This is a genomic window from Pantoea sp. QMID4, assembly GCF_030270445.1.
In the GTDB taxonomy this organism is placed as follows: Bacteria; Pseudomonadota; Gammaproteobacteria; order Enterobacterales; family Enterobacteriaceae; genus Pantoea; species Pantoea vagans.
The window spans coordinates 288,358-403,700 of record NZ_BSXL01000002.1; the positions used below are offsets into that span (position 1 = coordinate 288,358).

Annotated in this window: 104 protein-coding genes, 4 tRNA genes, 2 pseudogenes and 1 other annotated feature (2 of these 111 only partly in view); of the genes and pseudogenes, 60 read left to right on the forward strand and 50 right to left on the reverse strand. The window is 55.5% G+C overall.

Going from position 1 to position 115,343, the window contains the following annotated elements; genetic code table 11:
* Nucleotides 1–415: the 5' portion of a YjjA family protein gene (locus QSK07_RS06150; RefSeq protein ID WP_285721118.1), read on the reverse strand. The gene continues 95 nt to the left of window position 1, outside the view; 415 of the gene's 510 nt are visible here — the first part of the coding sequence; the start codon lies at nt 413–415; its stop codon lies beyond the left edge, outside the window.
* A 531-nt stretch (nt 416–946) separates the two neighbouring features.
* On the opposite strand from QSK07_RS06150, the gene QSK07_RS06155 reads away from it, so the two are divergent.
* Both QSK07_RS06155 and QSK07_RS06160 read left to right on the forward strand, forming a co-directional pair.
* The gene (locus tag QSK07_RS06155; RefSeq protein ID WP_033731998.1) at nt 947–1,348 is read left to right on the forward strand and encodes a DUF2382 domain-containing protein; all 402 of its coding nucleotides are present in this window, start codon (nt 947–949) and stop codon (nt 1,346–1,348) included.
* 16 nt (nt 1,349–1,364) lie between these two features.
* Nucleotides 1,365–2,357 (forward strand): YsnF/AvaK domain-containing protein, encoded by a 993-nt coding sequence (locus QSK07_RS06160; protein WP_285721119.1) that lies wholly within the window; start codon nt 1,365–1,367, stop codon nt 2,355–2,357.
* A gap of 778 nt (nt 2,358–3,135) precedes the next feature.
* On the opposite strand, the gene QSK07_RS06165 is transcribed toward QSK07_RS06160, so the two are convergent.
* The 3 genes from QSK07_RS06165 to QSK07_RS06175 are packed head-to-tail and all read right to left on the reverse strand — an operon-like array spanning nt 3,136 to nt 3,968.
* A complete protein-coding gene (locus QSK07_RS06165) occupies nt 3,136–3,345 on the reverse strand; it encodes a hypothetical protein (protein ID WP_285721120.1) in 210 nt (69 codons plus the stop codon).
* Nucleotides 3,326–3,487 (reverse strand): hypothetical protein, encoded by a 162-nt coding sequence (locus tag QSK07_RS06170; protein WP_285721121.1) that lies wholly within the window; start codon nt 3,485–3,487, stop codon nt 3,326–3,328. Before QSK07_RS06170 ends, QSK07_RS06165 begins: the two co-directional genes overlap by 20 nt.
* 19 nt (nt 3,488–3,506) lie before the next feature.
* Complete coding sequence (locus QSK07_RS06175) at nt 3,507–3,968, reverse strand: hypothetical protein (protein WP_285721122.1); 462 nt, start codon at nt 3,966–3,968, stop codon at nt 3,507–3,509.
* Between the two features lie 459 nt (nt 3,969–4,427).
* Here QSK07_RS06175 and QSK07_RS06180 point away from each other — a divergent pair, with 459 nt between their 5' ends.
* From QSK07_RS06180 to QSK07_RS06230, 11 genes and pseudogenes are all read left to right on the forward strand, one after another.
* Nucleotides 4,428–4,889, forward strand: coding sequence for a hypothetical protein (locus QSK07_RS06180; protein ID WP_098051615.1), 462 nt, complete (start codon nt 4,428–4,430; stop codon nt 4,887–4,889).
* A gap of 41 nt (nt 4,890–4,930) precedes the next feature.
* The gene (locus tag QSK07_RS06185) at nt 4,931–5,305 is read left to right on the forward strand and encodes an acyl carrier protein (protein ID WP_285721123.1); all 375 of its coding nucleotides are present in this window, start codon (nt 4,931–4,933) and stop codon (nt 5,303–5,305) included.
* Between the two features lie 150 nt (nt 5,306–5,455).
* A complete protein-coding gene (locus QSK07_RS06190) occupies nt 5,456–6,487 on the forward strand; it encodes a DUF1176 domain-containing protein (protein ID WP_285721221.1) in 1,032 nt (343 codons plus the stop codon).
* A 122-nt stretch (nt 6,488–6,609) separates the two neighbouring features.
* A tRNA-Leu gene (locus QSK07_RS06195) sits at nt 6,610–6,694 on the forward strand.
* Between the two features lie 164 nt (nt 6,695–6,858).
* Nucleotides 6,859–7,293, forward strand: a pseudogene (locus QSK07_RS06200) (integrase arm-type DNA-binding domain-containing protein); the annotation flags it as partial.
* A 424-nt stretch (nt 7,294–7,717) separates the two neighbouring features.
* Nucleotides 7,718–8,611, forward strand: a complete 894-nt coding sequence (locus QSK07_RS06205) for a GGDEF domain-containing protein (RefSeq protein WP_285721124.1) — start codon at nt 7,718–7,720, stop codon at nt 8,609–8,611.
* 962 nt (nt 8,612–9,573) lie between these two features.
* Nucleotides 9,574–10,026, forward strand: coding sequence for a DUF2778 domain-containing protein (locus QSK07_RS06210; RefSeq protein WP_352230959.1), 453 nt, complete (start codon nt 9,574–9,576; stop codon nt 10,024–10,026).
* Nucleotides 9,995–10,255, forward strand: a complete 261-nt coding sequence (locus QSK07_RS06215) for a hypothetical protein (RefSeq protein WP_285721227.1) — start codon at nt 9,995–9,997, stop codon at nt 10,253–10,255. The genes QSK07_RS06210 and QSK07_RS06215 overlap by 32 nt, the downstream gene beginning before the upstream one ends.
* Before the next feature lie 72 nt (nt 10,256–10,327).
* On the forward strand, nt 10,328–10,684 hold the full coding sequence (locus tag QSK07_RS06220; protein WP_285721126.1) for a putative T6SS immunity periplasmic lipoprotein: 357 nt from the start codon (nt 10,328–10,330) through the stop codon (nt 10,682–10,684).
* A gap of 130 nt (nt 10,685–10,814) precedes the next feature.
* Nucleotides 10,815–11,240, forward strand: a complete 426-nt coding sequence (locus QSK07_RS06225; RefSeq protein ID WP_285721127.1) for a hypothetical protein — start codon at nt 10,815–10,817, stop codon at nt 11,238–11,240.
* Nucleotides 11,241–11,284: 44 nt separating this feature from the next.
* Entirely contained in the window at nt 11,285–12,037 is a 753-nt protein-coding gene (locus tag QSK07_RS06230; RefSeq protein WP_285721222.1) for a CDP-diacylglycerol pyrophosphatase, read from the forward strand.
* Nucleotides 12,038–12,264: 227 nt separating this feature from the next.
* Here the strand turns inward: QSK07_RS06230 and uhpT are convergent, their stop codons facing one another.
* The 5 genes from uhpT to QSK07_RS06255 all read right to left on the reverse strand — a co-directional run bounded on the left by uhpT (nt 12,265) and on the right by QSK07_RS06255 (nt 18,085).
* The gene (uhpT, locus tag QSK07_RS06235; RefSeq protein WP_098053088.1) at nt 12,265–13,656 is read right to left on the reverse strand and encodes a hexose-6-phosphate:phosphate antiporter UhpT; all 1,392 of its coding nucleotides are present in this window, start codon (nt 13,654–13,656) and stop codon (nt 12,265–12,267) included.
* A gap of 151 nt (nt 13,657–13,807) precedes the next feature.
* Complete coding sequence (locus QSK07_RS06240; protein WP_285721128.1) at nt 13,808–15,136, reverse strand: MFS transporter; 1,329 nt, start codon at nt 15,134–15,136, stop codon at nt 13,808–13,810.
* A gap of 9 nt (nt 15,137–15,145) precedes the next feature.
* Nucleotides 15,146–16,645 (reverse strand): signal transduction histidine-protein kinase/phosphatase UhpB, encoded by a 1,500-nt coding sequence (uhpB, locus tag QSK07_RS06245; protein WP_098051587.1) that lies wholly within the window; start codon nt 16,643–16,645, stop codon nt 15,146–15,148.
* Nucleotides 16,642–17,235 (reverse strand): response regulator transcription factor UhpA, encoded by a 594-nt coding sequence (uhpA, locus tag QSK07_RS06250; protein WP_285721129.1) that lies wholly within the window; start codon nt 17,233–17,235, stop codon nt 16,642–16,644. Before uhpA ends, uhpB begins: the two co-directional genes overlap by 4 nt.
* Nucleotides 17,236–17,416: 181 nt before the next feature.
* Complete coding sequence (locus tag QSK07_RS06255; RefSeq protein WP_285721130.1) at nt 17,417–18,085, reverse strand: YecA/YgfB family protein; 669 nt, start codon at nt 18,083–18,085, stop codon at nt 17,417–17,419.
* A gap of 235 nt (nt 18,086–18,320) precedes the next feature.
* Between QSK07_RS06255 and QSK07_RS06260 the strand changes: the two genes are divergently transcribed.
* Together QSK07_RS06260 and QSK07_RS06265 are read left to right on the forward strand one after the other, a co-directional pair.
* Complete coding sequence (locus QSK07_RS06260) at nt 18,321–19,574, forward strand: serine hydrolase domain-containing protein (protein ID WP_285721131.1); 1,254 nt, start codon at nt 18,321–18,323, stop codon at nt 19,572–19,574.
* Nucleotides 19,575–19,699: 125 nt separating this feature from the next.
* Nucleotides 19,700–20,194 (forward strand): RcnB family protein, encoded by a 495-nt coding sequence (locus tag QSK07_RS06265; protein ID WP_098051582.1) that lies wholly within the window; start codon nt 19,700–19,702, stop codon nt 20,192–20,194.
* A gap of 118 nt (nt 20,195–20,312) precedes the next feature.
* On the opposite strand, the gene QSK07_RS22925 is transcribed toward QSK07_RS06265, so the two are convergent.
* Both QSK07_RS22925 and QSK07_RS22930 read right to left on the reverse strand, forming a co-directional pair.
* The gene (locus tag QSK07_RS22925; RefSeq protein WP_318269148.1) at nt 20,313–20,507 is read right to left on the reverse strand and encodes a hypothetical protein; all 195 of its coding nucleotides are present in this window, start codon (nt 20,505–20,507) and stop codon (nt 20,313–20,315) included.
* A gap of 263 nt (nt 20,508–20,770) precedes the next feature.
* Nucleotides 20,771–21,025, reverse strand: a complete 255-nt coding sequence (locus tag QSK07_RS22930; RefSeq protein WP_502921703.1) for an FAD-dependent oxidoreductase — start codon at nt 21,023–21,025, stop codon at nt 20,771–20,773.
* 295 nt (nt 21,026–21,320) lie between these two features.
* On the opposite strand from QSK07_RS22930, the gene QSK07_RS06275 reads away from it, so the two are divergent.
* A complete protein-coding gene (locus QSK07_RS06275) occupies nt 21,321–22,034 on the forward strand; it encodes a GNAT family N-acetyltransferase (RefSeq protein WP_285721132.1) in 714 nt (237 codons plus the stop codon).
* Between the two features lie 13 nt (nt 22,035–22,047).
* On the opposite strand, the gene QSK07_RS06280 is transcribed toward QSK07_RS06275, so the two are convergent.
* From QSK07_RS06280 to QSK07_RS06290, 3 genes are all read right to left on the reverse strand, one after another.
* Entirely contained in the window at nt 22,048–22,380 is a 333-nt protein-coding gene (locus QSK07_RS06280; protein WP_285721133.1) for a hypothetical protein, read from the reverse strand.
* Nucleotides 22,381–22,512: 132 nt separating this feature from the next.
* A complete protein-coding gene (opgB, locus tag QSK07_RS06285) occupies nt 22,513–24,804 on the reverse strand; it encodes a phosphatidylglycerol--membrane-oligosaccharide glycerophosphotransferase (RefSeq protein WP_285721134.1) in 2,292 nt (763 codons plus the stop codon).
* A gap of 210 nt (nt 24,805–25,014) precedes the next feature.
* Nucleotides 25,015–25,404 (reverse strand): tautomerase family protein, encoded by a 390-nt coding sequence (locus QSK07_RS06290; protein WP_098051578.1) that lies wholly within the window; start codon nt 25,402–25,404, stop codon nt 25,015–25,017.
* A gap of 102 nt (nt 25,405–25,506) precedes the next feature.
* Between QSK07_RS06290 and QSK07_RS06295 the strand changes: the two genes are divergently transcribed.
* On the forward strand, nt 25,507–26,424 hold the full coding sequence (locus tag QSK07_RS06295) for a LysR family transcriptional regulator (protein WP_285721135.1): 918 nt from the start codon (nt 25,507–25,509) through the stop codon (nt 26,422–26,424).
* Here the strand turns inward: QSK07_RS06295 and QSK07_RS06300 are convergent.
* The gene (locus QSK07_RS06300) at nt 26,401–27,414 is read right to left on the reverse strand and encodes a glycosyltransferase family 32 protein (protein WP_285721136.1); all 1,014 of its coding nucleotides are present in this window, start codon (nt 27,412–27,414) and stop codon (nt 26,401–26,403) included. The two genes, QSK07_RS06295 and QSK07_RS06300, sit on opposite strands and share 24 nt — an antisense overlap.
* A 505-nt stretch (nt 27,415–27,919) precedes the next feature.
* Between QSK07_RS06300 and QSK07_RS06305 the strand changes: the two genes are divergently transcribed.
* A complete protein-coding gene (locus QSK07_RS06305) occupies nt 27,920–28,885 on the forward strand; it encodes a beta-propeller fold lactonase family protein (protein ID WP_285721137.1) in 966 nt (321 codons plus the stop codon).
* On the opposite strand, the gene QSK07_RS06310 is transcribed toward QSK07_RS06305, so the two are convergent.
* Nucleotides 28,867–29,421, reverse strand: a complete 555-nt coding sequence (locus tag QSK07_RS06310) for a histidine phosphatase family protein (RefSeq protein WP_098051574.1) — start codon at nt 29,419–29,421, stop codon at nt 28,867–28,869. The two genes, QSK07_RS06305 and QSK07_RS06310, sit on opposite strands and share 19 nt — an antisense overlap.
* A gap of 580 nt (nt 29,422–30,001) precedes the next feature.
* Between QSK07_RS06310 and QSK07_RS06315 the strand changes: the two genes are divergently transcribed.
* From QSK07_RS06315 to QSK07_RS06325, 3 genes are all read left to right on the forward strand, one after another.
* Complete coding sequence (locus QSK07_RS06315) at nt 30,002–31,390, forward strand: MFS transporter (protein ID WP_222924608.1); 1,389 nt, start codon at nt 30,002–30,004, stop codon at nt 31,388–31,390.
* A 110-nt stretch (nt 31,391–31,500) separates the two neighbouring features.
* Complete coding sequence (locus QSK07_RS06320) at nt 31,501–32,523, forward strand: LacI family DNA-binding transcriptional regulator (protein ID WP_098053087.1); 1,023 nt, start codon at nt 31,501–31,503, stop codon at nt 32,521–32,523.
* 10 nt (nt 32,524–32,533) lie between these two features.
* Nucleotides 32,534–33,520 (forward strand): nucleoside hydrolase, encoded by a 987-nt coding sequence (locus tag QSK07_RS06325; protein WP_285721138.1) that lies wholly within the window; start codon nt 32,534–32,536, stop codon nt 33,518–33,520.
* 165 nt (nt 33,521–33,685) lie between these two features.
* On the opposite strand, the gene QSK07_RS06330 is transcribed toward QSK07_RS06325, so the two are convergent.
* From QSK07_RS06330 to QSK07_RS06340, 3 genes are all read right to left on the reverse strand, one after another.
* A complete protein-coding gene (locus QSK07_RS06330; RefSeq protein WP_098051571.1) occupies nt 33,686–34,150 on the reverse strand; it encodes a YbaK/EbsC family protein in 465 nt (154 codons plus the stop codon).
* 94 nt (nt 34,151–34,244) lie between these two features.
* Nucleotides 34,245–35,039: a siderophore-iron reductase FhuF gene (gene fhuF, locus QSK07_RS06335; RefSeq protein WP_285721139.1), complete on the reverse strand. Its 795-nt coding sequence runs from the start codon at nt 35,037–35,039 to the stop codon at nt 34,245–34,247.
* Between the two features lie 184 nt (nt 35,040–35,223).
* Nucleotides 35,224–36,321: a diguanylate cyclase gene (locus QSK07_RS06340; RefSeq protein ID WP_285721140.1), complete on the reverse strand. Its 1,098-nt coding sequence runs from the start codon at nt 36,319–36,321 to the stop codon at nt 35,224–35,226.
* 232 nt (nt 36,322–36,553) lie between these two features.
* Here QSK07_RS06340 and QSK07_RS06345 point away from each other — a divergent pair, with 232 nt between their 5' ends.
* Nucleotides 36,554–36,838, forward strand: a complete 285-nt coding sequence (locus QSK07_RS06345) for a DUF1435 domain-containing protein (RefSeq protein WP_033781777.1) — start codon at nt 36,554–36,556, stop codon at nt 36,836–36,838.
* A 146-nt stretch (nt 36,839–36,984) separates the two neighbouring features.
* Here QSK07_RS06345 and QSK07_RS06350 read toward each other — a convergent pair.
* From QSK07_RS06350 to rsmC, 4 genes are all read right to left on the reverse strand, one after another.
* Nucleotides 36,985–37,071 (reverse strand) — tRNA-Leu (locus QSK07_RS06350).
* A 28-nt stretch (nt 37,072–37,099) separates the two neighbouring features.
* Nucleotides 37,100–37,186 (reverse strand) — tRNA-Leu (locus QSK07_RS06355).
* Between the two features lie 30 nt (nt 37,187–37,216).
* A tRNA-Leu gene (locus QSK07_RS06360) sits at nt 37,217–37,303 on the reverse strand.
* Between the two features lie 151 nt (nt 37,304–37,454).
* Nucleotides 37,455–38,486 (reverse strand): 16S rRNA (guanine(1207)-N(2))-methyltransferase RsmC, encoded by a 1,032-nt coding sequence (rsmC, locus tag QSK07_RS06365; protein ID WP_285721141.1) that lies wholly within the window; start codon nt 38,484–38,486, stop codon nt 37,455–37,457.
* Nucleotides 38,487–38,592: 106 nt separating this feature from the next.
* Here rsmC and QSK07_RS06370 point away from each other — a divergent pair, with 106 nt between their 5' ends.
* The 3 genes from QSK07_RS06370 to yjjG are packed head-to-tail and all read left to right on the forward strand — an operon-like array spanning nt 38,593 to nt 40,114.
* Nucleotides 38,593–39,003 (forward strand): DNA polymerase III subunit psi, encoded by a 411-nt coding sequence (locus QSK07_RS06370; RefSeq protein WP_022625367.1) that lies wholly within the window; start codon nt 38,593–38,595, stop codon nt 39,001–39,003.
* Complete coding sequence (gene rimI, locus QSK07_RS06375) at nt 38,975–39,415, forward strand: ribosomal protein S18-alanine N-acetyltransferase (RefSeq protein WP_285721142.1); 441 nt, start codon at nt 38,975–38,977, stop codon at nt 39,413–39,415. The genes QSK07_RS06370 and rimI overlap by 29 nt, the downstream gene beginning before the upstream one ends.
* 18 nt (nt 39,416–39,433) lie before the next feature.
* Nucleotides 39,434–40,114, forward strand: coding sequence for a pyrimidine 5'-nucleotidase (yjjG, locus tag QSK07_RS06380; protein WP_285721143.1), 681 nt, complete (start codon nt 39,434–39,436; stop codon nt 40,112–40,114).
* Nucleotides 40,115–40,369: 255 nt separating this feature from the next.
* On the opposite strand, the gene QSK07_RS06385 is transcribed toward yjjG, so the two are convergent.
* Nucleotides 40,370–41,020, reverse strand: coding sequence for a YtjB family periplasmic protein (locus QSK07_RS06385; RefSeq protein ID WP_061061544.1), 651 nt, complete (start codon nt 41,018–41,020; stop codon nt 40,370–40,372).
* Nucleotides 41,021–41,127: 107 nt separating this feature from the next.
* Here QSK07_RS06385 and serB point away from each other — a divergent pair, with 107 nt between their 5' ends.
* The 3 genes from serB to nadR all read left to right on the forward strand — a co-directional run bounded on the left by serB (nt 41,128) and on the right by nadR (nt 44,814).
* The gene (gene serB / locus QSK07_RS06390) at nt 41,128–42,105 is read left to right on the forward strand and encodes a phosphoserine phosphatase (protein ID WP_285721144.1); all 978 of its coding nucleotides are present in this window, start codon (nt 41,128–41,130) and stop codon (nt 42,103–42,105) included.
* Between the two features lie 13 nt (nt 42,106–42,118).
* Nucleotides 42,119–43,501 (forward strand): DNA repair protein RadA, encoded by a 1,383-nt coding sequence (gene radA / locus QSK07_RS06395; protein WP_003854897.1) that lies wholly within the window; start codon nt 42,119–42,121, stop codon nt 43,499–43,501.
* A 71-nt stretch (nt 43,502–43,572) separates the two neighbouring features.
* On the forward strand, nt 43,573–44,814 hold the full coding sequence (gene nadR / locus QSK07_RS06400; RefSeq protein ID WP_285721145.1) for a multifunctional transcriptional regulator/nicotinamide-nucleotide adenylyltransferase/ribosylnicotinamide kinase NadR: 1,242 nt from the start codon (nt 43,573–43,575) through the stop codon (nt 44,812–44,814).
* 45 nt (nt 44,815–44,859) lie between these two features.
* Here nadR and QSK07_RS06405 read toward each other — a convergent pair whose 3' ends face one another.
* Nucleotides 44,860–45,861: a zinc-binding alcohol dehydrogenase family protein gene (locus QSK07_RS06405; RefSeq protein ID WP_285721146.1), complete on the reverse strand. Its 1,002-nt coding sequence runs from the start codon at nt 45,859–45,861 to the stop codon at nt 44,860–44,862.
* A gap of 202 nt (nt 45,862–46,063) precedes the next feature.
* On the opposite strand from QSK07_RS06405, the gene QSK07_RS06410 reads away from it, so the two are divergent.
* Entirely contained in the window at nt 46,064–46,960 is an 897-nt protein-coding gene (locus QSK07_RS06410; RefSeq protein WP_285721147.1) for a LysR family transcriptional regulator, read from the forward strand.
* Between the two features lie 45 nt (nt 46,961–47,005).
* Here the strand turns inward: QSK07_RS06410 and ettA are convergent, their stop codons facing one another.
* On the reverse strand, nt 47,006–48,673 hold the full coding sequence (ettA, locus tag QSK07_RS06415) for an energy-dependent translational throttle protein EttA (RefSeq protein WP_013356691.1): 1,668 nt from the start codon (nt 48,671–48,673) through the stop codon (nt 47,006–47,008).
* A 180-nt stretch (nt 48,674–48,853) separates the two neighbouring features.
* The gene (gene deoR / locus QSK07_RS06420; RefSeq protein ID WP_285721223.1) at nt 48,854–49,618 is read right to left on the reverse strand and encodes a DNA-binding transcriptional repressor DeoR; all 765 of its coding nucleotides are present in this window, start codon (nt 49,616–49,618) and stop codon (nt 48,854–48,856) included.
* Between the two features lie 371 nt (nt 49,619–49,989).
* Between deoR and rbsK the strand changes: the two genes are divergently transcribed.
* From rbsK to QSK07_RS06435, 3 genes are read left to right on the forward strand one after another with little or no spacing between them, the layout of a single operon-like run.
* Nucleotides 49,990–50,907, forward strand: coding sequence for a ribokinase (rbsK, locus tag QSK07_RS06425; RefSeq protein ID WP_275220501.1), 918 nt, complete (start codon nt 49,990–49,992; stop codon nt 50,905–50,907).
* A gap of 9 nt (nt 50,908–50,916) precedes the next feature.
* Complete coding sequence (gene fucP / locus QSK07_RS06430; RefSeq protein ID WP_285721148.1) at nt 50,917–52,242, forward strand: L-fucose:H+ symporter permease; 1,326 nt, start codon at nt 50,917–50,919, stop codon at nt 52,240–52,242.
* Nucleotides 52,239–53,252, forward strand: coding sequence for an aldose 1-epimerase family protein (locus QSK07_RS06435; protein ID WP_285721149.1), 1,014 nt, complete (start codon nt 52,239–52,241; stop codon nt 53,250–53,252). Before fucP ends, QSK07_RS06435 begins: the two co-directional genes overlap by 4 nt.
* A gap of 7 nt (nt 53,253–53,259) precedes the next feature.
* On the opposite strand, the gene urtE is transcribed toward QSK07_RS06435, so the two are convergent.
* The 8 genes from urtE to atzF form a co-directional block, all read right to left on the reverse strand.
* Nucleotides 53,260–53,958, reverse strand: coding sequence for an urea ABC transporter ATP-binding subunit UrtE (gene urtE / locus QSK07_RS06440; protein ID WP_285721150.1), 699 nt, complete (start codon nt 53,956–53,958; stop codon nt 53,260–53,262).
* Between the two features lies 1 nt (nt 53,959).
* Nucleotides 53,960–54,751: an urea ABC transporter ATP-binding protein UrtD gene (gene urtD / locus QSK07_RS06445; protein ID WP_285721151.1), complete on the reverse strand. Its 792-nt coding sequence runs from the start codon at nt 54,749–54,751 to the stop codon at nt 53,960–53,962.
* On the reverse strand, nt 54,748–55,821 hold the full coding sequence (gene urtC, locus QSK07_RS06450) for an urea ABC transporter permease subunit UrtC (RefSeq protein WP_285721152.1): 1,074 nt from the start codon (nt 55,819–55,821) through the stop codon (nt 54,748–54,750). Before urtC ends, urtD begins: the two co-directional genes overlap by 4 nt.
* Nucleotides 55,821–57,386, reverse strand: coding sequence for an urea ABC transporter permease subunit UrtB (urtB, locus tag QSK07_RS06455; protein ID WP_285721153.1), 1,566 nt, complete (start codon nt 57,384–57,386; stop codon nt 55,821–55,823). Before urtB ends, urtC begins: the two co-directional genes overlap by 1 nt.
* A gap of 100 nt (nt 57,387–57,486) precedes the next feature.
* Entirely contained in the window at nt 57,487–58,755 is a 1,269-nt protein-coding gene (gene urtA, locus QSK07_RS06460) for an urea ABC transporter substrate-binding protein (RefSeq protein WP_285721224.1), read from the reverse strand.
* Nucleotides 58,756–58,782: 27 nt separating this feature from the next.
* Nucleotides 58,783–59,484 carry a GntR family transcriptional regulator gene (locus QSK07_RS06465; RefSeq protein WP_098051552.1) on the reverse strand — a complete coding sequence of 234 codons (702 nt, stop codon included), beginning with the start codon at nt 59,482–59,484 and terminating at the stop codon, nt 58,783–58,785.
* 9 nt (nt 59,485–59,493) lie between these two features.
* Entirely contained in the window at nt 59,494–63,111 is a 3,618-nt protein-coding gene (uca, locus tag QSK07_RS06470; protein ID WP_285721154.1) for an urea carboxylase, read from the reverse strand.
* A 2-nt stretch (nt 63,112–63,113) separates the two neighbouring features.
* Entirely contained in the window at nt 63,114–64,910 is a 1,797-nt protein-coding gene (gene atzF, locus QSK07_RS06475; RefSeq protein ID WP_285721155.1) for an allophanate hydrolase, read from the reverse strand.
* A gap of 271 nt (nt 64,911–65,181) precedes the next feature.
* Between atzF and sltY the strand changes: the two genes are divergently transcribed.
* A complete protein-coding gene (gene sltY, locus QSK07_RS06480) occupies nt 65,182–67,101 on the forward strand; it encodes a murein transglycosylase (RefSeq protein WP_285721156.1) in 1,920 nt (639 codons plus the stop codon).
* 45 nt (nt 67,102–67,146) lie between these two features.
* Nucleotides 67,147–67,467: a trp operon repressor gene (gene trpR, locus QSK07_RS06485; protein WP_285721157.1), complete on the forward strand. Its 321-nt coding sequence runs from the start codon at nt 67,147–67,149 to the stop codon at nt 67,465–67,467.
* Here the strand turns inward: trpR and yjjX are convergent, their stop codons facing one another.
* The gene (yjjX, locus tag QSK07_RS06490) at nt 67,468–67,986 is read right to left on the reverse strand and encodes an inosine/xanthosine triphosphatase (RefSeq protein WP_285721158.1); all 519 of its coding nucleotides are present in this window, start codon (nt 67,984–67,986) and stop codon (nt 67,468–67,470) included.
* A 204-nt stretch (nt 67,987–68,190) separates the two neighbouring features.
* On the opposite strand from yjjX, the gene gpmB reads away from it, so the two are divergent.
* A complete protein-coding gene (gpmB, locus tag QSK07_RS06495) occupies nt 68,191–68,838 on the forward strand; it encodes a 2,3-diphosphoglycerate-dependent phosphoglycerate mutase GpmB (RefSeq protein WP_033731471.1) in 648 nt (215 codons plus the stop codon).
* 39 nt (nt 68,839–68,877) lie between these two features.
* On the opposite strand, the gene robA is transcribed toward gpmB, so the two are convergent.
* The gene (gene robA, locus QSK07_RS06500; RefSeq protein WP_098051546.1) at nt 68,878–69,759 is read right to left on the reverse strand and encodes an MDR efflux pump AcrAB transcriptional activator RobA; all 882 of its coding nucleotides are present in this window, start codon (nt 69,757–69,759) and stop codon (nt 68,878–68,880) included.
* A gap of 195 nt (nt 69,760–69,954) precedes the next feature.
* On the opposite strand from robA, the gene creA reads away from it, so the two are divergent.
* Nucleotides 69,955–70,428: a protein CreA gene (gene creA, locus QSK07_RS06505; RefSeq protein WP_098051545.1), complete on the forward strand. Its 474-nt coding sequence runs from the start codon at nt 69,955–69,957 to the stop codon at nt 70,426–70,428.
* Between the two features lie 71 nt (nt 70,429–70,499).
* On the opposite strand, the gene arcA is transcribed toward creA, so the two are convergent.
* Nucleotides 70,500–71,216, reverse strand: coding sequence for a two-component system response regulator ArcA (arcA, locus tag QSK07_RS06510; RefSeq protein ID WP_010253677.1), 717 nt, complete (start codon nt 71,214–71,216; stop codon nt 70,500–70,502).
* Between the two features lie 611 nt (nt 71,217–71,827).
* Between arcA and QSK07_RS06515 the strand changes: the two genes are divergently transcribed.
* The 5 genes from QSK07_RS06515 to thrC all read left to right on the forward strand — a co-directional run bounded on the left by QSK07_RS06515 (nt 71,828) and on the right by thrC (nt 77,554).
* Complete coding sequence (locus QSK07_RS06515) at nt 71,828–72,532, forward strand: tRNA/rRNA methyltransferase (protein ID WP_033781810.1); 705 nt, start codon at nt 71,828–71,830, stop codon at nt 72,530–72,532.
* Between the two features lie 188 nt (nt 72,533–72,720).
* Nucleotides 72,721–72,789, forward strand: coding sequence for a thr operon leader peptide (gene thrL / locus QSK07_RS06520; protein ID WP_071822204.1), 69 nt, complete (start codon nt 72,721–72,723; stop codon nt 72,787–72,789).
* Nucleotides 72,728–72,846, forward strand: a sequence feature (Thr leader region). (Overlaps the previous gene by 62 nt.)
* A 26-nt stretch (nt 72,847–72,872) precedes the next feature.
* Nucleotides 72,873–75,335 carry a bifunctional aspartate kinase/homoserine dehydrogenase I gene (thrA, locus tag QSK07_RS06525; RefSeq protein WP_285721159.1) on the forward strand — a complete coding sequence of 821 codons (2,463 nt, stop codon included), beginning with the start codon at nt 72,873–72,875 and terminating at the stop codon, nt 75,333–75,335.
* Between the two features lie 2 nt (nt 75,336–75,337).
* On the forward strand, nt 75,338–76,267 hold the full coding sequence (gene thrB, locus QSK07_RS06530) for a homoserine kinase (protein WP_098051543.1): 930 nt from the start codon (nt 75,338–75,340) through the stop codon (nt 76,265–76,267).
* Between the two features lie 3 nt (nt 76,268–76,270).
* Complete coding sequence (gene thrC / locus QSK07_RS06535) at nt 76,271–77,554, forward strand: threonine synthase (RefSeq protein ID WP_098051542.1); 1,284 nt, start codon at nt 76,271–76,273, stop codon at nt 77,552–77,554.
* A 63-nt stretch (nt 77,555–77,617) separates the two neighbouring features.
* Here thrC and yaaA read toward each other — a convergent pair whose 3' ends face one another.
* Nucleotides 77,618–78,391 carry a peroxide stress protein YaaA gene (gene yaaA / locus QSK07_RS06540; RefSeq protein ID WP_285721160.1) on the reverse strand — a complete coding sequence of 258 codons (774 nt, stop codon included), beginning with the start codon at nt 78,389–78,391 and terminating at the stop codon, nt 77,618–77,620.
* Nucleotides 78,392–78,600: 209 nt separating this feature from the next.
* On the opposite strand from yaaA, the gene tal reads away from it, so the two are divergent.
* The 3 genes from tal to QSK07_RS06555 all read left to right on the forward strand — a co-directional run bounded on the left by tal (nt 78,601) and on the right by QSK07_RS06555 (nt 81,680).
* Nucleotides 78,601–79,554 carry a transaldolase gene (gene tal / locus QSK07_RS06545; RefSeq protein WP_098051540.1) on the forward strand — a complete coding sequence of 318 codons (954 nt, stop codon included), beginning with the start codon at nt 78,601–78,603 and terminating at the stop codon, nt 79,552–79,554.
* Nucleotides 79,555–79,679: 125 nt separating this feature from the next.
* Nucleotides 79,680–80,267, forward strand: coding sequence for a molybdopterin adenylyltransferase (mog, locus tag QSK07_RS06550; protein ID WP_033731492.1), 588 nt, complete (start codon nt 79,680–79,682; stop codon nt 80,265–80,267).
* Between the two features lie 105 nt (nt 80,268–80,372).
* Nucleotides 80,373–81,680 carry an MFS transporter gene (locus QSK07_RS06555; RefSeq protein WP_098051539.1) on the forward strand — a complete coding sequence of 436 codons (1,308 nt, stop codon included), beginning with the start codon at nt 80,373–80,375 and terminating at the stop codon, nt 81,678–81,680.
* A gap of 50 nt (nt 81,681–81,730) precedes the next feature.
* Here the strand turns inward: QSK07_RS06555 and QSK07_RS06560 are convergent.
* Nucleotides 81,731–82,285: pseudogene (locus QSK07_RS06560) on the reverse strand (acetate uptake transporter).
* 319 nt (nt 82,286–82,604) lie between these two features.
* On the opposite strand from QSK07_RS06560, the gene dnaK reads away from it, so the two are divergent.
* From dnaK to nhaR, 4 genes are all read left to right on the forward strand, one after another.
* Nucleotides 82,605–84,515, forward strand: a complete 1,911-nt coding sequence (gene dnaK, locus QSK07_RS06565) for a molecular chaperone DnaK (RefSeq protein WP_013356720.1) — start codon at nt 82,605–82,607, stop codon at nt 84,513–84,515.
* 103 nt (nt 84,516–84,618) lie between these two features.
* Nucleotides 84,619–85,764 (forward strand): molecular chaperone DnaJ, encoded by a 1,146-nt coding sequence (dnaJ, locus tag QSK07_RS06570; RefSeq protein WP_098051536.1) that lies wholly within the window; start codon nt 84,619–84,621, stop codon nt 85,762–85,764.
* Between the two features lie 164 nt (nt 85,765–85,928).
* Nucleotides 85,929–87,101 carry a Na+/H+ antiporter NhaA gene (gene nhaA, locus QSK07_RS06575; protein ID WP_285721161.1) on the forward strand — a complete coding sequence of 391 codons (1,173 nt, stop codon included), beginning with the start codon at nt 85,929–85,931 and terminating at the stop codon, nt 87,099–87,101.
* Nucleotides 87,102–87,109: 8 nt separating this feature from the next.
* A complete protein-coding gene (gene nhaR / locus QSK07_RS06580) occupies nt 87,110–88,018 on the forward strand; it encodes a transcriptional activator NhaR (RefSeq protein WP_275220530.1) in 909 nt (302 codons plus the stop codon).
* A 36-nt stretch (nt 88,019–88,054) separates the two neighbouring features.
* On the opposite strand, the gene rpsT is transcribed toward nhaR, so the two are convergent.
* Nucleotides 88,055–88,318: a 30S ribosomal protein S20 gene (rpsT, locus tag QSK07_RS06585; protein ID WP_008925553.1), complete on the reverse strand. Its 264-nt coding sequence runs from the start codon at nt 88,316–88,318 to the stop codon at nt 88,055–88,057.
* A gap of 306 nt (nt 88,319–88,624) precedes the next feature.
* On the opposite strand from rpsT, the gene ribF reads away from it, so the two are divergent.
* The 6 genes from ribF to dapB all read left to right on the forward strand — a co-directional run bounded on the left by ribF (nt 88,625) and on the right by dapB (nt 95,353).
* The gene (gene ribF / locus QSK07_RS06590; protein ID WP_285721162.1) at nt 88,625–89,554 is read left to right on the forward strand and encodes a bifunctional riboflavin kinase/FAD synthetase; all 930 of its coding nucleotides are present in this window, start codon (nt 88,625–88,627) and stop codon (nt 89,552–89,554) included.
* Between the two features lie 29 nt (nt 89,555–89,583).
* Nucleotides 89,584–92,400 (forward strand): isoleucine--tRNA ligase, encoded by a 2,817-nt coding sequence (ileS, locus tag QSK07_RS06595; protein ID WP_285721163.1) that lies wholly within the window; start codon nt 89,584–89,586, stop codon nt 92,398–92,400.
* Nucleotides 92,400–92,906 carry a signal peptidase II gene (gene lspA, locus QSK07_RS06600; RefSeq protein ID WP_275220534.1) on the forward strand — a complete coding sequence of 169 codons (507 nt, stop codon included), beginning with the start codon at nt 92,400–92,402 and terminating at the stop codon, nt 92,904–92,906. The genes ileS and lspA overlap by 1 nt, the downstream gene beginning before the upstream one ends.
* A gap of 3 nt (nt 92,907–92,909) precedes the next feature.
* Nucleotides 92,910–93,380 (forward strand): FKBP-type peptidyl-prolyl cis-trans isomerase, encoded by a 471-nt coding sequence (gene fkpB / locus QSK07_RS06605; RefSeq protein WP_285721164.1) that lies wholly within the window; start codon nt 92,910–92,912, stop codon nt 93,378–93,380.
* Complete coding sequence (gene ispH, locus QSK07_RS06610) at nt 93,361–94,314, forward strand: 4-hydroxy-3-methylbut-2-enyl diphosphate reductase (protein ID WP_098051530.1); 954 nt, start codon at nt 93,361–93,363, stop codon at nt 94,312–94,314. The genes fkpB and ispH overlap by 20 nt, the downstream gene beginning before the upstream one ends.
* A gap of 223 nt (nt 94,315–94,537) precedes the next feature.
* Nucleotides 94,538–95,353, forward strand: a complete 816-nt coding sequence (gene dapB / locus QSK07_RS06615) for a 4-hydroxy-tetrahydrodipicolinate reductase (RefSeq protein WP_275220535.1) — start codon at nt 94,538–94,540, stop codon at nt 95,351–95,353.
* Nucleotides 95,354–95,539: 186 nt separating this feature from the next.
* Here dapB and QSK07_RS06620 read toward each other — a convergent pair whose 3' ends face one another.
* Nucleotides 95,540–95,707, reverse strand: a complete 168-nt coding sequence (locus QSK07_RS06620) for a hypothetical protein (protein ID WP_285721165.1) — start codon at nt 95,705–95,707, stop codon at nt 95,540–95,542.
* A gap of 115 nt (nt 95,708–95,822) precedes the next feature.
* Between QSK07_RS06620 and carA the strand changes: the two genes are divergently transcribed.
* The 5 genes from carA to QSK07_RS06645 all read left to right on the forward strand — a co-directional run bounded on the left by carA (nt 95,823) and on the right by QSK07_RS06645 (nt 104,560).
* Nucleotides 95,823–96,971 carry a glutamine-hydrolyzing carbamoyl-phosphate synthase small subunit gene (carA, locus tag QSK07_RS06625; RefSeq protein WP_285721166.1) on the forward strand — a complete coding sequence of 383 codons (1,149 nt, stop codon included), beginning with the start codon at nt 95,823–95,825 and terminating at the stop codon, nt 96,969–96,971.
* A 14-nt stretch (nt 96,972–96,985) separates the two neighbouring features.
* Nucleotides 96,986–100,213: a carbamoyl-phosphate synthase large subunit gene (carB, locus tag QSK07_RS06630; protein WP_098051527.1), complete on the forward strand. Its 3,228-nt coding sequence runs from the start codon at nt 96,986–96,988 to the stop codon at nt 100,211–100,213.
* Nucleotides 100,214–100,465: 252 nt separating this feature from the next.
* Complete coding sequence (locus QSK07_RS06635; protein ID WP_285721167.1) at nt 100,466–101,605, forward strand: porin; 1,140 nt, start codon at nt 100,466–100,468, stop codon at nt 101,603–101,605.
* 498 nt (nt 101,606–102,103) lie between these two features.
* Nucleotides 102,104–102,586 carry a type 3 dihydrofolate reductase gene (folA, locus tag QSK07_RS06640; protein WP_098051524.1) on the forward strand — a complete coding sequence of 161 codons (483 nt, stop codon included), beginning with the start codon at nt 102,104–102,106 and terminating at the stop codon, nt 102,584–102,586.
* Nucleotides 102,587–102,676: 90 nt separating this feature from the next.
* Complete coding sequence (locus tag QSK07_RS06645) at nt 102,677–104,560, forward strand: PhoX family protein (RefSeq protein ID WP_285721168.1); 1,884 nt, start codon at nt 102,677–102,679, stop codon at nt 104,558–104,560.
* Nucleotides 104,561–104,594: 34 nt separating this feature from the next.
* Here the strand turns inward: QSK07_RS06645 and apaH are convergent, their stop codons facing one another.
* The 6 genes from apaH to lptD are packed head-to-tail and all read right to left on the reverse strand — an operon-like array spanning nt 104,595 to nt 111,408.
* Nucleotides 104,595–105,452: a bis(5'-nucleosyl)-tetraphosphatase (symmetrical) ApaH gene (apaH, locus tag QSK07_RS06650; protein WP_275220544.1), complete on the reverse strand. Its 858-nt coding sequence runs from the start codon at nt 105,450–105,452 to the stop codon at nt 104,595–104,597.
* A gap of 53 nt (nt 105,453–105,505) precedes the next feature.
* Entirely contained in the window at nt 105,506–105,883 is a 378-nt protein-coding gene (apaG, locus tag QSK07_RS06655; protein WP_098051521.1) for a Co2+/Mg2+ efflux facilitator ApaG/CorD, read from the reverse strand.
* A 3-nt stretch (nt 105,884–105,886) separates the two neighbouring features.
* A complete protein-coding gene (rsmA, locus tag QSK07_RS06660; RefSeq protein ID WP_033781836.1) occupies nt 105,887–106,708 on the reverse strand; it encodes a 16S rRNA (adenine(1518)-N(6)/adenine(1519)-N(6))-dimethyltransferase RsmA in 822 nt (273 codons plus the stop codon).
* Nucleotides 106,701–107,693 (reverse strand): 4-hydroxythreonine-4-phosphate dehydrogenase PdxA, encoded by a 993-nt coding sequence (gene pdxA, locus QSK07_RS06665; protein ID WP_285721169.1) that lies wholly within the window; start codon nt 107,691–107,693, stop codon nt 106,701–106,703. The genes rsmA and pdxA overlap by 8 nt, the downstream gene beginning before the upstream one ends.
* A complete protein-coding gene (surA, locus tag QSK07_RS06670; protein WP_098051520.1) occupies nt 107,683–108,978 on the reverse strand; it encodes a peptidylprolyl isomerase SurA in 1,296 nt (431 codons plus the stop codon). Before surA ends, pdxA begins: the two co-directional genes overlap by 11 nt.
* Nucleotides 108,979–109,032: 54 nt before the next feature.
* Nucleotides 109,033–111,408, reverse strand: a complete 2,376-nt coding sequence (lptD, locus tag QSK07_RS06675) for an LPS assembly protein LptD (RefSeq protein ID WP_098051519.1) — start codon at nt 111,406–111,408, stop codon at nt 109,033–109,035.
* A gap of 182 nt (nt 111,409–111,590) precedes the next feature.
* Between lptD and djlA the strand changes: the two genes are divergently transcribed.
* Nucleotides 111,591–112,400, forward strand: coding sequence for a co-chaperone DjlA (gene djlA / locus QSK07_RS06680; RefSeq protein ID WP_013356743.1), 810 nt, complete (start codon nt 111,591–111,593; stop codon nt 112,398–112,400).
* Between the two features lie 59 nt (nt 112,401–112,459).
* On the opposite strand, the gene rluA is transcribed toward djlA, so the two are convergent.
* Both rluA and rapA read right to left on the reverse strand, forming a co-directional pair.
* Nucleotides 112,460–113,113: a bifunctional tRNA pseudouridine(32) synthase/23S rRNA pseudouridine(746) synthase RluA gene (gene rluA, locus QSK07_RS06685; RefSeq protein ID WP_098051518.1), complete on the reverse strand. Its 654-nt coding sequence runs from the start codon at nt 113,111–113,113 to the stop codon at nt 112,460–112,462.
* A 39-nt stretch (nt 113,114–113,152) separates the two neighbouring features.
* A protein-coding gene (gene rapA / locus QSK07_RS06690) for an RNA polymerase-associated protein RapA (protein ID WP_285721170.1) crosses the window boundary here: on the reverse strand, nt 113,153–115,343 show its 3' portion. The gene runs 716 nt beyond the window's last position; 2,191 of the gene's 2,907 nt are visible here — the last part of the coding sequence; its start codon lies beyond the right edge, outside the window; its stop codon occupies nt 113,153–113,155.

The following is a 115,343-nucleotide window of genomic DNA, read 5'->3' on the forward strand; positions in this document are numbered from 1 at the left end:
TAAGCTGCTGGCCGTTCCCGGTGTTCAGCAGTCCTGCCACGCCCTGGGTATAGTCAGTTTTCTGTTCCTGCGCGGTAGTCGTATTCAGACCGAGCTTGCTCAGCACCTGATCTTTAACCGACTGTACATTGTTTTTCACCACGTTGTGTTCAACGCAGTACTGCATCACACCGGCCGCGTTGGTCATGCTGTTGGCGCTGACCGCTTTGTCGCTGCCACCCAGCATGCTGGTAATAGAAGAGAGCGACATGCCGCCATTCTGCTGCGTGGTGCTGGTGGTGGTGCCATTATTCTGCTGGCTGAGCTGCGATGCTGCACTGCTCAGCTGATCCTGCCAGCTTGCTGCTGATGCACTGCCTGTCACCAGAAGTGCCGCCATGCCCAACATCCATGCACTGCGTTGTGCCTGTTTCATCTTTACCTCAGTATCTGCGTATTCAGTTTTGCTAAGAGAGTTTGACGAGCAGAAAGTTCCTGAACTTTCTTCATAAATAACGCTTTGGGAATCTTCTGTAATAAAGGCGATAAAATATCCGGATGAGTACGGGTGTTATTATTTCGTGAGATGACTTGCCCTGGTGCGTTAATTAGCTCTTCGGCTGAAACATTCTTTAATATTCTCGCCGTTTTTATCAGGAATCGTCCTGGTCTGAATTAAAAAATCCGTTTTTATATAAGCGATTTTATAAGTCTTTGTGTCTGCAGTGTTAATATTTACCTTCGAAACTACTTATTTTCAGTCTTCTGTTTTATATGGTTTTTCTATTTTTATCGTAGCGGTAATGAAAGAGTTTTTGCGCATTTAAGACGGGATTTTTCGTACCGTAATTAAATCGGGCCCGCAAAAAAATTTATTATCCCGCCTTGCGAAAATCGCGAGGGTGTTCATGCTTAATCACTGTGTCAGGCAGTTGTGGCCGATATTTAAATTAACGGGAGCGATATTATGGCTGGACAGCCAGAGCACAATAATAATGCAGAGGTCACGCTTAAACTCGCTGAAGAGCAAATAGCCCTGACGAAGCAAAAGATTGTGGATGGACATGTCCGCGTTACCCGTTCCACAACTGAGCATGACGAGGTCATCAGTACACTGCTTACCCAGGAGAAGGTTGAGGTTAAGCATGTAGCGAAAGCACAGCCCGTTGAAACGATGCCCGAAATCAGGGAAGAGAACGGTGTACTGATTGTCCCGGTAGTAGAGGAAGAAATCCAAATCGTCAGAAAGCTGGTGCTTAAAGAGGAAATCCACATCCGAAAAGTGCAGGAGAATGTTCCTTTTCAGGAAGTGGTGACCCGACGTGAGCAGCAGGTGAACGTTGAGAGAGATGACGATCAAATCAGCTAACAGAGAGGAACCTATCATGGCACAGGAAAAAATCGTAACACTGTTCGATTCTGCAATTCAGGCAGAGGCCGCGAAAAGAAATCTCGTAAAAGCAGGCTTTTCTGATCGGGACATCAGTCTTATCAGTGGAGAACGTTTGCAGCAGGAAGGGCAGTCTGTCCGCCATCCGAGCCTGTGGCAGCGTCTGTTTGGGCACGACGTCGATAAAGATGAGGCGGATGTGTATACCCGAGCAATGGATAAGGGCGGCGTCGTGCTGACCATCCGTACTGAGGAAGAGAAGCTGGCCCGCGCCATGACGATTCTCCATTCTCACGATTCAGTGGATGTGCCGTCACGTATGCAAAGTTCCGTTAAGAACGGCACCACCGCACCGGGCATCAACCCGACAGCAGGCATGCAGTTTGCCGGTGAGACCAATGACCGCCCGGCTGAGCCGCTACGTACCTCACTGACCGGTGATGAGAGCGAAGCTGATATTCTGCGTCTGGCGGAAGAGCAGGTGGAAGTGGGTAAACGTCTGGTCAGCGAAGGCTCGACCCGCGTACGTCGCTATACCGTGACCGATACCGTATCTGAAGATATCTCGCTGCATGGGCAGCACGCTGACATCTTCCGTCGCTCGGTGAATGAGCCTGCGCTGGCCGGAGAAGTGGACTGGTCCGAGAAAACCGTTGAAGTCGCTGAGACCCATGAGCAACCGGTGATTAACAAGACGACCCACGTGAAAGAAGAAGTGGTGGTGCGTACCGACGGCAGCGACCGTACCGAGACCATCAACGACACGGTGCGTCGTCAGGAAGTGGACATCGACCATGCACGAGGTGGTCTGGAGCGCGAGCTGCCGGGCAGGGCGGCAGGGGTAAAACCTGTCACCGCCGCAGCAGGCACGCAGTCACCAGCGGCGCATAACCGCGACCACAAAGAGAGCCTGACTGAGAAGGTGAAAGATAAAACCGGCGAAGTGAAAGACAAGGTCGAAAGTAAGTTGCATGATCACTCACATTGAGGCGCTCATCCTGACAACAGCAGGCGCTGATGGGTATCGCTGATATCCGATGCTGAAGATGCAAGATGCTGAAAGATGCAAGAAGGGGCCAACCGCGAGGTTGGCTCTTTTGCGTTTGTGGGGGGCAGGTGAGCGGTTAAGGTTGCGGCTTGTTAAGGTGGTGCTGCCGTTATTTTACTGGCTGAGCAGTAACGCTGCATTGCTCAGCTGATCCTGCCAGCTTACCGCTGATGCACTGCCTGCTACCAGAAATGCCGCCACTCCCCATCCTCACGCACTGCATTGTGCTTGTTCCATCTCAATCTCGGTTTGTACTTATTCAGTGTTCTTAAAAAACTGAGCAGCAGAACATTTCTGACTTTCTTCATTAAATAACGCTCTGGGAATTTTTATAATAAAAGTGATAAAATATTCAGATGTTTGTGGTTATTATTTTTTTGTGAGGTGATTTTTTAAGTCAGTAATAAGCAAGTTCCGCTTTTCTTGTGGCAAATTTTATAAGCGGCCTCCTCGGGTTGTGTGGTATTTATCTTTGAGGTTGTATTTGCCGAGTCGTCCTTTTTTTCAATTATTAACGGAATTATAGGCATGCTGATGAATTTAATGCCGCGATTGAATTGAGGCTAAAAGATTTTTTATTATCCTGCTTTGCGAATATCGCCATATCCACCTCCTGACTGGTCTATTGCGCAGGCGGCAAGGACAGCGTGTTCGTAAGATATCTGGTCTAAACTCATGACGACTTACGCTTGTTGTCCGGGCTTTAGTCAGCACAGGGTTAACGGCGGTCTGGCTTTTCAGCTATCAGCCAGGTCAGGCCGTAAACAATCAGGCCCGCGACAAGAACGAGCAGCGGAGCAATGATGCGCATGGCACCCTCATTCAGCGTGGCTGCCAAAAAAATGCCCACCACCATAGCCATTAATACCAGACCGCCAGACACTTCGGCGATGAGCTTACGAAGAAGTCTAATAAGTTTCGATAGCATTAATAAACTCTTTGGAGGCTGAGGGGTTTTTACGTAACATTTCACCCATTTTGATGAAGTTCTGCAGGGGTTCTTCGAACATGAAATAGAGCATGTCGTAGTCGTTAATCCGCAGTTCTCGCCACAGTTCAGGGTTTTGCATCTGAAGTCGTCTGGAGGCTTCACAGGCGCGGGAAATTACGCCCTGAGCGATGACGCCGCCAGTCAGGCCACCGGTCAGCCCCCCGGAGTGTCACGCGGGAAATGAATGACAGCATGACACCACTGACGACCTTTGATCCCAGGTAAGAAGACAATGTGAGTTGCGTAGTTGTCCGGCTGGTCATTGACGTTGCGTTGCCTGTCAGCTTGTCATAAACCTTGCGCAGTGCAGGTTCTGGAAGGTACTGCAGCGAATCATCAATGATGATATTAACGATTTTCGCAATCTTATTTCTGTCCCTGAAGGCCTGATAGACAGCCCGGCCAACGCGGACGTCGTCATGCATGTTACGTGACTGGATGCGTCTGCCTCCATCAGAAAGGTTTAAATCCTGAAAGGTTCGCTCCAGTCCCAGATAGAAATCCATCGGTACTGAAACCACGCCCGATAAGACTGAACTGGCGAGCATTGTTGCGTCCATTGCATTTCCCTGGAAACCGTGTCCATTGATAAATTAACATTAAAATATTGTAACTGTGATGGCAATCTTTTGAGGGGCCTGACCGCGCCAAAATGATAGCTGTTAGAGATTTTATGTAAAAAAAATTTCCTTGAAGTTTCCACGGGCACCCGGCGCGCATAACCGCGGCCATAAAGAGAGCCTGACTGAGAAGGTGAAAGACAAAGCTGACGAAGTGAAGGATAAGGTCGAAAACAAGCTGCATCATGACCATACGCATTGAGGCGCTCATCCTGACAGCAACAGGAGATGACGGGCATTACTGATGCCCGATGCTGCTCATGCAAGATGCTGGAAAGAGGCAAGAAAAAGCCAGCCGGGAGGTTGGCTCTTTTGCGTTAGGGGGCAGTAAAAATGGATAACGGCGTCATATCTTCTTCGATATAATCAGGAGCTATCCGAACAGGTCGGGTCATTTAAATGCATCAGTTTGTTTATTTTATTTTCTCACTGCTGTCGTTAGCGTTTTTCATTTTGTTCATCTGGTATTGCTTTAGGCCTTTGCCCCTTAAAAAAGGGCTCCCTCCTTCTCCAGGCGAGATGAAAAAAATTTCGGCTAACACCCCGATATTAAAAAAATTGGGCATGAATACTGAAGATTATTACTATGACAGCGACTTCCTGTATCAGCAGCGTGACGGCGAAACACTCTGCAAAGTTCCGCTGGAAAATATTATCAGGATAAAAGTCACCGGAACCGAAGTCAGTAATCGTAGAGTATGGCTGGTGCGTTATGTCACAGGGTCTTATCGCACCGAAAGGGAGTTCAGAATCCTGAATAACTACACCCTTTTTAATCGGGATTTTGCCGGTTTTCTTACCGCCGTAAAAGAGGCCAATCCAGAGGCTGAGGTGCAGGAAATGACCCTGGGACGACTGTAAATTGGCAGGATAGCGCGGAGCGCTCTAGCAGGAGCAAAGATATGGAACCTTCATTAGCTGACGTTATCGCTTTTGTTCGTGAGTTTTCAGGATGCAGACGTGAAGTAATCGATGAAAACAGCAGGCTTGAACAGGATTTAGGTATTACCGGCGATGATGGTGTTGAATTGCTGGAGGAAGCGGAAAAAGTTTTTGGCGTGAGCTTTTCTGCAGAAGAAGATGATTTCCGGAAGGCGTTTTCCCTGCAAGAAAACGAATATCTTTTCCATAGTGAAGGCATCGACTTTTTGGGCATTGTTTATCTTTGCAGACGACTGCGCGGCATTCCCGCGCCTGTCATCCGCGATCTCTCTGTCGGCCAGCTGCACAGCGTGCTGGTAGAAGCACGTAACAAAAAAGAGAGCGTTGCCCGATAGCCGCATTGTCCAGGAACGCGGCGTATCCTCTCGTCAAAGCCTGGCGGCAATAAACGCTGGCTGTTGGTTTCCTCGCACTCGTGGTGTAAGAGTGATATCAGCACTGATATCAGTAATAAAACCTGAGGGATTAAAGTGAACTGTAAACCGATGCTTTTCGTGCTGGCAATGCTCTCCCTGTCGGCTCAGGCCGCTCAGAGTGGAAAAACGCTTGAGCACAAAGACTGGGAAGTGGTCTGTGATAACACCCTGACCTGCCGCATTGCGGGTTATGCCAAAGAAGAGGATCCCTCCGGCTCCATCCTGCTCACCCGTGCCGCTGGACCGGGAACGGAGACAGTGGGCGAAGTGACGCTCGGCGACACCGAAGATGACAGTGAACCGGCGGAAAAGCTGACGCTTTGGATAAACGGGAAATCAGCTGGCGATCTGGTGGCGGCTGATGATAACTGGCGAATGTCGGCCAGTCAGACCGCTGCGGTAATCAGCGCTGTAAAAGGCAGCGGTAAAGTCGAATTTAAAGGCGGCACAAAGCCATTCCAGCTTTCCGGTGAGGGCGCTTATGCCGTGCTGCTGAAAGCGGACGACATACAGGGCCGTATCGGTACGCCAGGCGCGCTCACCAAAAAGGGCACTAAACCGGAAAGCAGCGTGGTTAAGGCTGTGCCCGCACCGGTTATTCAGGCGTCAAAAACCCTCGGCGGCGAACCCCGTTTGCTGACCGCAGTGGAAAGCGATGCGCTGAAAACCCGACTGCTTGCAACAGTCAATCATAATGATGATGACACGTGCGACAGCCTCTATTCACCTGCAGAAAACAGCGATCCGGAAACCGACGGACTTACACTTACGCCACTGGATGACACACACGTTCTGCTTTCAGCACTCTGCTGGCGTGCTGCTTATAACGAAGGTTATGGTTACTGGGTCATTGATAATCAGCTGAAAGGCAAGCCTGAGCTGGTGACCATTTCCGGGTCAGATTATGACAAGGGCGAGATTACCAGCGTGCAGAAAGGCCGCGGTATTGGTGACTGCATGAGCCAGGAAAGCTGGGTTTGGGACGGCAAGGCTTTCCGCAAAAGCTATGACGGCGGGACCGGCATGTGCCGTTACATCCATGCGGGTGGCACGTGGGATCTGCCGACGCTGGTGACGGATGTGAAGTCTGTTTCGGGTTAAGCAGGTGAACCTGAGAAGCCAAAAGACGGTTTTTTCAGCAGTTGCACCTCTGCCTGCGGATAAGGGTTGCGGAAACAGGGGGTAACGGTATAATCCTCAACGTTTTCCGCATACCCTTCAGTGCCGAAGTGGCGAAATCGGTAGACGCAGTTGATTCAAAATCAACCGCCGCGAGGCGTGCCGGTTCGATTCCGGCCTTCGGCACCAGTATCCTGTCCATTCCCGCCATGGTAAGTCCAAAAAAAACCTTTAAAATCAACATGAAGGCTGGTTTTATTATCCTGCCTCGTCCGGGCACATCCGTTGCAATCCAGACCTCGCTGGGGACATAATTGGGGGCATCCCCACTTCGATAAGAAATGTGCTCCCAAATGAAGTTGAATGCCCGCCAGGTCGACACTGCAAAGCCTAATGGCTGATGGAGGCGGTTTGTACATTGAGGTCACCACCAAAGGATCAAAATACTGATGTATGAAGTATCGACGGCAGCCGATAAAAAATAAGACCGGCTTGCCTTTGGCGTCTGGCCGACAGTAACGCTTGCTCAGGCACGTGCTAAGCGTGACTAAGCTAAAAAGATGCTAGGGCAGGGGATTGACCCCAAATCCGAACAAAAAGAAGCCCAGGCTGAAAATGTAGGTGCTTACACTTTTGACATCATCGCCCGCGAATGGCACGCGAGTAACAAGCGCTGGAGTGATGACCATCGTTAAAGGCTCCTGCGCTATCTCGAACTGTATATTTTTCCTCATATTGGTTCAGCAGATATTCATAAGCTGAAAACCAGTCAGCTGTTGGCACCTGTAATCCGGTTTTTTTATGCATGAACTTCACCGGTTATGAATGATAACCTTCACCCTACACCTATCATTCATCGAGTAATTAACTGATATATATGAATAAAACTGGAAGGTGAACAGTGTGAAGGGTTTTCTGTAAAATCTTTGATGGGATTACTCGCTTTCTTTAAAATGGATAATTTTTTGTACTTATAAGTGTCAGGAGTGGTCATAGCTGAAAGCAAACCTTGCTCATCCAGCAATGAGCAAACCCGTCAATTTCTATAAAATTTGCATATAGCATCAAGAAAGAAGGGAATAGGGCAAATTGTCGGACAACTTTTGAGCTTATTTTCCATGCCTGAAAATGACGCCTTTATTAGAACAAATTATGACCTTTATAAACAATCACGTGGTACTATTTCTGCTTAAACTAGATCAGGATTACGTGATGAATTTTAAAATACACGACAAGCTCATTCATGAAGTCGAATCTCCAAAAGGTCTTCTTTATAGAATGATAATTATTTACACCTGCTTTATGGCTACGCTAATTATTATCCTTTTTTTTGCTATGGGTGACACATCTAAACTAAACTTTTACTTTTTTATAAACTCTTGCACAGTGATACTGATGGTATGGTTTATTAGAAAATCGTTTAATATACTTTCTAAGCAAATGCATCTGCTATTTTTTAGGATAAGTCTATTTTTACTCCTGAACTCATCACTAGCCTCTATGGCTGGAGGTCTTAGCCTGATAGAGAGAGATACGGCATCACTATTAGCTGCTCTTCTTTATGTCCCGGCAATGTTAATGATTATTTTTTCTTTTAATAATTTTATATCATATGTGAATTATAATTACAAATCTGCGGTTGATCTGTCGTTGACAGATGAACTAACGGGTTTACCTAATAGACGGTACCTTAACATTAAACTCAGAGATCTTGAAAAAAATACTGGAACAATTTGTATTGCAGATATTGACCATTTTAAGAAAATTAATGATACATATGGTCATGAGGCTGGTGATAAGGTTTTAAGAGATTTAGGTATGAAATTAAGTAATTTTTTAGGAGATGATATCTTTATTTCCAGGTCAGGTGGCGAAGAGTTTACAATATTGATTCTTGAAAACACTAATGCTGAAGATATTATTAGAAAGATAAAAACATCGATCACAGGCCGGTGCAATGGGAGCATTAGCGTTACTCTAAGCCTCGGAGTAGCAGTCAAACAGAATGATTATTCTTCATCAACTATTATTACTGCTGCTGATAATGCGCTTTATCGAGCAAAAAAAGCCGGAAGAGATTGCATAGTGTATGCACAGCGCTTTTAAAATCAAGCTTAATGTAGAAGGGCGCTCTTGCCCTTCTACATTGATAATTTTATATTAGGTACCGCGCTGGTAATGTGAAGGTCTTTGTAAAATCAAATTTTAGTAAAGGTGCGTGCGGTTACGATCCCATACTCGGAACCTAACCGAACTTGCGATAGTCAATCTTGACTTAAACAAGTCACTACATAAAGAATAGAAAGAATTATCAAATAAAAATGGGCACATAAGAAAGCATTTAATATTTAATACAGTTGCTTATTTCAAAGTTCGAGTCCGGTGTTCGCACCATTAGTATGTAATTGGAACTCAACTGAGGTTTTTATTATGCCTAGAAATCCAGCAGCTATCTGCCTTTTTCACTATAACTAAAATAGAAAATATATGGAACATTAATAATACGGCGAATATATAGATGGGTGGGCGCACATCACAGTTCATTGTTTGAATATATTGCTCCCTTCAGGCTGGTTTACCTGCTCCATATTGTTTTACATAGCACAAAGTGAGCCATGCCTGATAGGCCATATGAGGATATTCCAATAAGTTATTTTTTTACGAATCAATATTTTCTGCCAGACCGAAGCTGAAACCGAATTTTCTGCAAAGAAACTCTGCCTTAAGTACACTATCTTCACTTTCCCTATCAACTCCTGAAGCAGATAATCTTTCAGAGGGATTATAAAGTTTTCCGCTTACATGCAGCGCTAATTTATGTGGCATCATTGGGTTTTATTGCGCTTTGGCGAATCATAATGACAGCTAGTAATAAGGTTTTTGCTAACCTATGATTGTGTAAAATATCAGAGATAGATCAATTTATTTTCATGCCGAGGCAGTATGATAAATAACGCTCTTGAATGAAATCATTAGAATAAAAGGAGCCAGAGAGGTCATTAAAAGGAAAATTCACTGTTAATGATGCAGATTACTCACCCTTAGTCATGTATGGAATCGGGACATTTATGGCGTACTCTGGTAACAGGGAATATCGCAATCGCGCAGGATGTATTACAGTTCCAGACAATGGGCCAATACCTGATGGTTTATATCACATCGTTAAGCGCCCAACCGGTGGCTGGAAAGGTATAATCCGGACTGACTTGCACGACTCCTACTCATGGTCAACTTCAACGCCAGTCATCAGGTATGAATGGTTTGCTTTGTATCGTGATGATGGAAGGATAGATGACCACACATGGGTGAATAATGTAGAGCGAGGTAACTTCAGACTACACCCTCGCGGCCCGCTTGGTGTATCGTTAGGCTGCATCACTTTACAACACAGAACTGATTTCATCGCTATCCGGCAAGCATTACTCTCTACTGCACAAGTGAAATTACGTAATGGACTAATGTCTTTTGGAACAATTGAGGTAGTTTTAAATGGAAGCAAAGCGTGTCCCAGCGAGATTTAGAATCCTTATCGCCGTGTCCTTGTTCGTCGTTAGTTTTTTACTGGCAAGGCCGTCAGATCCATCGACACAAAGAGAACAGCAGTTCTGGACAGCGTTAGCAAAGCTATTTGATCAGCGTGATATCGAAGGTTTTGTGGGGATTGCGCTAATAGTCATCTGTATAGTGGTAACGCTCATCGGTTATCAGATTATAATCAGAGTGATTGAGAAAAAAATTAATAATAAATAAATTTATAACGAGTAAAGTAGTTTGTGTCCCCTCGCTTTATCAGAAAATCGTAACAGGGAAAGGTCGTTAATCATGAAAAACAAGATGATGCTTGGTGTCGTATTTCTCTTAACGGGATGCCCTGGACCTAGCGACCGGATGGTGGAGCGTGAATCTACAACGGCATTTATCAAAGACAAGCAAGTTTGTGTAGTGTCGCCGCTTGAGCCAAAAGAAAGGATCACTGCCATTCAAATCAACAGCGATAAAAGTAACTCCTTTCACAGGGTTTTTGATGACAAACCTGTTTATGTTCCAAAAGGTGAGTGCCTTACTGTGTTCGGATTTACGTTCACAACGGGAGAGCGTTACTCTTTCGCCTATGATGTTCAATCTGATAAATCAATATCGCATTTAGTCACTGCTGACTTTTCTTATCCAAAAGAATAGGGGGCATAATGGCCCTTTGATTCTCATAAACGCACGCATGTCATTAAACCCGGCTTAACGACTTCACATCTTGAATTGTTAAGGTAGTTACCAATGATGGGACATTTCTCTCATTTATGGGGACGAAGCAATGAAAAACCTGTTTAAATGGTTCGCACTTATAGCTATCACCATGCTTGTCTGTGGCGGCTTGTTTTTCTGGTTTGTTGCATTAGTCTCTGATGAGGCAACTGTCTATAAAGATAATGATTTCTTTAACTACCACATGCTGACAGACCCCGATATCGAAAAAGCACCGCGTATAACTTACGAGTTTTACTTCGAGTCTCATCCGGGCGATGGTTATTCCCCTTCAAATAGCATCGTATTTAAAGGAGCTTCAGATACTGCATCGCTGCGCACTTATCTTGAAAAGCTGGGATACGAGAAGCAAAGACGCAGTTTGGGTGAGAAGGAGAGATGGGCAAAGCCTGATCAGCTGGATGGGGATCTGTTTTATCTGTATTTTGACCCCACAACCCATGAGATTGAGCTGACTAAGGTTCTGAATAATTGAGTCGCCTGAACGAGAAATTGTTGTGGTCATACCAATCTCTGCCGATGGTCATCGCGCTGCTGCTCACAGGATGCGCCCGCTCTGACGCGCTGTGGACGGTCACGCATGACCTCTGCATGAATAACTATCACTACCGTCGCGATCCGGCACCCTGCCAGCAAGTCTATCTGCCGCAGGACAACACACAGGGCTACAGCATCATCCAGAATCCTCGCCACAGGTTGCACTTTATTCTGGTGCCCACGGTGGCGATGTCCGGCATTGAGAGCATTACGCTGTCGCGTCCCGGCCGTCCCGATTATTTCGGCTACGCCTGGTTAATGCGTTATCGTCTGATGGCGGTCTATGGTGCTGAAGTGCCTGAGGATCGGCTCGGCATGGCGCTGAATTCCGCTTATGGCCGCAGCCAGAATCAACTTCATATTCATCTGACCTGCCTGCGGGAAGATGTGTATCGTCAGCTTCAGGCCGAGCGACCCTATATTCATAATGACTGGCGACCCTTGCCTGACCGCTTGCTGAATCACACCTACTATGCCCGTCGCGTTATGCAGCCGACGGCGATGGGAATCTATCCTGTTTTCTCCGTGGCGCGCCATTTCCATCTGTCGCCGCCGCAGCTGGCAGAGTCTGGGGTGGCGCTTATCCCAACGACGTTCTCGGGAGAAAAAGGGTTTATCCTGCTAACCACCCGGCGCGGCTGGGATAAGGGCAATCGGGCGTCCGTTGAGTCGCTACTGGATAAACGCTGCGCTATTCTTTCAGCGCCGCCAGCTGACGTTTCAGCTGGGGAGTAACCAAACCTCATCACCCTGACTTCTCCACTGCTCCAGCCACTCTGGTGTAATCAAACCCTCTGATAGTACGAACCCAATTGGCAATAATGAACGCCCGTGCAGAAAAACCAGCCCAGGGATCATGCCGCAATGAAAGATCGTCGTTATACCTGCTCAGGCGAGCCGGGGCTCGAAGTAAAAGGTGGCGTATTCAAAAAGACCGACATGCGCCGGGCCAGATTTTATCTTTACGCCATCTTCAACCGCTGCAAGCGTTTCTCACGGCGAATCTTACGCTCTTCCATCACCGCAACCAGCGCCATCAGGCAGATACAGGCGATAGCAGCGATATCCAGCGCGGCGAAAGTGCCTGCCCAGCCGGTCAGGCCAAATATCGGCGTGCCGTCGGCAATCATGCCCAGGCCCAGTTTGGCGAAGCTGTCACCAATCAGGTAGGCAAAAGTGCCTTTGATGCCATCCGCCGCACCAATCGCTTTTTTCGGTACAAAGCCGACGGCGGCGACGCCGATTAACAGCTGCGGGCCAAAGACCAGAAAGCCGAGCGCGAACAGCGAAGCCAGATAAACATACTGGTTGCTGGCATGCTGATAGATCCCGAGCGTGGCAATAATCAACGCTAACGCGACGCAGGCCACCAGCGCACGACGGCCATTGGCCAGATCGGAGAGCCAGCCCCACAGCAGCGTACCCACCAGCGCGCCGACTTCAAACAGGGTAAAGCCCTGAATTGCCACCTCTTTAGAGAGTTTCAGCTCCTGAAAGGCGTAGACCGTTGACCACTGATCGATCCCGATGCGCACGACATAAAGGAAGATGTTGGCGAAGCAGAGCAGCCAGATCACTTTATTTTTCAGCACATATTCGACAAAGATTTGCCATTTGGTCATTGACTCATCATCAGCTTCTTTGTCCTCTTCGCTCAGCTCCTCGTCAAACAGCTCTTCGGCTTTGCCCAGACCATAGGATTCCGGGGAGTCGCTGCCGTAGCGCAGGCCGATAAAGCCGACAATCAACGCGATGATCGACGGGAAGATAAACATGCCGATGACGTGGCCGTCGAACAGCACATTTGCGCCAAACAGCGCGACACCCGCTGCACCGGCACCGCCGAGGTTATGAGAGATGTTCCACATGCCCAGGTAAGATCCCCGTTTGCGGCGCGGCGTCCATTTGGTGATGGTCGAATAACTGCATGAACCGCCGGTGCTCTGGAAGAATCCGCTTAAAGCATAAAAGGTGATCATCAGGAACAGGCTGATGGAGCCGCTGCCCATACTGGCGCTGAAACCCAGCATACAGATGGCCGACAGGATAAGCATGAACGGCAGGAACTGCTTGGTGTTTTTGCCGTCTGCGTAGTAGGAGACCAGCGTTTTTCCGACGCCGTAGGTGATGGAGAAACCCAGACCGATCATCCCCAGCTGCGTCATACTCAGCCCGTAGGTGGTGATCATGTCATTCTGCGCAATGTTGAAGTTTTTGCGGATCAGATACATGGTCAGGTAGCCGATAAAGACCACCAGATAGGACTGCATAAACGGTTTGAACCACATCTTGCGCCGCAGTTCGATTGGCAGATCCAGCGTCGGTCTGCGCACCTGTTTGAGGAAGGCCAGCATGGAAGGGGATTCTCCTGATTGGAAAGCTGCCATCGGCAGCGAATGGCTGGCATTGTAAAAATCCATCGCCAGACTGGCCTGAGACAGCATCCAGGCGAAACCAGGAAAATTTCTTAGTTTTGCTCCACTCAGGACAAAAAGGAGAGACGTATCACGCTTCAGGGGAGGCGCGGGGTGCCTGAGCATTCAGAAACGGCAATAGTAGCAGCGCAGAGATCCCCGCTGCGACGGCAATCACCGCAAAGAAGCCGCTCCAGTGCCAGACGTCGATCACCCACGCCAGCGGCCAGCCGGAGAGCGACGCGCCGAGATAGGCGAACAGGCCGACAAAGCCGGTTGCCGCACCCGCGGCGTCTTTATGGGAACATTCGGCTGCCGCCATACCAATCAGCATCTGTGGGCCGAAAACAAAAAATCCGGTCGTGAAGAAGCAGGCTGCCTGCATCACGTAACTGGTAAACGGCATCAGCCACAGTGAACCAACTGAGAGCAAAATCCCGGCCGCAAAAATCAGGTTCATCGGGCCACGGTTGCCATTAAACAGTTTGTCCGACCCCCAGCCCGCCACCAGCGCGCCGATCACGCCGCCCAGCTCAAACAGGGTTATCGCCGAATTCGCCGTCACCAGATCCACGCCCAGCGTCTCCGAGATGTAGAGATTGCCCCAGTCATTGAGCGCGGCACGAACCACATAGACCAGCACGTAACAGAGCGACAGCAGCCAGATGTAGGGGTTGAGCAGCACGTAGCGCATCAGGATCGCTTTGCGGCTCAGACCTGCACCTTCCTGCTGCTGCGCCATCTCCATCTCATCCTGTCGCCAGTCGCCTACCGCGGGCAGACCGACCGTCTGAGGGCGGTCGCGCAGATGCCAGCAGAGAAACAGCCCGGCGAGGATCGCTAAGCTGCCCGCAATCATCATCCCGGTTCGCCAGCCATAGTGCAGCGCTACCGCGCCGATAACGATCGGGATCACCGCGCCGCCGACATTATGTGCGGTGTTCCACAGTGCCCACCAGCCACCGCGCTCGTTACGCGAATACCAGCTGGTCAGCAGGCGCGCGCAGACCGGCGCACCCCAGCCCTGGAAAAAGGCGTTAAGGGTCCACAGTAGCGCAAAGGCCCACAGCGAGGTGGAGAAGCCAAACAGGATATTCACCACGCCAGTCGCGATCAGCCCCAGTCCCATAAAGTAACGGGCGTCAGAGCGGTCACTGACGATGCCGGAGAAAAACTTAGACAAGCCATAGGTGATATAAAACAGCGTCGCCAGCAGGCCGATATCGGTGCGCATCATCACGCCGCTGGCGATCACTTCCGGCGCGGCCGCGTTAAAGCTTTTACGGGTAAAGTAGAACAGGGCATAGCCGATCCAGATGGTTGACATGATGTGCCGTCGCCAGTAGCGATAGCGGCTATCAATCTCACTTTTGTCCTGCAGCGGAGCGGCGTTAGCGGGCGTTTTCAGAAAGTTAAACACGGTGGTTCCTTAGGCAAAACGCAACGGCAGATGCACGCTGACGCGGGTGCCGTGTGTACAGGCAATTGTCAGCGATCCGCCGAGTGCAGAAACGCGTTCGCGCATCCCGGCCAGGCCAAAGCCCTGCTGGCCGGTGCCTGACGGCAGACCGCAGCCATCATCCTCAATCATCAGCACAATGCGTTCATCCTGTTGCCAGCCTTTGAGCATCACGGCGGTAGCATTGGCGTGTTTAACGATGTTATTCAGCCCCTCCTGACAGACGCGAAACAGCGTGACGCGCTGCGCTTCGCTCAGCAGCGTCTCATCAATGCGCCACTCAAGGTGGCTGACGATACCGCAGTCCTCCAGCTCCATTTCACGCAGCAGGGATCGGACCGCCTGTTCAAGTGAAAGATCATCTAACTGACGGGGCCGCAGACGCCCCAGCAGACGCCGCACCGCGTCATAAACGCCAAGTGAGAGCTGCTCAATGTGCACGCCGCTCTGGATCACCCGGGCGTTATCTGGCGCAAGTCGCTGTACGATGCCCGCCTGGGTGCGTATTGCCGTTATCGTCTGGCCGATATCATCGTGCAGTTCGCGCGCCACTTCCTGACGCACGTTCTCTTCTGTCTCGACCAGCCGTTCTGCCAGCCGGCGGTTGCGCGCCAGTTCACTTTGCAGCGACTGGTTCAGCTCACGCAGTCGCTGGATACCCGCACCCAGCAGCAGTCCGGTCAGACTCTGCGCCAGCAGCGAGAGCAGGAGATCGACCGGATGATCGTGCCATGTCTGGCTGGCGATCAGCGCAATGGCGTTCATCAGCGTTGCGATTAGCGCACCCTGCCAGCCGTAGTGCCAGGCCAGCGCAATGATCGGTAGCGCCAGACAAAACGGTGTGAAGCGCGACAGTTCAGCGGGCAGACCAAGCTGCAACCACAGGCTGATAACGAACAGCAGCAGATACCAGATAAGATGCCGGGCGCGCCAGTTGACCGGCTGTGAGATCAGCGCCGGACCCAGCGGCTGCCAGCGGGTGCTGCTGAGATAGTGCCAGATCACCAGGCAGGTCGGGGCGAGGGTCAGGCCGCCGGTCAGCGTCAGCAGCAGGGCGTTCAGCATCTCCTGCTGACCCACCCACGCCAGGGATTGCAGCAGCGCGGCGGCGATCAGGGCCGCGCCCTGGCTCAGCAGGGTGCGCCAGTCACGCTGATGGCGGTAATGGGAGATCAACGCCACCGGCAGCAGCGTCAGTACACTGCCTGCCATTAACAGCGGCAGATGCGCCAGCGCGACCGCCTTCGCCAGCCAGATCAGCATGACCCACTCTGCCGCCAGCAGTACCGGCCAGTAACCGCGCGGGCACTGCAGCATCAGTCCCAGACGCAGGCCAAACGGGAACAGCAGTACCGCCAGCTCCGGGCGTTCCACCAGGTGCAGGCTGATGCTCCACAGGCAGAACCAGGCCGCCGAGAAGATGAAAAAGCTGGCGACCACAGAGATCAGCCGGGAGAAAAAAGCACTCATTGCCAGCCGTCGAACATGCGACGGGCCAGCTCGACATCATTACTGACGTTGAGCTTCTCCATCAGGTTGGCGCGATGGACATGCACCGTTTTCGGCGACAGGCCGAGTTCCACGGCAATTTCTTTTACCGCCATACCCTGTGCCAGTTTTTCCGCCACCTGCCGTTCGCGGCGTGTCAACGGATCCTGACGCCCGGCGGCCAGTTTTATCGCAATCTCGCGCGTCAGATAACAGCCGCCCGCAGAGACAGTGCGGACCGCCGCAATCAGCTCGTCGGGATGGCAGCGTTTGGAGAGAAATCCGCGCGCCCCGGCATTCAATGCCTGCTCCACCAGCGCCGGACTGTCATGCACCGACAGCATGATGGTGGCTAATCCCGCGGGTAACTGGCTCAGTAGCGCCAGCCCGGAAAGGTCTGGCATTGAGATATCGCAGATGCAGACCTGCACACCGCGACCGGGCAGACCCGCCAGCGCCTCACGGCCGGAACCAAATTCCGCCGCCACCTGGAAATCCGATTCCAGGCTCAGCAGCTGGGCAAAGCCGGAGCGGACGATAAGGTGATCGTCAATCAGCGCGATGGTAATCATGTGTTTTCCTGGCGGGTAAAATCGCGCTTACCTTAGCGATAAGCGTGGGACTGTTCAAGTCGTGAGCAGTGTAATCGAAGAAGGGCACGGGCAGGGTGAGGCAGGTCAGAGCGACGGAGATCGTCAGATAAACCTGCCAGGCAGACTCTCCGCCCGGCAGATCAGAACGCAGCACCCTCAATCAATGCAGACAGCACTGCTTATATTTTTTGCCGCTGCCGCACGGACAGGGATCGTTACGGCCAGGCAGTTTCTCTGCTGAGACAGGTTTCTGCGGCACGGGGATCGCTTCCGGCTGGGCGATCCAGTGGTCGTGCAGCGCCAGTGCAGCAGGGCGGATAGCCTCAATGCTGGCTTCCATCTCCTCCGGCGTCATGGCGTCAATCTTTTCCAGGTTCTCTTCCACACCGTGCAGCGCGATAGCGTCCAGCGCAGGCTGCAGATCGGCAGGCAGGGCAGACCAGTCGGTCAGCGTGACACCGCGCATGTAGCCGAAGCACCACTCTTCCACCACGGTAAATTCCAGACCTTCCATCTCGCGGATGCCAAACAGCGGTTCGAACTGCTCCGGGAATTCAGATAAGCGGTCAGCGACATCATTCATATGCTGGAAACAGAGCGACATAAAGCGCGTCATTTCACGCTCGTTGCTCCATTTTGGAATCTGCTTCTCGCCACCCCACAGCGCCACCAGCCACTGACTGGGTTCGACGGTCACGGGGCCGGAGAGCACGGCAGTCAGCAAACCATCCAGTTCGGAGACATCAATAATTGACGCTTCGCTGCCATATTTTTCCAGCATATCTTCCAGCCATTGCAGCTCTTTTTCGGACAGTGGGCCTTCTTTCATGCGGTTGCCTCCCGGGCATATCAAATTTCAGCGCGGCGTTAAGCCTTAAAACCGCAGCAGTGTACACCCTTGTGCGCTGCAACACAGCTAACCAGGGCAGTACGCAGTGGCTAAACCGTGTTTAACACCCCTTTCACCCCGTTATGCAGGCGATAGCCCGCAGCACTTTATGGTACATTTTTGCGCTATATCTGGCCTGCTGCATGCTAAAGACAATTAAAATGATGATTATTAAATGAAAAATGGATTTTGCAGCAGGCGGGCTGTGGCCGTACACCTTACACGAATGGCTTCTGCCAGCCGGTGGATGAGCAGATTAACAACGCGATGCATACCTGCCGTAATTTTCCTGCTGGCGGGCTGTGGAACCCTGTCGCAAACCTCCGCGCCGGTGGGCGACCGCGTTTATCTTACGCATGCCACCTTTCACGAAAATGTCGATGACATCGTGCAGCATTACATGCTGCAAAAGCAGGTTCCCGGCATCAGCATTGCGGTGATTCATCACGGCGGCCCGACCCGCTATTACCCGTTTGGCGTCACCGATCGGGTGCATCGCTATCCGATCACGCCCGATACCCTGTTTGCGCTGGGATCGCTCAGTAAAGGCGTGACGGCAGAAGTCATTATCCAGCTGGTGGATCAGGGCAGACTGCGCTGGAGCGATACGCTGGCCGACCTGCTGCCGCACGGTGTCCCCCTCAGCGCCGATGCGCGGCGCATCACGCTGCTGCAACTGGTGACGCACACGTCGGGTTTGCCGCGTCAGGATATGGATCTGCCGATGCTGCAGCAGTTCATTCGTTATCTCGCCACGGGTGAGAACTTCTATGGCAATCTCGACAGTGACCAACTGCTGAGTTATCTGGCGGACTTTTCGGCGCCGGCGGTACGCATGCCACACTACTCTAACCTCGGCTATGCGCTGCTCGGTTTTATCGTGCGCACCCGTTTCCATCAGGACATTCAGACGCTCGCATCACAGCTCATCTTCACGCCGTTAAAGATGGATCAGAGCAGCTTTGAACCGGAGCGGCTGACCGGCTATCCGCTGCGTGCCCTCGGCCATGCTGGCGATCAGCCGAAATTTATCCGTCGTGGTACGCTGACGCCCGACTGGCATTTCCACGGTAACATGGTGGCTGCCGCCAGTCTTTACAGTAATGCGCGCGATCTGAGTGCTTATCTGCGCGCGCATCTTGATGCGACCGGTGATACGGCGCGCGATCGGGCCTTTGCCGCGGTGAACCGGCCCTGGTATCAGCAGGGGGCGCAGACGCAGAATATCGCCTGGGTCACCGACACCATCGAAGGACAGCAGATCACCTATCAGGTGGGGTATATTGGCGGCTACGCCAGTTTTATCGGCTACGATAAACGTCATGGCAATGCGATTGTAGTGCTGCAGAACGGCTTTAACTGGAGCAACTATTTAGGCATTGCATTGTTGGTCGATCTGGCAACTCAGGATAAAGTGGTTCCACAGTGATCCGATACCTGAGCTGTGTGCAGTCAAGCGAACAGGGCTGTTTTCCCTGCACATAGCGTCAGTACAACGGAACTGAAGTGCGATAAACTTTAGCCTGACTGTCAAAATTCAACGTGGAAATCATTATGCGCAGGACTCAACGTGTACTTTTATCAATGGGATTACTGGTTGGCTCGCTGAGCCTGATCCCCGCTGTACAGGCTGCTGGCGAAGCAACGGATACCGTTTCACCACCGCCGCAGATTCAGCCCGCTACGCCGGATACGGGCAGCGCGCAGCCAGATGCCGGTGCCACGCAAAACCAGCCTCAGACCAGTTCACAATCCAATGACGGCATTACGCCGACGACGCCGACGTCCCCGGCACCGTCTAATGGCTCACGCCCTAATTACGAACTCAGCACCATCATCATCGACTACAAAGAGTACAAAATCGGTGACATCGTGCCAGAGAAGTACACCGATAAAACTTTCACCATCACCGAGTGGCAAAAACGTAATCTGCCCGCTCCACAGGCAGATACCCACTGGGCCTATATCAACGCCAACTATATTCTGATTACCAATGACACCGGCAAAATCGTCATGGGTAAATCGGGCGATATCTTTTTCCGTGGTTGATTCCGTAGCTAAATAAAATCAGCCGGTCGCGATGACCGGCTTTTTTTTAGCTGAAACGCTCTGCACTAAAGCCTGCCAGCATCGGATGCTTCTCACCGCTTACGATCTCTTCCGCCAGTCATTCCCCGACAATCAGCGCCAGCGTTGCGCCCGAATGCGTGAACGCCACATAACAGCCCGGCACCTTCTGCAACTGGCCCAGCACCAAATCGCCATCGCCAGGAATCGGCTTCAGGCCAATCTTCCAGCTCTGAACGCTGAGCGGCTCGTCACCCCGTAACAGCCTGCTCGCTTCGTCTGCCAGCTTTGCCACGACCTACTCATCAATAGGGTAATCACCTCCCGCCAGCAGCTGGATATCCTCTTCGTACCAGTCATGATCCAGCGCGTAACGGTTACCAGGATTGGGCCGGATGGCGGCGCGTCGATATCGATGGCCGCATCCGCATCCGCCTGCGCCACGTTGTCAGGCGTCATGAGCTGTGCGTCGTAGCCGTGGGCTTTCTCATAGGCATGCCGCGCCTGCGTTCCGGCTGCATCGTCGTTAAACCAGCAGACCCCGTCATCAAAACGCAGTCAGTCGAGGTCAGGATGTTGAGCAAACAGGGTGCGATAGCGATCGATGCCCGCCATGCGCAGCGCGTGGTAGGGCAGGGAGCGCTCATCTGCCGAGTTGAGCCACGACAGCGAACGTCCCGATGCACCGGAGCAGAGCGCGCCTTTAGTCACCAGCGTGACCGCCGCACCCCGTTTTGTCAGTTCCAGCGCCGTCGAAACACCGATGATGCCACCACCCAGTACCACGGCTTTGATTTCAGATTTTACTGCCATTATCAGGTTCCTTACTCAGTTACAGCACTTCAGAGAGAAAACGTTGCAGTCGCGGCGAGGCAACCGGGCCAATGCCGCGCTTTGATGCCCGCCTGATGATTCGCCACTCCATTGCCGCACCGGCCAGCCTGAACAGTGCGACATAACAGGCTTAACCGGGCCAGTCAGGTAAGCTGTACAGGGTCTTACAGATGCGCTTGCAGACAATGGATCTCTGAATTTCTCCAGCTGTGGTACTTTTTTACCCACCATGATAGTGGCAATCTGCGGATATCATCTGCAGCCGGGAGGCGATATGTCACAACACCTGAATCAATTTGGTCAGCCGGTCGGTCACTCTTTACCCGACTGGCAACCCCGTCCATTACCGCAGCATCAGATTTTCACCGGGCAGGCATGCCGACTGGAGCCCTACAGCGTGGCACGGCATAGCGATGCTCTATCTGAAGCGTGGTCGCTGGCTGAGGATGGACGCGACTGGACTTACATGTTTATGGGGCCGTTTGATGACCGGCAGGCGTGGCAGGATTATTTCAGTCAGATGGAGGGCAGTCGCGACCCGCTGCACTTTGCGGTGATCGATATCGCCACGGAGCAGGCGGTGGGCAGTCTGTCGTTAATGCGTATTCAGCCTGAACATGGCGTAATGGAAGTCGGACACGTTGCTTTTTCGCCCAGGCTGAAGCAGACCCGCATGGCAACGGAGGCGCATTTTCTGCTGATGCGTTACGCATTTGAGACGCTGGGTTATCGTCGTTATGAATGGAAATGCGACAGCTGTAATGCCCCGTCGCGTAAGGCAGCGGCCCGTCTCGGTTTCCGGTATGAAGGCGAGTTCCGTCAGGCAATCGTCTACAAAGGGCGTTCGCGTGATACCAGCTGGTTTTCGATTATTGACAGCGAATGGCCGCAGGTAAAAAAGGGCCTGCAGCGCTGGCTGGCAGTGGAAAACTTTACCGCTGAGGGTCAGCAGCGCGAGAAGCTGGAAGCACTGCGCGACAGACCCTGACCGGGTAGTGGCATCACAGTAAAATATCTTTCAGGACCGCCGCCAGCAGGGTGGTGGTCATGAGGATAGACAACCGTTTGATCCAGCGCATATTGTTGGTCAGTGTCACAACGTCATTTCTCAGGCTGTCGACAGCGGCCGTTAATCGGAAATTCATTTCACTGAGCATCACTTCCATCTTATCCACGTTGATTTCCAGGTGATTAAAACGGACGGCCAGCTTGTCGGTTTTTCTTTCAACATAGCCAGGCCGCTGGTCGATCTGATTAACTTTGATGGTGAGATGCCCGAGCCGCTCGTCGATCTGATCGACTTTCGTCGTAAGCTGGCCGAGGCGATTATCCATCTGATCGACTTTAGTCGTAAGTTTGCCGAAGGTAACGTGCAGAGGAGTACGAGCTGTGTCGCAACATGTTGCCGTGGACTGATGAGGTGCCTCTGCAGTATTCCGCAGAGGCGGAAGGGGAAAAAACGGGTCTTAAGGCTGTGGCACGATTTTAATTTCAACCATGCCGATGCCCAGTTTGCGTGGATCCTGCCCGGTAATATTGCCGGTGTTACTCAGCTGCGGTTCCGGTGGCGCAATGACCAGCTGATGGCTGGCGCCTGGGTTGTCGAAATGCAGGGTATGCGTCGATACCTCTTCGCCCAGCGACAGCAGTTGCTGCTGATCGCCGACCCGAACCGGGATCGCGCGGTGTGCGTTGGGGCCATAAGCGCGTGCGGTAATGACCAGATCAAACTTAGCCGGGAGTGCATCGACATAATCGATATGCACTTCTGGCGCGAGATTGGCGTTTGACCAGCGCCCCCAGCTCTCTGGCCGTGAGATGCCGCTGAAGCTTTTAACCGTTTCCGGCGCGCCAGGCACATCAAGCCGGAAGCTGTCGGCGCTATAGCGAATGTTGTTATCTTCAATGCGGATCTGCGCCAAGTTCTGCTGGTAACGGGCCTCGCTGATTGCGCCGTCCGGGAACTGCACTTTGCCTTTCCACTGCGGTTTGTCGACATGCGTTACGGTTGGCGTGCCGCCGAGCTGCCCCATCGCCACACAGAGATCGCCGGAGAGGGCCAGCGAAGGCTGCCAGAGTCGCGCCATTTTAAAACAGCGATCCACCCAAAGGAATTTATCAGCGGAGGCGAAATCGGCCAGCTGATAGCGCAGTGGGGCCGAATATTCCCCTTCCGGCATCGGCTCAACATGCTTATCGCTGATGCGGAACAAAATCGGCAATTTAAAGGTAGTGCCTGAGAAGCTGAACGTATTCTTCGCCTGATCCACCGTGAAGCCGTCTATCTTCTTCGGGAAGTTCCAGAGCTGGATGATGTCGGGTTTCCAGCTGGCCACCTTGCTCTTCATATCGTCGAACTGGGTGGAGAGCGAAAGTGAAGAAAGGCTGCTGCGGCCCAGGCCAATCGCGTTATCGCCGCCAAGAATATCCAGCAGCGTCGCGCCATTATCCAGCGTGCTGCGCTTCGCCTCCATCAGCTCCGACTGCGGTTTATCGCCCCGGATCACCATGAACAGATTGCGACGTGGCTGTTTGACCAGCCACGGATGCGCCGTGTTGTTCATGGCCAGATGATCGGAGCTCACCACAATCACGGTATTTTTAAACCACGGCGACGCTTTGATGCGCGTGATCAGCCGCGCCACATGTTCCTGCGAGCAGGTGACCGCGCTGAAGGACTGATTCGGTTTGCCATCAATGCTGTAGCTCCTGCGATCGCAGCTGCGTGAGATAAACCCGTCCGGGTGATGCGTATCGACGGTCAGCGTAAACAGCGCGAAAGGTTTACCGGCCTGCGAGAGTTCCTGATACTTCTCAAAGACTTCATCCAGCACCGTATCGTCGTAATAACCCCAGTTATTGCGATAAGCAGGATCGGCAACGCGGCTTTTCAGCTCCTGCGAGCCATAAAGATGTTCGGGATCGAAACCGTGCGATTTCAGGAAGACATCTTTACCGGCAAAACGCAGATCGGCGCCCTGGATAAACCAGTTCTGGTAGCCGGAGTTTTTCAGGATGTCGCCCAGACAGACGTTTTGCGGATAGAAGCTGGATAGCGACGCCGACGCATTACCGTCAAACGGCGCAAACAGCGGAATGCCGCACTGTGAGGCCACCATGCCTGCAATGGTGTAGTCGGTGCCGGGTAACTGTTCGGTTTCGCTGAAGTCGATACTCTGCTCTTTCTCCCGGCTTAGTTCCGGCGTTAAACCAGGAAAGGCGATGGGGTCGAAATAGGTGCGCTCTAAGCTTTCACCATAGATGTAAACCACGTTGAGGCGCGGCTGTTCAATGCGATTACGTGGCACTTTATAGACGTTATCGAAGTCAGAGTCCGCCATCTGGGTATGCGACACGATGAGCGTTGCGACCTGGCGAAAGGCCGGGGTGGTCTGCACCGAGCCGAGCGCGCAGGCGGCCGCCAGCAGTGACCAGCCCATATGATGCGGACGCTTACGCCGACGCAGAATCCACGACAGCAGGCAGAACAGCAGGAACAGCACAATAATAAGTCCAATAGCGGGCACCACATATTTACTGACACCCGCGCCGGTCAGGCTGTTAGTCAGCGTATAGAGCACCGCATCGTTGATGCCGTCACCGGTAAAATAGTTGCTGGCAAAAAGGGTGGCGTTCAGGACAACGAAAAGCACCAGCAGGATAAGAACAAGAATAAACCAGAATTTATTACGCCCGGCTTTACAGGAATAGATTGCAATAGCGGCCAGAAACAGCGCGACGGAAACCAATTCGGACAAGGGTAAATCCTCTCTCTACAGGGTTGCACGAGGCTTCACGCAACCGGCCACCTTCGGGGGATGGTTTTTCGACAATCTATATTGGCTGTCATCCGGCTGCAACATATCCGGCCCGATTTGTGCGGTGGAGAGCAGATTGGTTCAGAAGGGAGGTTTTCAGGCGTGACGGTGGTCAGCGCACCGTCAGCAGAGCAGAAGTCAGGACGTTTTTCAGAGTTTGCCGGTGAGGTATTGCGCTTCGCCGTCGGCAAAACTCCAGTCACCTTTGTCGTTGGTGATAAAGCTGATCATTAAGTCGTTGCCCTGCACGCCACAGTGCTCACGCAGCTCACGCGCCAGCTCCGCCATAAAATGCTGCTTCTGTTCACGGCTGCGTGGGCTGGTATAAACCCGCACCATCACCAGATTGTCGCTGCGGCTGAATCCCAGGCCGGTATCCTGAAACACCATCTGATAGCGCTTGTTTTCCTGAACAATCTGATAACGATCCCGTTCAGGCACGTTAAAGGCTGTCAGCACGGCACGGTGCGCTGCATCCAGCAGTGTACGCAGCTCTGATTCTGAACGACCCTGAATAACATCGAATTGCAGCAGTGGCATGGTAAATTCCTCATCGTGATTAATGAGACTATGGTGACCCCTTTATCCGGCGGGAAAAAGCGCGTAGCCTGAAATGATTATTCACTATAATGAACAATCGAAATGAAAGAGATGAAAACGGATACGCTGTGGGATCATCTTCACTGGCTGACCATACTGGCTGAGCAGGGCAGCTTTACCCGCGCGGCGGAGCGGCTGGACGTCAGCAAAGCTGCGATGAGTCAGAAAATCAAAGAGCTGGAACAGATAGCGGGTGTACTGCTGGTACAGCGCACCACGCGCAGCGTGCGACTGACATCAGCGGGTGAGAAGCTGGTGGAGGAGTTGCGCGAGCCTTTTGCCCGCATCGAACAGAGTTTTTTCAGCGTGCGTGATACCGCCGGGCCAGTGCGTGGTCTGGTGCGTATTACCGCACCGGTGGCGTTTGCCCGGCAGCAGCTGGTGCCGATTATTGGTGAGTTTCTGCATGACTATCCGCAGGTACGCCTGCAGCTGGATGTGACGGACCGAATTGTGTCGCTGAGCAGTGAGGGGTTTGATCTGGCCATCCGGCACAGTGACACGCTGCCGGAAACCCATGTGGCGCTGCCGCTGTGTGATACGCAGACAGTGCTGGTGGCCTCACCCGCCTATCTTAACGTGCAGGGTATACCGAACACGCCGCAGGATCTGATGCAGCATAACTGCCTTTACTATCCGCGTGGTGTTGAATCACCGCGCTGGCGGTTTGTTACCGCAGCGGATGGCGAAGAGGTGCAGGTGCGGATTCAGGGCAGCTTTGCCACCAACAACAGTGAGTCGATACGCGATGCCGCCCTGCAGGGACTGGGGATCGCGATGCTGCCCGACTTCAGCGCCCGTGAAGCACTGGCTGCGGGCTTATTGCAGCAGGTGTTACCTGAGTGGCAGCCGGTTGAAGCCTTTGCTGCCCGGCTGTGGATCGTCCGACCCTGGGCGGCGCAGGTGCCCCGCGCGGTCACTACTTTGACGCAGTGGCTACGCGCGCGCTTTGACCGCTGATGGCAATGCCAGCGCGGGTGATGGGGTGTGCATCATCTCGCCAATCAGGCTGCTGCGGTTATATAAACCCAGCCGCAGATTGAAGTCGAGATGCAGTCGCTCATTGCCGGTTAATTTGATAATCGGTGGCGGCGTCTCTGGCCGCTGCTGAAACATCACAGACTGCGCAAAGGCGGTGCTGCTGTCGGCATGCAGGCGCTGATAGTACCAGGCGCTGGCTTCACCTTTACGCAGATAAAGATTAGCCCGCCGGTATTCGCGCATCGCCACCTGCTGCGCCAGCGACAGGAGCTGACGTGAAGGATTATCAGTATTTTGCACAATCAGCGGAAAATCATCACGCTTTTTCAGCTCATGGAAATAGTTGCGGATACCGACGTTTTTAACCGGTGCCAGCTGTTTCAGCCATTCGCGAATAAAGGCATTCTGCGGCGGCGCGGCAATAAACCAGCTCTCGGTGACCGGCGCAAGCAGGTTCAGCGTTGATTGCTCGCGATAGTAGCCGATGAGATCCATTGGTCGCGCATTGTGAATGCGATGCACCCAGGCAAGATTTTCAAACAGCAGGGTGCTGCAGTCGATACCGATACCGCCATAGCGGTGAATCAGCTCAAGCCGGATAATTTCACTTTTATGTGCCAGCGTCAGATCGGAAGAGATAAAGCTGAGTTCGGGCAGCCACTGCGACAGGGTGCGCTGCGTGACCAGATAAACCTGGTGATCGGGGTTGTCCCGGCGGATTTTACTGATATTCAGCGCCATCGACGTCGGCAGTTGATCGTTATGCCAGACCATCCAGACAATCTTTGGGATCCCGGGCAGATCTTTCTTCTGAGCAATCAATACGACATTATCTTCCTGTCCCGGATCATATTCCGGTGCCTGACAGAGGCTCTGCTGTTTCTTATTCCATAACATCTGGCTACTGAATGATATTCTTTTCCAGTTACGCCAGATTTTATGCGCTGGACGTTGGCGATGTGAAGTCATGGTACACCTGTTATTTTTATTTTCCCGCGATAGTGCAGGCTCTGCCCGTTGCGCCTGAGGCGTGAACGGGCAGCATTGCATACTGAGTGCAATCCTGATGAGTGCGGGGAATTAATGAAGAGTTTTCCCTGGTGGCGACGCAGTGCGGGAGCGCGCGATAGTTTCCTCACGGCTTTTTAATTGCACTGCACCTTTTTAATAAAACATTATCTACACATTAGCTATGTCTTTTTTTGACTTTAGGATAATACGGAAATAATCCGGTCACCTTATGAAAATAATAATATCGCCACGGTTAATCAGTTATTTAACTGTGGCAGAATGCATAACTAAGGAATGTCTGAATATTATGCCAGGCCTTTGGGTTCTCTCGGGGTCCGGACCTCAGAAACAGTGAATATTGCGCTTAACGTATGGCGTAAGCCCGGCTCAACAATTTACGGAATCGGACAGCCTGAAGAGGATTGTCTACGCTTAAGAAGAATTTACTGAGAAAGGAGCGCGCATGCAGAGTGAAGCCTATGGTTTACTGGCGGTTGATAAACAGGGCAATCGCGTCCTGTTTCTTAACCCGGAAACCTTCGCGGTCGAGCGCGAGCTGAACGCTTTTCCACCGCGGCCGCATGAACTCCTGATGCTGGCACCCTGGGGTAAAGCGTATGTGTCCATCTATGGTGACGGCGTTCATGGCAATAACCCGCATCCGGGTCACAAAGTGGCGATCATTGATTTGCAGCGTCGCGAGATCAGCGGCTTTATCGATCTGTCGCCGTTGCGAGCACCACACAGCGGGCAACTGGGCCGCGATGGCAAAGTCTATCTCTGCTGTGAGCAGAGCGCCGCTGTAGCCGTGATCGATCCGCAGACCGACAAAGTGGAAAAGATCATCCCGATTCCTTCTCACAACGCGCATCGCCTGACGCTCTCACCCAGCGGCCGCAAACTGTTCACCGATAACGAAGAGGATGCGACCATCACCGTCGTGGATCTCTGTGAAGCAGAGGGACGGGTGATTGATACGATTCTGCTGCCCGGCCCGATTGCGGGTATCGCCGCCTCACCAAAACATCCTTATCTGGTCGCCAGCGCAGCAGATGCGCCCTTGCTCTATGTGATTGATCGGCAGAGCCACCGTATTCGCCAGCGCATTACGCTGCCGGGTCATCAGCAGCCCTGCCAGGTGGTTCGCTTCAGCGCCGATGGCGAACAGCTGGTGGCGATTGGCGATCAGGAACCGCGGGTAACGCTGTTTGACGACCTGCTGAATCCGCTGGGCGATATCAGCGTGGGCAACATGCCGATGGATGGCTGCTTCACGCCAGACAGGCAACAGCTGCTGATTGCGAATCAGGATGATGGCACGCTGAGCGTGATCGATCTGGCGCAGCGTAACGTGATTGCCACGCCGCGTGTCGGAACGGGCTGTGAGGTGCTGGGCTATTTTCCGATGGGTCAGATAAACGGACGATGATAGATCGCGGAACTCCAGTGGCGGCTGCTGGCATGTTTCTCCGCCTGCCAGCCGCGTTTACGTAATTCGCGCGCAATCATCTTGTTCATGATGCCGTGGCCCAGCAGCAGCACCGTGCCACGCTGTGAGTGCGCGATCAGCTTCTCTGCCGCCGCCGAAGCCCGGCTGCGCGCATGTTGCAGCGACTCCGCTTCACCCGCATAACCGCAGAACCACAACAGCCGCAGTAAGGCCAGCCAGCAGTTCGTCGGCAGCTGAAAGGCCCCCGTTCTCAGCAGCGGTACGGCGACTTCGCTGTAGAGCGCATCAATCTCATGAGGCTGCAGGCCAAGCTGGCTCAGAGAAGATTGCGCACGGGGCAGGGGACTGCAGACAATAATTGCGGCCTGACGGGCAATTTCAATACTGCGCGGTGGCGGCCCGTCACTGACTCCGGACTGATCGTAAGCTTCGCACCAGTCTGCCAGTGCCTGCACGCTCTGGCGACCCGCTGCCTGGTGGTCAGGTTTACCGTGTCGCATCAGAATAATGGTCATAACACCTCTGTCAGGCTTTTTTTCAGGGTAACGCATTGTCTGCGCTTACAGCGATTTTTCAAAATGAAGACGACGTGTCATCTGCAGGTAATCCAGGTGTGCGATAACAAAACCCGATGAAAGGATTTTAGCCCCGCTTATAACGCTTAATGATTAGAGAAAATGTTAACTTAACGTGCAGAGTGATTTTTTATTGTGCGATAGAGTGGAGTTAACTGGCTGAATTTGCGCTGAAAATGTGTGATGACGCAATGTGATAGTGAAGCTTTACTAACAATTTGTGTCGGGATCTCTTGATTTATCTACGCGCGTAGATACACTAGGTTCCCAGTGATTGCTCACGGTGCGGTGCACAGTAGGCCCCATTGATTGTTAAGTTACATTCGCTCAGTTTAAGCGACCGGTGAAAAATACATCGGCGAAACGGGGCGAAGAATAAGATTCCAACACCAGGGAATCCTTTAACCTTTCATCATGGTTAGTCAACTGAACGTCGCCACCGGGGGAATTCCGCTTTCATCAGGGAATCGACCCATGGACGGGCGTTTATCAATCTGCATACTCATTCAGGGATAGGGTTATGACGGCACACAATTCCGTTAAGCAGCAGGCATCACTGTCTTCCACCTCAGCCGCCGACGAGCGGTTTAACACGTCTTCAGGCCGCAAAGATTTCTGGCGCGCCACTTTCTCATGCTGGCTCGGAACGGCAATGGAGTACGCGGATTTTGCGCTCTATGGCCTGGCTGCCGGTATCATCTTTGGCGACGTCTTCTTTCCGGAATCGACTCCCGCGATGGCACTGCTCTCCAGCTTTGCTACCTGGTCAGTCGGGTTTATTGCCCGGCCTATCGGCGCGCTTTTTTTCGGCTGGCTCGGCGACCGCAAAGGCCGCAAGGTGGTGATGATCTCCACCATTATTCTGATGGGGGCGTCCACCACCTTTATCGGCTTAATACCGAGCTATGCCGCGATTGGCGTCTGGGCGCCGGCCTGTCTGGTCCTGCTGCGCTTTACCCAGGGGTTTGGCGCGGGCGCAGAGTTATCGGGCGGTACGGTGATGCTGGGTGAATATGCGCCGACAGAGCGTCGCGGACTGGTCTCTTCCGTGATCGCACTGGGCTCCAACAGCGGCACGCTACTGGCCTCGCTGGTCTGGCTGCTGGTGGTGCAGATGGACCAGCAGAGCCTGCTGGAGTGGGGCTGGCGTATTCCCTTCCTCAGCAGTGCCTTGATTGCCCTGGTTGCGCTGTGGATTCGACGTCATCTGCGTGAAACGCCGGTGTTTGAGCGCAGAAAAGCGGAGATTGAAGCAGAACGTGCAGGCGTGCTGGCGGCGCCGGTAGTGGATCAGCGACCCTTCTTCCAGCGTACACGTGCCTTCTGGACTATGGTTGGCCTGCGTATCGGGGAAAATGGCCCGTCCTATCTGGCGCAGGGCTTTATCGTCGGTTACGTCGCGAAGGTACTGATGGTGGATAAGTCCGTACCGACGACTGCCGTGTTCCTCGCGTCGCTGCTGGGCTTCCTGATTATTCCGTTTGCGGGCTGGCTCTCTGACCGTTTTGGTCGCCGGGTGGTGTATCGCGTCTTCTGCCTGTTACTGATGATCTACGCCTGGCCCGCCTTTACGCTGCTGGACACGCGTGAACCGATGCTGGTTATCCCGGTTATCGTGGTCGGTATGGCGCTGGCGTCACTGGGTATCTTTGGTGTGCAGGCTGCATGGGGCGTGGAAATGTTCGGCGTTCATCATCGCTACACCAAAATGGCAGTGGCGAAAGAGCTTGGCTCGATTTTATCCGGCGGCACGGCACCGCTTATTGCCGCTGCTATGCTCTCTTATACCGGTCACTGGTGGCCGATTGCGGTCTACTTCTCGGCAATGGCCGCCATTGGATTCTTTACCACTTTTGTCGCTCCTGAGACGCGAGGGCGGAATCTCAATCTGCCTGAAGATGCCATCTAGATTTGCCTGAAGATGCCGTATGGATTTGCCTGAGGGTGCCGTCTGACAGGAGAGAGCGATAAACAGCAGGCCGTGTAAAGCGGCCTGTTTTTTTTATGGAGGAACGTGACGTGCCTAAGTCGTTAACGGGAAAAGTGACCCGCAGTGAAGTTGCGAAAGCGGCAGGCACCTCAGTGGCAGTCGTCAGTTATGTCATTAACAACGGACCTCGTCCGGTCGCTGAGGCGACCCGTCAGCGGGTACTGGAGGCGATTAAAGCTACCGGTTACCGGCCAAACGCGGCAGCACGTGCCCTGGCATCCGGTAACACCAAAACGTTTGGACTGGTGGTGCCCAACATCGGCAATCCCTTTGTGGCGTCAATGGCGCACGTGTTGTTGCAGGAGTCGATGAACCACGGTCACGTCATGCTGCTGGGTGATGCAGGTGACGATCGCAAACGCGAACTGGAGTTAATTCAGGGGCTGCTCAACCGGCAGGTTGATGGTCTGTTTTACAACAGCGTCGATCGCCATCCTTACATCGACCTGATTAAAGCCAGCGGAACGCCACTGGTGATGCTGGAGCGGGTTGAGCCTCAGCCGGGCGTGAACATGCTGCGGGTCAATGAGCGTCAGGCCGCGTGGCAGGTGACGGCACATCTGTTGAGTCACGGTTATCAGCAGGTAGGGATCATCAGCGGCCCGATCGATATGCTCAACGCACAGGATCGTATTCAGGGCTGGCGCGATGCCATGCACGATCGTGGCCTGCCGATTGATGAGTCGCTGATGTTCCCCGCCAGCTACACCCCACAGGGTGGTTACGGGGCGGCACAAACCATGATCGCCCGCGGCTGTGTGCCTCGTGCGTTGTTTACCAGCAATGAAGGTCAGGCGATTGGCGCGCTTCGCGCCTTTTCCGAACATCGCATTCGCGTGCCGCAGGATGTGGCACTGGTCTGCTTTAACGGGACCAATCACTCGTCGTTTCATGTCCCGACATTAACGACCGTGCGCCAGCCACTGCGTGAGATGGCACGTTCTGCGATTCAGATGCTGAAAGAGGGGCAGAGCGAAGCGCAATTAAAGGAGTTTCCACATTACCTTGAAATTGGTGAATCCTGCGGCTGTCAGCCGCAAAGTCAGAGTTAATTTATAAAATATGAAAAGAATCATTATTGATTGCGATCCCGGCAATGGTATCGCGGGTGCCAACACCGATGATGGGCTGGCGATTGCGCTGGCCTTAGCTTCACCAGCCCTGTCGCTGGAATTGATCACCACCGTAGCGGGTAACACGCCCTGTGACGTGGGCGCACGCGTTGCCAAAGATTTGATCGTCCGGCTGGGATTATCTATCCCGGTCGTACAGGGCGCGACGCAGGCGTTACAGGAGGATCCTGCGCCATGGCGCGAGACGCTGGATAACCAGGTCAATCAGCTTGCGCTGGGAAAACTCTGGCAGAATGTGCGTCAGCCAGCCGATGTTGCGGCGGATGCGCTTGATGCGGCTGACGCTATCGGTAAACTGATTTGCGACAATCCGGGCGAGATTACGCTGGTGGCAATTGGCCCGCTGACAAATGTGGCGCTGGCGATGCAGCGCTACCCCGCCATGGCAGAATCGGTGGCGGAAATTGTGATTATGGGCGGCGTCTTCTCGCTGGATGACTACATCAAAGACACCAATTTTGGTCTGGATCCCGAGGCAGCGCATCAGGTGTTGCACAGCGGTGCTGCGGTAACACTGGTGCCGATGGATGTCACCACGCAGACGCTGCTGAACCAGCAGGATTTGACACGTCTCACCGCGGCCGATCATCCGCTGACCGGGTTTGTACGCGACACGCTGCGCCCGTGGATCGACTATTCAATGGAAACCCGTCAGCTGGCAGGATGCTGGATCCACGATGCACTGGTGGTCGCCTGGTTGCTGAATCAGCGAGTCGCCTCGGGCATCGATTACCGGGTTGATATCGAACTGCGTCCCGGCGCGACGCGCGGCAAAAGCTGGCGTTATCGTCAGCCGCTTCGGCTCACTGTCGGTGTGCCTGATCACTGCGGCGCATCGGTGCATGTGCTGCATAGCGTCGATAACACGCTGCTGTTGTCGATCATCGAACAGGCATTTAAGCGCCTGACATCCTGAAGTCATGGGCGATTAACTGTGCCCGCTTACTGCGCGTGATCGGCTGTCATCGTGATCGGCTGCCATGATGGGACGGTGATTATCACCGGCTGATAAAATCTGTCAGGTTGTCAGCAGCATTCGGGCGCAGGCAGAAGCGCTGGGTTTGTGAGCCGATGCAAAGCATTAAATCGCTTCGCACACGTCGATCCAGCGGGCGTTAGTCAGTTCAGCCATCTGCTGTGGCGAGATACGGACGGCGCTGTGGATAGCGCCAGCGGCGGGCAGGACTTCATCAAAGCTGCGCAGTGAAACATCACAGTAAACGGTCAGCGGATTCTCCAGACCGAACGGACAGACGCCGCCCACCGGGTGGCCGGTCCAGTTAATCACCTCGTCGACGCTCAGCATTCGCGCTTTCGCGCCCAGAGCCGCTTTCAGCTTGCGATTATCCAGCCGGGCATCGCCGCGTGTGACAATCAGCACCACGTCGTTTTTCACTTTCAGTGACAGGGTCTTGGCAATCTCTCCTGGCGTCACGCCATGGGCGCGTGCAGCCATCCCGACCGTTGCAGTGCTTTCTGCCAGTTCAATAATTTCAATTTCAGGGGCGTGTTCGGCAAAGAACTGGCGCACGGACTCCAGACTCATCTTTCTCTCCAGGCTGAACGAAGGCGTAAAAATTGCCACAAGCCTCGGTGCCTGTAAACGAGATAAACGGAGATTTCGCTGTAATTAAGTCTGTTCAGCTGCCGCTCAGGGTGCAGTTGCCGCATTGTTCGACATCAGGAATGCGATAACGCTGGCAGCAGCTGCGACGGACAAGTTCGCCGTTACGCGGGATCATGGTGCGGTAAAGTGGGTTTTCGCTGCCATCCAGCAGCCGCTGGTTGAAGAACAGCGCCTGCTCCAGTTGCAGGATCAGCGCCTCATCAATCTGGCTTTTCAGCTCACCCAGGAACCACTGGAATGAGTAGCCCATGTTGTTCCAGATGAGTCGGGCATTGATATCACCATGCTGTGTAATACCCTTCACCACCGGGATCAGATGCTGCTGAATCAGCCGGTCGATGCGCTGCAGGGAATTAAGATAGCGCGCTTCTTCATCTTCCTGCACATCGATCCAGAACGTGGCCGGATGGCCATTCTCATGAAACCCGACGCGAATATGCTCGGGCGAGCAGTCCAGCGCACGTGACTCCTGCAACAACGCCATGATGAGCGGAGGCAGCAGCAGTCCAAAATACCACTGTGCCCAGAGTGACAGCACCGGTTTAGCTTCACGAATGGCATCAGGATGATCGCGATAGAGATAGTCGCTATAGCGCTGGATGAGCGGGGCAAAGGCCTCTGATTCCGACCAGGCGGTAAGCGTCAGTGTATCGCGCGGAGCAGACTGGCTGAACCTGGTTGATTCAAGCAGATAGCTGCGCTGTTGCTGCAGCCGCTCATGCAGACTTTCTGCCAGCGGGCGGTCATTCTGCCGGAAGATCATCGACTGAGCGTTAAAACGCTGTTCCTGAGCTGAAGCAGTTGCCATGACGACTCGCAGAAAGTGTAGATAAGAAAGCAAATGATAATCGTTATTGATTAACTCTACAAGTCGCGTAAAAAATCGTCGCTGCTGGCGGAAAAACGGCGGGGATTGAGAGCGATCATCAGGCCAGGCAGAGCAGTACATCATTCAGCACTGTTCCGGTCGGTAACGACCGCGTTATGCTTACTCAGGCATGTTCGCTGGAAGTCTGAGGCTGCTGTCGGGGCAAATCTTCCCAGGCGAGAATGGTATTGCGACCCTGATTTTTAGCCACATATAACGCGCTGTCCGCATTGGCGACCGCCAGATCGAACGCATTATCATAAATGGGCGCGATACCCGCACTGATGGTAACGTGGGTTGAAACGGTCTCATTGAAAAGGTGAGGGATTTCTAAATCCAGCACATACTGGCGGATTCGCTCTGCCAGCTTCATTGCAATGGAACTGTTCACATTAGTCATCAGCACCAGAAACTCTTCGCCGCCGTAGCGGGTGACGACATCGCGCGAACGCACCGCATCACGAATCGCGACAGAGACCCGCGCCAGCGCCTGATCGCCCATCGCATGCCCATAGTTATCGTTGTAGGCCTTGAAGTGGTCGATATCCAGCAGCAGCACATAGTGGCTGCCAGCGTGGTTTTCCAGAATATTATCGAGCCGGTTCTTCAGGCCGCGGCGGTTATAGAGTCCGGTCAGCGGATCGAGCATGCTGAGGTCACTGAATGTCTCTTTCTCTTCATAGAGCTGATGCATCAGGCGCAGGGTAAAGTTGTCGGCACGGCGGCGCATCAGATGCTGCAGGGAGAAACCGATCAGAGGCAGGATGATGGTCAGCAGGATCAGCGGCAGATGCTGTCCATTGTCGAGCAGTAATACGGTAAATACCGGCGGCGCGACGTGCAGACAAAATGCAACCAGATAATCGCTCAGGGCGATGGCACTGATAAATAACACACTGATCAAACTGATAATAAGAAAGCCACCATCAAAATAGAACACCTGATGAAAGCGATAATTAATGTGCCAGGCCCAGAGCATGCCCAGCAGAAGTGCCACAGGATTTAACAGGGGAAGTTTTAGTCTGGGCCATATTAAATAGGTAATTAACATGATGCCGCTAAACGCAGTGACACAAATTACCGGCAGGGTCGCGTCATTGGTCTCGTTGCTCATTACGGGCAGCAGATAAAATAGCGAAACGGCGATATTTAAAAAGAGAAAAAGCATTACTGAAAGCCGGTATTTACTCTGTTTCAGTTCTTCATATGATTGTAATTTCATTATAAATACTCGTGACGGCCCTGAAATACCAAAGCGCAAGCCGGCAAAAAAAAGATTTTGCCAGAGAGTGAGCAAATTGTTGCTATTGCTGTTATTAAAAGTGTTATCGGCCGCAATCTAGCATTTTCCAACTGGTCTGTCATCTTCGTTGGCGGACGTGACAAAAACAGGCTGCAAGGCCGTTAAAACTGTCATATGATAATGGGAATGCTTATCATTTGAGGTCTGCGTCATGGGGATAGCGATTATTGCGGCCTGCGGCCTGTGGGGAGTCAGCTGGGCATTGGGTAAAAAACTGGATAGCGCGTGGGGCGTATTGCTGCCCTGCATTGCACTGCCGCTGTTCGCCTTATGGGAGCCGAGCTTCAGTCAGTGGCGGATGGTAATGACCGTAGCGCTGCTGCTGACTGTCGTGATGCTGTTTAATCAGCGTCTGCGTCACTATCTGCTGTTGCCATCCTGCCTGGCATTAGCGGGTGGCCTGGCGGCTATCTCTGTAAATTTTCATCTGAGTTAATCAAGGCGGAGCGGCTGAAAATCGTCTTACAGCGTGAAGCGACCAGATGAGCGAAACCGAGCTGAAAAACTAAATTGAGCAGGGGATAAAACGATACTGCAAGGGAAGCAGAAGGGCATTGCGGGGAAAACAGAGGATGACAACGTTGGTGCGAAGAGAGGGACTTGAACCCTCACGTCCGTTAAGACACTAACACCTGAAGCTAGCGCGTCTACCAATTCCGCCACCTTCGCATCGGGTTGTCTGTTCATATCACCGCAATGGTGCGAAGAGAGGGACTTGAACCCTCACGTCCGTTAAGACACTAACACCTGAAGCTAGCGCGTCTACCAATTCCGCCACCTTCGCGCAGTGCTCGCGATATGAAACATGTGATTTTGGTGCGAAGAGAGGGACTTGAACCCTCACGTCCGTTAGGACACTAACACCTGAAGCTAGCGCGTCTACCAATTCCGCCACCTTCGCATACCCGTAACACCCTGAGAATGTTACAACCACGGAGGCGCATTCTAGAGATTTTACTCTTTGCGTCAACAACTATTTCGTCGGGCTGAAACGATCGCTGTAAAAAGCAACATTTTCAGCCCGGCAACGCCATTAACGCCGGGAAAAGCGCTTAGCGCGTTTTAGCTCCGCGACCGTAAACAGCACGATAAACTTTAAAACGACCGGTCTGTGCGATGACTTCGTGACTGCCGAAGGCTTCATCCAGCGCCTGTGGATAGGGCAGGAAGGTGTTCGCCACAATACGCAACTCGCCGCCGGTGTTCAGGTGTTTCACTGCGCCACGGATCAACGCCTGGGCGGCGTCGAGGCTGGTCTGGGTACCTTCATGGAACGGCGGGTTCGAGATAATCATGTCGAAACGACCCGTCACGTCAGAGAAGACGTTGCTGGCGAAGACTTCGCCCTCGATGCCATTGGCGGCCAGCGTCAATTTACTCGCTTCAATGGCAGCCGCGTGCACGTCACACAGCCACAGACGCACTTTAGGCGAACGGGCCGGCAGAGAGGCAGCAATCACGCCTGCGCCACAGCCCATATCCAGCACTTTACCTTTGGTGTGCGGGGTAAAGGTCGAGAGCAGCAGGGCACTGCCGCTGTCCAGGCCGTCACGGCTGAAGACGCCAGGCAGGGTATGGATCGTCAGCCCCTCCAGCTGATACTGATGACCAAAGCTGCTGGCATCAAACTCAGGCTGTTTGTCCAGACGACCGTGGTAGAGGCCACAGCGACGCGCGCTGTCGATTTTCTCCAGTTTCACCCACGATTCCACCATACCTTCTGCACTGCGCACGCCGCTGCGGTTTTCACCGACCACGAACACGTCACAGCCGACCGGCAGCAGAGAGAGCAGGTTCTGCAGCTGGAACTGCACTTCCGGCTTGTTCTTGGTCCAGAAGTAGACCAGCGTATCGCAGCCCTGCACATCTTCCGCCTGCGCAACCATGCCGTAACGCGCCAGCTCGCCCATACGGCGGCTCAGGTTTTGCCAGTGATGATATTGCTGGGTGTGAACGCGCGACGAGGCGGTTTCCAGCTGAGCGGGCAGGTCATCCTGCAGATCGCCAGCAAATAAAACATGGCGGGCGGTAAATTCATCACTGTGGCGCAGAATGACTTCGCTGGCCGGGGTTAAAGCAGACATGTCGGGCTCCTGTAAGATCTGAGCGGGGATTATAGTGGTTTGTTGGCGCATGTTCGATGGGTTTGCTAGCATAGCGTCGCATTCAGGCAGCAGAACAGGTAACACCATGACGTCCAGGCGCGACTGGCTTTTACAGCAAATGGGAATTACACAGTACCAGCTGCGCCGCCCGCGCGTGCTTCAGGGCGAAATTGCCGTCACGCTGGCACCGGACACGCAGTTAATTATTGTCGCTGACGCGCCACCCGGTCTGCATGAACCGCTGATGCGCGACGTGCTGCATGCTCTCAATCTGCAACCCGCTCAGGTGATGACCGTGACGCCGGATCAGCTGCAAATGCTGCCGGAGACGCTGAACTGCGCGGGCTGGCTGCTCGGCGTAGAGAGCGAACAGACTTTTAATGGCGTGGCTTTAACCAGCGCCTCTTTCAATGAACTGATCAGTAGCGGCGTCGCCAAACGCGCGCTCTGGCAACAGATGTGTAACCATGACAGCCATCTCTTTACTCACCCCTGACGATCTGGCGCAGGCCTACGCCATTGAGTGTCGTAGTCACGCGTTTCCCTGGAGTGAAAAGACGTTTGCCAGCAATCAGGGCGAGCGCTTTATCAATTTATGTCTCGATGTCGACGGCAAAATGGCCGCTTTTGCCATTACCCAGGTGGTGCTGGATGAAGCCTCGCTGTTTAACATCGCGGTCGATCCCGCCTTTCAGCGCCGGGGATTGGGCCGCCAGCTGTTGCAGCATCTGATCGATGAACTGATTAAACGCGACGTGCTGACGCTGTGGCTGGAAGTGCGGGCCTCGAACCTGCCCGCCATCGCGCTCTATGAGCAGCTTGGATTCAATCAGGTCAGTCGTCGCCCCAATTATTATCCCACCGCCAGCGGCCGTGAAGATGCCATCCTCATGGCCCTGACGCCCTAGTGGTGTTAAGGAGCTTTAATGTCAGATAACTGGGATTGCATCCTGTTTGATGCGGACGATACGCTTTTTCATTTCGACGCCTATGCCGGTTTACAGCGCCTGTTCGCCGGATATGACGTGCAGTTCACTGACCAGGATTACAGCGATTATCAGGCGATCAACAAGCCGCTGTGGGTGGATTATCAGAACGGCACCATCTCAGCGTTACAGCTGCAGACTCAGCGTTTTAACCACTGGAGTGAGAAGCTCAGCGTTGCGCCAGAGATCCTTAACAGCGGCTTTCTCACCGCAATGGGGGAGATCTGCACGCCGCTGCCGGGTGCGGTCAGTCTGATGAATCAGCTGCATGGCCGGGTAAACATGGGCATTATCACCAACGGCTTTACCGCGCTGCAGCAGACGCGTCTTGAGCGCACCGGTTTCCGTGATTACTTCTCGGCGCTGGTGATCTCTGAGCAGGTCGGCGTACCAAAACCGGCGGCAGAGATCTTTGATTATGCGCTGCAACGGATGGGCAATCCGGATCGTCAGCGGGTGCTGATGGTGGGGGATACGCCAGAATCAGACATTCTGGGCGGCATGAATGCTGGCGTGAAAACCTGCTGGCTCGATCATGGCACCCGGCCTCTGCCGGAACATATCAAACCAACCTGGCAGGTCAAATCGCTGAGTGAGCTGGAAGCGCTGCTGATCGGCTGACAACCCCAAATCCGAATAAATCTGACAGCAATAAATAAACTTAACGCGCAGGGAACACGGGCAGAGCAGGAAAGCGTCCCGCGGCAGGGACGGCGCGGGCCGAGCGGCCATGGATGGCTTAAGCGACTTTCCGATCTGACCGTGTTCCCTTCGCAGGCTCGGTCTCACCGCATACCTGAACTGAGTTTGTCCCAACATAAAAAAGGCCCGCTGTGCGGGCCTCTCTCGTTTTATCTTTACCGCAGCGCAGGCGCGCTACGCTTTCTTCTCGTCGTCCTCATCCCGATCCTCTTTCACCGGGGTGCTGGCGGTAAGCAGAAACGGCGACTGCTGCCAGCGGGTGCGGCGGTGGCGCAGCAGGGTGCGGGAGAGAATAATGCCGATCGCCAGCGCCAGCAGCATCATCAGACGCAGAATATTGGTGGTGTTATCGACCTGATGTGAGTCGGTGACCAGTACGTGGGTATCCAGCGTTACGCGCAAAAAGCCCAGCGGGCCATCGTTTCCGGCCAGCGGCTGCACAATCTGGTGGTTGAAATAGCTGCCCGCGCGCTTGCCGTCGAGCGCCAGCCGGTCGCGGACATTAATGTTTTCACCGCTGTGCGCCACCAGGCTGCCGTCGCCATCATACACGGACGCATCCAGAATACGGCTGTTTGCCGTCATCTGATTAAGAATGGCTTCGATCTGATTCCGGTTATTTTCACTGTTGTCCATCAACGGTTTAAGGCTGAACGCCACCTGGCTGGTCAGCGTATGCGCCAGCTCCTCGACCTGCTCAGAACGCGCCGTCTGATGGCCGAGGCTGAACCAGGAAGCACCCTGCATCAGTACGACCAGCAGCGCCATCGAGATAAGCACGATCACGGTACGATGTAAGCGAAATTTCAGTGCGGTTTTAGCCATTAATCATCCGGGTCATATCACAACAGAAAGCCTGGAGATTATGTTGCCAGAAGCGGCGCAGACAAGGTAGCCTCTTGCGTGGTTTTGTTGTCCCTACAGGAGCTCTGATGCCAAATCGTTTAACCTGGTGCGATCTTCCCGCCGATGTCTCCCTCTGGCCGGGTTTGCCCCTTTCTCTTAGCGGTGATGAAGTGATGCCGCTGGATTATCGCGCTGGCCGCACCGGCTGGCTGCTGTATGGCCGCGGGCTGGATAAGCAACGGCTGACCGATTACCAGCACCAGCTGGGTGCGGCGATGGTGATCGTCAGCGCCTGGAACGTCGATGAGTATCAGGTGATTCGCCTGGCGGGATCGCTGACGCCGTTTGCCAGCAAGCTGGCGCACGACGCCGGGCTGGACGTAGCGCCGCTGGGCAAAATCCCGCATCTCAAAACGCCGGGCCTGCTGGTCATGGATATGGACTCCACCGCGATTCAGATCGAATGCATCGACGAAATCGCTAAACTGGCGGGCTGCGGCGAGCAGGTCGCGGAAGTGACGGAACGCGCAATGCGCGGCGAACTCGACTTCACCGCCAGCCTGCGTCAGCGCGTCGCCACGCTGCAGGGCGCGGACGCCAATATTCTCAAACAGGTGCGTGATGCGCTGCCGCTGATGCCAGGCTTAACGACGCTGACGCAGAAACTGCAGGCGCTGGGCTGGCAGGTTGCCATCGCGTCCGGCGGCTTTACCTACTACGCCGACTACCTGCGCGACAAACTGCATCTGTCGGCGGTGGCGGCCAATGAACTCGAAATCCGCGACGGCAAACTGACCGGCAACGTGCTGGGTCCGGTTGTCGACGCACAATACAAAGCCGATACGCTGAAGAAGCTGGCGCAGCGTTTTGACATCGCGCCGGAACAGACGGTGGCAATCGGTGATGGGGCCAATGACCTGCTGATGATCAAAGCCTCAGCGCTGGGCATTGCGTTCCATGCTAAACCTAAGGTGAATGAGCAGACTGCGGTCACCATTCGCCATGCCGATTTAATGGGGGTGTTCTGCATCCTCAGCGGCAGCCTGATCCACGAAGAGCGTTAACAGAGGTATTGATTTGGCCAAAGCGGCAAAACGCGCATTTGTCTGTAATGAATGTGGCGCAGATTACCCACGCTGGCAGGGGCAATGCAGCGCCTGTCACGCCTGGAACACCATCACCGAGGTGCGCATCGCCGCCTCGCCTGCCGCTGCGCGTAACGAGCGCCTGAGTGGTTATGCCGGCAGCGCTGGCACCAGCCGGGTGCAGAAGCTCTCTGAAATCAGTCTGGAGGCGTTACCGCGCTTCTCGACCAGCTTCAAAGAGTTTGACCGTGTACTGGGCGGCGGCGTTGTGCCGGGCAGCGCTATTCTGATTGGCGGCAGTCCGGGCGCGGGCAAATCCACGCTGCTGCTGCAGGTGATGTGCCGGTTGTCAGAAGGGATGAAAACCCTTTATGTCACCGGTGAAGAGTCACTGCAACAGGTGGCGATGCGCGCCCATCGTCTGGGATTACCCACCGAAAATGTGAACATGTTGTCGGAAACCAGCATTGAGCAGATCTGCCTGATCGCCGAGCAGGAGCAACCGCAACTGATGGTGATCGACTCGATCCAGGTCATGCACATGGCTGAGATCCAGTCATCGCCGGGCAGCGTGGCTCAGGTACGGGAAACCGCCGCTTACCTGACGCGCTTCGCCAAAACGCGCGGCGTAGCGATCATCATGGTCGGTCACGTCACCAAAGATGGCTCGCTGGCCGGGCCGAAGGTGCTGGAGCACTGCATCGACTGTTCCGTCCTGCTGGATGGCGATGCGGACTCCCGCTTCCGCACGCTGCGCAGTCATAAGAACCGCTTTGGCGCGGTGAATGAGCTGGGTGTGTTTGCCATGACCGAGCAGGGCATGCGTGAAGTCAGCAATCCATCCGCTATCTTCCTGTCGCGTGGCGAAGAGGTCACCTCGGGCAGTTCGGTCATGGTGCTGTGGGAGGGAACGCGTCCGCTGCTGGTGGAAATTCAGGCGCTGGTCGATCACTCCATGATGGGCAATCCTCGCCGCGTGGCGGTGGGTCTGGAACAGAACCGTCTGGCGATTCTGCTCGCCGTTTTACACCGCCACGGTGGATTACAGATGGCGGACCAGGATGTGTTCGTCAACGTGGTCGGCGGCGTTAAAGTCACCGAAACCAGTGCGGATCTGGCGCTGATGCTGTCGATGGTGTCGAGCCTGCGCGATCGTCCACTGCCACAGGATCTGGTGATCTTCGGCGAAGTGGGACTGGCCGGTGAGATCCGTCCGGTGCCCAGCGGTCAGGAGCGCATCTCTGAAGCCGCGAAGCATGGCTTCAAACGCGCCATTGTACCAGCGGGGAATGCACCGAAAAAACCGATTGCCGGGATGCAGGTTTTCAGCGCGAAGAAGCTGGCCGATGCGCTGGCGATTCTGGACGATCTGTAACGCGCCTGCGGCCTGCCTGCGTCGCGGGCTGGCCGCTCCCACCTTAACCGCATTGATGCAGGAGGCACGACATGTCGTCGTTTGACTATCTTAAAACGGCCATTCGCCAGCAGGGCCATACGCTGCAACAGGTCGCTGATGCCAGCGGCATGACCAAAGGCTATCTGAGCCAGTTGCTCAATGCCAAAATTAAAAGCCCCAGCGCGCAAAAGCTGGAGGCGCTGCACCGCTTTCTGGGGCTGGAGTTTCCGCGCCGCGATAAAACGGTGGGCGTGGTCTTTGGTAAGTTTTATCCGCTGCATACCGGCCATATCTATCTGATTCAGCGCGCCTGTAGCCAGGTGGATGAGCTGCACATCATCATGGGTTATGACGAGCCGCGCGACCGCGAACTGTTTGAGAACAGCGCGATGTCACAGCAGCCGACGGTCAGCGATCGCCTGCGCTGGCTGCTACAGACCTTTAAGTATCAAAAAAATATCCGTATTCACGCCTTTGATGAAGAGGGGATCGAACCTTACCCGCACGGCTGGGATGTCTGGAGTAAAGGCGTCAGCGCGTTTCTCAGTGAGCATGGCATTGCGCCGGACTGCATCTACACCAGCGAAGCGCCCGATGCGGAGATGTACCAGCAGCACCTGGGCATTCAGACCGTGCTGGTCGATCCCAACCGATCCTTTATGAGCATCAGCGGCGCGCAGATTCGTCAGGATCCGTTCCGCTTCTGGGATTACATTCCCACGGAAGTGAAACCGTTCTTTGTGCGCACCGTGGCGATCCTTGGCGGAGAGTCGAGCGGTAAATCGACGCTGGTGAATAAACTCGCTAACATCTTCAACACCACCAGTGCCTGGGAATATGGCCGCGATTATGTCTTTTCCCATCTGGGCGGTGACGAAATGGCGCTGCAATATTCCGATTACGACAAGATCGCGCTGGGCCAGGCGCAGTACATCGATTTCGCCGTCAAATATGCCAACAAAGTGGCGTTTATCGACACCGACTTTGTGACCACGCAGGCGTTTTGTCTCAAGTATGAAGGGCGTGAACATCCCTTTGTGCAGGCGCTGATCGATGAATATCGTTTTGATCTGGTCATCCTGCTGGAGAACAACGTGCCCTGGGTTGCGGATGGCTTGCGCAGCCTGGGCAGTTCGGTGGATCGGCGGGAATTTCAGTCGATGCTGGTGACGATGCTGCGGGAAAATAACATCGAATTCCTGCACGTGAAGGAAGATGATTATGACACCCGTTTCCTGCGCTGCATTGAACTGGTCAAAGCGATGCTGGGCGAGAAAAACGCCCAGCCGTAACGCATGCATTGGCCCGGTCTGCCGAAATGCAGCCGGGTCAGGGCATTAATAGACCAGCACCACTTTGCCGCGCATGTGGCCTTCCAGCACGCGCTGGTGGGCGGCGGTTAAGGTCTCAACGCTTAAGCCGTGCAGCGTTTCGCTCAGCGTGGTCTGCAGCTTCCCTTCGTCCAGCAATGCTGATACCGCATCCAGAATCTCGCCCTGACGCGCCATATCCGGTGTATTGAACATGCTGCGGGTATACATCAGCTCGAAGTGCAGTGCCGCACTCTTCAGCTTCAGCTGGTCCATCGACAGCGGATGTTCGTTTTCCACGATGGTGCAGATATGACCCTGCGGCGCGATCAGCTTAGCCATGGTTTCCCAGTGACCGTCGGTGTCATTCAGGCAGAAAATATAATCGACCTGCTTAATGCCCTGTTTCTCCAGCTCACCAATCATATCTTTGTAATTGATCACCCGATCGGCACCACGATCGCGGCACCACTGGGCGGAATCTTCACGCGAGGCGGTCGCAATGATCGTCACCTTGCTGCGCAGCTTCGCCAGCGGGATCGCCAGCGATCCGACACCGCCTGCGCCGCCGACGATCAACAGCGTCTGATCTTGTGATGCGGTCTCAAGATTCAGTCGTTCAAACAGGCCTTCCCAGGCGGTCAGGGCCGTCAGCGGGATCGCCGCCGACTGCGCCCAGTCCAGGCTCTCTGGCTTGTGACCGGTGATGCGTGAGTCAACCAGCTGCTCGGTGCTGTTACTGCCAGGACGGGTCAGATCGCCCGCATAGAAGACTTCATCGCCAGGCTTAAAGTTGCTGACTGAGCTGCCCACTTCCAGCACGACGCCGCTGGCATCCCAGCCGAGAATGCGTGGCTGCTGTAAGCCGTTCTTCTTCGCCCCTTTGTGCACTTTGGTATCGACCGGATTGACCGACGCGGCTTTGACTTCAACGCGCAGGTCATACTCACCTGGCGCTGGGGTTTCAGGGAAAATTTCAGTGAAGTGTTCAGGATTTTCCGGATTAATTGCGATAGCGCGAATAGACATAACGTCTCCTGTTGAGTCAGGCCAGGAGCCTGGATTGTGTGATTGCTATGCTGGCCCTGAAGAGTGCTTACACTCGCAGGGGCTGAGCCACGCTGTCCGTGGCAGACTGCTGTAATGATTCAGACAGGCTTTAAGTGTAGAACCTGGTTTTAGCGGTGATAAGATGGACAATCTTTCATAAAGTGTTCGTCTGAGGTGAACAATGGCATTTCGCCAGTGGCAGGATATGGCGCTGTTTGCGCTGGTGGCGGAGTGCGGCAGCTTTACCGGCGCGGCGGAACGTGCAGGTCTGCCCAAATCGAGCGTCAGTCAGCGCATCAGCCAGCTGGAGCAGCGGCTGGGGATCCGGCTACTGAACCGCACCACCCGCCAGCTTAACCTGACCTTTGCCGGTGAACGCTATCTGCTGCACTGTCAGGAGATGATGCAGGCCAGTGAACGTGCCGATCAGGCGATCGCCAGCCTGCGTGAAAACCCCAGCGGGCGCCTGCGCATCACCAGTCCGGCGGGCATGGGTGCCACGCTGCTGGCGCGCTGTAACGCGGCGTTTTTACGTCTCTATCCTGATGTGACGCTGGATGTCTCGATCTCCGATGAGATGCGCGATCTGGTGCAGGAGGGCTTCGATGTGGCGTTGCGCACCGGCCAGCCGCAGGAGTCCTCACTGATTGGCCGCCGGATAGGCAACTGCCCGCGACTGCTGGTTGCGTCACAGCACTATCTCAACCAGCACCCGCCGCTGCTGCATCCACAGCAGCTGTCGGCTCACCGCTGTATTGCGCATCGCGCCTGGAATGAATGGGTATTGCAGCGTGACGGTGAGTTCTACCGCTGGCTGCTGCCGCCGGGTCATCTTACCGACAATTTACTCTATGCGCGTGAATCGGCGCTGGGCGATGCGGGCATTACGCTGCTGCCGCATTTTCTGACTGATGGGGCGATGGCGGATCCCCGACTGGTGCCGGTGCTGCCGGAATGGGAGGTGGAGGGGAATGAGCTGTGGCTGGTCTATCCGGGTCGAAAGCTGAACTCACCCGCGCTGGCGCGTTTTATTGAGTTCGCACTGCAGTCCCCGGTGTTCAGGGAGTTTTATCGCTGATGCAGCGATTAAAAAGGGCGGCATCGCTGCCGCCCTTTAAGGCGATTACTTCGTCATACGTTTGTACTTGATGCGCTTCGGCTCCAGCGCGTCAGCGCCGAGGGTACGCTTCTTGTACTCTTCATATTCGGTAAAGTTGCCTTCGAAGAATTCGATGTTGCCTTCATCCTGATAGTCCAGAATGTGCGTGGCAATGCGGTCCAGGAACCAGCGGTCATGCGAGATAACCATCGCACAGCCCGGGAACTCCAGCAGGGCGTTTTCCAGCGCGCGCAGGGTTTCGATGTCCAGGTCGTTAGTTGGCTCATCGAGCAGCAGCATGTTGCCGCCAACCTGCAGCAGTTTCGCGAGGTGCAGACGACCACGCTCACCACCTGAGAGTTCGCCCACGCGTTTGCCCTGATCGACGCCTTTGAAGTTAAAGCGGCCGACATAGGCGCGGCTTGGCATCTCGGTGTTCCCGATACGCATGATGTCCTGACCGCCGGAGACTTCTTCCCACACGGTTTTGGAATTGTCCATGCTGTCGCGGAACTGATCGACGGAGGCCAGCTTAACGGTCTCACCCAGCACGATGCTGCCGGAATCAGGCTGTTCCTGACCGGACATCATGCGGAACAGCGTCGATTTACCCGCACCGTTCGGACCGATAATCCCGACAATCGCGCCTTTTGGCACAGAGAACGAAAGATCGTCAATCAGCACACGGTCACCATAGGACTTACGCAGATTGCTGACTTCCAGCACTTTGTCACCCAGACGGGCACCTGGCGGAATGAACAGTTCGTTGGTTTCGTTACGCTTCTGGTAGTCGGTGTTGTTCAGCTCTTCAAAGCGTGCCAGACGGGCTTTGCCTTTCGACTGCTGGCCTTTCGGTCCTTTGCGAACCCACTCCAGCTCTTTCTCAATCGACTTACGACGAGCAGCTTCAGAAGAGGCTTCCTGCGCCAGACGCGCATCTTTCTGCTCAAGCCAGGAGGAGTAGTTGCCTTCCCACGGAATACCCTCACCGCGGTCAAGTTCCAGAATCCAGCCTGCTACGTTATCCAGGAAGTAACGGTCATGCGTAATCGCCACGACGGTGCCTTCGAAGTCATGCAGGAAGCGCTCCAGCCAGGCGACAGATTCGGCGTCCAGGTGGTTCGTTGGTTCGTCCAGCAGCAGCATGTCTGGTTTTTCCAGCAGCAGGCGGCACAGGGCGACGCGGCGACGTTCACCACCGGAAAGGGTGGCGATTTTCGCGTCCCAGTCTGGCAGGCGCAGCGCATCGGCAGCACGCTCCAGCTGGGTATTCAGGTTGTGACCATCGTGTGCCTGGATGATCTCTTCCAGACGGCCCTGCTCAGCGGCCAGCTTGTCGAAATCTGCACCCTCTTCGGCATAGAGCGCATAGACTTCGTCGAGGCGTTTCAGTGCGCCAACCACTTCTGACAGCGCTTCTTCAACTGACTCACGCACAGTGTGTTCAAGGTTAAGCTGCGGCTCCTGCGGCAGGTAGCCAATCTTGATGCCTGGCTGCGGACGCGCTTCCCCTTCGATATCTTTATCGATGCCGGCCATGATGCGCAGCAGGGTAGATTTACCCGCACCGTTCAGACCAAGTACGCCGATTTTTGCGCCAGGGAAGAAGCTGAGGGAGATGTTTTTCAGAATATGACGCTTCGGCGGAACCACTTTGCCGACGCGATGCATGCTATAGACGAATTGAGCCACGTTGGTTTGAGCCTCTGGGTCTGTTGGTCGTTGGAATGATGTCGAAGTTTAGCCTTTTTCACCGTTTAATCCCAGCCGGGGGGCGGCGAATAATGCCCTGAAGGACGTGATGCCAGGCAGTCTGTGGGATAACTGTCTGATTTCTGCGCTCAATCACTGATGACGAGGCAGAGGCAGGCCTCAGGGCAGGCGAAGGGGTATGGCCTGCTGTGCCAGCCAGTTTTGTAACGCCTGATCCGGCGCGCTGTCACTCACCAGCAGATCAAAGCGCTGCAGCTCGGCGATACGGGCGGGCAGCACTTTGCCATATTTACTGCTGTCCGCCACCAGCACCGACTTGCGGGCGCGCAGCATAGCGTGATGTTTCATCATCAGTTCATTGGTGTTGTAGCAGGTCGCACCCTGATCTTTGTCGATGCCCGCGGCAGAGATAAAGGCCAGCGTCGGACAGAGATCGTCAAGGAGGGTATGCACACCAATCGGCGTAAACAGCGCATTGTCGGCATGAAATTCACCGCCGCTGAGAATCACATTGCAGGCCGGTTTCTCTTTCAGGGTCAGAAAGGTATTCATGGCGCAGCAGATAGCGGTAAACGACAGGGTGTCGGGGATGGCATCAACGATATAGGGCAGGGTGGTGCCGCAGTCAAAGAAGACCATATCGTTCTCGTTGATCAAGCTGGCCGCCGCCTGCGCCAGGCGCTGCTTTCTGGCGGCATTCTGTCCATGCTGATCGCTGACAAAATAGTGGCCGGCATGACTTTTCGGATCGCTGACAATGTAACCGCCCAGCAGGACCACGCTGGATCCTGGCTCGGTTAAATCGCGGCGAACTGTCATCTCTGAAACACCCAGCAGCTGGGCCGCATCTTTCAGATGCAGTTTGTCGGTGCGTTTCAGCGCCTGCGTCAGCTTGTGAATGCGTTCGTCGCGCCGGGTTTCCATGGTCATCTCTCTGTTACCTATCCTGCAGTGCGGAGAAGGGACGCCATAATCGACGTCGATACGCCACAAACCTCACAGATTTGAATGAGTTGCGTCTCATCCGCCAGGCTGGCAGTCAATCTTACCCGCAATCTGTAAGGGCCGCAAACCTCCGCCGTGCGGTGATAGCGGACCCTCCCTGCAGGCGACCAGATCTCTCAGTCGCCACGCTCCATGATGTTATAATAGTAACATTTTAAATCTCCGTTCATGCTGTCTGCCGGCACTATTTGCCGCTTCAGGATGTGGTTTTTGTCACATATTTAACCTTTGAGAAAAGTTATTGTTAATTTAATAACATTTTAAATGTGAAAAAATCCGGGAGATTTGTCATGACAATTGCGGTTATCGGCTCAAACATGGTCGATCTGATTACCTACACAAATAGCTTGCCGAAAGCGGGCGAAACCCTTGAAGCGCCCGACTTTACCATTGGCTGCGGCGGTAAAGGCGCTAACCAGGCGGTTGCGGCCGCTAAAATGGGTGGCAATGTGATGATGGTCAGCAAGGTGGGCGACGATCTCTTTGCTCCCAACACCGTTGCTAATCTGCAGCAGCAGGGCGTGGACACGCGCTTTGTCACTACTGCAGCAGGCACCGCCAGCGGCGTGGCACCGATTTTTGTCGATGACCAGTCGCAGAACCGCATTCTGATCATCAAAGGCGCCAACCAGCAGCTTAAACCCGCCGATATCGACGACGCGGCAGAGGCGCTGAAAGCCTGTGAGCTGATCATCCTGCAACTGGAGATCCCGCTGGAAACAGTCTATTACGCCATCGATTTTGCCCGCCAGCATCAGATCAGGGTGCTCCTGAATCCGGCACCAGCCGTCGCCACGCTGGATATTCACTACGCCTGCAAATGCGACTTCTTCATGCCGAACGAAACCGAGCTGGAGATCCTCACCGGCCTGCCGGTCAGCACTGATGAAGAAGTAATCCTGGCCGGGCAGTCGCTGCTGAAGCGCGGCCTTAAAAATCTGATCATTACGCTGGGGAGTCGCGGTTCGGTCTGGATGAGCGGCGACCAGGTGCATCGCGTGGCCGCCACGCCAGTTCAGGCGGTCGATACCAGCGGCGCAGGCGATGCCTTTATCGGCTGCTTCGCATACCTGCTGGTGGAAACCGGCGATGTGGTCGCCGCCATGACCCAGGCCTCGGCTTATGCCGCCTGCAGCGTCACCGGGCGCGGCACGCAGCGCGCTTACCCCACCGCCGAGTGTTTCCAGCGTTTTCTCAACCGTAACTGAGGTGCTGCTATGCAACAGAAAATTGTTCAGCAATCGGATGGCTATCTGAATAAAACGCCGCTATTCCAGTTCATTCTGCTGTCGTGCCTCTTTCCGCTCTGGGGTTGTGCGGCGAGTCTCAACGATATTCTGATCACCCAGTTTAAAAGCGTGTTCGCCCTGAGCGATTTTGCCAGTGCGCTGGTGCAGAGCGCCTTTTATGGCGGCTATTTTCTGATTGCGATCCCCGCCTCGCTGGTGATCCGCAAAACCAGTTACAAGATGGCAATCATGATCGGTCTGGCGCTCTACATCGCTGGCTGTATCGCCTTTTATCCCGCTTCGCATATGGCGACCTACACCATGTTCCTCGCGGCGATCTTTGCCATCGCCATTGGTCTGAGTTTTCTGGAAACCGCGTCCAACACCTACAGCTCAATGATTGGCCATCGTGACCACGCCACGCTGCGCCTCAACGTCAGCCAGACCTTCTATCCGATCGGTGCGCTGATGGGGATTGTGCTGGGTAAATATCTGGTGTTCCAGGAGGGCGACAGCCTGGAGAGTCAGATGGTGGCGATGACGGCAGAGCAGGCGCATGCCTTCCGCCTCACGATGCTGGAGCACACGCTGGCGCCCTACAAATATCTGGTCATGGTGCTGGTGGTCGTGATGCTGCTGTTTATGTTCACCCGCTATCCGCGCTGTAAACCAGAGAGTAATGAGAAATCCCGGCCGTCGCTGGGCGAAACCTTCCGCTATCTGGCGGCTAATCGCCACTTTAAACGCGGCATTGTGACCCAGTTCCTCTATGTCGGCATGCAGGTGGCGGTCTGGTCATTTACCATTCGTCTGGCGCTGACGCTGGGGGCGGCCAATGAGCGTCACGCTTCGAACTTTATGATCTACAGCTTCGTCTGCTTCTTTATCGGCAAGTTCGTGGCGAACTTCCTGATGACGCGTTTCCGTGCCGAGAAAGTGCTGATCGCCTATTCGGTGCTGGGCGTGCTGACGCTGGCCTATGTGATGCTGGTGCCGAACTTTACCGCCGTCTACGCCGCCGTGTTTGTCAGCGTGCTGTTTGGCCCCTGCTGGGCAACGATCTATGCCGGTACGCTGGCGACGGTCGATAATAAATTTACCGAAGTGGCAGGTGCGTTTATCGTGATGGCGATTGTTGGCGCGGCTTTTGTCCCGGCGCTTCAGGGGCTGATGTCTGACACACTGGATTCGATGCAGCTGGCATTTGGCGTCTCACTGCTATGCTTCGCCTGGGTCGGATTCTATTTCTATGGCGAACTGCGCCATAAAAAACAGCCGGTCGCGGCCGGTCGGCTGGTGGAGGAGTTACGATGAAAACCCGTTTACCTATAGCGCGTGAGCAGTTTCACGCCACGCCGTGGGTGTTGCTGGAGAGCGATGACTTCCGGGTTGAGCTGTTTCGCTACCCGGCGGGCATTGAGGCGGTGCGCATTCATAACCGGCGCGGTAGCGTGACCGTGCTGCCGTTTCTCGGGCAGATGATCTGGGACGTGCAGTTCGACGATCATCACCTGACTATGGGCCACAGTTTTAAGCAGCCCTTGCCCGCCAATTCGATCATCGACACCTATGGCTGTTTTGCCTTTCATTCGGGGCTGCTGGCTAACGGCTGCCCCGCGCCAGAGGACGTTCATCCGCTACACGGTGAGATGGCCTGCGCCCGCATGGACAGCGCCTGGCTGGTGCTGGACGATCAGACGCTGTCGCTGGAAGGGGAGTGTGAATATGTCAAAGGCTTCGGCCATCACTACCTTGCAGTCCCGGCCGTCCGCCTTCAGGCCGATCGGCCCCGTCTGACAATTGAGATGACGGTGACTAATCTGGCGGGTGCACCGATGCCGTTGCAGTATATGTGTCACATTAACAGCGCGTGGGTCGATCAGGGACGCTTCCGGCAGTCGATCCCCGGAGGAGCATTTCAGCTGCGTCGGTCGATCCCTGCGCACCTTAAACCCACACCCGCCTGGCGCGAGTACACGGATCGCTTGTCGCGCGATCCACAAGCGTTACAGCAGCTCGATCAGCCGCAGCTCTGCGATCCGGAGATCGTCTTTTTCACGGACGATCTGCCGCAGTATGGTGATGAGGTGCAGTTTGAGCTGCACTCGCCGCAGGGCTTTGCGCTGATGACGCGTTTTTCTACCGCGCAGTTCCCGCACGCGACACGCTGGCTGCTGCACAACCACGATCAGCAGGTGGCGGCCTACATTCTGCCCGCCACCTGTCGGCCAGAGGGCTTTCTGGCCGCGCATCAGGCCGGCACGCTGATCACGCTGGCGAACGGCGAACAGCGCCATTTCTCCGTGGAGACCGGTTTGCTGTGAGCCGGATTTAAATCGCCACCAGGCCGCGCACACCCTCAGCTTCCATGGTGTCGCCGCGGCCCCGCTGTACGATCTCCCCGCGCGACATCACCAGATAGCTGTCCGCCAGCTCCGCCGCGAAGTCGTAGAACTGCTCTACCAGCAGGATCGCCATATCGCCGCGCTGCGCCAGCTGGCGGATCACCGCGCCGATCTCTTTGATCACCGAAGGCTGGATCCCTTCGGTCGGCTCATCAAGGATCAGCAGCTGTGGCCGACAGGCCAGCGCCCGGCCGATCGCCAGTTGCTGCTGCTGACCACCTGAGAGGTCCCCGCCGCGGCGTGACTTCATCGCCAGCAGCACCGGAAAAAGCTGGTAGATCTCCTCCGGCACTTCACGCGCCGCTGCTGCCGGAAAACGCGACAGTCCCATCAGCAGGTTCTCTTCCACCGTCAGACGCGGAAAAATTTCCCGTCCCTGCGGCACGTAGGCGATGCCCGCCTGCACCCGCTGGTGCGGCTTACGGCCATTCATCCGCTGCTGCCGCCACTGGATCTCGCCCGACTTCGCCGGGATAAGCCCCATCAGACATTTCAGCAGCGTGGTTTTCCCCACGCCATTGCGTCCCAGCAGGCAGGTAATTTCGCCAATCTTTACCTCAAACGACAGGCCGCGCAGAATGTGACTGCCGCCATAATATTGATTCAGTTCAGTAACCTGTAACATGTCAGCGCCCCAGATAAACGTCGATAACCTGCTCATTAGCCTGCACTTCGCGCAGCGAACCCTCGGCCAGCACCTGCCCCTGATGCAGCACCGTGACGTGGTCAGCGATGGTTTCGACAAAGCCCATGTCATGTTCCACGACCATCAGGGAATGTTTGCCCGCCAGGCTGCGAAACAGCTCGGCGGTGTAGTCCGTCTCCGCGTCAGTCATGCCCGCCGCCGGTTCATCCAGCAGCAGCAGATGCGGCTCCTGCACCAGCAGCATGCCGATCTCCAGAAATTGCTTCTGGCCGTGCGACAGCAGGCCCGCGCGGCGCTGGCGTTCGCCGCCCAGCCGCAGCAGTTTCAGCACCTCATCAATGCGGTCCCGCTGCTCGCTGCTGAGGCGAGCGCGCAGGCTGGCCCACACCGATTTGTCGGCTTTAAGTGCGATCTCCAGATTTTCGAACACGGTTAACGCTTCGAACACCGTGGGCTTCTGGAACTTACGGCCAATGCCAGCGCGGGCGATTTCTACCGGTGAAAGACGGGTCAGATCGCTGTCCTGGTCATAGATCACCCGACCCGCGTCTGGCCGGGTTTTGCCAGTGATCACATCCATCAACGTGGTTTTCCCCGCGCCGTTGGGACCAATCACGCAGCGCAGTTCACCGACGCCGATCTGCAGCGAAAGATCGCTGAGCGCTCTGAAGCCCTCAAACGACACGCTGATCTTCTCCAGTTGCAGCACCGGATCGCGCTGTGCCCGGTGGCGATCCGCCAGCTGGGGTTGGGTAAACAGGGCATCACTCATTTTTTCCTCCGGCGCAGCAGGCCAATCACGCCATGCGGCAGAAACAGCGTTACCAGGATAAACATCAGACCCAGGAAAAAGAGCCAGTATTCGGGGAAGGCGACCGTGAAAAAGCTGCGTGCGCTGTTAACAATCGCCGCGCCCAGCAGCGGGCCAATCAGCGTGCCGCGTCCGCCCAGCGCCACCCAGATCGCCGCTTCAATCGAGTTGGCCGGTGACATCTCGCCCGGATTGATAATGCCGACCTGCGGCACATAGAGCGCCCCGGCCAGGCCGCACAGTACGGCAGAGAGTGTCCAGACAAACAGCTTGAAGCCTCGCGCATCGTAACCACAGAACATCAGGCGGTTTTCAGCATCGCGTACTGCCGTCAGCACCCGGCCAAACTTGCTGCGCGCCAGGGCGAAGCCGATCACCAGACTCAGCAGCAGCAGCAGCACGGTGGCGATAAACAGCCCGATGCGGGTGCCGGTCGCCGTTACCGAAAAGCCGAGCAGGGTGGTAAAGCCGGTAAAGCCGTTGTTGCCGCCAAAACCGGTTTCATTGCGGAAGAACAGCAGCATCCCGGCGTAGGTCAGCGCCTGGGTCATGATGGAGAAGTAGACGCCTTTGATCTTCGAGCGAAAAGCGAAGAAGCCAAACACCAGCGCCAGCATGCCCGGCACCATCATGCTCAGACAGAGCGCCCAGGCAAAGTATTCGGTGCCGGTCCAGAACCAGGGCAGCTCACGCCATGAGAGAAAGGACATAAAGGCGGGCAAGCCTTCACCGGCGGCCTGACGCATCAGGTACATGCCCATGGCATATCCGCCCAGAGCAAAGAACAGGCCGTGACCCAGCGACAGCAATCCGGCGTAGCCCCACACCAGATCCAGCGCTACCGCGACCACCGCGTAGCAGAGGATTTTGCCGACCAGCGTCAGGGTATAGGTAGAGATCGCCAGCGGATGCGTGGCAGGCAGCAGCGCCAGAAACGGCAGCACCAGTAACGCCAGGGTGATGACCAGGCCGATGCTGATCGTCAGGCGCGGCGCGGTGCGCACAGCGCGGAGTGTGATGGGTTGCGTCATCAGTCAGTCACCCTTCCTTTAACCGCAAACAGTCCCTGCGGACGTTTCTGAATAAACAGCACGATAATCACCAGGATCAGGATCTTACCCAGCACCGCGCCAATCTGCGGCTCCAGCACTTTGTTGAGAATCCCCAGGCTGAACGCGGCAACCACGGTGCCCGCCAGCTGGCCGACGCCACCCAGTACCACCACCAGGAACGAGTCGATGATGTAGCCCTGACCCAGCTCCGGTCCGACGTTACCGAGCTGCGACAGGGCGACGCCGCCCAGCCCGGCAATGCCGGAGCCGAGGCCAAACGCCAGCATATCGACGCGGCCGGTCGGCACGCCGCAGCACTCCGCCATGGCGCGGTTCTGCGTCACGGCGCGCACGTTCATGCCAAGACGGGTTCGGTTCAGCAGCAGCCAGGTGAGCGCCAGCACAAACACCACAAACAGGATTACCGCGATGCGGTTCCACGGCAGCACCAGATTAGGCAGCAGCTGTAAGCCTCCGGAGAGCCACGACGGATTCGCCACCTCCAGGTTCTGCGCTCCGAACAGCACACGCACCAGCTGGATTAGCATCAGGCTGATGCCCCAGGTGGCGAGCAGCGTCTCCAGCGGACGTCCATAGAGATGGCGGATCACCGTGCGCTCCAGCGCCATGCCAATAGCGGCAGTGACCATAAAGGCGACCGGCAGCGCCAGCAGCGGATACCAGGCTAAGTAGTGCGGGGCAAACTGCTGGAACAGGCTCTGAACCCACCAGGTGGCGTACGCACCCAGCATCAGCATTTCACCGTGCGCCATGTTGATCACGCCGAGCAGGCCATAGGTGATTGCCAGGCCCAGCGCGGCCAGCAGCAGGATGGACCCCAGTGACAGGCCGCTGAAGGCCTGCCCCAGCAGATCGCCCCACATCAGCCGTTTCTGAATCTGTTGCAGGCTCTCCGTCGCGGCTGCCCGCACCGTGGCGTCCGGTTCATTCGCGGGCTGGGTCAGGCGTTGCAGGCTGGCCTGGGTATTGGGATCGCTGGACTCGCCCAGCAGTTTCACCGCCCGCAGGCGCACCATCGGCTCGCCATCCGCCAGTTGCAGGTTCGCCAGCGCCAGCGCTAATGCGGCGTGAACGCGGCTATCTTTTTCGGCGGCCAGACGCTGTTCCAGCAGCGGCAGCTGGTCGGCGGCACCCTCATTCTGCAGCTGCTGCGCTGCACGCAGACGCAGTGCCGCATCGCTGCTCACCAGCTGGTGGGCAGCCAGCGCGTTGTTCACCAGCACGCGCAGGCGATTGTTCATAAACAGCTTTTTAATGTTGCCGGTGGGCTGCGATACAGCGTCCAGCGGCTGTAGCGTCGAACCCTGCTGGCTGAATGGCTGTTTGTTCTGGTCGATGACCACGGTTTCGGCCTTCAGCGCTTCCAGCAGCGGCAGACGATGGCTGTCCGGCGCGGCGGCCCACTGTTGCAGCAGCGTGGCCTGCTGGCTGCGGCTGGCGGCGGCAAAGTCAGCCGCCGGTCCGGCACTGGCAAACAGCGGTATCAGCAGCAGCAGGCTGAAAAAGCAGCGACATAAATTCATAAAAGGAGCCTCGTTTGGGAAGGTCAGCACGGCAGCCTGAAAAGTGACAGCCGTGCTGCCGCGTCACAGCGGGTGACGCTGTCTCATCAGCAACGCGCGCTTACTGCGCGGTCTTCACCGGGTGATCGGGCTTCTTATCGTTACCGGCAATGTACGGGCTCCACGGCTGCGCGCGCACCGGCTTATCGGTCTGCCACACCACGCTGAACTGGCCGTTCTCTTCCACTTCGCCAATCATGACCGGCTTATGCAGATGATGGTTGGTCTCATCCATGGTCAGGGTAAAGCCATCCGGCGCTTTGAAGGTCTGACCGGCCATCGCCGCGCGCACCTTGTCCACGTCCGTCGTGCCCGCTTTTTCCACCGCCTGCGCCCACATATGAATGCCAACATAGGTCGCTTCCATCGGGTCGTTGGTCACGACGGTGGCGGCGTTCGGCAGGTTGTGGGCTTTGGCGTAAGCGCGGTAGTCGGCGACGAATTTCGCGTTGGTCGGATTATCGATCGACTCGAAATAGTTCCAGGCGGCTAACTGACCCACCAGTGGTTTGGTGTCGATGCCGCGCAGCTCCTCTTCGCCCACCGAGAAGGCGACGACCGGAATGTCCGTGGCTTTGATGCCCTGGTTGGCCAGCTCTTTGTAGAACGGTACGTTGGAGTCACCGTTGATGGTCGAGACCACGGCTGTTTTGCCGCCTGCCGCGAATTTTTTGATGTTCGACACAATGGTCTGATAGTCGCTGTAGCCAAACGGCGTATAGACCTCTTCGATATCTTTGTCGGCCACGCCTTTGCTGTGCAGGAAGGCGCGCAGGATCTTGTTGGTGGTGCGCGGATAGACATAGTCGGTGCCCAGCAGGAAGAAGCGTTTTGCGCTGCCGCCATCTTCGCTCATCAGGTACTCCACCGCCGGAATCGCCTGCTGGTTAGGTGCCGCGCCGGTGTAGAAGACGTTGGGCGACATCTCTTCCCCTTCATACTGCACCGGATAGAACAGCAGGCCGTTCAGTTCTTCAAACACCGGCAGTACCGATTTGCGTGATACCGAGGTCCAGCAGCCAAATACCACCGCTGCTTTATCCTGGGTCAGCAGCTGCCGCGCTTTCTCGGCAAACAGCGGCCAGTTTGAAGCGGGATCGACCACCACCGGCTCCAGCTTTTTCCCCAGCACGCCGCCTTTGGCGTTGATCTCATCAATGGTCATCAGCGCCACATCTTTCAGCGGCGTTTCAGAAATCGCCATGGTGCCGGAGAGCGAATGCATGATCCCCACTTTGATGGTGTCAGCCGCCTGCGCACTCCAGGCGAAACCCAGACTGACAACGGTGGCGGAGAGCGCGAAAGCTTTGATCAACGAACGTCTTTTCATCATTTAAACCCCTGAGTGGTTGTTATGTTATTCGGTGAGCTGGAGCCGTGCCTGCTGCAGGCGATGCAGAGTAATCTTCCTGACCTCCGCCTTACTGACGGCGATGTGATCGGTCAGGATGCGTTGCGCCTCGCCTGTCTGCTGCTTGAAAATCGCCTGTAAAATCTGCGCATGTTCCTGATAAGTGGCACAGATGCGGTCGTCGCGGGTGAAGTCGAGCCGGCGAATAATGCGGATCTTCTCCGTGAGTTCGGCGTGAATGCGTGCCATCTCCGGGTTGCCCGCTGCGGCCACCAGCGTCATGTGAAACGCCTCGTCATGCTGCGACACCACCAGACCCTCGGTGAGCGCCTCTGCCTCACACCAGAACTGGTTAAGTTCGCTTAACAGCGCGGCACACTGCGGCGCAGGTAGGGCGCAGAGGCGTTTTACCGCCTCGCACTCCAGTACGGTGCGCAGGTCATACAGCGATTCGAACCAGGCAAAATCGAAGTTTTTGATCTGCCAGCCGCTGCGGAACCAGACTTCAACAAAGCCTTCGCGCTCCAGCCGGAACAGCGCCTGGCGCACCGGCGTGCGGCTGACCGCCATCCGTCCGGCGATTTCGCTTTCGCTGAAACGATCGCCCGGCATCAGCCGAAAGGCGAAAATATCGGCCTTCAGCGCCTGATAGACCCGTTCAGCCAGCGCTTCCGGACGCGCTTTAGGGGATTGAGGTTGGGTTGTCATTGCCGCTCCTTATTCCAGCCACAGCAGGTTGTCGCCTGGACTCACCGGACGGCCCGCCTGGCAGGCAATCCGCGTTACCCGACCGGCCTGCGGCGCGACAATCGCCAGTTCCATCTTCATCGCCTCGACGATAATCAGCGTCTGTCCGGCGCTGACCGCGTCGCCCGGCTGCACCAGCACTTTCCAGATGTTGCCATTGAGATCCGCCTGCACCGCCAGCCCGGCTTCCTCCTCCGCGCTGACGCTGGCTTGCGCCTCATCCGCCTCTGGTGCGTTCTGTTCTTCCTGCGCCCAGAGCTGCACTTCCTGTTCAAAGGCAGCGGCCTGGCGCTGGCGGAACGCGGCAATCTCAGCGGCATGCTCGGCGAGGAACTGCTGGTGGGCAGCAAAATCAAACTGCGTCTCTTCAATACGCAGGCTGGCACGGCCTTCACGGAAATCTTCGCGCAGCTGGTTCAGTTCGGTTTCACTCACCGGATAGAAGCGCACCTGATCGAAGAAGCGCAGCAGCCACGGCGCATCGGCCGCGAACTGTGCGTTTTTCAGGAAGGTGTTCCAGATGGGCAGCGTACGACCCACCAGCTGATAGCCGCCGGGGGAATCCATGCCGTAGATGCACATGTACATGCCGCCGATGCCGACGGTGCCTTCGGCGGTAAAGGTGCGCGCCGGACTGTATTTAGAACTCAGCAGGCGATGACGTGGATCGATCGGCACGGCACAGGGCGCGCCCAGGTAGACGTCGCCCAGGCCGAGTACCAGATAGCTGGCGTCGAACAGGGTGTCGCGCACCTGCTCGCGGCTGCTTAAGCCGTTAATACGCTGGATGAAGTCCACGTTGTTCGGCAGCCACGGCGCGCTGGCACGCACCGTCTCCTGATAGCGGCTGACCGCACCCAGCGTGGCGCTGTCTTCAAATGCCATCGGCATCCACACCACGCGCGACGGGACTTTCAGCGTGCTGACATTGCCCAGCGTCGCTTCCAGCGCCAGCAGCAGCGACATCAGAGCGGACTGGTGAATGATGCGGCTGTCATAGCGCACCTGCAGCGATCGCACGCCTGGCGACAGCTCCTCAACGCCAGGCTCTGCCTGCGCTGTCAGGGCATTCATCAGCAGGTGGACGCGCAGGCGCAGCGCCAGATCCAGCACGTTGTCGCCATACTCAATCAGCACATATTTGTCGCCCGCCTGGCGATAGACCACTTTCGGCGTACTGCCGGTAGCCTCAATGGCGGCCAGAATGGTGGCGGAGCCGTGGGCGGTTTCGGCCAGTGACGGCACGGCAAAGGTCGATGGTGGTTCCGGCCGCAGGGTTTCAATCAGATGCATCTGCGCTTTTTCCCGCGCCAGCGCATCGTCTGCCGTAATCGGGTGGAAGCGGATGGTGTCGCCAGGTTTGACCTGACCCACTTTCCACAGCTCGGCTTTGGCGATGGTCACCGGACAGACAAAGCCGCCCAGGCTTGGGCCGTCATGTGTCAGGATCACCGGGAAGTCGCCGGTGAAATTGACCGCGCCAATGGCATATTCACAGTCGTGAACGTTGGAGGGGTGCAGACCCGCTTCGCCGCCGTTGGCGCGGGTCCAGGTCGGCTTCGGACCCACCAGCCGCACGCCGAGGCGATTGGAGTTGTAGTGCACCTGCCAGTCGCTGGCAAAGAATTCATCGATAGCGGCCTGGGTGAAGAAGTCTGGTGCGCCGTGCGGGCCGTAGAGCACGCCGATGCGCCATTCGGTGCCGTAGTGCGGGATCAGCGCCGCATCGAGTGGCTGCGGGTCACTGACCGGGGCAGGCGTGGTGCAGGCTGCCCGTTCAGGCTGTGAGATCGCCAGCATATCGGCCACCCGCAGGGTGCGCCCGGCGTGACCGCCGAACTGGCCCAGCGAGAAGGTACTGCGGCTGCCCAGGTATTCCGGCACGTCGAAGCCGTTACGCACCGCCAGATAGCTGCGGCACCCCTGCCGGGCGCGTCCCAGTGTCAGTGTCTGTCCGGCTTTCACCGCCAGCGGCTGCCAGTAGCTGACCGGTTCACCATCAAGCGTGGCGTCGCAGTCCGCGCCGGTCAGCGCCACAATGGCATCACAGTGGAAGCGCAGCGTCGGTCCCTGCAGAGTAAACTCCAGGCCCGCAGACGTGTCATGGTTACCGACGATGCGGTTAGCCAGCCGGAACGCGAAGTCATCCATCGGGCCGGAAGGCGGCACGCCGATATCCCAGTAGCCGAGGCGGCCAGGATAGTCCTGAACCGAACTGAAGGTGCCGGGCTGCACCACTTCCACCACGGAGGCGGCAGGGACGACGCTGTCGAGGTAGCGCGTCCAGACATTGCCAGTGCGAAAGGCGTCGCTGGTGGTAATCTGGCGCAGATAGTCGAGGTTAGTGGCGATGCCATGCAGTTGCGTGGCATCCAGCGCCTGGTGCAGTTTTTCCAGCGCCGCATCACGGGTGTCGGCATGAACAATCAGCTTGGCGATCATCGGATCGTAGAAGCTGGAGACCTCACTGCCGGTTTCGATGCCGCTGTCGACCCGCACACCGTCAGGGAAGGTGACGCCGGTGAGCAGGCCGGGGCTGGGCTGAAAGTTCTTCAGCGGATCTTCCGCGTAGAGCCGCACCTCAATGGCCGCGCCCCTGGGTGGCTGCTGCAGACGTGACCAGTCCACCGCATCGCCCGCCGCTACCTGCAACATGCACGCCACCAGATCGAGTCCGGTGACGCATTCGGTGACCGGATGCTCCACCTGCAGACGGGTATTCACTTCCAGAAAGTAAAAGGCCTGCTGGCTGACGTCGTAGATATACTCCACGGTACCTGCGCTGCGGTAGTTCACCCGCTCGCCGAGCCGCACCGCTGAAGCGAGCAGGGCGTCACGCGTCGCCTGCGACAGCCCGGGTGCAGGTGTCTCTTCCACCACCTTCTGATTGCGGCGCTGCAGGGAGCAGTCGCGTTCGCCCAGCGCCACCACTTTGCCCTTGCCGTCACCAAAAATCTGCACTTCAACGTGACGGGCACGATCGATACAGCGCTCCAGAAACACGCCGGCATCACTGAAGAACTGTTCACCCAGACGGCGCACGCTCTCCCAGGCACTGGTGAGCGCATCGGCATCGGCGCAGCGCGTCAGGCCAATGCCGCCGCCGCCCGCCGTGCTTTTCAGCATCACAGGATAGCCAATGTCATCAGCGGCCTGTAACGCCTCCTCCAGCGAGCCGAGCAGCGGTGTGCCTGGCGTCATCGGGACACCCGCGCTGGCAGCCAGCTCACGGGCGCGGTGTTTCAGGCCGAACTCACCAATCTGCTGCGCGGTGGGGCCGACAAAGGCGATGCCCGCCGCGTCGCAGGCGTCAGCAAACGGCTGGCTTTCAGAAAGAAAACCGTAGCCGGGCCAGATCGCCTGCGCGCCGCTCTGCTGCGCCGCCGCCAGAATTTTGTCGATGCGCAGATAGCTGTCGCTGGCTTTGTCGCCGCCCAGCGCGATAGCGATATCGGCCTGCTTAACGTGCTGCGCATTGCGATCAGCGTCAGAGTAAACTGCGACGCTTTTCACGCCGAGGCGCTTCAGCGTGCGGATGGCGCGGCAGGCAATTTCGCCGCGGTTGGCAATCAGTACGGTGGTGAACATGATCAGTGACTCCCCTGTGATGCCAGCCAGTTGCGCCAGCCGCCCGTTTCAGTAATCTCCAGCGCGGTCTTCAGCGCCGAGCCTTCGCAGATAAAGCCTTTTACCACCCGGCCATCAGCCAGCGTCAGGCTGCCGATACCCAGCGGTGCGGGGATCTCCGCCACAAACTCGCCAAAACGCGCGACCGGGATATCCCACAGTTCAACGGTGATCGCAGCGCCCTGTTCGTCACGCATCAGGCCGGGCTTTTTGATCGCGCCCTCCAGCAGGGCGAAGAGGCGATAGTGTGGCGCGGTCTGCGTCTCTTCGACCCAGACGGCCTTGCGTTCAGTGAGCTGGAAATTAAGCGGCATGCCGGTCAGATGCGCGCCCACGACCGCCAGCCGGACATGGTCGGGTGAGACGGGCAGCGAAGTGCGCCGGGCCGGGAAGGGCTGGCCGGTGGCGCCCAGCGGCAGAGCGAGCTGCTGCTGCCAGCGAAGACCAAATTCCGCCAGTGCCCGATCGTGCCAGGCAGGCGCAATCAGCGTGATGCCAGCCGGGAGATCGTCGTTACGGAACGGGCCGGGCAGCGCCAGTGCAGAGAGGTCGGCAAGATTGGTGAAGTTGGTATAGGTACCGAAATGCGAGTTGTAGAGAATCGGCTCCTGCTTCATCTCCTCAAGGGTATGGATGGTGGGCGAGGTGGGCACCACCAGCGCGTCGAACTGTGCCAGCGTCTGGTGAATCTGGCGCGTCAGCCCGGCCCGCAGATATTCCGCCTTATAAGCATCAACCGCGCTGTATTTCAGGCCGCTGGCGACGATCTCATGCACCACCGGGTCCATTTCCGCCGGACGATCAAGCATCCCGCCCACCGCCGCCGTGCGTTCGGCGACCCAGGCACCGTAATAAAGCTGTTCAGCCAGCTTGCTGAACGGGGTGAAGTCGATAGGGTGCAGCGTTGCGCCGCCCGTCTGCAATGCCTCCAGCGCCCGATCCCAGGCGGCTTCAGCCGCCGCATCATCAAAAAATTCCGGGTTCGCCGGAATAGCAAAATGAGGATGAATTGGCAGGCTGGCCGGGGCAGTGCGTGGATTGATGCGCGAATAGGCGTCACCGGCATCATAGCCTCCCATGATATTGGCGACATAAAAGGCATCTTCTGCCATCAGTGCAAACACCGAAATAGTGTCGTTGAGGCGACAGGCGGGCACTACGCCACGCGCAGAGAACCAGCCCTTGGTCGGCTTGAGTCCGACTATATTGTTAAAGCCCGCCGGCACGCGGCCCGAACCGGCGGTATCGGTGCCTAGCGAAAAGGCAACCAGCCCGCGCGCCAGCACTGATGCCGAGCCGGAGCTGGAGCCGCCACTGACATAATCAGGGTCAAAGGTGTTACTGACCGCGCCATAAGGGGAGCGGGTGCCCACCAGACCGGTCGCGAACTGATCGAGGTTGGTTTTGCCGATGACGACGGCGCCAGCGGCTTTCAGCCGGGCGACAGCGACCGCGTCTTCACTGGCTGTATAGGTAAAAGCAGGGCAGGCGGCGCTGGTCGGCCAGCCCGCCACATCGATATTGTCTTTGACCGCAAAGGGCACACCAAACAGCGGCAGTGAGCCGGGATCGCGCTGATAATCCGCCAGCAGTGGCGCAATCTGTGCCGCTAACTGATCCGGTGTGGCCAGATAGATCCAGGCATTATCACGGGTATCGATCGCTGCCAGATGTGCAGTCAGCAGTGAGGTTATCTGTTGCGGAGCCTGCTGGTAGCGCTGCTGCCAGGCGGGAAGTGTCAGGCCGAGGGTTGAAGTCATATGAAGAATTCCAGCTGGTATACAAGATGGGATTCAACATAGCAAAGGGTGTGCCACTTTTTTAACGCAATGATTCAATAGTTTAATGCGTTCAGTGATAAGATTTTCTGATGATAATTTGCACAATGACGGCGCGCACGCTGATCGATGACGGTGCGTTTAGTGTCTGTGTGCGTAAATTTTGTGAAGAACATGGCAAGAGTCCGGTGGCCCGGTTAGCATGAAAGACTGTCTGGCAACTCGCCGGCGCCCAGCAACAGAGGAGATTTACGTGGTGAAGTGGCGTAACTGGATGATAGGGATTTGCCTGGTCGGTTCGGCCAGCAGCGCATGGGCCGATTCGCTGGATCAACAACGGCAACGTTATCAACAAATTAAACAGGCCTGGGACAGCAACCAGATGGCCACCGTGGATCAGCTGTTGCCGACGCTTCAGGACTATCCGCTCTACCCTTATCTGCAATATCGCCTGCTGGCACAGGATCTCGATCAGGAAACCGCCCTGGCCGTGCAGAACTTTATTCGCCAGTATCCGACGCTGCCACCTGCACGCTCGCTCAGTACCCGCTTTATTAACGTGCTGGCTTACCGTCAGGACTGGCAGGGCGTGCTGAACTTCAGTCCGACCGAACCGAAGCCGGTGCAGGCACGCTGTAACTGGTATTACGCCAAATGGGCCACCGGTCAGCAGCAGGCCGCATTTGATGGCGCGAAGCAGATCTGGCTGCGCGGTACGGCGCTGCCCGCGGACTGCGATAAGCTCTTCTCAGTCTGGCAGGCGTCCGGTCAGATTTCGCCCATTACCATCATGGAACGTATCCGGCTGGCGATGAAAGCGGGCAACGACAGCCTGGTGAGTTATCTGGCGAAGACCTTACCTGCTGACTATCAGACCATGTCTGACGCGATACAGTCCCTGCAGCAGGACCCGTTAACGGTCAGCACCTTTGCCAGCGCCGTCGGGCCAACCGACTTCACCCGCCAGGCCACGATTTACGCCTTTACGCGCGTGGCACGACAGGACATGGAAAATGCCCGCAGTCTGATTCCGGTTCTGGTCCGGGCGCAGAAGATGGGACCGGAAGATGAGCAGGCGCTGAAGGAGATTGTGGTCTGGCGCATGATGGGCAGCGATCTCACCTCTGAGCAGGCGCGCTGGCGCGATGCGGTGGTGATGAACAGTGAGTCGACCGCGCTGGTGGAACGCCGGGTGCGACTGGCGCTTTCTCAGCAGGATCGACGCGGCCTGAATACCTGGATCGCCCGTCTGCCGCTGGAAGCGAAAGAGAAAGATGAGTGGCAGTACTGGCAGGCTGACCTGCTGTTTGCAAAAGATCGCAAAGAGGAAGCAGAAGAGATCCTGCGCAAGCTGATGCAGGCACGTGGCTTCTATCCGATGGTGGCCGCCCAGCGGCTCGGCGTTGACTACCCGTTGCAGGTCGATGAAGCACCGAAGCCTGACAGTGCCACGGTGCAGGGACCGGAGCTGGCCCGCGTACGCGAACTGATGTACTGGGGGCTGGATAATCTGGCACGCAGCGAGTGGAGTAATCTGATTGCCAGCCGCACCCACACGCAGCAGCAGATGCTGGCGCGTTACGCCAATGAGCAGGACTGGTGGGATCTCAGCGTGCAGGCGACCATCACCGCAAAAATGTGGGACAGCCTGAAAGAGCGCTTCCCGCTGGCGTGGCAGAGCGTCTATGAGCGCAATACCGAGGTCAAACAGATCCCGCCGAGCTATGCGATGGCGATTTCGCGCCAGGAAAGTGCATGGAACCCGAAAGCGCGTTCGCCGGTCGGGGCCAGTGGTCTGATGCAGATTATGCCTGCCACCGCGGCGCATACCGTGAAGATGTACAACATTCCTGGCTACAGCAATACCAGCCAGCTGCTGGATCCGGAAACCAATATCCAGATCGGCACGCAGTATCTGGAATATGTCTATCAGCAGTTTAACCAGAACCGGATTTTCGCCTCCGCGGCCTATAACGCCGGTCCGGGCCGGGTGCGAAGCTGGCAGAAAACCAGTGCAGGCAATCTCGACGCCGTCGCGTTTATTGAGACCATTCCGTTCTCTGAAACACGCGGCTACGTGAAGAATGTGCTGGCGTATGACGCCTACTATCGTCACTTCATGGGCAAGCCTGACAGGATCCTGTCAGATGCTGAGTGGAATCGCCGTTACTAGCTGTGCTAAGCTTCCGTACTCTTTAGCGAGTACGGAAGCCTCTTCATGACCCATTCTGATTCCTCCTCTACCGATGCGCATCCGCCAGAAAATAGCTGGCAACGCTTTGTCGTGCTGATGCAGCAGGCCTTTGCCGATGGTCATGCATTGCCACTGATGCAACTGATGATGACGCCTGATGAGCGGGAAGCATTCGGTACCCGACTGCGGATTATCGAAGAGTTGATGAACGGCGAAATGAGCCAGCGTGAGCTGAAAAATGAGCTTGGCGTCGGCATCGCGACCATTACCCGCGGCTCTAACAGCCTGAAAGAGGCGCCGCCAGAGCTAAAACGCTGGCTGGAAGCGCATCTGGGACGCGCCTGATTACTGCTGATACAGCGGATGGACGAACGGGCAGAGCGCCAGAATCAGTGCCTGATGATAGACACTGGAGCGGCTGAGCAGGCCGTTCGTGAACGCCCCGATAGCACCACCCTGCTGTTTGATATTGTGGATGCCGGTTAACCGCGCCATCTCTTCGCCCAGCTCACGGCCTTCACGCAGGCCCGCCAGCACTAATGGCGGCAGGGTAAAACTGGCCGAGCGCGATTCGCCGCGCTGCTTCTGGTTTTCCACGACCATCCAGGCAAATGCGGTGTCATCTTCGATGCCTGCCTCAATCGCCACCCAGAACGCCGCTTCAGGCCGGACCTGGCGGGCATTCATGACGCGCTGACGTGCGCCTTTTCGCGTTTCCAGATGGGTTAACGGTTGTGCTGCTACGCCGCTATCGACCTCGACCCCTTCAATATGGCAGGATCCCTCGCCGAAAACGTCGCTGAAAGCCTGAGCAATCGCGCGAATCTTCGCTGGGTTGGTTGTGGCTGCGACAACATGGTACATAATTAGTTGAACCCTCAGGTGATTAAGAGCCTGGCCCATCAGGCGATTTTACGGGCTGGTCTGAACCTGAGCAGTGCCACGATCCTCACGTACTCCGTGTACGCCGGGTTATTCCGCACGCTCCGTGTCCAGGCTGCCTGCAACAATGATGCCTGATGGGGCAGGCTCTGAGACGATTTTTGTCGCAGTATAACGGAAACTAACATGCTACAGGTCTATCTTGTTCGTCACGGTGAAACGGTATGGAATGCGGAACGCCGCATTCAGGGGCAATCCGACAGTCCGCTGACGGAAAAAGGTGAGCAACAGGCTTATCAGGTGGGTGAGCGCGTCAAACATCTGGGCATCACGCACGTGATTGCCAGCGATCTGGGGCGTACGCGCCGCACCGCGGAGATTATTGCGGATGCCTGCGGATGCGCAGTGACGCTGGATCCGCGGCTGCGTGAGCTGAATATGGGCGTGCTGGAGAAGCGTCCGCTGGATGGCTTAACGGCGGAGGAAGAGCAGTGGCGCGCCACGCTGGTCAACGGCACCGAAGGCGGTCGCATTCCAGAAGGCGAGTCGATGACGGAGATGGCGACGCGCATGCACGCCGCGCTGAATGCCTGCCTCGAACTGCCTGCCGGAAGCCGCCCGCTGCTGGTCAGTCACGGTATGGCGCTGGGATCGCTGGTCAGCACGATTCTTGGTCTGCCCGCGTATGCCGAACGTCGCCTGCGACTGCGTAACTGCTCAATCTCACGTGTCGATTATCAGCAGAGTGCCTGGCTGGCAGAAGGGTGGATTGTGGAGACGGCGGGGGATATTTCCCATCTTGACGCGCCTGCGCTCGACGAGCTGCAACGCTGATGTCGTGAAAGCTGCCGTCCACAGACGGCAGCCCTGACCTTAGCTGGCGACGGTCTGGCGGCGAATCGGAATCAGGTATTCGCACCGGATCTCGGTCGGTGGTTCAGCGCGCTTTTTACCACCATCGGTATAAAAACGTTCAATATCCTGTCCCTGACGACGGGTCAGTCCCAGCGTTGGCATGCAGGTGCCGTAAAGCAGCAGGATAAATTCCTGCAGATTGACGCGCGGGCCATTATAGGTGAACTGCACGTAATCGCCCGCTTCCAGAATAACACTCTGTCCGGAGTGCAGGTTGACTGCGCTGTCAGCAGGCACCGCCGTGGTGTAGAGAATCTCCTGCTCATCATCTTTGTCCTGGCTGGCACGCACCTGATGCAGGCCATACAGCACCGGCGGAACCGTGTCCGTTTCCAGCAGGAACTGCTTCCAGAAGTGAATCCGCATCTCGTCGCGATAGCTGGAGATCTGCTCCAGAATACAGGTGTAGTTCTGGGTTTGTCCCACCAAGACCGTTTCCGGCAGGGTAACGAAAGCCGGTTCCGGCTGCGTCTCATCGTCCAGGCGAATCGGGGGACGAATACCGAATGAGTTCCAGTCGGAAGCGCGACGATACCAGGCCGGTGTCTGAGCAAACTGCTTTTTGAATGCGCGAGTAAAAGTTTGCTGTGAATCAAAACGATACTGCAGGGCGATGTCCAGAATCGGGCGACTGGTCAGGCGCAGCGCGACAGCAGCTTTCGACAGACGACGCGCACGGATATAGGCACCTATTGCGTGACCGGTTACGTCCTTGAACATCCTTTGTAAATGCCATTTAGAGTAACCAGCTTTCTGGGCAACATTGTCCAGTGAAAGGGGTTGATCCAGATGGCTCTCCAGCCAGACAAGCAAATCGCGAATGATACCGGCTTGGTCCATAAAACATCCTCATACTCTGGTGAGTGCAGCTAAACGCATTCGAAGAATATTAGCACTCATTGCTCAAAAGACGTGGGCCGTTTTCCGGGGAAGGTTGTGCTAAATCAGTACGGGCTCAAACCCGTTTTAGTTTGGTCATTAGTTCGATTAACAGTACATTACATTCTCATCTATTCCATTTGCAATGGTAACGCCATGACAATAACGCGTCTTATGATCGCTGCGCTGACCACGCTCACCTTTTCCAGCCCGCTGCTTGCCGAACAGATTGGCTCTGTTGATACGGTATTCAAGATATTCGGGCCTGACCACAAGATCATTGTTGAAGCATTCGATGACCCGGACGTTAAAAATGTAACCTGTTATATCAGCCGGGCGAAGACCGGCGGTATCAAAGGCGGACTGGGGCTGGCAGAAGATACCTCTGATGCCGCGATTTCCTGTCAGCAGGTAGGTCCGGTCGAACTGAGTGATAAAATTGCGCAGGGCAAAGCGGAGGGCGAAGTGGTCTTCCGCCAGCGCACCTCTTTAATCTTTAAGAAGTTGCAGGTTGTACGCTTCTTCGACAAAAAGCGCAATGCTCTGGTCTATCTGAGCTACTCCGATAAAGTGGTCGATGGTTCACCGAAAAATGCGCTCAGCGCCGTGCCGATTATGCCGTGGCACTGATTAAACTGCTGTATTGAGCATAAAAAAACGCCCGCAGGGGCGTTTTTTTATTTATCGCATCTGACAGCGGATTAATCCTGCAGATCACCACAGAAGCGATAACCTTCACCATGAATGGTGGCGATGATCTCAGGCGTGTCCGGCGTGGATTCGAAATGCTTGCGGATACGACGGATGGTGACATCAACGGTGCGATCGTGCGGCTTAAGGTCGCGGCCGGTCATTTTTTTCAGCAGGTCGGCACGGGTCTGAATTTTGCCTGGATTTTCGCAGAAGTGCAGCATGGCGCGGAACTCACTGCGCGGCAATTTGTAGTGCTCGCCGTTCGGGTTGATCAGCGAGCGGCTGTTGATATCCAGCTCCCAACCGTTAAATTTATAACTCTCTACCTGACGGCGCTCTTCGCCTGGCATCGCCAGGTTCATGGTGCGTGACAGCAGGTTGCGGGCACGAATAGTCAGCTCACGCGGATTAAACGGTTTGGTGATGTAGTCATCAGCGCCAATTTCCAGACCAAGAATTTTATCGACTTCGTTGTCACGGCCGGTCAGGAACATCAGGGCGACATTAGCCTGCTCACGCAGTTCACGGGCCAGCAGCAGGCCGTTTTTACCGGGCAGGTTGATGTCCATAATGACCAGGTTAACGTCATTGTCGGTCAGCACCTGATGCATTTCAGCACCATCAGTCGCCTCGTACACCACATAACCTTCCGCCTCAAAAATGCTCTTGAGGGTATTACGCGTGACCAGTTCGTCTTCAACGATAAGAATGTGCGGGGTCTGCATGTTTAGCTACCTAAAATTTGCCAACAAATTGAAAACAGGGCGTACAGCGGTATGGCGTTCTCCATCATCGAGAGCGACGGGCCGCGCTGAACCGTTGTACGAAATCATATTTTGATAAGCCATCTATCAACGTCAACAACAGGTTTAGCTCAGCCAGTCAGGATGAAAATTGCATGCCCCGGGCGTTAATGATAATGGCGCATATCCTAACTGTATTAACAGCAACCTAACAGCACCAACTACAACCGATAAGCATAAAAACAACGCTTCGTTGACTTATATCAAATGCAATTGTAGCACGTTAACACTTTTGTGAAAAACTTCTCGCAGATTGACTGTTTAGCTCACAAAAAGCATCATTTTCGTTACATTTATTACGCTTGTGACCCAAAATGAAATCAGTAGGTAATTACATTATATGTCTTTGAATTTAAATGAATTAATGATGATTTCTTTAATAAGGCTGGTTTCGGCGATAAAAATATTCAGGACATCACTTTTCACTGGTTTTTACATTGTTAACACCCGATTTTCTTATTACCTTCTGACAACTGAATCATTAACAGCCATGTTAATATGGCGTTATGTAAATGGACCCATGGAATAAAAATATGCTTTTTCCCCTGATTCTCGTCTCGCCCGCGCGGCCAGAAAATATCGGCGCTGCGGCGCGCGCCATGAAAACCATGGGATTCAGCCAGCTGCGTATCGTTGCCAGCGACGCCTGGCAGGATCCGGCAGCACGCCGGGTAGCCCATGGCGCGGGTGAGATCCTCGATAATGTTCAGACCTTTGCTACCCTGGCCGAGGCATTAGCGGATATCGATTTTTCGGTCGCGACGACGGCGCGCAGCCGGGCAAAGTTCCGTTACTACGCCACACCCGAGCAGGTTGAAACGCAACTGCTGGAAAAGCGTCAGTGGGTCAACAGCATGGCGCTGGTGTTTGGTCGCGAAGATAGCGGGCTGACCAACGAGGAGCTGGAGCAGGTTGATCTGCTCACCGGCATCCCGATGGCAAATGACTATCCCTCACTGAATCTCGGTCAGGCAGTGATGGTTTACTGCTATCAGCTGTCGAAGCTGAATCAGGTTGAAGCGCCGGTTGCGTCCGCCGCCGACGGGCAGCAGCTGCAGGCGCTGCGTCAGCGTTTCCATCAGTTGCTGGCGCAACTCGACGTCAGTGATGATGAGAAGCTCTCTGACTGGATCGATCAGCGAGTGGGTCTGCTGGAACAGCGTGACAGCGCGATGCTGCATCGTCTGCTGCACGATATTGAAAAAAAACTCACAGATAAATCCTCGGCAAAAAGCTGATTTTACAGCAACAGATCGCAGGGAATGTCGGCATTGCAAACGATTAAACAGCATTTTGCGGTTTAACCGGAGGCTGTGCGCAGTGGCGGAAAACTGTCCTCCGGACAAATCGGGTTGACTTAATGTGCGCTTTGCTTTACTTCTGGACGCAAGACGGACAGACAAAAACAGACAGAAAATAAATCTAAATGCGTAAAATCAGCCTGAACACCACAATTATTACCACCACCATTACCTCAGGTAACGGTGCGGGCTGACGCATACAGGAAAAACAGAAAACAAGCCCGCACCTAAACAGTGCGGGCTTTTTTTTCGGCTTAAATTCAGGAGAGTTAATATTATGCGAGTGCTGAAATTCGGCGGGACCTCGGTAGCGAATGCGGCGCGTTTTCTTCGCGTCGCTGACATACTGGAAAGCAATGCGCAACAAGGACAGGTTGCAACCGTGCTCTCTGCACCTGCGAAGATCACTAACCATCTGGTGGCGATGATTGAAAAAACCATCAGTGGTCAGGACGCTTTGCCGAATATCAGCGACGCCGAACGCATCTTCAGCGAGCTGCTGCAGGGACTCGCAGCTGCGCAGCCGGGCTTTGAGTTTGATCGACTGAAAACCCGCGTTGATCTGGAGTTTGCGCAGCTGAAGCAGGTACTGCACGGCATCAGCCTGCTGGGCCAGTGCCCGGACAGCGTCAACGCAGCGATTATCTGTCGTGGTGAAAAACTCTCGATTGCAATCATGGAAGCGCTGCTACAGGCGCGCGGTCACGAGGTCAGCGTGATTGATCCGGTCGAGAAGCTGCTGGCGATCGGCCACTACCTCGAATCCACTGTCGATATTCCTGAATCAACCCGCCGTATTGAAGCGAGCCAAATCCCGCCGCAGAACATGATTCTGATGGCTGGCTTTACCGCCGGTAACGAGCGCGGCGAGCTGGTAGTGCTGGGCCGTAATGGCTCCGATTATTCAGCGGCTGTACTGGCCGCCTGTCTGCGCGCCGACTGCTGCGAAATCTGGACCGATGTGGATGGCGTCTATACCTGCGATCCGCGTCAGGTGCCGGATGCACGCCTGCTGAAGTCAATGTCCTATCAGGAGGCGATGGAGCTCTCCTATTTCGGTGCCAAAGTGCTGCATCCCCGCACCATCGCGCCTATCGCCCAGTTCCAGATCCCATGCCTGATCAAAAACACCGCCAATCCGCAGGCGCCCGGCACCCTGATTGGTGCTGAAGGCGAACAGGATGAGAGCCCGGTAAAAGGCATCACCAACCTGAATAACATGGCGATGGTCAACGTCTCCGGTCCCGGCATGAAAGGGATGGTCGGGATGGCGGCCAGAGTCTTTGCGGCGATGTCGCGCACCGGTATCTCGGTGGTGCTGATCACTCAATCCTCTTCCGAATACAGCATCAGTTTCTGCGTGCCGCAGAGCGAGCTGGCGCGGGCGCGTCACGTGCTGGAAGAAGAGTTTTATCTTGAGCTGAAAGATGGCCTGCTGGATCCGCTGGATATCATTGAAAACCTGGCAGTGATTTCGGTGGTGGGCGATGGCATGCGTACCCTGCGTGGCATCTCAGCAAAATTCTTCTCGGCGCTGGCACGTGCCAATATCAATATCGTGGCGATTGCACAGGGCTCCTCTGAGCGCTCTATCTCAGTGGTGGTGAATAATGACGAAGTGATCACCGGCGTGCGCGTGGTGCATCAGATGCTTTTCGCCACCGATCAGGTGATCGAAGTGTTTGTGGTTGGCGTCGGCGGCGTCGGCGGTGCGCTGCTGGATCAGTTACATCGCCAGCAAGCGTGGCTGAAGCAGAAGCATATTGACCTGCGGGTCTGCGGCATTGCGAACTCGCATGCGCTGTTAACAAACGTCCACGGCATCGATTTAAGCAACTGGCAGGCGGCACTAACCGAAGCGAAAGAGCCGTTCAATCTCGGACGCCTGACCCGTCTGGTGAAAGAATATCACCTGCTTAATCCGGTCATTGTGGATTGTACCTCCAGCCAGGCCGTTGCCGATCAGTACGCGGATTTCCTCAGCGAGGGCTTCCACGTGGTGACGCCGAACAAAAAGGCCAACACCTCCTCCTGGAATTACTATCAGCAGATGCGCGCCGCCGCCGCCAAATCGCGTCGTAAATTCCTTTATGATACCAACGTCGGGGCCGGGCTGCCGGTGATCGAAAACCTGCAGAACCTGATGAACGCGGGTGATGAACTGCTGCGCTTCTCCGGTATCCTTTCGGGATCGCTGTCGTTCATCTTCGGCAAGCTGGATGAAGGGGTTTCGCTGTCGCAGGCAACGAACATGGCGCGTGAGATGGGCTTTACCGAGCCCGATCCGCGTGACGATCTCGCTGGCACCGATGTGGCGCGTAAGCTGCTGATTCTGGCACGTGAAGCAGGCCATCAGCTGGAGCTGAGTGATATTGAGATTGAGCCACTGCTGCCCGCCAGCCTGGCCGACATTCAGGATGTGGAGCAGTTTATGCAGCGTCTGCCTGAGCTGGATAACGCCTTTGCCGACCGCGTTGCACAGGCGCAGAATGAGGGCAAAGTGCTGCGCTACGTGGGCGTGATTGAAGAGGGCGGTGTCTGCAAAGTGAAGATCGATGCCGTTGACGGCAACGATCCGCTCTTTAAAGTTAAAAACGGTGAGAACGCGCTGGCGTTTTACAGCCGCTACTATCAGCCGATTCCGCTGGTGCTGCGCGGATACGGTGCAGGAAATGATGTCACAGCGGCCGGTGTCTTTGCCGATCTGCTGCGCACGCTGTCATGGAAGTTGGGAGTTTAATCATGGTAAAAATTTACGCACCGGCCTCGATTGGTAACGTCAGCGTCGGGTTCGATGTGCTGGGCGCGGCGGTTTCGCCGGTAGATGGCTCCCTGCTGGGTGACTGCGTCTCCGTGGAAGCGGCAGAGCAGTTTTCACTGACCAACGCCGGACGCTTTGTCAGTAAGCTGCCCGCCGATCCTAAAGAGAATATCGTTTATCAGTGCTGGCAGCGTTTCTGCGAGGCGACTGGCAAAGCGATCCCGGTGGCGATGACCCTGGAGAAGAATATGCCCATCGGCTCCGGTCTGGGCTCCAGCGCCTGCTCGGTAGTAGCCGGCCTGATGGCAATGAATGCGTTCTGCGGCAAGCCACTCAGTGACAGCACGCTACTGACGCTGATGGGTGAGCTGGAAGGGCGGATCTCCGGCAGCGTGCATTATGATAATGTCGCTCCCTGCTTCCTCGGCGGCATTCAGCTGATGCTGCAGGAAAATGACATCATCAGCCAGGCGGTACCGGGCTTTGACGACTGGCTGTGGGTGATGGCCTATCCGGGCATTAAAGTGTCGACTGCCGAAGCGCGCGCCATTTTACCGGCGCAGTACCGCAAAGAGGACTGCATTAAGCATGGCCGCCTGCTGGCCGGCTTCATTCACGCCTGCCATACGCGTCAGCCGCAGCTGGCCGCTAAACTTATGCAGGATGTAATTGCAGAACCCTACCGGACCCGGCTGCTGCCAGGCTTCGCCGAGGCGCGGCAGGCCGCAAAAGAGATTGGCGCACTGGCGTGCGGCATCTCCGGCTCTGGTCCGACACTTTTCGCCGTTTGCAATCAGATGGAAACGGCACAGCGGATGGCTGACTGGCTGAGCCAGCACTATCTGCAGAATGATGAAGGCTTCGTCCATATCTGCCGTCTCGACACGGCTGGCGCACGACAATTGGGATAACGCATGAAACTCTACAATCTTAAGGATCACAACGAGCAGGTCAGCTTCGCCCAGGCGGTGAAACAGGGTCTGGGATCGCAGCAGGGTCTGTTCTTTCCGCTGGAACTGCCAGAGTTTGAACTGACCGACATCGACGCGATGCTGGAGATGGATTTTGTCAGCCGCAGCAGCAAAATTCTCTCGGCTTTCATTGGCGACGAGATTCCGGCCCATCAGCTGCATGAGCGTGTTAAAGCCGCTTTTGCTTTTCCGGCCCCGGTGAAAGCCGTCAGCGAAGATATCGCCTGTCTGGAACTGTTCCACGGTCCGACGCTGGCGTTTAAAGACTTCGGCGGCCGTTTCATGGCGCAGATGCTGTCGTATGTCTCAGGCTCCGATGAGCAGATCACCATTCTGACCGCCACCTCCGGTGACACCGGTGCGGCCGTGGCGCACGCGTTCTACGGCATGAAGAACGTGCGCGTGGTGATCCTCTATCCGCAGGGCAAAATCAGTCCGCTGCAGGAGAAACTCTTCTGCACCCTGGGGGGCAACATTGACACTATCGCTATCGACGGCGATTTCGATGCCTGCCAGTCGCTGGTCAAACAGGCGTTTGATGATGAAGAGCTGAAAAAGACGATTGGTCTGAACTCGGCAAACTCTATCAACATCAGCCGCCTGCTGGCGCAGATCTGCTACTACTTTGAAGCGGTCGCGCAACTGCCGCAGGAAAAACGTAATCAGCTGGTGGTCTCCGTGCCGAGCGGCAACTTTGGTGATTTGACCGCCGGTCTGCTGGCGAAATCGCTGGGCCTGCCGATCAAGCGCTTTATCGCCGCCACCAACGCCAATGACACGGTGCCGCGCTTCCTTGGCAATGGCGAATGGCAGCCTAACCTGACGGTCTCTACGCTGTCGAATGCGATGGATGTTAGCCAGCCGAACAACTGGCCGCGTGTTGAAGAGCTGTTCCGCCGTAAAACCTGGCGCTTAACCGATCTCGCCTGTGGTGCGGTCTCTGATGAGACCACGCGTGCCGCAATGCGTGAACTGGCTGAGATTGGCTACGTTTCCGAGCCGCATGCTGCCATTGCCTGGCGTCTGCTGCGCGATCAGCTGCAGGAAGGGGAATATGGTGTGTTCCTGGGTACCGCGCACCCTGCGAAATTCCGCGAAAGCGTGGAAGCGATACTTGAACAGACTCTGACGCTGCCGCCAGAGTTGGCGGAGCGCGCTGACCTGCCGCTCCTGTCGCACGAGATGAAGGCGGACTTCGCTTCACTGCGTGCGTTCCTGCTGAAGTAGTTCTGTGAATGGCTTCCCGGTGACGGGCAGCCCATTTGCAGGGAGTACATTACGCGCGGGGTATTACTGCTCCGCGCGCTTAAAGACCAGTTCGCTCTCGCTGCTGCTGGCCGCATCAAAACGGTAGCCATCCAGGTCAAACGCTTTAAGCTGCTCCGGCTTAGTCAGGCGCTGCTGAATCACATAGCGACTCATTAACCCACGCGCCTTTTTGGCATAGAAGCTAATCACTTTATAGCTGCCACTCTTCTCGTCGAGGAATACCGGCTTAATCATTTGTGCCTGCAGCTTCTTCGGCTTAACGGCTCTGAAATATTCGTCCGAGGCGAGGTTAATCAGTACCTCATCACCTTGTTCCGCCAGCGCGGCATTCAGCGTTTCAGTGATAACGTCGCCCCAGAAGGTGTAGAGATCTTTGCCCGCCGGATTCGCCAGGCGAATGCCCATCTCCAGCCGGTAAGGCTGCATGAGATCGAGCGGACGCAGCACGCCATACAGGCCTGACAGCATGCGCAGGTGCTGCTGAGCAAAGTTGAAATCCTCATCACTGAAGGTTTCGGCCTGCAGACCCGTGTAGACATCACCTTTGAACGCCAGAATGGCCTGACGGGCATTCTGCGGAGAAAAATCGGGTTGCCAGCTGCTAAACCGTTCGGTATTGAGGTGCGCCAGTTTGTCGCTGATACCCATTAACGAGGCGATGCTGGCGGGTGACAGCTCGCGCGCAATCTCAATCAGCTGTTGTGATTTTTCTAACAGCGCAGGCTGGGTGAAACGCGTGGTTGCCAGCGGGCTTTCATAATCGAGCGTCTTGGCAGGAGAGATCACCATCAACATTGTTACTTCCTCGGTTAATGCCTGGTTTAACAGGGCATTGGCTGCTTATCAGGCTCTGCAGTGTACCAAAAAAGCCGCAAAGAATGACGAATCACACCTATTTGTTCGCACTATCGTAAACGGCATTCCCTGACCTTGCGCGACCGTTGGCGCGTGATATTATCCCAACAGCCTTTTTTCACACTGACAGTTAACCAAGAGAAAAGAACATGACGGACAAACTTACCTCCCTGCGCCAGCTTACCACCGTCGTCGCCGACACCGGTGATATCGCAGCCATGAAGCTGTATCAGCCGCAGGACGCTACCACCAACCCTTCTCTGATTCTTAACGCCGCACAAATCCCTGAATACCGTAAACTGATCGATGAAGCGATCGGCTGGGCGCGTGAGCAGAGCAGTAACAAAGATGAGCAGCTGCAGCTGGTTTCTGACAAGCTGGCCGTGAACATTGGTCTGGAAATTCTGAAACTGATCCCAGGCCGTATCTCAACGGAAGTCGATGCGCGTCTCTCTTACGATACTGAAGGCAGCATCGCGAAAGCCCGCAGCCTGATCAAACTCTACAATGATGCCGGTATCAGCAATGACCGCATCCTGATCAAACTGGCCTCTACCTGGCAGGGCATCCGTGCTGCAGAGCAGCTGGAAAAAGAGGGTATCAACTGTAACCTGACCCTGCTGTTCTCCTTTGCTCAGGCACGTGCCTGTGCCGAAGCGGGCGTGTTCCTGATCTCTCCGTTTGTTGGCCGTATCCTCGACTGGTACAAAGCCAACACAGACAAGAAAGAGTATGCCGCGCACGAAGATCCAGGTGTGGTTTCTGTTTCTGAAATCTACAACTACTACAAGCAGCACGGCTATGAAACCGTGGTGATGGGCGCGAGCTTCCGTAACGTTGGTGAAATCATCGAGCTGGCTGGCTGTGACCGTCTGACCATTTCGCCTGCGCTGCTCAAAGAGCTGGCAGAGAGCGAAGGCACCCTGGAGCGTAAACTGAGCTACAGCGGCGAAGTGAAAGCGCGTCCGGCCCGCATGACCGAGTCCGAGTTCCTGTGGCAGCACAACCAGGATCCTATGGCGGTGGCTAAGCTGGCAGAAGGTATCCGCAACTTTGCCGTTGATCAGGGCAAACTTGAGAAAATGCTGGCAGAACTGCTGTAATCTGCTGACCGTGGCGGCGCAGGCTGCCACGGTTTTCTCTTTTCCGACCCTTTCACTTTATATTATCCTTTCTGCTATTCCGCTTTTACTCCACCGCACCGCGGTAAATCACAGCGAAGCTCAACATGAATACATTACGCATTGGCCTGATCTCGGTCTCCGATCGCGCCGCGAACGGCATCTATCAGGATCAGGGTATCCCCGCGCTGGAGAGCTGGCTTGGCAGCGCAATCAGCAGCCCGTTTGAGATTGAGTCCCGGCTGGTACCCGACGAGCAGCCGATGATTGAGCACGCGATTTGCGAGCTGGTCGATGAACGCTTTTGCCATCTGGTGTTAACCACTGGCGGCACCGGTCCGGCCCGACGTGATGTCACGCCCGATGCCACCTTAGCCGTGGCCGATCGGGAAATGCCCGGCTTTGGTGAGCAGATGCGTCAGATCAGCCTGCAGTTCGTGCCGACCGCGATTCTGTCGCGTCAGGTTGGGGTAATCCGCAAACAGTCGCTGATCCTCAATCTGCCCGGTCAGCCGAAGTCGATTAAAGAGACGCTGGAAGGGCTGAAAGATGAGCAGGGCAAAGTAAAAGTTCACGGTATCTTCGCTTCTGTACCTTATTGTTTACAGCTGCTGGAAGGACCTTACGTTGAAACGCATCCCGACGTGGTAGCAGCATTTCGGCCTAAAAGCGCCATCCGTGAGATAAATAACTGAATATTCCGCATTTCAGGCATAAGCTATAGTCCTGCTGGTGTGGCAAAAAATTGACGATATAGTAAGGGTATCTTTACAACCTTGTCTCTTTTGCTCTGGATTATTATGAATCTGACTTACACGCAGCGTCTGACCGGTAAGGATTACAAAACCCTGGCGCTGGCCGCGCTGGGTGGCGCGCTGGAATTTTACGACTTCATCATCTTTGTCTTCTTCGCCACCGTGATTGGCGAGCTCTTCTTCCCCTCCGATATCCCGGAATGGCTGCGTCAGCTGCAGACGTTTGCCATTTTTGCCGCAGGCTATCTGGCACGTCCGCTGGGTGGCATCGTGATGGCGCATTTTGGCGACAAGCTCGGGCGCAAAAAGATGTTCAGCCTGAGTATTCTGCTGATGGCGCTGCCAACCCTGATGATGGGCGCTTTACCTACCTGGCAGACGATTGGCATTGCTGCGCCACTGCTGATGCTGTTGATGCGGATGTTGCAGGGCGCGGCGATTGGCGGAGAAGTGCCAGGTGCGTGGGTGTTTGTCGCTGAGCACGTGCCTTACAAACGTATCGGGATCGCCTGTGGCACGCTGACGGCCGGGCTGACCATCGGTATTTTACTGGGGTCGCTGGTGGCGACGCTGATTAATACCTCGATGTCGCAGCAGGCAATTCATGATGGCGGCTGGCGTATTCCGTTCTTCCTCGGTGGCGTGTTTGGTCTGATCGCAATGTATCTGCGCCGCTGGCTGCATGAGACGCCGGTCTTTGTTGAGATGCAGCAGCGTAAAGCGCTGGCTGAAACGCTGCCGCTGAAGACCGTGCTGGCGGAGCATAAAAAGTCGGTTGTCATCTCCATGCTGCTGACCTGGCTGCTCTCCGCCTGCATTGTGGTCGTGATCCTGATGTCGCCTGTCTGGCTACAGAAGCAGCTGGGCATCGCGCCCGCGCTGACCCTGCAGGCCAACAGTATCGCTACCGTGATGCTCTGCATCGGTTGCATTGTTGCCGGACTCGCTGTCGATCGTTTTGGTGCCAGTCGGACGTTATGTGTCGGCAGCCTGCTGCTGGCACTCTGTAGCTGGCAGTTCTATCACCTGACTGCCCTCTATCCGCAGCAACTCTTTCTGCTCTATGGCGTGGCGGGCCTGAGCGTCGGTATTGTCGGTGTCGTGCCCTTTGTGATGGTGCGCGCCTTCCCGGCAGAGGTGCGTTTTACCGGCCTCTCGTTTTCCTACAACCTTTCCTATGCCATCTTTGGCGGGCTGACCCCGATCTTTGTGTCGCTGCTGATGAATGTCTCCGTGATGGGGCCATGCTGGTATGTGATGGCGCTGGCGGTGGTGGGATTGCTGACCGGTATCTGGCTGCGGCGTGATGTCAGCCATGAGCCGGACCTGCAGCAGGGCGTTAAGACGTTGTAACAGGGAAACGTGGAGCCGGGCTCCGCGTCTTTTTTATGCGTGAAGCACGCTTAAAGCGCCTTTGCGCCAATCGGCAGGAGAGTGCGGCCAAAGGTTTCGTTCAGCGCTTCACCCATTGCCATATAGCAGGCACTGGCACCGCAGAGTATGCCGACCCATCCCGCAGACACGATCAGCGAAGGCTGGTGCATAAGGTGAGCCGCGGTCAGCAGCAGAAACAGCAGCGTGAGCGAGCCAAAGACAAACTGCAGCATCCGGGCACCTTTCAACGTGCCGATAAACATAAACAGTGTGAAGATGGCCTACAGTGCCAGCCACGCACCCGGGAAGCGTTCGTCAGGCGCTTTCGCCAGACCCATCTGCGGTAACAGCAGGATCGCCACAAAGCTTAACCAGAACATGCCGTAAGAGGTAAAGGCGGTCAGCCCAAAAGTATTGTTCTTTTTAAATTCCAGCAGACCGGCCAGCACCTGCGCGATCCCGCCATAAAAAATCCCCATCGCTAAAATTGCCACGTCCATGTCAAACAGACCCGTGTTGTGCAGGTTCAGCAAAATGGTTGTCATGCCAAATCCCATTAAGCCCAGCGGGGCAGGATTAGCCAGCGTTGAATTTGCCCTGGTTCCTCGGCAGTAAAATGATCGTTAATGAAATAAAAGGACGTCAGCCTGCTTACAGAAAGGAGTAAGGCGACGCATCATATTCAGTAGGTTAACCGTGTTCTTTAACCCCGGCAGGGCCAGAGGTAGAAAAATTTTTTTTGGTTTAGCCCTTGATGCGCATCGAAGCGGCCCCATTTACTTGTCATCGAGCGTTGTGAACGTTGTAAAAAAAGCATGTGCTGGCAGGTTGAATGCAAACAACCCGCCCACATAAAAGGTTCACAACCCAAATTGGCAACGAATTTAAGTGGGAGATGTTTAGATGGGTAAGATTATTGGTATTGACCTGGGTACAACCAACTCTTGTGTTGCGATCATGGATGGCACTAAAGCACGCGTGCTGGAAAATGCCGAGGGCGACCGCACCACGCCTTCAATTATTGCGTATACACAGGATGGCGAAATTCTGGTTGGTCAACCGGCTAAACGTCAGGCAGTGACCAACCCGCAGAATACCCTGTTCGCAATCAAGCGTCTGATCGGTCGTCGTTTCCAGGACGAAGAAGTGCAGCGTGATATTAAAATCATGCCATACAAAATCACCGGCGCTGACAACGGCGACGCCTGGCTGGAAGTGAAAGGCCAGAGAATGGCACCACCGCAGATCTCTGCTGAAGTGCTGAAGAAAATGAAAAAGACCGCCGAAGATTACCTCGGTGAGCCAGTGACCGAAGCGGTTATTACCGTACCGGCCTACTTCAACGATGCGCAGCGTCAGGCGACCAAAGATGCCGGCCGTATCGCGGGTCTGGAAGTCAAACGTATCATTAACGAACCGACTGCTGCAGCACTGGCATATGGTCTGGATAAAGGCCAGGGCAACCGCACCATCGCGGTTTATGACCTGGGTGGCGGTACCTTCGATATCTCAATCATTGAGATCGACGAAGTTGACGGCGAAAAAACCTTTGAAGTTCTGGCAACCAACGGTGATACCCACCTGGGTGGTGAAGACTTCGACAGCCGCCTGATTAACTATCTGGTTGCTGAATTCAAGAAAGACCAGGGCATCGATCTGCACAACGATCCACTGGCGATGCAGCGTCTGAAAGAAGCGGCAGAGAAAGCGAAAATTGAACTTTCCTCTGCACAGCAGACCGACGTTAACCTGCCATACATCACGGCAGATGCAACCGGTCCTAAGCACCTGAACATCAAAGTGACCCGCTCTAAACTGGAGTCACTGGTTGAAGATCTGGTTGCTCGCTCAATCGCGCCGCTGAAAGTTGCGCTGCAGGATGCGGGCCTGTCTGTTTCAGACATCAACGACGTTATCCTGGTCGGTGGTCAGACGCGTATGCCACTGGTTCAGGCCAAAGTGACTGAGTTCTTCGGCAAAGAGCCACGTAAAGACGTGAACCCGGACGAAGCCGTTGCCGTTGGTGCTGCGGTTCAGGGGGGTGTACTGGGTGGCGATGTGAAAGACGTGCTGCTGCTGGACGTTACCCCGCTGTCACTGGGTATCGAAACCATGGGTGGCGTGATGACTTCGCTGATCAGCAAGAACACCACCATCCCAACCAAGCACAGCCAGGTCTTCTCGACGGCTGAAGATAACCAGTCAGCCGTGACCATTCATGTGCTGCAGGGTGAGCGTAAGCGCGCCAATGACAACAAGTCACTGGGCCAGTTCAACCTCGACGGTATCCAGAATGCGCCACGCGGTATGCCACAGATCGAAGTCACCTTTGACATCGATGCGGACGGTATCCTGCATGTATCGGCGAAAGACAAGAACAGCGGTAAAGAGCAGAAGATCACCATCAAAGCCTCTTCAGGTCTGAGCGATGAAGAGATCCAGAAAATGGTGCGTGATGCAGAAGCGAACGCTGAATCTGACCGTAAGTTCGAAGAGCTGGTACAGACGCGTAACCAGGGTGACCAGATTGCCCACAGCACGCGTAAGCAGCTGGACGAAGCAGGCGACAAACTGTCAGCTGATGACAAAGCGCCAATCGAAGCTGCTCTGGCCGCGCTGGAAACTGCGCTGAAAGGCGAAGACAAAGCAGAAATCGACGCCAAAATGCAGGCGCTGATGGAAGTGTCCGGCAAACTGATGGAAGCAGCACAGCAGTCTCAGGCGGGTGCAGCGGATGCCGGTGACGCGTCAGCGAAGAAAGATGACGACGTTGTCGATGCTGAATTCGAAGAAGTGAAAGATAACAAGAAATAATTGCCCCTGACCGGGCGCGACGGTTGGCCTGACAGCCGTTGAAACCAGCACGGGCGTAGGAGATCTCTCCACGCCCGTGCGATCATGTTAAGGGCTAAAAAACATGGCGAAGAGTGATTACTACGAGATTTTAGGCGTCGCCAAATCCGCGGACGAGCGTGAAATCAAAAAGGCTTACAAACGCCTGGCAATGAAATTTCACCCGGACCGCAATCCCGGTGACAAAGAAGCCGAAGCTAAATTCAAAGAGGTCAAGGAAGCCTACGAAATCCTGACCGATGCGCAGAAGCGCGCGGCCTACGATCAGTATGGTCATGCAGCCTTTGAACAGGGCGGCATGGGTGGCGGTGGATTCGGCGGCGGTGGCTTTGGTGGCGGCGGTGCAGACTTCAGCGATATCTTTGGCGACGTATTCGGTGACATCTTTGGTGGTGGACGCCGTCAGCGCGCCGCCCGTGGCGCCGATTTACGCTACAACATGGAGCTGTCGCTGGAAGAAGCGGTACGCGGCGTGACCAAAGAGATCCGCATTCCAACCCTGGAAGAGTGTGATGTCTGCCACGGCAGCGGCGCGAAAGCGGGAACGCAGCCACAAACCTGTTCAACCTGTCACGGTGCAGGCCAGGTGCAGATGCGCCAGGGCTTCTTCACCGTCCAGCAGGCCTGTCCGACCTGTCATGGTCGCGGCTCGGTGATTAAAGACCCGTGCAACGCCTGTCATGGTCATGGCCGCGTTGAGAAGTCGAAGACGCTGTCAGTGAAAATCCCTGCCGGGGTCGACACCGGCGATCGCATTCGTCTGAGTGGCGAAGGTGAGGCGGGCGAGCAGGGCGCACCAGCGGGCGATCTCTATGTTCAGGTATCGGTGAAGAAACACCCGATCTTCGAACGTGAAGAGAACAATCTGTACTGTGAAGTGCCAATCAACTTTGCGATGGCGGCGCTGGGCGGCGAGATTGAAGTGCCGACACTGGATGGTCGCGTGAAGCTGAAAGTGCCGTCAGAAACCCAGACCGGCAAGCTGTTCCGCATGCGTGGACGTGGCGTCAAATCAGTACGTGGCGGCGCAGTCGGCGACCTGTTATGCCGTGTTGTGGTGGAAACACCGGTCAGCCTGAATGAGAAACAGAAAACGCTGCTGCGTGAACTTGAAGAGAGTTTTGGCGGCCCAAGCGGCGAGCACAACAGCCCACGTTCCAAGAGCTTCTTCGACGGCGTGAAAAAATTCTTTGATGACCTGACACGTTAAGTTCATCCACTCTGAAAGCCAGCGCCTGCCGCTGGCTTTTTTTTGACTGCACTTCTCAATTCGCTATTTCCGAATGATTCCCGCCAAATAAACTGTTTTTTTCGAGCTGTCGTAACCGCTATTCTTAGGGCCTTTGATTGACCTCTGGATTAAGGACAACGCGTGTGAACATCAGACTAAAAAAAATACTGGAAAGCGACGCTACCGGCGGTGTGGTGCTGATTATTGCGGCTGCGCTGGCGATGGTGTTGGCCAATAGCGGAGCGACGCAGCAGGGCTATCACGATCTGCTGTCCATTCCGGTGGAGTTTCGCTTTGGCGCGCTCGATATCAGCAAAGACCTGCTGCTATGGATTAACGATGCGCTGATGGCGCTGTTTTTCCTGATGGTGGGACTGGAGGTCAAACGCGAACTGGTGATGGGTGCGCTGGCTAAACGTGAACAGGCGCTGTTTCCGCTGATTGCAGCACTGGGTGGCATGATCGCCCCGGCGATCATTTTTCTGCTGTTTAACGGTGCCGATGCCGCTACCCGCAGCGGCTGGGCGATCCCGACCGCCACCGATATCGCCTTTGCGCTGGGCATCCTGGCGCTGCTGGGAAGCCGCGTGCCGCCTGCCCTGAAAATCTTCCTGATGGCGCTGGCGATTATCGACGATCTCGGGGCTATCGTGATTATCGCGCTGTTCTACACGCATCACCTTTCGATGGCCTCTCTGGGCGTTGCCGCTGCTGCCATTGCCGTCCTGGCGCTGATGAACCTGCTCAACGTGCGCAACACCGGTCTCTATCTGCTGGTGGGGCTGGTGCTGTGGGTGGCGGTGCTGAAGTCGGGTGTCCATGCGACGCTGGCGGGTGTCGTGGTCGGCTTCCTGATCCCGCTGGCGAAGAAAGAGGGCCACTCTCCGGCGATTCATCTTGAGCATGCGCTGCATCCCTGGGTGCGCTGGGTGATCCTGCCCCTGTTTGCCTTTGCCAATGCGGGTGTGTCACTGACGGGTGTTTCGTTCGGCAGCCTCTTCTCGCTGCTGCCGCTGGGCATCATGGCCGGCCTGCTGATTGGTAAGCCTCTGGGCATTACGCTGTTCTGCTGGCTGGCAGACAAAACTGGCATAGCCAGGCTGCCGGAAAATACGCACATTAAAGATATTGCGGCGGTAGGGGTGTTGTGCGGTATTGGCTTCACCATGTCGATATTTATCGCCTCGCTGGCCTATGGCGACATCAGTGCTGAACTGATGACGCTGGCGAAGCTGGGGATTCTGTCAGGCTCGATTCTGTCGGCGGTGCTGGGCTATGTGGTCCTTGGCTGGCGTCTGAAGCAGCGTGCGGCGTAGGGCATCCTATGGCGCACATTAATTACAATCACCTCTACTACTTCTGGCACGCCTGCCGCGCAGGTTCGATTGCGGGTGCTGCAGAGGCCCTCTCGCTGACGCCACAGACCATTACCGGACAGATTAAGGCGCTTGAAGAGCGCCTGCAGGGCAAGCTGTTCCGGCGTCAGGGAAGGGGACTGGTGCCGACAGAACTGGGGCAACTGGTGTTCCGCTACGCTGACCGCATGTTTATGTTGGGTCAGGAGATGCTGGATATCGTTAACTACCGCAAAGAGTCCCATCTGCTGCTGGATGTTGGTGTGGCAGATGCGCTCTCTAAGCAGCTGGTCAGTAAGGTGCTGGAGACCGCAGTGGCTGCCGGGGAGAAGATTCACCTGCGCTGTTTTGAGTCGACCCACGAAATGCTGCTGGAGCAGCTCAGTCAGCATAAGCTGGATATGATTATCTCTGACTGCTCCATCGATCCGACTCAGCAGGAAGGGCTGTTTTCGGTGAAGCTGGGGGAATGCCCGATCAGCTTCTGGTCCGCGCAGCCCATCACGGATCTCTCTTTTCCGGCCTGCCTTGAGACGCATCCCCTGCTGATTCCGGGTCGCCGCTCGATGCTGGGGCGTAAAATCCTCAACTGGATCACAACTCAGGGACTACAGGTAGAGATTCTCGGGGAGTTTGATGATGCAGCCCTGATGAACGCATTTGGTGCGCACCAGAAAGCGATTTTTGTAGCAGCAGCGCTGGACAGGGACCAGCAGGAGGGGAGTTATGAAGTTGGCCGGCTTGATGCGGTGTCAGAGGAGTATCACATACTCTTCGCCGGGCGGATGATTCAGCATCCGGCAGTGCAGCGTCTCTGTCACGCTGACTTCAGCGGACTCTTTCCCCGCCAGAGTACAGACGAAAAAAAACCGGCGTAAGCCGGCTTTTTCAACAAAGTGATTAACAACAGGCGATTACGCCAGTTTGTTGATCTGTGCAGTCAGGTTTGATTTATAACGTGCAGCTTTGTTTTTGTGGATCAGACCTTTAGCGGCCTGACGATCCACGAGTGGTTGCATTTCATTGAATGCGTTCTGCGCAGCAGCTTTGTCGCCTGAAGCGATCGCCGCGTATACTTTCTTAACGAAGGTACGCATCATTGAGCGGCGGCTAGCGTTATGCTTGCGGCGTTTCTCAGATGTTACGGCGCGTTTCTTAGCTGATTTGATATTAGCCAAGGTCCAACTCCCAAATGTGTTCTATAGAGACAAATCAAAGGCCGAGGACTATGCCCTTCTAACCTGATTTTGTCAATGGATTTGTGCAAATAAGCGTCGCTCTATGAGCAGCACTCGGTTACGTATTTGATGGCGCAGGATTCTACCAGCTTCCCCTCGCTGAATACAGTATTTCGCGACAAAATTCTTAACATGCGCATCTGCAACAGGAAATGCAGCACCTGAAGCATGAAAGGCGTGCTGACGGGTTAACCTGAGTCGCTTTCAAGGGTATAATCCGCCGATTTCCACCGGTTTGGGCCAGCCATGAAGTTTATCCGCGGTATTCATAATCTTAACGAGCAGCATCGCGGCTGCGTTCTGACCATTGGTAATTTCGATGGCGTACACCGCGGGCATCAGGCGCTGATGTCCCGTCTGTGTGAAGAGGGACGTCAGCGTAATCTGCCGGTCGTGGTCATGGTGTTTGAGCCACAGCCGCTGGAGCTGTTTGCCGGTGATAAAGCCCCGGCACGCCTGACGCGCCTGCGTGAAAAACTGCGCTACATGGCGGAAGCCGGCGTTGATAAAGTGCTGTGTGTGCGGTTTGACCGTCGCTTCGCAGCCCTGTCCGCCCAGCGTTTTATCAGTGATCTGCTGGTAGAGAAGCTGGATGTAAAGTACCTCGCAGTAGGCGATGATTTCCGCTTCGGCGCTGGTCGCCAGGGGGATTTCCTGTTATTACAGAAAGCCGGTGCGGAGTATGGTTTTGAGGTCGTGAGCACCGAAACCTTCTGTGACGGCGGGAAGCGAATCAGCAGCACCGCCGTGCGTCAGGCGCTGGCCGCAGACGATTTAGCGCTGGCGCAGTCGCTGTTAGGTCATCCTTTCACCATTTCCGGCCGCGTCGTGCACGGTGATGCACTGGGACGCACGCTGGGTTTCCCCACTGCGAACCTTCCTTTACGCCGCAGCGTCTCACCGGTGAAAGGGGTCTATGCGGTGGAGGTTCAGGGTCTGACGCCCAAGCCACTGCCGGGTGTTGCCAATATCGGCACCCGTCCGACCGTAAAAGGTTTACGCCAGCAGCTTGAAGTTCACCTGCTCGACATCAATATGGATCTCTATGGTCGTCACATTGATGTGGTGCTGAAACAGAAAATACGAAACGAGCAGCGCTTTGCCTCACTGGAGGCGTTGAAAGAACAAATTGCGAACGATGTGGTAACGGCCCGGCAGTTCTTTGGGCTGCTTTAACCTGAGCGAAAAACGGAATCGAGAATCTGATGAGTGACTATAAATCTACCCTGAATTTGCCGGAAACGGGATTCCCGATGCGTGGCGATCTGGCCAAACGCGAACCGGGAATGTTGCAACGCTGGTATGCCGACAACCTGTACGGCATCATCCGCGAAGCCAAAAAAGGGAAAAAAACCTTTATCCTGCATGATGGCCCTCCGTATGCGAACGGCAGCATTCATATTGGTCACTCTGTTAACAAGATTCTGAAAGACATTATCGTTAAGTCGAAAGGTCTGGCAGGTTATGACTCGCCGTATGTGCCGGGCTGGGACTGTCACGGTCTGCCAATCGAACACAAAGTTGAGCAGATGATCGGCAAACCCGGCGAGAAAGTCAGCGCCGCTGAATTCCGTGCCGCGTGCCGCAAGTATGCTGCTGAACAGGTTGAAGGCCAGAAGGCAGACTTTATCCGTCTGGGCGTGCTGGGCGACTGGGATCGTCCTTACCTGACCATGGATTTCGGCACCGAAGCCAACATCATCCGTGCGCTGGGTAAAATCATCGGCAACGGCCACCTGCATAAAGGCGCGAAGCCGGTGCACTGGTGCCTGGATTGCCGTTCAGCTCTGGCAGAAGCGGAAGTCGAGTATTACGACAAAACCTCTCCGTCAATTGATGTGATGTTCAACGCTATCGATGCCGACGCGGTGCGTCAGGCATTTGGCGTAGCACAGGTCAATGGCCCGATCTCACTGGTGATCTGGACAACGACGCCGTGGACATTACCGGCTAACCGCGCCATCTCTCTGCATCCTGAATTTGAATACCAGCTGATCCAGATCGAGGGACGCGCCCTGATCCTGGCGAAAGAGCTGGTTGAGAGCGTCATGAAGCGCGCCGGTGTCAGTGAATGGCAGGTACTGGGCGAATGCAAAGGCGCTGCGCTGGAGCTGCAGAAATTCCAGCACCCGTTCCTGGCGCTGGAGTCGCTGGTGGTGCTGGGCGATCACGTGACGCTGGACGCGGGTACGGGTGCAGTTCACACCGCACCGGGCCACGGTCCGGATGACTATGTTATCGGTCAGAAATATGGCATTGAAACGGCGAACCCGGTCGGACCGGACGGTACCTATCTGCCCGGCACGTATCCGACGCTGGATGGAATTAATGTCTTTAAAGCTAACGACATGATCGTTGAGCTGCTGAAAGAGAAGGGCGCGCTGCTGCACGTTGAGAAACTGCTGCACAGCTACCCGCACTGCTGGCGCCACAAAACGCCGATCATTTTCCGCGCCACGCCGCAATGGTTCATCAGCATGGATCAGAAAGGACTGCGTGCGCAGTCGCTGAAAGAGATCAAAGGTGTGCAGTGGATCCCGGACTGGGGCCAGGCGCGTATCGAATCGATGGTGGCGAACCGTCCTGACTGGTGTATCTCCCGTCAGCGTACGTGGGGCGTGCCAATGGCGCTGTTCGTTCATAAAGAGAGCGAAGAGTTGCATCCGGACACGCTGGCGCTGATGGAGAAAGTGGCGCAGCGCGTTGAGCAGGAAGGCATTCAGGCCTGGTGGGATCTCGACCCGCGCGAACTGATGGGCGACGACGCCGATCATTACGTCAAAGTGCCGGATACGCTGGATGTGTGGTTCGACTCCGGTTCTACCAGCTACTCCGTGGTGGATGCGCGTCCTGAATTTGGCGGACATGCGCCTGATCTCTATCTGGAAGGGTCCGATCAGCATCGCGGCTGGTTTATGTCCTCGCTGATGATCTCCACGGCGATGAAGGGCAAAGCGCCTTATCGTCAGGTACTGACACACGGTTTCACCGTGGATGGTCAGGGCCGCAAGATGTCGAAGTCGATCGGCAATACCGTTGCGCCGCAGGATGTGATGAACAAGCTGGGCGCTGATATTCTGCGTCTGTGGGTGGCCTCAACCGACTACTCGGGCGAAATGGCGGTTTCTGATGAGATCCTCAAACGCTCTGCCGATGCCTACCGTCGTATCCGTAACACCGCGCGTTTCCTGCTGGCTAACCTCAGTGGCTTCAACCCGGCCACCGATCTGGTGAAACCGGAAGAGATGGTCGTAGTGGATCGCTGGGCAGTGGGTCGCGCCCAGGCAGCACAGGCCGATATCGTTGCCTCCTATGAGAATTACGATTTCCACGAAGTGATTCAGCGTCTGATGCAGTTCTGCTCGATTGAAATGGGCAGCTTCTATCTCGACATCATCAAGGATCGTCAGTACACCGCGAAAGGCGATGGCCTGGCTCGTCGCAGCTGCCAGACTGCGCTGTGGCATATTGTCGAAGCGCTGGTGCGCTGGATGGCACCGATCATGTCCTTTACAGCGGATGAGATCTGGGGCTACCTGCCAGGCGAACGTGCACAGTATGTCTTCACCGAAGAGTGGTATCAGGGTCTGTTTGGCCTGGCGGAAGATGAAGCGCTGAATGACGCCTACTGGGCTGAACTGCTGAAAGTGCGTGGTGAAGTGAACAAGGTAATCGAGCAGGCGCGTGCGGATAAACGTATCGGTGGCGCGCTGGAAGCGACGGTGACGCTGTATGCCGATCCGGAACTGGCCGCTAAGCTGCAGGCGCTGGGCAATGAGCTGCGCTTTGTGCTGCTGACCTCAGGCGCACAGGTGGCGGATTACGCCCTGGCGAACGACGAAGCGCAGCAGAGTGACGGGCTGAAAGGTCTGAAAATTGCGCTGCACAAAGCGGAAGGCGAGAAATGTCAGCGCTGCTGGCATTACACTACCGACGTCGGACAGAATCCTGAGCATGCTGAGGTCTGTGGTCGTTGTTACACTAACGTAGCCGGTGACGGCGAACAACGTGAATTTGCCTGATGCGTAAACCTATTTTATCAACCGGATTGCGCTGGCTGTGGCTGGTGCTGGTGGTGATTGTTGTCGACTTCGCCAGTAAGCAGTGGGTGATGAACAACATGATGCTGCATGAAACCCAGCCGCTGATGCCTTATCTGAATCTGTTCTACGCCCACAACTACGGCGCGGCGTTCAGTTTCCTGGCCGACAAAGGTGGCTGGCAGCGCTGGTTCTTTGCCGGTATAGCGCTGGCTATCGTGATCTCACTGGTGGTGATGATGTATCGCAATCACGCCAGTCAGAAGATCGCGAACATCGCCTATGCTCTGATCATTGGCGGCGCGGCAGGCAATCTGTTCGATCGCTCGTACCATGGCTTTGTGGTCGATTTTATCGATTTCTATGTCGGTAACTGGCACTTCGCTACATTTAATATCGCTGACTGCGGCATCTGTATTGGTGCGGCATTAGTGGTGCTGGAGGGCTTTTTCAGCCCGAACGGCAAACAAGCTAAACAGAAAGGGTAAGTGATGACTGAGTCCGTACAGCGCGAAAGCGCGGTGTTGGTGCATTTTACGCTGAAGCTGGAAGACGGCTCGACGGCGGAATCGACCCGTGCAAACGGCAAGCCTGCGCTGTTCCGTCTCGGTGATGGCAGCCTCTCTGCGGCACTTGAGCAGGCACTGCTGGGGCTGAACGCGGGTGAAACTAAACAATTCACCCTGGCACCGGAAGACGCCTTTGGCGGCGTCAGCCCGGATCTGATTCAGTATTTCTCGCGTCGGGACTTTATTGATGCAGGCGAACCTGAAGTGGGTGCCATCATGCTGTTCAGCGGCATGGGCAGAAGTGAGATGCCAGGCGTGATCCGTGAAGTCTCCGGTGATTCTATCACCGTGGATTTCAATCACCCGCTGGCAGGTCGTCGTATTCAGTTTGATGTAGAGGTGCTGGAAATCGATCCGGCACTGGAGGCGAACGATGCAAATCCTGTTAGCTAATCCGCGCGGTTTCTGCGCTGGCGTTGATCGCGCCATCAGTATTGTTGAGCGCGCGCTGGAGATGTATGGCGCCCCCATCTATGTCCGTCACGAAGTGGTGCATAACCGTTACGTGGTGAACAGCCTGCGTGAGCGCGGTGCTATCTTCATTGAAGAGATTAGCGAAGTGCCGGATGACGCGATTCTGATCTTCTCGGCGCACGGTGTTTCACAGGCGGTGCGTGCCGAAGCCAAAGCGCGCAATCTGACCATGCTGTTCGACGCCACCTGTCCGCTGGTGACCAAAGTGCATATGGAAGTGGCGCGTGCCAGTCGTAAAGGCGTGGAAGCGATACTGATTGGTCATGCAGGTCATCCGGAAGTTGAAGGCACTATGGGGCAGTACAACAACCCTAATGGCGGCATGTATCTGGTGGAGTCACCGGAAGATGTTTTCAGACTGACCGTCAAAGACGAAAACAATCTGAGCTTCATGACGCAGACCACGCTGTCGGTGGATGACACCTCTGACATCATTGATGCCCTGCGTCAGCGTTTCCCGGCGATCATCGGGCCGCGTAAAGATGATATCTGCTACGCCACCACCAACCGTCAGGAAGCCGTTCGTACGCTGGCGAAAGATGCGGAAGTGGTGCTGGTGGTAGGGTCGAAGAACTCCTCGAACTCTAACCGTCTGGCTGAACTGGCACAGCGTGCCGGTAAGCTGGCGAAGCTGATCGACTCTGCGGATGATATTCAGGAAGAGTGGGTAAAAGGCGTGGCCTGTATTGGTGTGACCGCGGGTGCATCAGCCCCCGATATTCTGGTGCAGCAGGTGATCCAGCGGCTGCGTGAGCTGGGCGGTGAAGCGGCGATTGAGCTGATTGGTCGTGAAGAGAATATCGTCTTCGAAGTGCCAAAAGAGCTACGTGTCGACGTGCGCAACGTGCAGTAGCGATATGATTTAACTGCTAAAAAGGCCGACTCTGTTCGGCCTTTTTTGTTTTTCTGGCCAGACAGAAAAGGCCGTTGTTTACCATTATGATTGCTTTTACTGATAATCACAGGCGGCTGGCATAAAATTCTTATTATCACGGATTAATAGTGGCGTGACTGTTAACTCATCGTTAACCTGATGACGCTTTGGATGCATATTTTTGTTTTAGGAATGAATAAATATGAACACTATCCGCATTGCTATTGTGGGCGCGCCGGGCCGAATGGGCCGTAATCTTATTCAGGCGACGCAGCAGGCAGAGGGCGTAGAACTGGGTGCAGCACTGGCACGGCCGGGTTCATCGCTGACCGGCAGCGACGCTGGTGAATTAGCGGGCATCGGCAAGAACGGCATTCTCATCGCTGACGATTTACGCGCGGTGATAAACAACTTTGATGTGCTAATCGACTTCACCCGCCCGGAGGGCACGCTGGAGTATATGGCGATCTGCCGTGAGCAGGGTAAAGCAATGGTCATTGGTACCACCGGTTTTGATGAGGCAGGCAAAGCGGCCATTCGCACGGCGGCAGAAGATATCGCCATCGTGTTCGCCGCGAACTTCAGTGTGGGGGTTAACCTGGTGCTGAAGCTGCTGGAGAAGGCCGCTAAAGTGATGGGTGAGTACGCGGACATTGAGATCGTTGAAGCACACCACCGCCATAAAGTGGATGCGCCGTCTGGCACCGCGCTGGCGATGGGTGAGGCGATAGCCGACGCGATGCAGTGGAAACTGGATGAGCATGCAGTCTATACGCGTGAAGGCCATACCGGCGAACGTCAGCCGCAGACAATCGGTTTTGCGACGGTGCGCGCAGGTGACATCGTCGGTGAACATACAGCGATGTTTGCAGATATCGGAGAGCGGGTAGAGATAACCCACAAGGCTTCGAGTCGTATGACCTTTGCAAATGGTGCAGTTAAGTCAGCATTATGGCTGAAAGATAAGAAATCTGGTCTTTATGATATGCGTGATGTGCTGGATTTGTCGATGTTGTAAGTGTTGTGAGCCATCGTGATGTGGTTATTTCAATCGGTAATTGATTGATTGAAAAGGGGCAATGTTTTCATTGCCCTTAATTTTATCTGAAAAATACCATTCTGATTTAAAATCTCTATCTGAGGCATATTTTTATCTGTTTTTCGGGTTTTTAAACCCTGTGAAACATCATTTTTGACCATTTGGTCAAAAATAAAGGCCTTGCTGAGCCGGTTTCGCTTTTATGCTGCCTGGCAAACGATTATTCCGCCGGGTTTTCTCCTCTTTTTGCCGCTTATACTCGTTTTTTTCCTCATAAGGCAGATAATCATCAAAAAATCCCGCTCTGGGGTAGACAATGACCAGGGCGATCATTAGAATGCGCGCAATTTGCCAAAAATCGACAATTCAGGCGGTTTTTGCATTGATTCAGGCGGCTATTTTGAATTAATATGCAGATATATTGACTGTTTATTCCCTGGAGGATGTTTTGATCAAGTCAGCAATCCTGGTTCTGGAAGACGGAACCCAATTCCACGGTCGGGCCATCGGGGCAACAGGATCGGCAGTGGGAGAAGTCGTTTTCAACACTTCAATGACCGGTTATCAAGAAATCCTCACTGATCCTTCCTATTCCCGCCAAATCGTTACTCTCACTTATCCCCATATCGGTAATGTCGGTGCCAATGCCGCCGACGAAGAATCCAGCCAGATTCACGCGCAGGGCCTGGTTATTCGTGACCTGCCGCTGATTGCCAGCAACTTCCGTAGCGAAGAGGGCTTATCTGCTTACCTGCAGCGCAACAACATCGTGGCGATTGCCGATATCGATACCCGCAAGCTGACGCGCCTGCTGCGTGAGAAAGGGGCGCAGAACGGCTGCATTATTGCTGGCGACAATCCGGATGCTGCGCTGGCGCTGCAAAAAGCCCAGGCGTTCCCGGGACTGAAAGGAATGGATCTGGCAAAAGAGGTCTGCACCACGGAGACTTACAGCTGGCTGCAGGGCAGCTGGACGCTGGATGCGGGTCTGCCAGAACAGGCTTCTGCAGAGTCGCTGCCTTACCATGTGGTGGCTTACGACTACGGCACTAAGCGCAACATCCTGCGCATGCTGGTCGATCGCGGCTGCCGTCTGACCGTGGTTCCGGCACAGACACCTGCCGAAGAGGTCCTGAAGCTGAACCCGGATGGCATTTTCCTCTCTAACGGTCCTGGCGACCCGGAGCCGTGCGACTATGCCATCAGCGCCATTCAGGCTTTCCTGAAAATCGAAATTCCGGTGTTCGGTATTTGTCTGGGTCATCAGTTGCTGGCGCTGGCCAGCGGGGCTAAGACCGTGAAGATGAAGCTCGGCCACCACGGCGGCAACCATCCGGTGAAAGATCTCGAAAACAATCGCGTCATGATCACCGCCCAGAACCACGGTTTTGCGGTTGATGAGAACAATCTGCCTGCGAATCTGCGTGTGACCCACATTTCGCTGTTCGATAAAACTGTGCAGGGCATTCATCGCACTGACAAACCTGCATTCAGCTTCCAGGGGCATCCGGAAGCCAGTCCGGGACCGGGTGATGCTGCGCCGCTGTTTGACCATTTTATTGAATTGATTGACGCATTCCGTCTGCAAGCGAAGTAATCAGGAGCTAATTCATGCCAAAACGTACAGACCTAAAATCCATCCTGATTCTTGGTGCCGGTCCGATTGTGATCGGCCAGGCCTGCGAATTTGATTATTCCGGTGCGCAGGCGTGTAAAGCGCTGCGTGAAGAGGGCTACCGCGTCATTCTGGTGAACTCAAACCCGGCGACGATTATGACCGACCCGGAAATGGCCGATGCAACCTACATTGAGCCGATTCACTGGGAAGTGGTGCGCAAAATCATCGAAAAAGAGCGCCCGGATGCGGTTCTGCCAACGATGGGCGGACAGACAGCGCTGAACTGTGCGCTGGAGCTGGAACGTCATGGCGTGCTGGAAGAGTTTGGCGTCACGATGATTGGCGCGACTGCTGATGCGATCGACAAAGCGGAAGATCGCCGTCGTTTCGACGTGGCAATGAAAAGCATCGGTCTGGATACCGCCCGCTCCGGCATTGCACACACCATGGAAGAAGCGCTGGCCGTGGCGGAAGATGTCGGCTTCCCGTGCATCATCCGTCCCTCCTTTACCATGGGCGGCACCGGTGGCGGTATTGCTTATAACCGCGAAGAGTTTGAAGAGATTTGCGAACGCGGTCTCGACCTCTCTCCGACCAATGAGCTGCTGATTGATGAGTCGCTGATTGGCTGGAAAGAGTATGAAATGGAAGTAGTGCGCGATAAGAACGATAACTGCATCATCGTCTGCTCCATTGAAAACTTCGACGCGATGGGCATTCACACCGGTGACTCCATCACGGTCGCACCTGCCCAGACGCTGACCGACAAAGAGTATCAGATTATGCGTAACGCCTCGCTGGCGGTACTGCGTGAGATTGGTGTTGAAACCGGCGGCTCCAACGTGCAGTTCTCGGTTAACCCGAAAGATGGTCGCCTGATTGTCATCGAGATGAACCCACGCGTGTCGCGCTCCTCGGCGCTGGCCTCAAAAGCAACGGGCTTCCCGATTGCGAAAGTGGCGGCCAAACTGGCGGTGGGCTACACCCTCGACGAGCTGATGAACGATATCACCGGCGGCTTAACGCCAGCCTCGTTCGAGCCGTCAATCGACTACGTCGTCACCAAGATCCCGCGTTTCAACTTTGAGAAATTTGCCGGTGCCAACGATCGCCTGACCACGCAGATGAAGTCGGTGGGTGAAGTGATGGCGATTGGCCGCACATTCCAGGAATCTATGCAGAAAGCACTGCGCGGTCTGGAAGTGGGCGCTAATGGCTTCGACCCGAAAGTGCACCTCGACGATCCGGAAGCGTTAACCCGCATCCGCCGCGAGCTGAAAGATGCCGGTTCAGACCGCATCTGGTACATCGCGGATGCTTTCCGCGCTGGCATGTCAGTTGATGGTGTGTTCAATCTGACCAACATTGACCGCTGGTTCCTGGTGCAGATTGAAGAGCTGGTGCGGCTGGAAGATCAGGTGGCAAGCGAAGGGGTGAATAGCCTGGATGCCACGCTCCTGCGTACCCTGAAGCGTAAAGGCTTTGCTGATGCGCGGCTGGCGACGCTGGCGGGTGTGGCAGAGAGCGAAATCCGCAAGCTGCGTCAGCAGTTTGACCTGCACCCGGTTTATAAGCGGGTGGATACCTGTGCTGCAGAGTTCGCGACGGATACAGCCTACATGTACTCCACCTATGAGGAGGAGTGCGAAGCCAACCCGAGTCCGGATCGTGAAAAAATCATGATTCTGGGTGGTGGACCAAACCGTATCGGTCAGGGCATCGAATTCGACTACTGCTGCGTTCACGCCGCTCTGGCGCTGCGTGAAGATGGTTACCAGACCATTATGGTCAACTGTAACCCGGAAACGGTTTCGACCGATTATGACACCTCCGACCGCCTCTACTTTGAGCCGGTCACGCTGGAAGATGTGCTGGAGATTGTGCGCATCGAGCAGCCTAAAGGCGTCATCGTCCAGTATGGCGGTCAGACCCCGCTGAAACTGGCGCGTGCACTGGAAGCCGCAGGCGTACCGGTTATCGGCACCAGCCCGGATTCCATTGACCGAGCGGAAGACCGTGAACGTTTCCAGCAGGCGGTTGATCGCCTGAAACTGAAGCAACCGGCTAACGCCACCGTCGCGACGCTGGAGCAGGCGGTCGAGAAAGCCGCTGGCCTGGGTTATCCGCTGGTGGTGCGTCCTTCTTATGTGCTGGGCGGCCGTGCCATGGAGATCGTCTATGACGAGATCGACCTGAGACGCTACTTCCAGACGGCGGTGTCGGTTTCCAACGATGCGCCGGTACTGCTGGATCGCTTCCTGGATGATGCGGTCGAAGTGGATGTGGATGCGATTTGCGACGGTGAGCGGGTGTTGATTGGCGGTATCATGGAACATATTGAGCAGGCTGGCGTTCACTCCGGTGACTCCGCCTGTTCACTGCCGGCCTACACGCTGAATCAGGAGATTCAGAACGTGATGCGCCAGCAGGTTGAGAAGCTGGCGTTTGAACTGAACGTTCGTGGCCTGATGAACGTTCAGTTCGCGGTGAAAGACAATGAAGTCTATCTGATCGAAGTTAACCCACGAGCGGCGCGTACCGTTCCGTTCGTCTCTAAAGCGACCGGCGTACCGCTGGCGAAAGTGGCCGCGCGCGTGATGGCAGGTAAAACACTGGCAGAGCAGGGCGTTACGGAAGAGGTGATTCCGCCTTACTACTCGGTCAAAGAAGTGGTTCTGCCGTTCAACAAGTTCCAGGGCGTTGACCCGATTCTGGGACCCGAAATGCGTTCTACCGGTGAAGTCATGGGCGTGGGCCGCACGTTCGCTGAGGCATTCTCCAAAGCGATGCTGGGCGCACAAAGCAACATGAAGAAGTCGGGCCGTGCGCTGCTGTCGGTGCGTGAAGGCGACAAGAAACGTATCGTCGACCTGGCTGCTAAGCTGCAGAAGTTTGGTTTCGAACTGGATGCGACCCACGGCACGGCGGTGGTGCTGGGCGAAGCGGGCATCAATCCGCGACTGGTCAACAAGGTGCATGAAGGACGTCCACACATTCAGGACCGCCTGAAGAATGGCGAGTACAGCTACATCGTCAATACCACGGCGGGTCGTCAGGCGATTGAAGATTCGAAGCTGATTCGCCGCAGCGCACTGCAGTATAAAGTGCACTACGACACCACGCTGAACGGCGGCTTCGCCACCGCGATGGCGCTGAATGCTGACCCGACGGAACAGGTTATCTCCGTTCAGGAAATGCATGCTCAGATAAAGGCGATGTAAGACAATGTAGTGTGAAAAGCGGCTCCTGCGGGAGCCGCTTTTTTTGCCATATCACTGGCGATAATCCGAAAGACAGGTCCGGGAAAAGCAAGGTATTTGCGTTAAAGTGACTGATTTGACTTATTTTTTTAGCTATAGGTGCGAATGCCCCCGGTTCGCACAAATTTATAATAGAAACACTTCCTGTGCGAGTTTTTCGCCAGTACTATGCCTGCCGCTCATCACTGGAGCGTATCAGGACATAAATAAAAAATGAAAATGCGTACTTTTTCTCTGAGTGCAGTGGCTGCACTGATGGCTATTCTTCCTTTCGCCAGCCAGGCGGAAATTACCCTGTTGAAACAGGATCCGCAGGCAGGCGATCCGCTTAGCCGTCTTACCCTGAATGTTGGCGGCAGCATTCGTGCTCAGGTCAATCATCAGACCGGTGTGGGTGACAAATCCTACAAGCGCGACGGTTTCGATGGCGGCACTCGTTTCCGTTTCGGCGCGGACTACTACCTGTTTGATGACGTGAGCTGGATCAGCTACTACGAGCTGGGCGTTAACGTTCCGGCGGTCTTCAGCTGGGATGGTCACTATGCGGAAGGTGCCCATGACACCACGCGTCGCCAGCTCTACACCGGTCTGAAAAGCAAAGCATGGGGTCAGCTTACCTTTGGTCAGCAGAACAGCGTCTATTACGACACCGTGGGCGCCAAAACCGATATCTGGGATTACGACATGATCGGCCAGGCACCGGGCAACGGTATCAACGGCGACTACGACGGATCTTACCGCTCACGTAAGCAGCTGAAATACAAAAACAGCTTCGGCGACGCGGATATTTACGCTTCTTATCTGTTCGACGATAACGAGTATCTGCCAGGCAACGGCCTGCGCTATAAGCGCAAAGGCGGCGGCTCGCTGGGCGTGGATTACCACATCACTGAGGATCTAAGCTGGGGCACGGCGTGGAACTACACCCGCGCCGCGATGCGTAACCCGAACAACGGCGACAGCAAAGATTACGATCAGAACATTTACGGCACCGCACTGAGCTGGACACCAGGCAACTGGACGCTGTCAGCCGGTGGTGGCTGGTATGAAAACTTCATGACCACCAAACGCAAAGATGTCCATAATTACTTTGCCGGTGATGCGTGGGGCATTGAATATTTCGCTGGCTACAAGATCCCGGTGGCGCAGTATGGTCTGAAAGCCGTCCAGCCTTATGTCATGGGTGACCGCATCGAGTATGCGACAGGCCGTGATTACCTGCGCATCGACAACGGTCTGGGTGTGACGCTGTTCCTCGACTACGGTTTCCGCGTTGATTACGAACATGTCTTCACCTCCAGCACTGATAACCTGGGTGATATGAATCTGGTGCGCCTGCGCTACGACTTCTGATCATCCTGACGAGCCTTAATCAGGCTTGCAGCGATAAACGATCTTAACGGGCAGGGAACACAGGCAGAGGAGGAAAGCGTCCCGCCGCCCGGATAAAAACGCCGGGAGCGTTTTTGAACGACGCAAAGCGTTGGCCCTTATACGGGCGCACCTCAGGGATGAGGTGCGTAATCGCGCGGGCCGAGCGGTCATGGATGACAGCTTTTGCGTCTTTCCGATCTGACTGTGTTCCCTGTGCTGCACCGATCTTACCGCTAGCCAGACCAGGCTTTACGGCTCCTCCGGGAGCCGTTTCCTTTTGCACACGCTTTTTGTGCCAGCATGAGGCAAATCGCTGGCGTGCTGCGGCAAACTGACGCGATTACGCGGTGAAAAACGCTGCACAGGCTGTGAAAAACGGCGTCCTGAAAAGGTTTACGCAATTAGACCTTCACCCCTATCGACGAAAGTTTCACCTTTACGTATCATGGCGCCAATTTTTTTCAGTGAGTGGTTAACATGATTAGTCTTATCGCGGCATTAGCAGCAGATCGCATTATTGGAATGGAGAACGCCATGCCGTGGGACCTGCCTGCCGATCTGGCATGGTTCAAGCGCAATACGCTGAAGAAACCGGTCATTATGGGTCGACTGACTTTTGAATCCATCGGGCGCCCGTTACCTGGCCGGCTGAACATCGTTGTCAGCAGTAAGCCAGGCGCTGCGGAAGGCGTCACCTGGGTTACGTCGCTGGATGAGGCGCTACAGGCAGCCGGTGATGCAGAAGAGATTATGGTGATTGGTGGTGGACGTGTCTACGAGCAGATGCTGAAGCGCGCCGATCGTCTCTATCTGACGCACATTGATGCGGAAGTGGAAGGCGATACGCAGTTCCCGGATTACGAGCCGGATGAGTGGCAGTCTACGTTCAGCGAATTCCACGACGCTGATGAGCAGAACTCCCACAGCTACTGCTTTGAGATCCTTGACCGTCGCCGTTAATCCTCTCCCAGTCCGGCTGTAACCTGGCTGTCATCTCTGTTTATTAGCATTGCTTCTTTTCTGGGAACGTCATAAAGGAAGCAATCAATAATGAAAACCGAACTCTCCGCATTAAGCACTGACCGCCTTCGTGATCCACATCGTCGTAAATTTCTTGCCGGTTCCGGTGCGATAGGGCTGACCGGCTTTCTCAGCGGCGGCCTGACGCTCTCATTCAGCGCACTGGCGCAGACGAAGCCTGCTGGCAGCCCACTGCTGGGCTTTCAGGCGATTGCCGCATCCACGGCCGATGAGGTTGTGGTCGCTCCCGGCTATCGTGCTGACGTGCTGATCTCCTGGGGTGATCCGCTGGTGAATGGCGCGGCCGCGTTTGACCCGCTGGGTAATAACAGCGCAGAAGAGCAGGAAAAGCAGTTCGGTGATAACAACGATGGCATGAGTTTCTTCGCCATTGATGAACATCGCGGCGTGATGGCGATTAACAATGAGTATGTGAATGAGCCGACGCTGTTTGCCCACGGTGGCAGTAAAGCGACCAGCCTGGAAGATGTGAGGAAGTCACAGGCGGCACACGGCGTCTCCATCGTTGAAGTTAAACGGGGTGAAGACAATCGCTGGCAGGTGCTACGCCCTTCTGACTACAACCGCCGCATTACTGCCAATACGCCTATGCGGTTTTCCGGTCCGGCCGCTGGTGATAACGCGCTGAAGACCGCCGCTGACCCCCAGGGAATGCATGTCCTTGGCACCTTTGGTAACTGTGCCAACGGTAAAACGCCGTGGGGCACCTATCTCACCTGTGAAGAGAATTACGACACCTACTTTGGCACTCATCAGGGAGACTTTAACCCGACTCCACAGCAGAAGCGTTACACCCTGAATGCTGCCGAGCCGGAGCGCAACTGGTCTGACTTTGATCCCCGCTTCGATATCGCGAAAAACCCCAACGAATTTAACCGCCACGGCTGGATTGTCGAGATTGATCCCTTTGATCCTCACGCCGTGCCGGTCAAACGCACCGCGCTGGGCCGTTTTAAGCACGAGAACGCGGCTGTGACGGTTGCAAAAACCGGGCAACTGGTGGTTTACATGGGCGACGATGAGCGCGGCGAATATATCTATAAATATGTCTCTGACGACAAAGTCATCCCGGATGATGCCAAAGCCAGTCAGGGAGTGCTGGATAAAGGCACGCTCTATGTGGCGCAGTTCAACGGCGATGCGCAGGGCACACCGCTGAAAGGTACCGGGCGCTGGCTGCCACTAAAGTGGGGTGAAAATGGACTCACTGCTGAGAAGGGCTTTAACAGTCAGGCTGATGTCCTGATCAATGCGCGTGCTGCGGCCGATGTGGTGAACGCCACGCGGATGGACCGGCCCGAGTGGATTGCCGTTAACCCGCATGATGGCCGGGCCTACTGCACCCTGACCAACAATAACAAGCGCGGCAATGAGGGCATGCCGGTCAATGCGGCGAATCCGCGGCCCAAAAATATCTACGGTCAGATTATCCGCTGGGATGAGAAGGGCGATGCTACGGCACAGACCTTTGAGTGGGATATCTATGCGTTGTGCGGCAACCCGATAGCGCATCCCGAGGGGATCTATCGCGGCACACCTAACATCACGGCGGAGAACACCTTCAACAGTCCGGATGGTCTGGGATTTGATGCGCAGGGGCGCTTATGGATCCTGACCGACGGCAAGTACAGTAACAAAGAGGATTATCAGGGGCAGGGGAATAATCAGATGCTGGTGGGGGATCCTGACAGCGGAGAAATCCGCCGCTTTATGGTCGGCCCCAAATCGTGCGAGCTTACCGGTATTACCTTCACGCCCGACTACAAAACGCTGTTCGTGAACGTGCAGCATCCCGGCGAAGAGGGTGACTCGAACTTTCCCAATAACAGTCCACGCCCACGCTCATCGGTGATCATGATCACTCGTGAAGATGGCGGCATCATCGGCGCATAAGACAGGATGCTGGTCTGACGGGCCAGCATCAAAGTTACAACGTGGGCGGTGTCAGACTGTCGCTGGAGGCCAGCGCTTTTTCGCGATTGGAGTGCTGCACCACATAACGCTGATCTTCCCAGTGCAGCAGGGTCAGCGTTCCGCCCCAGCAGCAGCCGGTATCCAGACCGATAATGCCCTCTGGTGTTCCTTTGCCTTCCAGCGACGCCCAGTGACCAAACACGATGGTGTAGTCCTGTGCGACTGGCCCCTCAATGGTAAACCAGGGTTTCAGCGGTGGAAGGGCGGATTCGGGGGCATCTTTGCAGATCATGTCCAGCTGGCCGTTGGGAAAGCAGTAACGCATACGGGTAAGGGCATTGGTGCTAAAGCGCAGACGTGCCAGGCCGGTCAAATCTTCACTCCAGTTGTTCGGCATATCGCCATACATGGCATCCAGGAACAGCGGATAACTGTCGCTGGCGAGAACCGCCTCAACTTCACGCGCGCACTTTTTCGCGGTCTCGATATCCCACTGCGGCGTGATACCAGCGTGGCCCATCACCAGCTTTTTCTCGTCATCCACCTGTAACAGCGGCTGACGGCGCAGCCAGTTGATCAGCTCATCCGCATCGTCCGCTTCCAGCAGCGGTGTCAGGCGATCTTTCGGCTTGTTACGGCTGATGCCGGCGTAAACCGCCAGCAGATGTAAATCGTGATTGCCCAGCACCAGACGCACCGCGTCGCCCAGCGATTTCACGAAGCGCAGGACGTCAAGGGAGCCCGGACCACGTGCCACCAGGTCGCCGGTCAGCCACAGCGTATCCTGCTCAGGATTGAAATCGACCTGTTGCAGCAACGCACGTAATTCATCGTAGCAACCGTGAACATCGCCAATCAGGTATGTGCTCATAACGTTTTATCCATCAGGAAGGTGCCCGACTTAACGGGCGAAAAGCGTGTAAATCAATGAATGTGGGTCTGAATAGCGAGGCGGAACACCGGGATCTCGACGTGGAAGGTATCACCCTGTTCGTCGACCATCACATAATGCCCCTGCATGGTGCCCATCGGCGTTTCGATCACGGCACCGCTGGTGTACTGAAATTCGTTGCCAGGCGCAATAAATGGCTGTTCACCGACCACGCCTTCACCCTGAACTTCCGTTTCACGGCCATTACCGTTGGTAATCAGCCAGTAACGTCCCAGCAGTTGCACAGAGGAACGGCCCAGATTGCGAATCGTAATGGTATAGGCGAAGACGTAGCGATCATCATCCGGTAAGGATTGTGAGGCGACGTACTGGCTTTGCACATGGACGGAGACGCGGGCCGTTTCACTCATGACTTACTCCTGCGATTTTCCCTGATGATTCGCCAGCCAGTTTGCCAGCTGACAATATTGCGCGACGGAGACGTTCTCGGCACGCAGGGTCGGATCTATGGATAACTCTTCCAGTGCACCGGCAGCCACCATGTGGCTCAGGCTGTTGCGCAGCGTTTTACGACGCTGGCCGAATGCTTCCGTGGTAATACGGCTCAGAATACGCACATCGCTGACCGGATGAGGCGGCTCAGCAAACGGCACCAGCCGCACGACGGCCGAGTCCACTTTCGGTGGCGGCGTAAAGGAATGCGGAGGTACTTCCAGCACCGGTATGACCTGGCAGTAATATTGCGCCATTACTGTCAGACGGCCATAGGCTTTACTGCCCGGACCGGCAACCAGACGGTTGACCACTTCTTTCTGCAGCATGAAGTGCATATCTTTGATCGAACCAGTATAGCTGAAAAGGTGGAACATCAGCGGGGTCGAAATATTGTACGGCAGATTACCAAATACCCGCAGCGGCTGGCCTCTCTCCTGCGCCAGCGCGGCGAAGTCGAAGGTCATGGCATCCTGCTGGAAGATAGTCAGCTTCGGACCAAGGAACGGATGGGTTTCCAGACGCGCAGCGAGGTCGCGGTCCAGCTCTATCACCGTTAATTTATCGAGGCGTTCACCAACCGGCTCGGTTAAGGCGCCCAGGCCCGGTCCGATTTCCACCAGCGCTTCGTCGCGCTGTGGATGAATGGCGGAGACAATACTGTCGATAATGTACTGATCGTTCAGGAAGTTCTGCCCGAAACGTTTACGGGCGTAGTGCCCCTGATGGACGCGATTATTCATTACTGCTCTTGATCATAGTGATGGCGAGGTTAAGCGCCGTGATGAAGCTGCCCGGATCGGCCTGACCCAGACCGGCGAGTTCCAGCGCGGTGCCGTGGTCGACGGATGTCCGGATAAAGGGCAGACCCAGGGTGATATTTACCGCCCGGCCAAACCCCTGAAATTTGAGGACCGGCAGGCCCTGGTCGTGATACATCGCCAGCACCGCATCGGCATGTTGCAGATATTTAGGCTGGAACAGCGTATCCGCAGGCAGCGGACCGGTCAGTTTAATGCCCTGCTGACGCAGTTCATTGAGTGCCGGCGTGATGGTCTCGATCTCTTCACGTCCCATGTGGCCACTTTCACCCGCATGAGGGTTAAGACCACAGACGTAAATATGCGGCTCGGCAATCGCAAATTTCTGCTGCAGATCGCGATGCAAAATCGTGATCACTTCATGCAGACAGTCACGGGTGACCGCCGCAGGGACATCTTTCAGCGGCAGATGCGTCGTCGCCAGTGCGACGCGCAACGCTTCTGTCGCCAGCATCATGACTACGCGATGGCCACCTGCGCGATCGGCGAAAAACTCGGTATGGCCGGTAAAGGCGATACCAGCATCATTAATAACACCTTTGTGCACCGGGCCGGTTATCAGGGCAGCAAATTCACCGTTGAGGCAACCGTCACAGGCGCGTGCCAGCGTAGCCAGTACATAGTCGCTGTTGGCGGCGCAGAGTTCACCTGGCGTAACCGTCTCTGCCGTTTCGATAGGCAGGACAGTCAGTGTACCCGCCTGCTGCGGCTCTGCCGCTGCGTCAGGCTGGTAGGTCCGTAGCGTCAGCGACAGACCGAGTTGAGCCGCACGCTGCTGCAATAGGGCTGGCGAGGCGCACACCACCAGTTCAACTGGCCACGACTGCTGAGCCAGCTGAACGGTGAGATCGGGACCAATCCCGGCGGGTTCGCCGGGCGTGACCACCACACGAAGATTACTGCGCATTGCCATCCAGAATCTTCACGTAGGCGCTGGCGCGTTGTTCCTGCATCCAGGTCTGCGCTTCTTCCGCGAACTTGCGGTTAAACAGCATACGGTAAGCTCGTTCTTTCTGGGCTGCATCAGTTTTATCCACCTGACGGCTGTCCAGCAATTGAATCAGATGCCAGCCGAAAGAGGAGTGAACCGGCTGGCTGGTCTGGCCTTTCTGCAGACGCAACAGCGCGTCGCGGAACGCCGGATCAAAGACTTCCGGTGAGGTCCAGCCAAGATCGCCACCCTGATTCGCCGAACCCGGGTCATCAGAGTACTGTTTAGCCGCCGCGGCGAAAGTGGTTTTGCCACTGCGGATATCAGCAGCGATCTGTTCCAGCTGGGCGCGCGCCTGTTCGTCTGTCAGAATCGGCGATGGCTTCAGCAGAATATGACGTGAATGGACTTCAGTGACAGAGACATTTTTGCTTTCGCCACGCAGGTCGTTTACTTTCAGGATGTGGAAGCCGACACCGGAGCGAACAGGTCCGACGATATCGCCTTTTTTCGCGGTCGCCAGCGCCTGCGCAAACAGGGTTGGTAACTCTTCGATTTTACCCCAGCCCATGTTGCCGCCTTTTAGCGCCTGAGAGTCGGCAGAGTAGGTTACGGCCATCTTGCCGAAGTCCGCACCATTTTTCAGTTCGCCAACCAGCTGCTTCGCCAGCGTTTCCTGCTCATCAACCTGCTGCTGAGTCGGATTTTCCGGCAGCGGCAGCAGAATATGGCTGACGTTCAGTTCGGTCCCCTGACTGTTCTGAGAACCAATCTGGTTAGCCAGCGTATCGACTTCCTGCGGCAGAATGGTGACACGACGACGTACTTCGTTGTTGCGTACTTCAGCAATGGTCATCTCTTTGCGGATCTGAGAACGATAAACGCTGTAGTTCATGCCGTCATAAGCCAGACGGCTGCGCAGCTGATCAAGGCTCATGCGGTTCTGCGCAGCGATGTTCTGAATCGCCTGGTCCAGTTGCTCGTCGCTGATCTGGATCCCTGCTTTTTCACCCATCTGCAGAATGATGTTGTCCATGATCTGACGTTCCAGAATCTGATGGCGCAACGTTTTATCATCCGGCAACTGCTGACCTGCCTGCTGGGCCTGAGATTTAACCGTGCCCATCATGCCGTCCACGTCACTCTCAAGAACCACGCCGTTATTGACCACGGCTGCAACTTTATCAACGACTTGTGGTGCTGCGAACACGGTGTTGGCACTGATTGCCACACCAAGAATCAGCATTCTCCAGTTCTTCATACTTTATCCATTGTTGGTTCCGCACTGCGGGATTGCCTGTCAAACATCACTGCATCAGAAAGCGGGCTGGTAAGGGATAATGCCCTGACGCAGCATATCGTTAGTGCCTAAGCCATAGTTAGGACTCAGACCACGCAGCTCAATGTTGAATGAGATTTGGTTGTCATATTTACTGTCGTTATTTTCCCAACCGTTAATTTTGCGTTCGTAACCGACCCGGATCGCGTAACAGCATGAGCTGTACTGCAGCCCAACCAGCTGCGACGCCGGACGCGTGTTGCGGGTATCGTAGTAGTAAGCACCTACCACAGACCATGCATCCGCAATCGGCCAGCTGGCCGTGGTACCCACCTGTGAAATCCCGTTTTTGTAGATAGGATTTGTCACCAGGCTGCTATCGTTCAGCGCGGTCGCTACATATTCCGGGCTGCTGTAACGGTAGCTCAGCTGTACCATGCGGTCGGCATCACGACGGTATTCCAGTACGGTATTGCCCTGGGAGACGTTGTCGAGTTTGGTGTCATATTGCAGCCCACCTCTGACGCCCCAGCGATCGCTGATTTTCCAGTATGTATCACCAGCCCAAATCAGGCTGCCGGTATCATCTTCTTTACTGGTTTGATTCACACCAGTACGAGAAGGGGTAAACGAGTAGATTTGACCCACAGAAACGTTAAAACGTTCAACCAGATCGGTATCATAAATACGCGAGGTGACACCGGTAGCCACTTCATTGGCCGACGCGATGCGATCCAGCCCGCTATAAGTACGATCGCGGAACAGACCGGTATAGTCGGTTTGCAGCAATGTTGAGTCGTAGGGATAGATGTTGCTCTGATTGCGATACGGGATATACAGATACTGTACGCGCGGTTCCAGCGTCTGGGTATAGCCCACCGCGGAGTCCATATCGCGGTCAAATACCAGCCGGCCATCCACTTTAAACTGCGGCAGGGTGCGGTTTACAGATTCATCCAGTTCGCCGCTCTTATCACCCCGGAGACCATTAGCAGCGTTGTTATAGTAATCAACGTCAGTCTGCTGATAGTGGGTCGCCAGGAACTTCGCTTCGGTATCCAGACTGGCCCAGCCATTGGACAGTGGCAGGTTCAGCGTTGGCTCAACATGCAAGCGGGTCGCCTCGGGATAGCGGCTGTTGACGTTGGTGAACTTCACCGCCTGGGCATAAACACGGCCATCAAACGGGCCGATGTCATTCTGATACAGATTAACGTCCAGCTGCGGCATCGCGCGATAGACATTATTGCTGGTGGTATTGCCAAATACCTGGAAATCTTTGGTAGAGAGCGTAGCGTCCCAGTTGGTGTCGGCATAGCCAACACTGAATTTCTGCGTGGCGTAGTTATCGGTCGAGCTGTAGTACTTCGAGTCGAGATCGTTGAAGTAATATTTGTCGCTGACCTTGGTGTAGTCCGCGTTGAAACGCCAGTGCTGGTCATAAACACCCGCATGACGCCAGTAGAACAGCCAGCGATCGGAGCTGTCATTTTCGGCGATGCCGCGCAGCGCTTTATCGTTGTCGTACTGTTTATCGGAGCCGAGATAGTCGAACTCCATCAGACCGGCACCCAGCGTGGTCAGATAACGGAATTCGTTTTCAAACTTCATGCCGCGCTTACTGATGTAGTGCGGCGTGATGGTCGCATCGGCCTGTGGCGCGATGTTCCAGTAATAGGGCAGAATGAACTCAAAGCCGTTATTGCTGCCATATTTAGCATTCGGGATCAGGAAACCGGACCGGCGGCGATCGCCAATAGGTAGCTGCAGATAGGGGCTGTAGAACACCGGGACCGGACCGAGCTTAAAGCGGGCGTTCCAGATCTCCGCCACTTCCTCTTCACGATCCTGGATCACTTCTGAACCCACTACGCTCCAGCTGTTGGAGCCAGGCAGACAGGAGGTAAAGGTACCGTTTTCCAGAATGGTATAGCGGTTATCGCCGCGCAGCTTCATCTGATCGGCGTTACCACGTCCCTGACGATCCACCATCTGATACTGACCATTCCAGACGTTGGTATCTTTGCTGTTGAGGTTTGACCAGGCTTTCGGACCTTTCAGGATGACCTGGTTGTCATCGTAGTGCACATTACCCAGGGCATCGACGGTACGCACGGGCGCGGTCTGGCCTTCCTGCTGACGCTGATGAAGCTGAACTTCATCCGCCTGCATACGGCTGTTGCCCTGCTCAATGTTAACATTGCCGGTGAAGACCGCATCATCGGGATAGTTCCCTTTCGCGGCATCGGAGTGAATGGTGACAGGCAGCTGGTTCGTATCACCGTTCACCAGCGGGCGGTTGTAACTCGGCACGCCTAACATACACTGCGACATCAAATCGTCGGCAAAGGCTTGCTGGCTAATGGCTGCGCCGATCAGTGTGGCCAGCAGGGTAGGTATATGTTTTTTCATACGCGGTATCGAGAATTCCATGAAAACTGGCATCATGCCGACAATCGGGTCAGAGACTAACTTACTGCCCGGCGTTGCGCCAGTGTTAATCCTGGTCTGTCAGCGTTGCCGTTAGGCGCTGAGATAAATGACAGGTATGATAATGCAATTTTCAGCCGCAAGCATGGCGAATTGAGGAGTTTATGCGCTACTGGGGAAAAGTTATGGGTCTGGCGGTGGGATTACTTTCCGGCGCAGGCTTTTGGGGTATTGTGATCGGTTTGATCATTGGCCATATGATTGACAAAGTACGCGGCGCACAAGGCAAGGCTTACTTCTCAAATAATCAGACCCGACAGACGCTGTTTTTCAGCACGACCTTTCAGGTGATGGGCCATTTGACCAAGTCAAAAGGGCGCGTCACGGAAGCGGATATTCAGATTGCTTCGTTGTTAATGGAACGGATGCAGCTGCACGGTGACTCCCGCAGTGCAGCCCAGCGCGCATTCCGCGAAGGCAAGCAGGCGGATTATCCGTTACGCAGCAAATTGCGTGAACTGCGCAGCGCCTGTTTTGGCCGGTTCGATCTGATTCGGATGTTCCTGGAGATCCAGATTCAGGCCGCCTTTGCCGACGGTTCACTGCATCCCAATGAACGTCAGGTGCTCTATGTGATTGCTGAAGAGCTGGGCATTTCACGGGTTCAGTTCGACCAGTTCCTGCGCATGATGGAAGGTGGCCAGCAGTTTGGTGGTGGTCAGCGCAGTTCTGGCGGTTTCCAGCAGGCGCAACGCGGCCCAACGCTGGAAGATGCCTGCAGCGTACTGGGAGTGAAAAGCAGTGATGACGCCACCACCATTAAACGCGCCTATCGCAAACTCATGAGCGAGCATCATCCTGACAAGCTGGTGGCGAAAGGATTACCGCCTGAGATGATGGAGATGGCGAAACAGAAAGCGCAGGAAATTCAGGCGGCGTACGATCTGATTCGCAAAGAGAAAGGCTTTAAATAATCACTGTGTCCCCTTGCCTCTTCTGCAACAGAGGAGGCAAGGGTGACAGGTCGAACATCTCAAAAATCGGCGGGCTGACGAAACGTCATGGCATTGCCAAATGCCGGATGGGTAATGGTCAGTGACTCCGCATGCAGCAGCAAACGGGCTGCCATCGCTTTGGCCTCCGGGTGCGCATAGAAGTTATCTCCCAGAATCGGATGGCCCAGCGCCAGCATATGCACCCGCAGCTGGTGTGAACGTCCGGTGATCGGCTTCAGCGACACGCGCGCACTGTTATCCGCACGATATTCCAGCACCTGATACTCCGTCTGCGCGGCTTTGCCGGTCTCGAAGCAGACCATCTGCTTTGGACGATTTGGCCAGTCGCAAATCAGCGGCAGATCAACCAGTCCCTCTTCCTTCTCCGGATGCCCCCAGATGCAGGCCACGTAGGTTTTGGAAGGCTCCCGTTCGCGGAACTGGCGTTTCAGCTCGCGTTCCGCCGCTTTAGTCAGCGCCACCACCATTACGCCGCTGGTCGCCATATCGAGTCGGTGGACCGACTCGGCCTGCGGGAAATCACGCTGAATCCGCGTCATCACGCTATCTTTGTGCTCATCCAGACGACCGGGTACCGAGAGCAGACCGCTGGGTTTGTTCACTACCATGATATGCGTATCCTGATAAAGGATATGCAGCCAGGGTTCACGCGGTGGATTGTAAGGTTCCATGGGGCTTTCCAAAAATAAGGGGCCATGCGGCCCCTGAGCTTACTGGTGTGTCACCACAATCAGGCGCAGCGCATCGAGACGCCAGTTGGCCTGCTCGAGACTCTCCAGCACCTGTTCGCGGTTGCTTTCCAGCGCCTCAACTTCATCGTCGCGGATGTTCGGGTTGACAGCTTTCAGCGCGTTAAGACGCGAAAGCTCGGCACCCAGCTTCTCGTTCGCTTCCGCACGTGCCGCAACAATCACCGCGCGCGCTTCGCTGACCACACTCTCTTCAGCCTGCGTCAGAATCGCATGCACATCCTGCTGTACCGCATTCACCAGTTTACTGGCGGTGTGACGGTTAACCGCATTCAGCTGACGGTTAAAGCTTTCGAACTCCACTTTGCCCGCCAGGTTAGTGCCTTTGGTATCCATCAGCAGACGGATTGGCGTCGGTGGCAGGAAGCGGGTCAGTTGCAGATGCTTCGGTGCCTGCGCTTCAACCACATAGATCAGCTCGACCAGCAGCGTCCCCACCGGCAGCGCCTTGTTTTTCAGCAGTGACAGTGCGCTGCTGCCGGTATCGCCTGACAGGATCAGATCCAGTCCGTTACGGATCAGCGGGTGTTCCCAGGTGATGAACTGAGTATCCTCGCGTGACAGTGCCTGATCGCGGTTAAAGGTGATGGTACAGCCATCTTCCGGCAGGCCGGGGAAATCGGGCACCAGCATGTGGTCGGAAGGGGTCAGCACAATCAGGTTATCGCTGCGATCTTCCTGATTGATGCCGACGATATCAAACAGGTTGAGCGCGAAGTTTACCAGGCCGGTGTCGTTATCCTGCTCGCTGATAGCATTCGCCAGCAGCTGCGCCGATTCACCGCCGTTGGAGTTCAGCTCCAGCAGGCGATCGCGACCCTGTTCCATCTGCGATTTCAGCGCGTCGTGCTGTTTACGGCAGTCAGTAATAAAAGCATCAAAGCCTTCATTGTTCTCCGGCGCGGCCAGATAGCCGATCAGCTGCGAATGGACGCTGTCATAGAGGGCACGGCCGGTCGGGCAGGTGTGCTCAAACGCGTCCAGCCCTTCGTGATACCAGCGCAGCAGCACCGCCTGTGCGGTCTGCTCCAGCCACGGCACCAGAATCTGAATATCGTGCGCCTGACCGATACGATCCAGACGACCGATACGCTGCTCCAGCAGGTCCGGGTTAAACGGCAGGTCGAACATCACCAGACGGCTGGCAAACTGGAAGTTACGGCCTTCAGAACCGATCTCTGAGCACAGCAGCACCTGCGCGCCGTTCTCTTCGGAGGCGAACCAGGCGGCTGCGCGGTCACGTTCAATGATCGACAGACCTTCGTGGAACACCGCCGCGCGGATGCCTTCACGCTCGCGCAGCACCTGCTCCAGCTGCAGGGCAGTGGCGGCTTTGGCGCAGATGACCAGCACTTTCTCTTTACGGTTGCTGGTGAGATAGCCCATCAGCCATTCGACGCGCGGGTCGAAGTTCCACCAGGTACCGCTGTCGCCTTCAAATTCCTGATAAATCTGCTCAGGGTAGAGCAGGTCACGCGCCCGCTCTTCGACGCTTTTACGCGTACCCATTATGCCGGAGACTTTAATCGCCGTCTGATACTGTGCAGGCAGCGGCAGGCGGATCTGATGCAGCTCACGTTTCGGAAAGCCTTTGACGCCATTACGGGTGTTACGGAACAGTACGCGGCTGGTGCCGTGGCGATCCATCAGCATGGCGATCAGCTCCTGACGCGCCTCCAGCTTGCCATCACGGTCGCTGTTCGCGACCTGCAGCAGCGGCTCAATGTCCTGCTCGCCGACCAGATCGTTGATCCGGTTCAGCTCCTCCTGGGAGATCGCGTTGTCCGCCAGCAGCGCTGTGACGGCATCGGCAATCGGGCGGAAATGCTGCTGCTCTTCTACAAAGGCGGCAAAGTCATGGAAACGGTCCGGGTCGAGCAGGCGAAGACGGGCGAAGTGGCTCTCCATACCCAGCTGTTCTGGTGTTGCGGTCAGCAGCAGAACGCCGGCGGTTTTCTCGGCCAGCTTTTCGATAACCTGATATTCGCGGCTTGGCTCGCTTTCTGACCAGGCCAGATGGTGCGCTTCATCTACCACCAGCAAATCCCATTCCGCATCGGCCAGCATCTCAAGGCGCTGTTTGTTACGGCGCACAAAGTCCAGCGAGCAGATAATCAGCTGCTCCGTTTCAAACGGGTTATCGCTGTCATGC

Coding starts and splice junctions, on each gene's coding strand:
- QSK07_RS06345 (WP_033781777.1), top strand. CDS start 36,554: ATGGGGATAGCGATTATTGCGGCCTGCGGCCTGTGGGGAGTCAGCTGG.
- QSK07_RS06275 (WP_285721132.1), top strand. CDS start 21,321: ATGTCACAACACCTGAATCAATTTGGTCAGCCGGTCGGTCACTCTTTA.
- QSK07_RS06160 (WP_285721119.1), top strand. CDS start 1,365: ATGGCACAGGAAAAAATCGTAACACTGTTCGATTCTGCAATTCAGGCA.
- QSK07_RS06205 (WP_285721124.1), top strand. CDS start 7,718: ATGAATTTTAAAATACACGACAAGCTCATTCATGAAGTCGAATCTCCA.
- ispH (WP_098051530.1), top strand. CDS start 93,361: ATGCAAATCCTGTTAGCTAATCCGCGCGGTTTCTGCGCTGGCGTTGAT.
- dapB (WP_275220535.1), top strand. CDS start 94,538: ATGAACACTATCCGCATTGCTATTGTGGGCGCGCCGGGCCGAATGGGC.
- thrA (WP_285721159.1), top strand. CDS start 72,873: ATGCGAGTGCTGAAATTCGGCGGGACCTCGGTAGCGAATGCGGCGCGT.
- rsmA (WP_033781836.1), bottom strand. CDS start 106,708: ATGAATAATCGCGTCCATCAGGGGCACTACGCCCGTAAACGTTTCGGG.
- fkpB (WP_285721164.1), top strand. CDS start 92,910: ATGACTGAGTCCGTACAGCGCGAAAGCGCGGTGTTGGTGCATTTTACG.
- gpmB (WP_033731471.1), top strand. CDS start 68,191: ATGCTACAGGTCTATCTTGTTCGTCACGGTGAAACGGTATGGAATGCG.
- deoR (WP_285721223.1), bottom strand. CDS start 49,618: ATGGAAACCCGGCGCGACGAACGCATTCACAAGCTGACGCAGGCGCTG.
- QSK07_RS06260 (WP_285721131.1), top strand. CDS start 18,321: ATGAAAAATGGATTTTGCAGCAGGCGGGCTGTGGCCGTACACCTTACA.
- uhpB (WP_098051587.1), bottom strand. CDS start 16,645: ATGAGTGCTTTTTTCTCCCGGCTGATCTCTGTGGTCGCCAGCTTTTTC.
- surA (WP_098051520.1), bottom strand. CDS start 108,978: ATGAAGAACTGGAGAATGCTGATTCTTGGTGTGGCAATCAGTGCCAAC.
- lptD (WP_098051519.1), bottom strand. CDS start 111,408: ATGAAAAAACATATACCTACCCTGCTGGCCACACTGATCGGCGCAGCC.
- QSK07_RS06370 (WP_022625367.1), top strand. CDS start 38,593: ATGACGTCCAGGCGCGACTGGCTTTTACAGCAAATGGGAATTACACAG.
- QSK07_RS06515 (WP_033781810.1), top strand. CDS start 71,828: ATGCTTTTTCCCCTGATTCTCGTCTCGCCCGCGCGGCCAGAAAATATC.
- QSK07_RS06435 (WP_285721149.1), top strand. CDS start 52,239: ATGAAAACCCGTTTACCTATAGCGCGTGAGCAGTTTCACGCCACGCCG.
- QSK07_RS06310 (WP_098051574.1), bottom strand. CDS start 29,421: ATGACCATTATTCTGATGCGACACGGTAAACCTGACCACCAGGCAGCG.
- atzF (WP_285721155.1), bottom strand. CDS start 64,910: ATGACTTCAACCCTCGGCCTGACACTTCCCGCCTGGCAGCAGCGCTAC.
- urtE (WP_285721150.1), bottom strand. CDS start 53,958: ATGTTACAGGTTACTGAACTGAATCAATATTATGGCGGCAGTCACATT.
- QSK07_RS06220 (WP_285721126.1), top strand. CDS start 10,328: ATGAAAAACAAGATGATGCTTGGTGTCGTATTTCTCTTAACGGGATGC.
- uhpT (WP_098053088.1), bottom strand. CDS start 13,656: ATGCTGGCCTTCCTCAAACAGGTGCGCAGACCGACGCTGGATCTGCCA.
- QSK07_RS06330 (WP_098051571.1), bottom strand. CDS start 34,150: ATGAGTCTGGAGTCCGTGCGCCAGTTCTTTGCCGAACACGCCCCTGAA.
- yjjG (WP_285721143.1), top strand. CDS start 39,434: ATGTCAGATAACTGGGATTGCATCCTGTTTGATGCGGACGATACGCTT.
- QSK07_RS06405 (WP_285721146.1), bottom strand. CDS start 45,861: ATGTCTATTCGCGCTATCGCAATTAATCCGGAAAATCCTGAACACTTC.
- QSK07_RS06190 (WP_285721221.1), top strand. CDS start 5,456: ATGCTTTTCGTGCTGGCAATGCTCTCCCTGTCGGCTCAGGCCGCTCAG.
- yjjX (WP_285721158.1), bottom strand. CDS start 67,986: ATGTACCATGTTGTCGCAGCCACAACCAACCCAGCGAAGATTCGCGCG.
- QSK07_RS06385 (WP_061061544.1), bottom strand. CDS start 41,020: ATGGCTAAAACCGCACTGAAATTTCGCTTACATCGTACCGTGATCGTG.
- fhuF (WP_285721139.1), bottom strand. CDS start 35,039: ATGGCAACTGCTTCAGCTCAGGAACAGCGTTTTAACGCTCAGTCGATG.
- QSK07_RS06265 (WP_098051582.1), top strand. CDS start 19,700: ATGCGCAGGACTCAACGTGTACTTTTATCAATGGGATTACTGGTTGGC.
- QSK07_RS06210 (WP_352230959.1), top strand. CDS start 9,574: ATGGCGTACTCTGGTAACAGGGAATATCGCAATCGCGCAGGATGTATT.
- carB (WP_098051527.1), top strand. CDS start 96,986: ATGCCAAAACGTACAGACCTAAAATCCATCCTGATTCTTGGTGCCGGT.
- thrB (WP_098051543.1), top strand. CDS start 75,338: ATGGTAAAAATTTACGCACCGGCCTCGATTGGTAACGTCAGCGTCGGG.
- ileS (WP_285721163.1), top strand. CDS start 89,584: ATGAGTGACTATAAATCTACCCTGAATTTGCCGGAAACGGGATTCCCG.
- QSK07_RS06620 (WP_285721165.1), bottom strand. CDS start 95,707: ATGATCGCCCTGGTCATTGTCTACCCCAGAGCGGGATTTTTTGATGAT.
- QSK07_RS06170 (WP_285721121.1), bottom strand. CDS start 3,487: ATGCAAAACCCTGAACTGTGGCGAGAACTGCGGATTAACGACTACGAC.
- uhpA (WP_285721129.1), bottom strand. CDS start 17,235: ATGATTACCATCGCGCTGATTGACGATCACCTTATCGTCCGCTCCGGC.
- ribF (WP_285721162.1), top strand. CDS start 88,625: ATGAAGTTTATCCGCGGTATTCATAATCTTAACGAGCAGCATCGCGGC.
- dnaJ (WP_098051536.1), top strand. CDS start 84,619: ATGGCGAAGAGTGATTACTACGAGATTTTAGGCGTCGCCAAATCCGCG.
- QSK07_RS06410 (WP_285721147.1), top strand. CDS start 46,064: ATGGCATTTCGCCAGTGGCAGGATATGGCGCTGTTTGCGCTGGTGGCG.
- dnaK (WP_013356720.1), top strand. CDS start 82,605: ATGGGTAAGATTATTGGTATTGACCTGGGTACAACCAACTCTTGTGTT.
- tal (WP_098051540.1), top strand. CDS start 78,601: ATGACGGACAAACTTACCTCCCTGCGCCAGCTTACCACCGTCGTCGCC.
- apaG (WP_098051521.1), bottom strand. CDS start 105,883: ATGAGTGAAACGGCCCGCGTCTCCGTCCATGTGCAAAGCCAGTACGTC.
- QSK07_RS06315 (WP_222924608.1), top strand. CDS start 30,002: ATGACGGCACACAATTCCGTTAAGCAGCAGGCATCACTGTCTTCCACC.
- QSK07_RS06305 (WP_285721137.1), top strand. CDS start 27,920: ATGCAGAGTGAAGCCTATGGTTTACTGGCGGTTGATAAACAGGGCAAT.
- fucP (WP_285721148.1), top strand. CDS start 50,917: ATGCAACAGAAAATTGTTCAGCAATCGGATGGCTATCTGAATAAAACG.
- lspA (WP_275220534.1), top strand. CDS start 92,400: ATGCGTAAACCTATTTTATCAACCGGATTGCGCTGGCTGTGGCTGGTG.
- nhaR (WP_275220530.1), top strand. CDS start 87,110: ATGGCGCACATTAATTACAATCACCTCTACTACTTCTGGCACGCCTGC.
- apaH (WP_275220544.1), bottom strand. CDS start 105,452: ATGAGCACATACCTGATTGGCGATGTTCACGGTTGCTACGATGAATTA.
- thrC (WP_098051542.1), top strand. CDS start 76,271: ATGAAACTCTACAATCTTAAGGATCACAACGAGCAGGTCAGCTTCGCC.
- urtA (WP_285721224.1), bottom strand. CDS start 58,755: ATGAAAAGACGTTCGTTGATCAAAGCTTTCGCGCTCTCCGCCACCGTT.
- QSK07_RS06155 (WP_033731998.1), top strand. CDS start 947: ATGGCTGGACAGCCAGAGCACAATAATAATGCAGAGGTCACGCTTAAA.
- QSK07_RS06635 (WP_285721167.1), top strand. CDS start 100,466: ATGAAAATGCGTACTTTTTCTCTGAGTGCAGTGGCTGCACTGATGGCT.
- QSK07_RS06255 (WP_285721130.1), bottom strand. CDS start 18,085: ATGAAAGAAGGCCCACTGTCCGAAAAAGAGCTGCAATGGCTGGAAGAT.
- uca (WP_285721154.1), bottom strand. CDS start 63,111: ATGTTCACCACCGTACTGATTGCCAACCGCGGCGAAATTGCCTGCCGC.
- QSK07_RS06645 (WP_285721168.1), top strand. CDS start 102,677: ATGAAAACCGAACTCTCCGCATTAAGCACTGACCGCCTTCGTGATCCA.
- folA (WP_098051524.1), top strand. CDS start 102,104: ATGATTAGTCTTATCGCGGCATTAGCAGCAGATCGCATTATTGGAATG.
- QSK07_RS06185 (WP_285721123.1), top strand. CDS start 4,931: ATGGAACCTTCATTAGCTGACGTTATCGCTTTTGTTCGTGAGTTTTCA.
- urtC (WP_285721152.1), bottom strand. CDS start 55,821: ATGACGCAACCCATCACACTCCGCGCTGTGCGCACCGCGCCGCGCCTG.
- QSK07_RS06230 (WP_285721222.1), top strand. CDS start 11,285: ATGGTCATCGCGCTGCTGCTCACAGGATGCGCCCGCTCTGACGCGCTG.
- QSK07_RS06555 (WP_098051539.1), top strand. CDS start 80,373: ATGAATCTGACTTACACGCAGCGTCTGACCGGTAAGGATTACAAAACC.
- mog (WP_033731492.1), top strand. CDS start 79,680: ATGAATACATTACGCATTGGCCTGATCTCGGTCTCCGATCGCGCCGCG.
- QSK07_RS06215 (WP_285721227.1), top strand. CDS start 9,995: ATGGAAGCAAAGCGTGTCCCAGCGAGATTTAGAATCCTTATCGCCGTG.
- creA (WP_098051545.1), top strand. CDS start 69,955: ATGACAATAACGCGTCTTATGATCGCTGCGCTGACCACGCTCACCTTT.
- pdxA (WP_285721169.1), bottom strand. CDS start 107,693: ATGCGCAGTAATCTTCGTGTGGTGGTCACGCCCGGCGAACCCGCCGGG.
- arcA (WP_010253677.1), bottom strand. CDS start 71,216: ATGCAGACCCCGCACATTCTTATCGTTGAAGACGAACTGGTCACGCGT.
- nadR (WP_285721145.1), top strand. CDS start 43,573: ATGTCGTCGTTTGACTATCTTAAAACGGCCATTCGCCAGCAGGGCCAT.
- QSK07_RS06300 (WP_285721136.1), bottom strand. CDS start 27,414: ATGACTTCACATCGCCAACGTCCAGCGCATAAAATCTGGCGTAACTGG.
- QSK07_RS06280 (WP_285721133.1), bottom strand. CDS start 22,380: ATGGATAATCGCCTCGGCCAGCTTACGACGAAAGTCGATCAGATCGAC.
- QSK07_RS06175 (WP_285721122.1), bottom strand. CDS start 3,968: ATGGACGCAACAATGCTCGCCAGTTCAGTCTTATCGGGCGTGGTTTCA.
- rsmC (WP_285721141.1), bottom strand. CDS start 38,486: ATGTCTGCTTTAACCCCGGCCAGCGAAGTCATTCTGCGCCACAGTGAT.
- urtD (WP_285721151.1), bottom strand. CDS start 54,751: ATGAGTGATGCCCTGTTTACCCAACCCCAGCTGGCGGATCGCCACCGG.
- QSK07_RS06290 (WP_098051578.1), bottom strand. CDS start 25,404: ATGCCACTGCTGCAATTCGATGTTATTCAGGGTCGTTCAGAATCAGAG.
- rbsK (WP_275220501.1), top strand. CDS start 49,990: ATGACAATTGCGGTTATCGGCTCAAACATGGTCGATCTGATTACCTAC.
- QSK07_RS06165 (WP_285721120.1), bottom strand. CDS start 3,345: ATGCTATCGAAACTTATTAGACTTCTTCGTAAGCTCATCGCCGAAGTG.
- robA (WP_098051546.1), bottom strand. CDS start 69,759: ATGGACCAAGCCGGTATCATTCGCGATTTGCTTGTCTGGCTGGAGAGC.
- urtB (WP_285721153.1), bottom strand. CDS start 57,386: ATGAATTTATGTCGCTGCTTTTTCAGCCTGCTGCTGCTGATACCGCTG.
- djlA (WP_013356743.1), top strand. CDS start 111,591: ATGCGCTACTGGGGAAAAGTTATGGGTCTGGCGGTGGGATTACTTTCC.
- QSK07_RS06180 (WP_098051615.1), top strand. CDS start 4,428: ATGCATCAGTTTGTTTATTTTATTTTCTCACTGCTGTCGTTAGCGTTT.
- QSK07_RS06225 (WP_285721127.1), top strand. CDS start 10,815: ATGAAAAACCTGTTTAAATGGTTCGCACTTATAGCTATCACCATGCTT.
- QSK07_RS06295 (WP_285721135.1), top strand. CDS start 25,507: ATGAAAGAGATGAAAACGGATACGCTGTGGGATCATCTTCACTGGCTG.
- QSK07_RS06340 (WP_285721140.1), bottom strand. CDS start 36,321: ATGAAATTACAATCATATGAAGAACTGAAACAGAGTAAATACCGGCTT.
- QSK07_RS06465 (WP_098051552.1), bottom strand. CDS start 59,484: ATGACAACCCAACCTCAATCCCCTAAAGCGCGTCCGGAAGCGCTGGCT.
- QSK07_RS06325 (WP_285721138.1), top strand. CDS start 32,534: ATGAAAAGAATCATTATTGATTGCGATCCCGGCAATGGTATCGCGGGT.
- trpR (WP_285721157.1), top strand. CDS start 67,147: ATGACCCATTCTGATTCCTCCTCTACCGATGCGCATCCGCCAGAAAAT.
- rimI (WP_285721142.1), top strand. CDS start 38,975: ATGACAGCCATCTCTTTACTCACCCCTGACGATCTGGCGCAGGCCTAC.
- serB (WP_285721144.1), top strand. CDS start 41,128: ATGCCAAATCGTTTAACCTGGTGCGATCTTCCCGCCGATGTCTCCCTC.
- yaaA (WP_285721160.1), bottom strand. CDS start 78,391: ATGTTGATGGTGATCTCTCCTGCCAAGACGCTCGATTATGAAAGCCCG.
- rluA (WP_098051518.1), bottom strand. CDS start 113,113: ATGGAACCTTACAATCCACCGCGTGAACCCTGGCTGCATATCCTTTAT.
- QSK07_RS22930 (WP_502921703.1), bottom strand. CDS start 21,025: ATGGCAGTAAAATCTGAAATCAAAGCCGTGGTACTGGGTGGTGGCATC.